This window comes from Paenibacillus sp. fava2 (genome assembly GCF_058313675.1).
Genome location: NZ_CM177755.1, coordinates 6,901,029 through 7,016,371, shown reverse-complemented (window position 1 = coordinate 7,016,371; position 115,343 = coordinate 6,901,029). Strand labels below are relative to the sequence as shown.

The window sequence follows — 115,343 nt, the reverse complement described above, 5'->3', positions numbered from 1 at the left end:
CCGCCGTTCCCTGCATGGAGATCAGGTGGTAGAAGCCCTCATAGCCGTCTGTGAATTCAGGCGCTTCGCCGGCAGGCAGTCTGAGATGGAAGGCCATCGCGATTTTGGAGGAGTGCACCATTTTCCCCTTGGCGGTTCCGGGGTGGACGTTGACGCCTTTGAAGGTGATTTTGGCGGCAGCGGCGTTGAAGCTCTCATATTCCAGCTCACCAAGCGGTCCCCCGTCTACAGTATAAGCACAGGATGCGCCAAAAGCGGTGACATCGAACTTATGCGGCCCGCGTCCGATTTCCTCGTCCGGGGTGAAGGCCACGCGGATTTTACCGTGCTTGATTTCAGGGTGGGCGATCAGGTAAGCCATAGCGGTCATAATTTCAGCGATTCCGGCCTTGTTGTCTGCGCCAAGCAGCGTTGTGCCGTCTGTGGTAATCAGCGTATGCCCTTTGTATTCAGGCAGCTCCGGGAAGCTGTCCGTGGACAAGACAACATTCAGCTCCTTGTTCAGCACAATATCGCCGCCGTCATAATTTTCGACGATTTGGGGCTTAACGTTCGCTCCGGTAAAATCCGTAGCTGTATCCAGATGGGCCAGGAATCCGATCGTCGGCACTTCCTTGTCCGTGTTCGCAGGCAGGGTAGCCATTACATAGGCATGCTCGTCCACCGTAACCTCTGTTAATCCCAGCTGCAGCAGCTCGTCCACCAGCTTGCGGGCCAGCTCCATTTGCCCCGGGGTAGACGGGCAGGTATCGCTATCCTCATTGGACTGGGTATCCATCTGCGCATACGACACAAACCGTTTAATCAGTTCATCCTTCATGGGTAGTTCATCTCCTCTTCATCTAAAAACATATAAGTATAGGATACCCTATACCTGAGCCTGATAATTGCCGCAAAAACAGGCTGCCCGGGGTAGCCGGTACAGCCGCTGCTTCTGCTTGCCGCAGTACTATATTATCATGTTCCGGGCGGGGACTCATCTTTAGCAGGAGGACTGCCTGATGGGGGGGGTGCCCGCGGCCCGGTGCCGTTCTGCTGCGGCACTTTATTTCCTTTTGACCAATGCAGCAGACAATAGATACCGCTCCGGTGCCGGACCGGCATAACCGAACGGATAGCAGGTGATTAGCGTAAGCACGGGGGTGCTGCTCGGCTTGATCGCTCCCCGTTCCTCCCCGTCTACGATCGTGCTGCCGCTCACCTCATAAATGAATGTTCCGTCCACCGTCTCTACTTCTATTAAATCATGTTTCTTAAGGCTGCCGATTCCGCGGAATACGGTATCCCGGTGTCCGGCGAGTACGCTGTTACCGTCCGCGCCGATTGCTGCGCTTCCGGCATAATGCCCTGCGCCCTTTTTTAGCTGCGCCCGCTGCGTACCCTCGAGGATAGCGACCCTCCGCTCCAGCGCCGGAAAATAAATCTCCCCGATGATCTCCCCGTCGGTATACTCCGGCTCACCACTTTTTGTTACCGGGGGGAGAGAAACCATGCTTGGCGGTAAAGGGGTTTCATCCTCCTGAATGACAGGCAACAGGGCTTCCTCCCTCTTTTTGTCCCATGCTTCGAGTGCCTCGCGGGCTTCCGCAGGTGCTTTGAGGATCTGGAATGCTGAGTATAGCAACACGCACAAAGAGAGTATGAAGATCAGACGCACGGCGGCAATGATAATCCCCGGACGCTGCTTCATACTCTCTCCTCCAGCCTTTGTTATTTCTTCGAATTCAGTCTGCGCAGCAGGATGATACTAATAATAGCAACCGCCATACTAATCAGAATCAGGTTATACCAAGGTTCTGCAGTATCAGGCAGTTCATCGCCGCCTTCCGGTCCTGAGAGCGGAAGCTCATCATCACCGATAACGACCTCCTGATCCGGAGAAGGTGCTGCGGTGCTTCCGGCATCCACACTGCCTGGGTCCGGAGTCGGTGCAGCTTCGCCGTTATCCCCATCTCCCTCGCCAAGCGGAACAGGCGGAGTTGTGACAGTCACCTCGCTGCCTCCAGGCGTAGCCGCTGGAGTGGCAGATGGACTGGCAGTTGGAGTAGCCGATGGCACAGGAGTCTGAACTCCTCCCGGATAAGCGGTGGCATCCGGAGTTTGGGATGGTGCTGCCGTCGGAATTGGACTTGCCGTTGGTGTCGCCGTTGCTGTTGGTGTTGCCGTTGCTGTTGGTGTTGCCGTTGCTGTTGGCGTTGCCGTTGCTGTTGCCGTTGGAGTCGCCTCAGGCGTATTGACAGGCCCTCCGGTAGGATCCGGTGAAGCGGAAGGGGCCGGGCTGGCTGTTGAAGACGGCTCTGGTGAAGCGGATGGCGACGGGCTAGGTCCAGGTGTCGGCTCCGGAACAGCAGAAGCAGTGAAATTAAAGGCCACACTGACAGCCTTGCCCTGAAACTCATTTCCTGCTTCAATAGGGAAAACGACATCCATCCGGATGGTTTCCCGGCCTCCTCCCGGAAGTGTGCCGATGGCCACTCGTCCCTCCGCTTTGCTCATTACTCCTGAGTAGAGCGTTACTCCCTCTTTTTGCAGCTTCATCTGCAGGATATCATACAGTTCGGCGTCTCCCGAAACAAGTTCGAAATCCACAAAATAGTCAAACCGCTCTGATCCTTCGTTAATAACCGTATATTCTGACGAAACTGCATCTCCCGGCTGCATATTGTTCATCGCCGTTGTGCTTGTTATTTGCGAGTTGACAGTAAGCTTGATCGTATCCTCAGCGCTTACTCCTCCGGCATGCCATACAACACCGGTTATCACTAATAAAATATACGCGCCAATTATAGCGATAGGAACCTTTCTTTTCACCCGCCGCCCCCTTTCTTCTGGAACTCCGCGCTGTTCCCGCGCATCTCGACAAAAAACCGCCCGTAATCCGTTAATTCTTGCAGGTCTGTCGAAATGAGTGGTATTTTGGAGTACTACTACCATTGAGCTGCCTTGAATTAAGAGTCCGAATACAAATCACGTTAGATGTGTAATGCTAAAGTATGTATGTTCGTTATAACGAATAACTAAAGTATAATCAATAAAGGGTATAAATAAAAACGTTAAAAATACCCGTATATATTTAAATTAAGTTCTTTGAAGCAAATTACGAATAGTTTTCTTTGTGTAACTGCCTCGTTATGATTATTTCTCTGGTTTTCACTATTTTTAATGTATTTTATTGAGAACATAGATAGCGGCAGAATATAAAAAAAAGCAAGACAATGATTGAAGGGAACTTAAAAAGGTTCCATTACTTCATCATTGTCCTGCTGAGTCATTTGAGATAATGCGGATTTAGCTTTCTTTTATAAGCTCTGCCACCAGTTCGTAGGAGCGCAGCCGTGCGGTATGATCGTAGATCTGGGAAGCGATGATCCATTCATCCGCACCGGTTTCTTCAAGAATCTGCAGAAGGCGCTCTTTGATGTAGGCTTTATCTCCCGCAATGGAGTATTTCTGCTTATCAAGCAGCATGGCTCTTTCCTGCGGCGACCACAGCGGCTCCATGTCATCAACCGGAGGCTGGAGCTTGCCGGTACGGCCCCGGATGATGTTCAGGAATTGCTGCTGCTGGGAAGTGGCCAGCCAGCGTGCGGCCGCAGTTGTATCGGCGGCGGTGATGCCGAGGCCGACCATAACATGCGGCTTGTCGAGTACAGCCGACGGTTTGAAGCTGCTGCGGTACAGATGCAGAGCCGGCAGCAGATAGTCCGGAGCGAAATGGCTGGCAAAAGCGAACGGCAAACCCAGCTGGCCGGCCAGCTGGGCGCTGAAGCCGCTGGAGCCAAGCAGCCAGATCGGCACATTCAGCCCTTCACCCGGAGTGGCACGCACGCCAAGGGGGCGTGAACCGGCACCGTTCGGGTCGAAGTAGGCTCTGAGCTCGCTTAGCTGCTCAGGGAATTCGCTGCCGTCGCTGCCGAGGCCGCGGCGCAGCGCTCTTGCCGCAGCCTGGTCGGAGCCTGGCGCTCTGCCGAGGCCCAGATCAATCCGCCCGGGAAACAGCGACTCCAGCGTTCCGAACTGCTCGGCAATCATCAGCGGTGCGTGATTGCTTAGCATAATTCCGCCTGAGCCTACGCGGATGCTTGAGGTTCCGGCAGCCACATGGCCGATGACGACAGAGGTGGCCGAGCTGGCGATGCCGGTCATATTATGATGCTCCGCCAGCCAGTAGCGGTGGTAGCCCCACCCTTCAGCGTGGCGTGCCAAATCCAGTGTATTTTGCAGTGAATCCGCCGCTGTTCCGCCCTCAACAATCGGAGCGAGATCCAGCACGGAGATTGGGATATCCCGCAGTTGCTTCACAATAACCCCTCCAGTAATGAGAATTAAGCAATTTATAAGCTTACAGCAGTATTTGCAGCTATAAATAAATCTACCCTGAAATTATAACATGAAATAATATTATTTACACACTTTAAGTAAGCTTGTGGCAGCCGGGAAGTGAGTATAGAGCTGTCTGATAAGCTTTTCATAAAAAACCTGCAGAAAAGGGACTACATCCGGGTGTGTACGGCTAAAAACCGGGAGGATAAGGATGAACATCCCTTGCAGGAACTCGGTTAAAGGCTGAATACTAACAAAATAATGTTGTAAGCGCTGTATTTAGGCTATTGTAAATTAGCAGAGCGGCTGCTATAATCGCTTTGAAAAGCTTTTCTAAAAAAAGGAAGTTAGTCTATGAAACCAACCATTAGAGATGTCGCCAGAATGGCAGAGGTGTCGATCAGTACGGTATCCCGTGTGATGAATGCGCCTGAGACCGTCGTGCCGAGCAAGCGGAACAGGGTGATAGAGGCTATCAAGGAGCTGAAGTATCAGCCCAATGCGTTTGCGCGCGGCCTGATTTACAAGAAATCCAATACGCTGGGTCTGCTGATTCCGGATATTGAGAACCTGTATTTTGCCGGAGTAATCCGCGGAATGCAGGATGCCTGTATCAAGCTCGGGTACAGTCTGATGATCTGCAACACCGACCGCGATATGGAGCGTACACTTTCTTACATGGATACGTTCCATGAGAAGCAGGTGGATGGAATTGTGTTCGCCAGTGATATGCTGCACCCGGAATATTATGAGAAGCTGACGGGCTTCAGAATTCCGTTTGTGCTGGTATCCTCACATTCCGACGAATACGAAGTTCCCTCCGTCGAGGTGGATGATGAGCTTGCCGCCTATGATGCTGTGAAGTTCCTGATCGAGCTGGGTCATAAGGAGATCGGGATGATCGGGTTCAATCACGATAACTCAGTGTCAGGCCCGCCGCGTGCTGCCGGGTTCGTAAGAGCGCTGACAGAATTCGGCCTGGAGCGGAATACCGGCAAGATCAAATACGCCAACCACCGTTTTGAGCATGCCTATCAGGCAGCGCATGAGCTGTTCAGTGAGTACCCGGAGCTTAGCGCTGTATTCTGTGTAGCCGATGAGTTTGCGATGGGTACGATTTCGTATCTGAAGGACCGCAATATTCTGGTGCCGGGGCAGGTATCGGTCATCGGGTTCGACAATCTGCGGATGTCCGGGATGTTCATTCCGAAGCTGACGACCATTGCACAGCCGATCTACCAGCTTGGCTACCGGGCCGCAGAGAAGCTGCATGAACTGCTGACCACAGGCAATGTTGCTGTAATGAAAGAGCAAATGGAGCATAAGCTGATTGTAAGAGAATCTTCACGGGAAAAATAGGCGTTAACCGCATACCCATGAAACGCCGCTGCAGTTATCGTAAATCCGATGGCCTGGCTGTTTCCATCTTAATGTGAAAAGCTTTTCATACCCTATACCGCCAATAATGACCGCTTAAAGTAAGCTGTTTCCTCACTATTCATAAGCTTTTATCTTAACTCCGGCATGGATAAAAATGTGAATACCTCCTTCTGTTTCAGAATCCGTAAATAATAAAAATTCAAAAACAAAAAAAGACAAACGAATCCAAAGAACATTATTGGAAACGCATACATTATATGCTAATATGGAAATGTAAGCGCTATAATTATGTAGGCATCAATATTTATGAACGAAAAGCGGCTGGCAGAAGCCGGCTGAACATCAGCCAAGGTTTCGTTCAAGAATCAAATAAAACAGTTTAGCCCATTCTGAAAACCTTTGCAAGGAGGTGGATCAGCAGCTGTAACGGTGCGGATTCCGGAAGAGGCCGGAGCCTATGCAATCTCTAAATACCATTATAAGGGGATGTATGTGCAAATGAAAAAGACTCCAGGACGTAAGCTGTCACTTGCGATGGTGCTGTGTTTATCGTTCACGATGATGCTGAGCGGATGCGGCGGAAACAACAGCAATAATTCGGCGCCAACCGATTCGCCGGCTGCAACAGCAGCACCTGCTGCTGATAACAACAAGGAAAACACACCTACAGCAGAGCCTGCGGCTGCAGGATCTCCGCTTGAGTTAGCGATGAAGGGTGAATACAAAGGAACCAAGGTCACGATGTTCGGGCCGTTCGTAGACGCTGACCAGGTGAAATTTGAGAGCAGCATCAAGGAGTTTGAGGAGAAAACCGGGATCGACATCCAGTATGAGGGCTCCAAAGAGTTCGAGGCTACCATTAATATCCGTGTTGACGGCGGCAATGCTCCGGACATCGCCGATTTCCCGCAGCCGGGACTGCTCGCTTCCATTGCCAAGACCGGCAAGGTAGTGGACCTGACCGGAGTTCTGGATCAGGAGAAGCTTAAGGGTAATTACAACCAGAGCTGGCTGGATATGTCCACAATGGACGGCAAGGACGGCAAGATTATGGCCGGGATCTGGAACCGCAGCAATGTGAAGAGTCTTGTCTGGTACCCGAAAAAGCAGTTTGACGATGCAGGCTATACGATTCCGCAGACGTGGGATGAGCTGATGGCCCTCACCGAGCAGATTGCCAAGGACGGCGATCCGGCCTGGGCGATCGGGATTGAGAGCGGTGCAGCCACCGGCTGGCCGGCAACAGACTGGGTTGAAAATATTATGCTGCGCACAACATCGCCTGAGAATTATGACAAATGGGTCAGCGGTGAGCTGCCGTTCACCTCTCCTGAAGTGAAGAATGCTGTAGAGATTATGTCGAAGATCTGGCTTAACGAAGACTATGTGTACGGCGGTACCAAATCCATCGTAACAACCGCATTCGGCGATGCGCCGAAGCCGATGTTCGACAATCCGCCAAAGGCCTGGTTCAACCTGATCGGTAACTTCATCACCAGCTTCTTCCCGGAAACGGCCAAGGTGGACGTGGATTATGACTGGTTCTACCTGCCGCCGATCGATGAGCAGTACGGCAAGCCTGTACTTGTTGCAGGCGATATCTATGCCATGTTCAACGACCGTCCTGAAGTGCGTGCGGTTATGGAATTCTTCACCACCGGCGAATCCATCAAGAGCTGGGTGCAGTCAGGCGGCGTAATTGCCCCAATGAATGATGCTCCGCTTGACTGGTACCAGTCCGATTCCGACCGGCGGATGGCGCAGCTGGTGCAGGACGCTTCGACCCTGCGGTTTGACGGCTCTGACCTCATGCCGGGCAAGGTGGGTGCAGGTACGTTCTGGAAGGGCATGACGGACTATGTAAGCGGTACGGCCACACTGGATCAGGCGCTGGAGCAGATTCAGTCGGGCTGGAACAACTAAGGCCGGACACGGCGGGCTGTAGAAAAAGGCTATCACAATGAAGAGGGGCGGACAGCAAAGGCTTGCAGCCTGCCTCTCTTTTTCTAAATATAAGAATTTATATGTTTTACGCTATCAATAATCCTTATATTTCTCGCAGAAACGGTTACCGTCCCTTAAAGGACCGCATGGGCGTTTCTACTTGTCTTATAGGAGCAGGAGGAGCTAATATGGATGCGCAAATAAAAGCAAAGCCTGGGGTTGGTGGTACGCAGGCCAAGCAGAAAATCAGCGTCAGGGCAGTGCTGCTATCACTGGGTGTGCTGCTGGCGAACATTGTGGTGAACGGGCTGATCTTCCTCTTTTTCCGTGACTCCACGCTTAATCCGCTGCTGACTGCCGTGCTGGCTGTGCTGTGGGGCGTGCTGGGCGTTTATCTGATCTATTACACCCTGACCTGGGCGGCTGAGCAGTATCCGGATCACATCCGCAGAAGGGTGCTGCCGTTTATTTTCGTCGGGCCGGCGGTGCTGATTCTCGGCTGGCTGCTGATCCTGCCTGCGCTGCGGACGCTGTATTTGAGCTTTTTTAACGCTTCCTCGGAAAAGTTTGTAGGCTTCGGCAATTATGCGGCGATCTTCAGTGACCGGCTGATGGCTACCGCGCTGCGCAACAACCTGCTGTGGGTATTTGTCGGAACGCTGGCCTGTGTGTGCCTGGGGCTGCTTATTGCCATTCTGGCCGACCGCAGCAGCTACGAAAAAATCGCCAAATCGATCATTTTTATGCCCATGGCTATTTCCTTCGTGGCCGCAGGCGTCATCTGGAAGTTTGTCTACTATTATCAGCCGGGCGATGAGCAGATTGGTCTGCTGAATGCGATGGTCACCTTTTTCGGCGGCGAACCTCAAGCTTGGACGAGTATGCTGCAGCCGTGGAACAACTTTTTCCTCATTGTCATCCTGATCTGGATGCAGACGGGGTTTGCGATGGTTATTTTTTCGGCAGCGATCAAGGGGGTTCCCGACGATATTCTGGAGGCCGCACGCGTTGACGGCGCCGGTGAAATCAAGATTTTCTTCGGCATTATGATCCCGTTCATTTCCACTACCATTCTGACGGTTACCACCACCATTATTGTGTTTACATTGAAAATATTTGACGTCGTCATGGTGATGACGGGAGGTCAATATGATACAGAGGTTGTTGCGACACAGTTCTACCGGCAGTTTTTTATGTACCGCAATTTCGGGTACGGCTCGACGCTGGCCATTGTGCTCCTGATCGCAGTACTGCCTGTCATCCTGATTAATCTGCGCCAGTTCCGCAAGCAGGGGGGATTCTAAATGGTCGGTAAAAAGAAAAGAAAAGGCGGCAAGACCCTCGTTAACATCGTCCTTGGCGTCATCTGTTTCCTCTGGCTGCTTCCGACACTGGGGCTGTTCATTTCCTCCTTCCGTCCGGCGGCAGATATTCTGCAGACCGGCTGGTGGAAGGTGTTCCCCCATCAGGAGTGGACGGCAGGCGAGACAGTGCAGCTGTCCAAGGATGTGGATCTGCGCGAACCGATTGAGGTGAACGGCAAGACCTACAGTGATGATGAGTTAAAAGCGGGCGTGAAGGCGGACGGCAGCCGCCTGATCTGGGAAAACCGCCGGGCGCGCACCGTTAATGTGCAGGAGCAGGGCTGGGAGACGGTTCCCGAGCTGACGCTCGACAATTACAACAATGTCCTGTCCGGAAAAGAGTACACGCTGAAGGAAGCGGACGGCAGTGAAACGAAGCAAAAGGGCACGGGCCTATCCCAGGCCTTCTGGAATACGCTGACGATTGCCGTGCCGGCGACGGTCATCCCGGTGCTGATTGCCTCTTTTGCCGCTTATGCCTTCGCCTGGCTGCGGTTTCCGGGCCGCAAAACCCTGTTCGTCATCATTATTGCAATGCTGGTCATTCCGATTCAGGTTGCGCTGATCCCGGTGCTGAAGGATTACACGGCGCTGGGGCTGAACGGCAGCTATCTGGGGATCTGGCTGGCGCATACCGCCTTCGGCCTGCCGCTGGTTACTTATTTCATGTACAACTTCATCAGCCAGCTGCCCAAGGATTTGTTCGAGTCAGCTTTTATTGACGGTGCGAGCCACTTTACCATATTCAGCAGACTGATTCTGCCGCTGTCCGTTCCGGCGCTGGCTTCCATTGGCATCTTCCAGTTCCTCTGGGTATGGAACGATTACCTGGTGTCGCTGATCTTTATCGGCAACCAGCCGTCGGTGCAGGTTATGTCGATGAAAATCGCCGATCTGGTCGGCTCGCGCGGCAACGACTGGCATCTGCTGACCTCGGCTGCCTTTATCTCGATGCTGATGCCGCTGGCGATTTTCTTCCTGCTGCAGAAGTATTTTGTCAGAGGGCTGATGGGCGGTTCCGTGAAAGGCTAACTGCGAATGGAGGAGAAGGACAGTCATGAAGATGAAGCCGTATGAGCATCCGCCCGCGCTGTACCCGTACCGGGAATGGAGTCTGGGCGAGGATACCTATGAGGAGGAGCATAATCAGCGCAGCGAGAGTGTGTTCGCGCTCGGCAACGGCTATATCGGGATGCGCGGGAACTTCGAGGAGGGCTATCACGGGACGGCCGGCACCACGGTGGCCGGCAATTATCTGAACGGATTCTACGACTCGGAGCCGATTATATATCCGGAGGGTGCTTACGGGCTGCCTGCGGTCAACCAGTCGATGCTGAATGTGACGGAGGCACGGATTATCGGGCTGGAAATTGGGGGCCATGCGTTCCGGATGGACAGCGGAAAGGTGCACAGCTTCCGGAGGTGGCTGGATATGCAGACCGGTCTGCTGCACCGCGAGGTGGAGTGGGAGTCGCCCGCCGGGCAGCGGGTGAAGCTTGCGATCCGGCGTATGGTCTGTCTGCGGCACAAGCATCTGGCCGCGATCGATTACGCCGTGACGGCGCTGAATTTCGCCGGCACGCTGCAGTTTGTCTCGGCGCTGGACGGGGAGATCCGCCGGGCCGAGGCCAGCGCTGATCCGCGGCTCGGCTCCGGCGGTGCCGAGCCGCGCCTGCAGCTGGAGGACAGCGGCTATGATGAGGCCGCTGGGGTGCTCTGGATGCGGCAGCGGACGCGGCATACGCGGTTTGCGCTGCTGACGGCGGCCAGCCACAGGCTGCAGGCGGGGGCAGGCCGCGAGACGGAGCAGCAGCTGGAAGGGCAGCGCATCTCAGTCAGCCATGCGGCCGAGGTGCAGTGCGGGGAAACCGTTAGATTAACCAAATATATAACGTATCACACCTCGAAGGATTACCCGGAGGAGGAGCTGCGGGAGCGGAGTGCCGGTGTGCTGGAAATGGCGGAAGGCTGCGGATTTAACGGGCTTGCCGATGAACAGCGCGCCTATCTTGATCAGTTCTGGGCACACACTGATGTGGAGATCAAGGATGATCCGGCGCTGCAGCAGGGCATCCGCTTCAATCTGTTTCAGCTGCTGCAGTCCACCGGCCGGGACGGCGTGACCAACATTGCCGCCAAGGGGCTGACCGGCGAAGGGTATGAGGGGCATTATTTCTGGGACACGGAAATGTACATGCTGCCGTTCTTCACCTACACCCAGCCGGAGATAGCCCGGAGGCTGCTGGAATTCCGCTACGCCACGCTGGATAAGGCGCGGGAGCGGGCGGCGGAACTGTCACAGAAAGGAGCGCTGTATCCATGGCGCACCATTGACGGAAGCGAGAACTCCGCTTACTTTCCGGCGGGAACGGCCCAGGCGCACATTAATGCCGATATTGCCTACGGGATCAAGCAGTACGTACAGGCGACGGGAGATGCGGATTTCCTGGTCAGCCAGGGAGCGGAAATCCTGTTTGAGACCTCGCGCTTCTGGGCAGACCTGGGGTTCTTCAATCCGGCGCGCGGCGGAGCCTTCTGTATTCACGGGATCACGGGCCCCGACGAGTACACGGCAATTGTGAATAATAATGCCTACACCAACCTGATGGTTCAGGATCAGCTTAACTATGCCTATGAGACGTCCCTTCTGCTGGAACGGGAGTATCCGTCTGATTATGAACGGCTCCGGCAGGCGGTCGGTTTAACTGGCGGGGAAGCGGAAATGTGGAAGGAAGCCGCTGACCGGATGTTTATCCCCTTTGACGAGGAGCTGGGCATCTATGCCCAGGATGACACCTTCCTGAGTAAGCAGAAATGGGATTTTGAGCATACGCCTGCAGATAAATACCCGCTGCTGCTGCATTTTCATCCGCTGGTGATCTACCGCCATCAGGTGCTGAAGCAGGCGGATCTCGTTATGGCCATGTTCCTGCTTGGAGATAAGTTCCGTCTGATCGATAAAATCCGGAACTATCAGTACTATGAGCCGCTGACGACCCATGATTCCTCGCTGTCGCCCTGCATACACAGTATTATTTCGGCCGAGATCGGCGATCTGGCTGCGGCGTACGGCTATTTCGACCGTACAGTGCGGATGGATCTGGACGATATTAACCGCAACGCCAAGGACGGGCTGCATATGGCTGCAATGGCCGGATCGTGGATGTCAATTGTGAACGGGTTCGGCGGCCTGCGGCAGTTGGGCGGAATGCTGTGCTTTGATCCGGCGCTGCCGGAGCAGTGGCAGAGCTTCCGCTTCAAGGTTACCGCCCGCGGCCGGCTGCTCGATGTCTTCATCGGCAGCGAAGCAGTGGTCTATACACTGCTGGAAGGAGAAGAGCTGCAGATCAGGCACAGAGGCCAGGCTGTGCTGCTGCTTCCGCAGCAGGCGTTGAGCCTGCCGCTGGCCCGGCAGCTGGAGGCGGTGATCTTCGATCTGGACGGCGTGATCACGGATACCGCCGAGCTGCATTATCAGGCCTGGCATATGCTGGCCGATGAGCTGGGCATCCCGTTCAGCCGGGCGAAGAATGAACGGCTGAAGGGTGTCAGCCGCATGCAGTCGCTGGACATTGTACTGGAGGACAGCACGCTTAAGCTTACGGCTGCTGTGCGGCTGGCGCTGGCGGAGAAGAAAAACGCCAGCTACAGGCAGCAGCTGGAGCAGCTGACACCGGCAGATGTCCTGCCGGGCATCCCGGAGCTGCTGGATTCCCTGGCGCAGCGCGGCATCGCCTGCGGCCTGGCCTCGGCCAGCCTGAATGCGCCGCTGATTCTGCAGCGGCTTGGCATCGCCGGCCGGTTCCAGGCCATCGCCGATCCGGCGGCGCTGCAGCAGGGCAAGCCCGATGCGGAGATCTTCCTCACCGCAGCGGAGCTGCTTGGAGTCCCGCCGCGCAGCTGCATCGGTGTAGAGGATGCGGCGGCCGGCATCGCCGCCATCAAGGCCGCCGGCATGCAGGCTGTCGGCATCGGCAGCCGGGCGCAGCTGGGCGCAGCCGATCTTCTCCTGGCATCCACCGCAGAGCTGACGGTAGAGAAGCTGCTGGCACTGTTCGGAGATAGCGGGCAGGGAACGAGGGAGTAAGTTGGAGTAAGTAACGGTAAGGTGGAAAGGAACAGTGAGTACGAGTAAGCAGGACTAAGGCTGTAAGGAGCAGTAAGGAGCAGCATATAGTGCTGGACAGTAAGAGGCAGCACTGGGCAGCGCTAAAGATGATATAGCAGCACCAAGCATTACTATATGAAGAATCAATTAGTAGATTAAAGAGCCAGCTGTCCACCTGCTTGTGGAGGGCTGGCTCCTTGTTTACATACGTTACTCATAATAAACACACATCGCTCCGTAAAATACAAAATGTCACTCCGAAATAAAAACATACGTCGCACTGTCATGCTACTTTGCTGATTTAATCCGCGTCATCCTCTCGTTCATCCCTCCCGATCATCCCCTCCATCCTTTTTTTTGCAGCTTCCTTCCCCTGCTCACCGGGAGATTAGTTGGAAATTTGGCACTTAATCTGTCGCTTTCGGATTGTTTAAGAAAACTAAGTGGATTTTCGACATCTAAATTGGCCGGTTTTCTGTTTTTGTGGTGTGATGTGAGCTATTAAGTGGCGTTTTTCCACTTAGTTTTAGTATGGGCGGGGAAACAGGAGAATTAGGTGGCGATTTTACACTTAGATTCTAAGGAGAAACGGAAGGGGAGGCCGAACAGGCCGTTTCAGCATACATTCACCCGTTGGAGCGTTGGTTTTCCGCCTGAAACAGCGGAGTTATGTCGATTCCCTGCTGCTGAATGAGCCAAAACCATCCTGCTAACGGCTCCCGTCACTTTTACATCCCCGCTCATTAGCCGCTGCAGTCCATTTGGCCTCCGCTGCCGGTTTCTGAGTCTCCCAAGCACTTGCGCAAACACCCTGTTACGCAGGCAACCACTCCTAATTATTAGGAGTGGTTGCGATATGTACGACTAAATATCATATGCTGTCGAAGTAAGCAGAGGTGTGTCATATCCAGTACATTTGCGGATAGATCTAACAGCGTCTGTAACCCGGACGTTGAGAGGGGCTGGATACCTCTGGCGTTGTAAATAATCCCTCATTGCTCCATCAGCCCGCCCGCGCCCCGTCTGCCAGATTACCCCGCATCAGCCGAACTGGCGCTCCTCCCCAGGATTACCCCACATCAGCCGAACTGGCGCTCCTCTCCAGGATTGTCCCGTATCAGCCGAACTGGCGCTCCTCTCCAGGATTGTCGCGCATCAGCCGAACTGGCGCTCCTCCCCAGGATTGTCCCGCATCAGCCGCCCCTCCGCCCCTCTGCAAGATTCTCCCTCATCAGCCGGGCCGCAGTCTTCCAGCCCCTAAGTCGTCGCCCCTTCCTCCAGCTCGACGGGAAGGACGTACTGCGGGGAGACCGGGCTGCCGTGGACCTGGCGGATGATCAGCTCGACGGCCAGCTTGCCCATGGCCTCAATCGGCTGGCGGATGGTGCTGAGTGCCGGCCCGAGCATGCTGCGCAGGGTAATGCCGTCATAGCCGACAATCCGCACATCCTCCGGCACCCGCCGTCCGTGCTCGCGGCAGGCTTTGAGCGCATAAGCCGCGATGATATCGCTGCCGGCGAAGATGCCGTCCGTGCCGGGCTGTTCGCGGAACAGCTGTGCCAGCAGCCGCTCATAGGCCTCGACATCGAAGCTGTTGTCATCCGTATGCAGCAGGGTATACGGAATATTATGCGCCCCGGCTGTAGCAGCGAATGCCTCAAAGCGGAGCCCTGACAATATGTTGAGGCCGGGATGACCGCCGATATGAGCCAGCTGCCGGCAGCCTTTTTCAATCAGAAGAGTAGTGGCAAGCACGCCGCCCCGGTAGTTGTCGGAGCAGACGTAAGGGATGCCCGGCGAAATCTGCCGGTCGAAGGTGACGAGCGGCAGATTCATCTGCTGGTAGGCCTCTACCTCCAGCGTGTGGCTGCCCATAATGATGCCGTCAACCCGGCTTGCGCGCAGCATATCAATGTACTCCAGCTCCTTGTGCTTGTCCTGCCTGGAATTGCAGAGCAGCAGCTTGCAGCCGTTACGGTAGGCGTGCTCCTCTATGTAGCCGGTAAGCTCCCCGAAAAAAGGATGCGCAACGCTGGGAATAATCAGTCCGATAATATTCGACCTTGAACGGCTGAGTGAACGGGCCAGCTCATTAGGGCGGTAGTTCAGCTCGTCCATGGCCCGGAGCACCTTTTTCTTCAGTTCCTCGCTTAAATATCCCCTGTTGTTCAGCACCCGGGAGACGGTGGTGACCGAGACACCCGCTTTTAGCGCCACGTCTTTAATTGTAGGCATGTTAAGCCTCCTGTCCTGTGCGGTTCTTAGCAGCTTCATTCTATCGTGATGCCGGGGCCGGTGTCTATTTAAGACCGGTGTTTTTCGAAATATAAGAATGTATAAGTTGCACGTTATCATTAATCCTTCTATTTCACGCAGAAACCGATACCGTCCCTTATAGGACGACAAAAACCGTTTCTACTTGCGCTTTTCTTTATTTCAAAAATTAGTGTTTCACCCTATAATTAAAGATAAGAAAGTCATATAATTCCGCACAAATCATCTACTCTCTACCAGCCTATACATAAGCAGGATGTCCTGAACATAGTGGCTTTTAACGTTTTCCCGAACGAAAGAGGATGGGGGAAGGGGTCCGGCGAAAGAGATATTGTCGAAGCCTTCCGTTTTTTACTTTGAGATGGATGAATGGGAGTGTGCAAATGGACTTAAAGCAAACCGATCTCAAGGTGTTCAAAAGCCTCCTGCTCTTAATGATGCTCTGCGGGATCTTTTATCAGCCTGCGCAGGCAAGTGCAGATGAGCTGCCACCAAAAAATGTGCTGGTGCTGCATTCCTATCACAAAGGATTTGCCTGGACGGACGAACAGGGGGCCGGTATTGAACAGACCCTCAAGAGTGCGCCCGGACAGCCGCTGATCTACAGTGAGTATATGGATTGGAAACGGTATCCCGGCCAAGACAATCTTGAGCACTTTTACCAGACTATCAAGCTTAAGTACCAGTCCATGCGCATTGATGCGGTTATGACCACGGATGATGCTGCGCTGAGCTTTGCAATCAAATACCGCCGGGAAATTCTGGACAATGCACCGATTATCTTCAGCGGCATCAATGAACTGGGTGTGGAAAATCTGGGGAAGCCCGGCAATGTTACCGGTGTAATCGAAAAGATCAGCCCGGCACGTACCATTGAAATGGCACTCGAGATTAACCCGGAAATTAAAAATGTATATATTTTATATGACAATACCGAAAGCGGCCTGTCTACCGGCAAAATGGTGATGGAGCAAATTTCGTCACTCGATCCGGCTCTGCAGCTGTATGCATTAAACGGTTTCTCCAAACAGGAGATTATTGACCAGGTATCTGCACTTTCCTCTGACAGTATTGTTCTGATGACTACATATTACAGCGATGCGACAGGACGCACGGTTGAATTTGACCGGTTTTCCAGTGAGCTGGGTGAGAGCAGCAGTGTTCCGGTATACCATATTTACGATTTCGGTTTAAATCACGGCGCCTTCGGCGGCAGCCTGATCAGCGGCCTGATTCAGGGACAGACTGCCGCCGGACTGGCCGTACGGATTCTGGAGGGGGAAGCGGCGGATCAGATCCCTGTCGTTAACAACAGCAGTGTACGCAGTGTGTTTGATTATAACGAGCTGCAGCGGTTCGGCGTCTCTGTCAAAAAGCTGCCGGAAGGCAGCGAGGTCATCAATAAGCCGTTTTCCTTTTATGATACGTATAAGGGGCTTGTGCTGAGTATTATCGCCGCGTTTGCCGTTCTGGTGTCCTTTATTCTGATCCTGTTGTTCTATGTACAGCTTGTGAAGAAGATCCGCAGCAATCTGGAAAAAAGCAATGAGCGCTTTGCCCTGGCGACCTACGGCTCGGATGCGGTAATCTGGGATCTCGATATGTCGAATATGGTCTACTATTTCTCGGACAGCTGGTATGAGCTGCTCGGATATGAACGGGATGAGGTAAATGAAGCCCACGGCGGCTGGAGGGATCTCATTCACCCTGAGGATGCGGAGGAGGAGAGCCGCCAGCGTACGAATCATCTTGAAGGCAGGACTTCTTACTACTACTGTGAATTCCGGCTGCGGGGCAAATCGGGGGAATACAAGTGGTTTCAGACCCGTGGCAAGGTGCTGCGTAATGCGGAGGGCAGATTTATCCGGTTTGCCGGTTCCATGGTGGATGTGACAGACCGCAAAGGCTATGAAAGCAAGCTGCAGATGAGCTATCAGGAGCTGGAATCCACCTATGAGGAGCTTACCGCGCTGCAGGATGAGCTTTTGGAGCAATATAACAAGGTAGTGGAAAATCAGTCGCTGCTGCAGACCAGTGAGGAAAAGTACCGGCAGCTGGCTTACAATGATGTGCTCAGCGGATTGCCGAACCGCCTGTCCCTGGCGGAAGCGCTGGAGCTGTTCATCAAGGAGAACGCCGGCGGGCATGCTGCCCTGTTCTTTCTTGATATCGATAATTTCAAATATATCAATGATACGCTGGGGCATACCTTTGGCGATGAGCTGCTGGTAAAGGTCGGTGAGCGTCTGCTGCAGCTGGGCGATGAACGCAGCAGGCATTTCCGTTTCGGCGGAGATGAATTCGTCATTCTGTTCCAGGATAACAGGGGATTCAGTGAGGTTATCGCCTATGCGGAGTCTCTCGTACAAGGCTTTAAGGAACCGTTCGAGCTGCAAGCCAGCATCGTACATATCTCTACGAGTATCGGGATTGCCCAGTATCCGGATAACGGTGTGAACGCCGAGGAGCTGCTGAAGAATGCGGACATCGCGATGTATAAGGCGAAGGAAGCAGGTAAAGGAACGTATGTAGTCTATGGGCGGGACATGCAGCAGCATTTTGACGAACGTATGGTTATTGAATCGCATCTGCGCAGCGCCATAACCAATCAGGAGCTGGCGCTGCATTATCAGCCGCTGGTGGACACTGCCTCCGGCGAAATCTGGGGATTCGAGGCGCTGATCCGCTGGAACAGCCCGGCGCTGGGCTTTGTTTCCCCGCTGTCTTTCATCAAAATCGCCGAGGACTGCCGGCTGATTGTGCCGATTGGTGAATGGGTGCTCCGTACCGCTTGCCGGTTCATTAAAGAGCTGAACAGCCAGAGCCAGGGACGTCACCATATTTCCGTGAATATTTCGGTCATTCAGCTGATGCTGGAGGATTTCACCGATATGGTGCTGGGCATTCTTCAGGAGACCGGCCTTGCGCCGCAGTATCTGGAGCTGGAGATTACGGAGTCCATCTTTATGGAATCCTTCGAAGCGATCAGCTCGAAGCTGGAGGCGCTTAAGGAGAAGGGGATCGGCATAGCCCTGGATGATTTCGGGACAGGCTATTCGTCCCTCAGCTATCTGAAGCAGCTGCCGATCACCACACTGAAGATCGACAAGTCCTTTATCGACAGTATTGATACACCCAATAACATGTCACTTGCCCGTTCGATTGTTACCATCGGGCATGATATGGGGCTTAACGTTACTGCTGAAGGGGTGGAGACACCGGAGCAGCTTGCCTTTCTGGAACGGACCCGCTGTGACAAGATTCAGGGCTACTTCATCAGCCGGCCGATCCCGCAGAAGGATGTGGCGGACTGGGTGAAGGAGAGACGGGTGGGCTGAGACCGGATTGCTTCTAGCCGCTGAATATTGATAGGCACGCATAATGGATAAAAGGCTGCTGTCCCTCAGAAAAGAGACAGCAGCCTTTTTTATCTTTAGATAGATTGCGGTACAACCGCCTCCGCTTCAATCTCGATCAGCAGCTGCGGATCAATCAGTGCCTTGACCTCGACCATGGTGGCAACCGGCTGGATATCACGGAAGAATTCACCGTGCGCCCTGCCGTATTCCTCCCACTGTGAGATGTCCGTAACATACATTCTTGTTCTGACAACATGGTTCATGCCGGCGCCAAGATCTTTCAGAGCCTGCTCAATCGTCTGCAGAATGAATTTGGTCTGTTCATAGGGATTGCCGGCGAAGGCGACTTCCCCATTCCGCATGGCTGTAGTCCCCGCTACTTCAATCCGGTCTCCGATCCGGAGTGCCCGGCAGTAGCCTACAGATGATTCCCAGGGCGAGCCTGTAAATACTTGTTGGCGTTCCATCCTCCAATTCCCCGCTTTCCGTTCATATACTGCCGCAGCCTGACTATTTCAACAGCCTGCGCACCAGGCTAAGCTTGTTGCCGTAAGGCGGATATACGATGCCCGGATCAACCTTCGCGCTTCGTTTCACAACACTCTTGCGGTGTGAGAACAGGTCGAAGCTGTGCTTGCCGTGGTACCCGCCGATGCCGGAGTGGCCGACGCCGCCGAACGGCAGACGGGAGCTGGCGACATGACTGATCGTATCGTTCACACAGCCTCCCCCGAAGGATACGTTGTCCAGTACCTTCTGCTCTACCTGCTTGTCTTCGGTAAATAAATACAGCGCCAGCGGCTTGGGCCGTTGTTTAATACTGCTGATGGCCTCCTCCAGCCGGTCGAATGTCAGGATCGGCAGCACCGGCCCGAAGATTTCATCCTCCATCAGGGCATCACTCCAGTCAGCCGGATAGAGCAGTGTCGGCTCAATGTACAAATCCCCGGCGTCCACCGTCCCGCCCATAATAACCTTGGAGCGGTCCCTGTCAATCAGCCCGGCGATCCGCTGCAGCTGCCGGTCGTTAACAATCCGCCCGTAATCCGGGCTTCTGCGGGCATCCTCCCCGTAGAAGGCGGTGATCTGCTGCTTCATCAGCTCAATCAGCCGGCCGGCGACCCCGCTGTGAACGAGCAGGTAATCGGGGGCTATGCAGGTCTGCCCGGCATTAATCAGCTTGCCCCAGACAATCCGCTTCGCCGCTGTTTCCAGATTGGCGCTTTTGTCGACGATTACCGGGCTTTTGCCGCCCAGCTCCAGGGTGACAGGTACAAGCTGCTTGGCGGCAGCCTCCATGACAATTTTACCGACAGGTACGCTGCCGGTGAAGAATATGTAGTCAAATTTGGCGTGTATCAGCAGATTTGTCGTTTCCTTCTCGCCCTGGACAACCTGGATATAACCGGGCTCGAACGTTTCATTTATCATATCCTCAATGACAGCTGACACTGCCGGCGTACTCTCCGACGGCTTGAGGACCGCGCAGTTGCCGGCGGCAATGGCTCCGATCAGCGGCTCAATCAGCAGCTGAAACGGATAATTGAACGGGCCGATAATCAGCACTGTACCGTAAGGCTCACTCAGGATCAGGCTTTTGGACGGAAACATATGCAGCGGCGATTTGACCCTGGCAGGCTTCGCCCAGCGCCGCAGATGCTTCATCATATAGCCAATGCTCTCAAGGGTAAAGCCGATTTCCGTAGCATAGGCTTCAAATTCGCCTTTGTGCAGGTCCTGGCGGAGTGCTTCAATAATACGGGGCTCATAGCTGCGTATGGCATCCTTCAGCTTTTGCAGCTGGCGTACCCGGAAGCCGGGGTCTTTGGTAACTCCGCTGTCAAAATAATCCCGGTGGCCGGCCAGCAGCCGGCTTATGCTGTGTTCGGTAACTTCAGGCATAGCGATTCCCTCCAACGTGAATCAAATGTTTATTTGTCGTGGCCCGCAGCCGGCTGGTCCATACGGATATATTCGTGCATCGCTTCCCGGTTCAGCAGGGTAATCCGGCTGCCCTTGAACTCGATCCAGCCTATATCACGCAGATACCCCATTTCGCGGGAGAGCGACGGTCGTGCTGTGTTCAGGTGCTCGGCCCATTCCTTGCGGCTGAAAGGCAGGCGGATATGGTCCGAAGCCTGCTGGACTGCCTGCTCCAGCAGGAAATAAATCATCCGCCGCCGCAAGGGGCCTGCGGAGAGTATTTCAATCTTGCGGTTGACCAGCACCAGCCGCTCGGACAGGTTTTCGATAAAACGGTTCAGGATGTCCGTATCGGCGGAGAACAGCCGCAGCAGCTCATGCTTGCTGATGAACATGACCAGGCAGGGGCCGGTGGCGGTAACGGTGGCCGGAACGAGATTTTCCTTGCGGAACAGCACGGCTTCGCCGATGGTCTGCCCTGCACTCAAGTGGGCGATTGTGACGCCGCTTCCGCTCGGATGGGTTTTCTGCACCTCAACCCGTCCGGACAGGATGATGCCGATCCGGTCTGCAGTATCACCTTCGGCAAAGATCAGCTTATTTTTCTGATAAGCAGTCACCGTATAGATCATTTTGTGCAGGAGGAGCTCCAATTCTTCCGCAGACTTGCCCCGGAACAGCAGACAGGACTGCAGGACGGCAGGGTCAGGTATCATCGGTTTCCTCCAAATTTAAATTTAATCGGTAACATCCGTTACCGATTGTATGGCGAAAGTCTACTACAATAATCAGTAACTGTAAAGGCGGGAAGAAACGGAGTCCTGCCCTGTGTGACGATATTATTTTAGAGGAGTGAACGCCAAGTGAGCAGCATGTTTTGTTTTCAATGTCAGGAAGCGGCGAAAGGAACAGGGTGTACCATCCAGGGGGTATGCGGCAAGACCAGTGAGGTAGCCAATCTTCAGGACCTGTTGGTTTATACGCTCAAAGGAATTTCCATCTTTGCCCGCAAAGGCCGGGAGCTTGGCATGACCGACTCCGTTACCGATAAATTCATTATAGAGAGCCTGTTTGCAACGATAACCAATGCTAACTTTGTTCCTGAAACCTTTACATCCGGTGTCCGGAGAGGACTTCAGCTGCGTGACCAGTGGAGCAGCCGGCTGAAGCTGGCCGGGGCAACAGCAGAGCTTGCAGATCATGATGCTGCGCTCTGGACTGCAGAGACAGATGAAGAGCTGATTGCCAAGTCGGAGACTGTGGGCGTTCTGGCTACAGAGAATGAAGATGTACGTTCCCTGCGCGAGCTGCTGACCTACGGGCTGAAGGGGATGGCGGCTTACATGGAGCATGCGGCAGTGCTGGGCTTCGGTGATGCCGGCGCACATGCTTTTATGGAAAAAGGCCTCGCTTCCACGCTGGATGACACTTTGAGTGCAGGAGAGCTTACCGCTCTGGTTCTGGAATGCGGCAAGTACGGCGTTGATGTGATGGCTCTGCTTGATCAGGCCAACACAACCACATACGGCAACCCGGAAATAACCAAGGTTAACATCGGCGTAGGCCGTAATCCGGGGATTCTGATCAGCGGACATGACCTGAAGGACATGGAGGAGCTGCTGAAGCAGACGGAAGGCACCGGGGTGGATGTGTACACGCACAGCGAGATGCTGCCGGCCCACTATTATCCTGCCTTTAAGAAATACAGTCACTTTGTCGGCAACTACGGTAATGCCTGGTGGAAGCAGAACGAGGAGTTTGCCAGCTTCAACGGTCCGATTCTGATGACGACCAACTGCATCGTGCCGCCTAAGGACAGCTATAAAGACCGTCTGTATACAACAGGCAATACCGGCTTCCCTGGAGTGCAGCATATTCCGGCTGGTGAAGACGGCAAAAAGGATTTCTCGGCGATGATCGCCCAGGCCAAGGGCTGCGCGGCTCCGACAGAGATTGAAACCGGCGAAATTGTCGGCGGTTTTGCCCATGCTGCAGTGATGAACGTGGCTGATCAGGTGGTTGAAGCGGTGCAGACCGGCGCAATCAAGCAATTCTTCGTGATGGCCGGCTGCGACGGCCGGATGAAGAGCCGCAATTACTACACGGATTTTGCTTCCGAGCTGCCGGGGGATACGGTGATTCTTACCGCAGGCTGTGCGAAGTACAAATATAATAAGCTTGATCTCGGCGAGATCGGCGGTATTCCGCGTGTGCTGGATGCCGGCCAATGCAATGACTCCTATTCCCTTGTCGTTATTGCCCTCAAGCTGAAGGAAGTATTCGGCCTTGACGATGTCAATGATCTCCCGATCGCCTACAACATTGCCTGGTATGAGCAAAAAGCGGTGATCGTGCTGCTGGCCCTGCTGCATCTCGGCGTCAAGAACATCCATCTCGGACCTACCCTGCCAGCCTTCTTATCGCCTAACGTGGCTAAAGTACTGGTCGATAACTTCGGAATCGGCGGTATCACCACGGTTCAGGAGGACATGGAGCGGTTCATCGCTGCTGTGTAAATCATATTGTTATGTAAAAAAGCCTATAGCTGCACCTCCGCCGGATTCCGGCAGGGGTCACTATAGGCTTTTTGGCGTCCATGCTTACGGAAGCCGGTAGAAGGCAAACGGTTCGCCGCTTCTGAAGGGCCGGCTGGCCTGATCCAGCCGCTCCAGCGTCTGCTTGTCCAGCTCCAGTGCAGCGCTTGGCAGGTTCTGCTGCACCTGCTCCACGCGTGTAGCGCCGACAATGACGGTGGATACAGCCGGCTGATGCATCAGCCAGGCCAGGGACAGGGCAGTAGGGGTCGTGCCGAGTTCCGCGGCAATCCGGCTGACCTCATCGCCCAGCTCAATCCGTTCCGGGCTGAGGAAGCGGCTGAAGTTCGGGTCTGTTTCTGCGCGCGACCCGGCCGGAGCAGCGCCGCTGACGCTGTATTTGCCGGTCAGGATACCGCCGGCGAGCGGGAAATAAGGGATGATTCCCAGTCCCTGATCCAGGCAGAGCGGCAGCAGCTCAATTTCCGGCGTCCGGTCAGCCAGCGAGTAGCTGCACTGGATCGAGGTGTACTTCATATAGTTCCGCGCTTCGCTGATGCCCAGCGCCTTCATCAGCTCCCAGGCGGCATAGTTGGAGGCGCCGATATAGCGGACCTTCCCGGAGGAGACCATATCATCTAAGGTACGCAGCGTTTCATCCAGCGGTGTGTAGGGGTCAAACGTGTGGATCTGGTAAAGATCCGCATAATCTGTCTTCAGGCGGCGCAGACTCCCCTCCAGCTCCAGCATCAGATGACGGCGGGAGGAGCCGCTGCCATACGGGCCTTCAGCCCGCGGCAGTCCTGCCTTGGTGGCCAGTACCGCTTCCTGCCGTCTTCCCTCCAGCGCCAGTCCGATAATCCGTTCAGATTCGGTACCGGCATAAATATTGGCGGTGTCGATAAAGCTGATTCCCTGCTCCAGGGCGGTACGGATAATCCCGATTGATGTTTTTTCATCGGCCCGCTTGCCGAAGGCGTTGGTTCCAAGGCCAAGGGCGGATACCTGCAGCCCGCTGTTGCCTAACCGGTTAAATTTCATGCTGTGTCACTCCTCTGAATGGTTTGTTGGCGGATTCAGCTTCTCTTCCGCAGCGAACATATCAAGCGCAGTATCAATGAGCAGCCTGACGGCAATAGAAGCCTCCTCCAGTGAATGGACGGCGATATGAACATCGCGGTAAGCATCCGGAGACAGCTCGCGGATGATAACATTGCCGGGCGGCGCAAGCAGCGACAGCTCGGACAGCACGCCGACAGCCAGACCCTCTTTGATCATGTTGAGCGCTGTACTGTAGCTGTTAACCACATATTTTACATTAAGCTGACTGTCTGCCCGTCTGAACAAATCAACGACCGGAGGCTCATAACCGGCTTTGCAGATCATCATGGGTTCATGCTCCAGGTCCTTTACATGGACAATCCCGTTTCGGCCGAGAGGGTGTCCCTCCGGCAGCACGGCGTACAGCTTCTCCCGGAACAGCGGAATGGTTTCAAACTCCTCAAGCGGCGGGATAATCAGTCCGGCATCAATCTGGCGGGTCTCCAGCCACTCCTTCACTTCGGCGACCGATCCTTCATGGACAGAAATGTCTATGCCTGGATACCTGTCCGTAATGGAGCGAATGATCTTGGGTACAAAGTAAGCGGCCGCCACCGGGAAGGCTCCAATCCGGATCAGTCCCTTCTCCAGCCCCTTTTCCGCAGAAACCTCCTGCTCCACCTTGTTGAACCCGCTGAGAATCTCCCGGAAAATAATCAGGATACGCTTGCCAACCTCCGTAAGCACCAGCCCGCTGCGCCGGTCACGCAGCAGCAGCTTGACGTCAAGCTCTGTCTCAAGGGCGGAGATGGCCCGGCTGACCGCCGGCTGGGTCATGTTCAGCTCCTGGCCGGCTTTGGTGAAGCTGCCGGTTTCGGCAATTTTGACAAATAAAAGGATCTGATTATTATTCATAACAAATTTGGTATGCACCTCATGATTATTATTCATTTCAATTATGAACATGGTTATTGTATCATTTGGAATGAAAATGATACAAGAGGTGAACGCAATGTCACAACGCAGCCGTACGGTTCTGCTGCTTGCTTTTCTGGTAATTGTCTGGGGCATCAACTGGCCTCTTTCCAAAATCGCCTTAACCTATGCCCCTCCGCTGCTCTTCGCGGGTATCCGTACAGTCATTGCGGGAATCATTCTGATTATAGCCGCACTTCCCAAATGGAAGCAGCTTGAATTCCGGCGGCTATGGCCGGTCTATCTGGCTTCGGCAGTGCTCAGCATCGTCTTTTACTACGGGTTTCAGACCATAGGGCTGCAATATGTCCCTTCCGGCCTGTTCTCGGCCATTGTCTTTCTGCAGCCTGTACTGCTGGGTATCTTTGCCTGGATCTGGCTTGGAGAGAGCATGTACGGACTGAAAATATTCGGTCTCCTGCTCGGCTTCGCCGGGGTAGCCGCGCTCAGTATCGGCGGTTTTACCGGCAGCATCTCTGCGGCTGGTGTACTGCTGGCTCTGGCCAGCGCGTTATGCTGGGCGCTTGGTACCGTATATATGAAGCGGAATGCGGCGCGGGTGGATATGCTGTGGCTGACAGCCATGCAGATCATGATCGGCGGTGTCATTCTGCTGGGTGCCGGCTCCGTTACAGAGAGTTGGGCAGCCATTACCTGGAGCGGCGCTTTTATTATGAACACACTGTTTATTGCCGTATTCGTCATCGCCCTTGGCTGGATGGTTTATTTCAAGCTGATTAATGAGGGTGAGGCCGGAAAAGTGGGCTCCTTCACCTTCCTGATCCCGTTAATCTCCATCGGCTCAAGCGTGGTGCTGCTGCACGAACAGATTACACTTAATCTTATTGCGGGGATGGTGCTCATCGTTGGCAGTATTCTGCTGGTGAATGTAAATCTTGGGCGTAAGCGGCGGCTGAAACATTCACTCTAAAAGAGATGCTCCGCCAGGCGGTTCCTGGTTATGATCAGACCCAAAGAGCCTGCAGGCTGCCTTTGTGCGGCATTCTGCAGGCTCTTTTCGTATGGGTCAGGTCCGGTTTCTTAACCGCAGGCTCTGGGCCGTGAAGACGGCTTCTCCCGCAGGTAGAGTGAACTTGGCGGTATGTTCGCCAATGGTTATCCGGGTATCTTCTATTTGGCGGACGCTGATTTTGCGGCCGGCGGCAAGCACAGACTGCCGGCCTGCTGCAGCTCCGGCCTGCTGCAACGCAATGGAGTCTCCGGCTTCAACTGTAGAACCGTTGCATACCGATTGTGCCATCAGGAAGCGGACATTACCCGCTGCCAGCAGTGTGCTGTTCGCAGCGCCCTCTCCATGAATATAAAGGTCTCCTCCGGAATGGAGCAGACTGTCCTCCGAGCAGGCAAGATCAAGCCGGACATTCCCCTCATGCATATGGAGAATCCCGTCACGAAGCTCCTCCAGCAGATCCAGAAAGGTGGTGATCACGGCGTCATTAATAAATTCAGTGAACTGTCCGGGATGCAGGAAGATCTCCAGCATATGCTTTAACTGCCCGGAATCAGCCGGAGCTGCAGGCTTGCCCTCGGCAAGCAGCTCCTGCAGCCCCTTCATCAGGCCGGGAAGATGGACGTATTTGCTCTCCAGCAGGAGCAGTATGACCAGCCCGTATTTCACGGGCTGCTGCCGGGAGCGGAGATTCTCCTCCAGGAGGAGGGCGGCGTTCCTGAGCAAGGACAGCTCATCAATCAGCTGTCCGGGAATTGTATACAGCCGGTGCTGTTTTGCCCCGCAGTCGCCGCAGTAGATGCGGCAGTCCGTTACTTTGCCGCGTATGATTACACTGCCGGTAGCGGCAATGACGGCATGACGGACATCGCCGAATATGTATACGTTTCCTAATGCCTCTATCGTGCAATGATCACCGATTCCACCCGGAAACATTACATCTCCTGCAAACCAAACTGCACTGTTAGCGGTGATCATACTCTTCTGCACTACATGCATATCGGGAAAATCAATGCTCATCATCCGGGTTCCCCAGCCTGTAATCCGCGGCCGGCCGTCACGGAGCGCAGCAATATCGCCGTTCGGGAGCAGCGAGTAGCAATCAGCAGGCTTCAGGATGATATCCTCCGGCGGGGGAGAGGGCAGAATGCTGCCGTAAACGTCAGAACCGGGCAAGCCTTCCTGCGGAGGCAGCCTGCGTGCCAGTATCCCGCCTGTCCGTACAGAAGGGATCCCTGGATAATCAAGTATATTCTCCGGATCAGGGACTTCACTGCTGCTGAATACTTCAGCGATAGACAGTCTGGCCAGGGGCTCAAGCCGTCCGTCTGTTCCCGGCAGCGGCGGTTTGCCCACTGCGATGCAGACCGGGAGATAAGTCGGATTATTCAGCTCGGCATACAAGGCAGGAATGTTGAGATTGGGAATGAAGGAGCTATTGGAGAGTTCGGCCAGAATCTGATTAACGGTCAGCCTGGAGAGCAGCAGATCATAGTTCGGCTCCGCCCGGACACAGACCTCAGCCGAAGCCGGGCAATTGACCAGCCTCCAGGCATACTTTTCGACCCGGTAGAGGGTAAAGTAGGCGCTTAGCCCGTCCTCAGAAACAGTAATCTGGTACTGCGGCTTCTCGCTGATTTCCCAGCTCAGATGGTCAGATGATGTAATGGCAACAGGCTCGGCTGCTTTGATCCGGTTAATCTTGAGGACAACAGGGTGAAGGGCAGAGATAACAGCAGCTTTGCCGCCGGGCAAGGGAGGTGTTATAAAAATCTGGTCATTCTGCACGATGATTCTCCCGTTCTTCTCCTCATTACCGGCTGTTCCAAACGGCTTGGAGCGGATGGAGGACTGTATGGGATCAGCAGTACTGAAGGCAGGCATGATACTGAACGCATGCCGTGGCTGTTCGAGAGTGTGGTTCGGCATTGTTATAACCTCGCTTCTAGTTTTATCAGAAACCGGCAGCCTGGCAGCCGTAAATGCGACAGCGCATTGTTAGGCCCATTGCTTTGCGTCCTGCCCTTTCGGACAGTTTGCCATTATACATGAGACATTGATAAACATTCAGCATGAGGTCATTTATTCGACTAGAATCGGCAATAAAAGATTCATAACTGGTGCTATAGTACTGAATTCCGACAAATGCTGCAAATAATCCTAATTTTAATACTTGTGCAGTGAGTTTTCAACTGTAAATTCATCCGAAAATTGCAGCTGGAGTACGGTGTAAGAGCCGGTATTGGGTCTTTATCTCCAGTCAGGCTCCGGGAGGCGGATTCTTAGCATGGAGGTTGACTCCGGACCTTTTTGGAGGAGACCCCAAAGCGTTAAGTGTTTATCCTAAAAAAGACCCTCCCAAGCTTAAAGCTTGTGGGAGAGTCCTTTGCTTCCGAGACGGATGCTGCGGGCGGATCCGCTTCTTACCGGAACGGCCGCTGCAGAAACGGCCGTATAATCGGCCTGTTCAATAACATCAAGCACCCGGTTCAGATGTGAAAAGACGGCGCCGAGATCGCGGATGGCTGTCAGCGGACATTCCGCCTGCAGCTCGGAGAACCAGGAGAGCTGCAGCTCCCGGGCCCGGCGCAGACATTCCGGCAGCGGCCGCCGGGCTTCGGCATCAGAAAGCGTCTTGGTGCCGTAGAGAGCGATGCAATCGGCTGCTGCAGCCATCACCTCATTCATCCGGTCCGAACCGGCGTAGTGGGCAGGCAGCAGGGTCAGCTCTTCAGCAATTTCCTGGATATAGAAATGAACCTTCTGCAGATGCGACGTGGCCTGGGTCAGCCCGCTCAGATCCTTGCGGCAGGGATAGTGCGACAGCGTGTACAGCAGCTCCTTCTGCAGGCTGCTGCTCTTCGCGAGCAGTCCGCCGGAGCGCTTCAGCATATCACGGGCCGGTTCACCGTTTCTGCCGCCCGAAGCGAGCCCACTTAATGAATCGGCCAGCAGCAGGCTTCCTTGAAGCGCCAGGCCCTTAACCTTGGCGAAGCCCTTGGGCGGGACAATAATCATATTGATCAACAGGGCGATGAGTACCCCGATCAGCGTCTCGGCAAGCCTCCATACGACATAATGGTCATGGTAGAAGGTAAGCGCGAGCACAGAGGTTACGCCGACCTGCGAGACGGCCTGGATGTTAATCCGGCAGGCGGTTGCAACGCCTATGCCAATCAGCAGAATCAGCAGGAGGGAGACGATTCCGACATCCAGGAAGCGTCCCACAATCAGGCTGACGGTTCCGCCGAGCACAATGCCAAGCAGCCGGTAACAGCCTTTTTCCAGGGAAGCCTTCACGGTGCCCTGTGTAATCAGAATCGCAGCCAGCGGTGCGAAGTATAGGTAATTATCGCCATAAAGACTGTGGACGGCCAGCCATGATAGGGAGGCAGCCAGGGTAATGCGTATCATATAAAGGGATAATCCAAATTTCTCAAGGCGGTCCTGTAACCCCTCGTTCATGTCGGTCATCTTCTTTCGTAAAAGGAGGAATTTTCAAGCTGTTTTCAGCCGTTTTCATTATAGCACTTCAGCCGGAGTGTGCAGCGGATAGATTTTACGAACTTGTTAAGATTCAGCCGGAGTTTTTACATTCTATGTTATCGCATATATGGGATTCATCCGATATGCTATATAATATGAAATGTTGTCGAAGCAGGGGCGGGATTGTCGGTACCGGCGGGGCTATGCCTGGAAGGAACCGATTGCGCACTGTCAGATAAGGGTAAAATAGGTTGTAATACATAAGGTAAGGGAGGTTGTTAGCTATAGCTACCCCGGAAGGCACTATTATTTCTTTTGACCAGGTTACTAAGCAATATGATGATGAGGAGGCCGTGTTGAAAGGCGTCAGCTTCGAGATCGAACGCGGCAAATTTTATACACTGCTGGGCCCCTCCGGCTGCGGCAAGACAACCATTCTGCGTCTGATTGCCGGCTTTGCCGAACCGACAGAAGGTTCGATTTATCTGAACGGTAAAATGATCAATCACATTCCCGCCAACGAGCGGCAGGTTAATACGGTATTTCAGGATTATGCCCTGTTCCCGCATCTGAACGTGTTCGAGAATGTGGCCTTTGGACTGCGGATCAAGAAGCTTAAAAAGGATGTTATCACCCAAAAGGTACAGGAAGCGCTGCGCTTCGTTAACCTGGTCGGCTACGAACAGCGTGCGATCAATGAAATGTCGGGCGGCCAGAGGCAGCGTGTAGCGATTGCCCGTGCGATCGTCAATGAGCCGCAGGTGCTGCTGCTGGACGAGCCGCTGTCTGCGCTTGACCTGAAGCTGCGTACCGAAATGCAGTATATCCTGCGGGAAATGCAGCAGCGGCTCGGGATTACTTTCATCTTTGTCACGCATGACCAGGAGGAAGCGCTGGCGATGTCGGACTGGATCTTTGTTATGAACAAAGGGAAGATCGAGCAGAGCGGAACGCCGAACGATATTTATGATGAGCCGATTAACCGGTTCGTCGCCGACTTCATCGGGGAGTCGAATATTGTGCCGGGCGTGATGATCGAGGATTATCTGGTGGAGTGGGGCGGCCACCGGTTTGAATGTCTGGATGCCGGTCTGCGGCCGAATGAATCGGTGGAGATCGTTATCCGCCCGGAGGATCTGGAAATATCCACGCTGGAGCAGGGCAAGCTGAAGGTACGCGTCGATTCCCAGCTGTTCCGCGGCGTGCACTATGAGATCAGCTGTTATGACGAATCCGGCCACGAATGGCTGGTTCACTCCACCCGCAAGGCGGAGGTAGGCAGCGAGATCGGGCTTTATTTTGACCCGGAGGCCATTCATGTTATGCGCTTCGGTGAAACGGAGGAAGAATTCGACAGACGTCTGGAAGCTTACGGCGGGGTAGAGAGCCATGAATAATAAGGGCCGTTCGTATTATCTCATCCCTTATTACTTATGGATCGCCTTGTTTGTCATAGCGCCGGTGCTGCTGGTCCTTTATTATTCCCTGTTTGATCTGGACGGAAATCTTACACTGGACAACTACGCGAATTTCTTCACCCCGGTGTATATGAAAATGATGCTGAACTCCTTCTGGTATGCGTTCCTGATCACGGCGTTCTCGCTGCTCGTTGCCTATCCTGCGGCCTATCTGCTGACCCGCACGAAGCATAAGCAGCTGTGGCTACTGCTGATTATCCTGCCGACCTGGATCAATCTGCTGCTGAAGACGTACGCGTTCATCGGGATTTTCGGCACCTTCGGGCCGGTCAACAGCCTCTTTGATGTCCTGGGGATCGGGGAGCAGCAGATTCTGTTTACCGGATTCAGCTTCGTGTTCGTTTCGGTATATATCTTCATCCCGTTCATGATTCTGCCGATTTTCAGCGCCCTGGAGGAGCTGAACCTGTCGCTTGTGGATGCTGCCCGCGATCTGGGCGCCTCCGGATGGACAACGTTCCGCCGGGTTATTTTTCCGCTGACGATTTCCGGGGTGCGCTCCGGCTGTATGGCGGTCTTCATTCCGGCACTGTCGCTGTTTATGATTACGCGTCTAATCGCCGGTAACCGGGTCATCACGCTGGGCACCGCCATTGAGCAGCATTTTCTCGTTACCCAGGACTGGGGCATGGGCTCGACCGTTGCCGTGTTCCTGATTGTGATCATGGCCCTGTTCATGCTTCTGACCGGCAGCTCGCGGAAAGGAGTGCGGCATGAAAAATAAAAACGGAATCGCCAACATCTATCTGGTACTGGTCTTTGTCGTCCTGTACGCACCGATCTTTTACCTGATGTACTATTCGTTCAACAGCGGCGGTACAATGCATAAATTCGAGGGCTTCACACTCGATTATTACCGGGAGGTGCTGCAGGATACGCGCCTGATCATTATTGTGATCAATACGCTTGTTATCGCACTGCTCTCGTCCTCCATCGCTACCGTGATCGCGGTCATTGGAGCATTAGCCATTCACCGCAGCCGCAGACGGCGCTCGAAGAACGCTTTGCTGTCGCTGAATAACGTGCTGATCGTCAGTCCGGATGTCATCATTGGTGCTTCCTTTCTGATCCTGTTCACGATTGCCGGCATTCAGCTTGGCTTCACTTCGGTGCTGCTCTCCCATGTGGCGTTCAGCATCCCGATTGCCGTGCTGATGATTCTGCCGCATCTGCAGGAGATGAGCCCGACGCTGACCGATGCCGCCCGGGACCTTGGGGCCAGCCGGATGAGCGTCCTGACCAAAGTCATTCTGCCGATCATCAAGCCGGGGATTTTCAGCGGGTTCTTTATGGCGCTGACCTATTCTCTGGATGACTTTGCGGTAACGTTCTTTGTAACGGGCAACGGCTACTCAACCCTCCCTGTGGAGATTTATTCCCGGGCGCGGCAAGGGGTATCGCTGTCGATTAACGCACTGTCGACCCTGATCTTCCTCTTTACCATCCTGCTGGTCATCGGCTACTATTTCCTGAACCAGCGGAAGAACAAGCCGTCCGCCATAATAGCGGAGCCGGCTCTGGAAGCGGGGGTGCCTGAATGAAACAGCTGGTAAATGCTTTTCTGGCGATTCTGTTGGTTGCCTTCGGTCTGATGTTTCTTGCCTCACGCCTGAACTCGGCTGAGGGATATACCGGCGGCAATACGCTGACGATTTATAACTGGGGCGATTACATCGACCCTGATCTGCTGAAGCAGTTCCAGGAGGAGACCGGCATTACGGTCATCTATCAGACCTTTGATTCCAATGAGGCGATGCTGACCAAGGTGGAGCAGGGCGGAACCGTCTTCGACGTTGTGGTTCCTTCCGACTATGCCATCGCCAAGATGCGTGAGGAGAACCTGCTGCTGCCGCTGGATCACAGCAAGATTCCGAATTTGGCCAATATCGATTCCCGGTTCATGGACTTGTCCTTTGACCCGGGCAATGTGTACTCGGTACCGTATTTCTGGGGAACAGTAGGGATTATTTATAACCCCGAGATGACGGGTGATATTGATTTCAGCAGCTGGAATTCCCTCTGGGATAGCAGGCTTCACAACGATATCTTCCTCGTGGACGGAGCCCGCGAGGTGATGGGGATGGCCTTGAACAGTATGCATTACTCGGTTAACGATACCGATGAGGCGCATCTGCAGGAGGCGCTGACCAAGCTGAACAAGCTCTCGCCTAACGTCAAGGCCATTGTCGGTGACGAGATCAAGATGCTGCTCGCCAACGAAGAGGCGGCTGTCGGGATCGTCTGGTCCGGCGATGCCTCGGAGATTATGGATGAGAACGACAAGCTTGATTATGTAGTCCCTGAGGAAGGGTCGAACAAATGGTTCGACAACATGGTCATTCCAAAGGCAGCGGCCAATGTGGAGGGCGCGCATCAGTTCATCAACTTCATGCTCCGGCCTGAAGTTGCTGCCCAGAACGCCGAGTATGTAGGGTATTCCACCCCGAACATCCCCGCGCTTGAGCTGCTGCCGGAAGACATCTCCGGCGACGAGCGCTTCTACCCGCCGGCCGAGATCACCGACCGCCTGGAGGTCTACGACAACCTCGGCAAGCGCATGCTCGCCCATTACAACGAGCTGTTCCTGAAGTTTAAGATGAACAAGAAGTAAGGATGTTATAGCTGGATAAACAGGCGCCTGATTGCGGTATGACCGCGGTTTGGCGCCTGTTTTGGTGTGGGCGGGAATGGTACGGGATTGTTGGATGGGGCTGTAACCCGTAACCCGTAACCCGTAACCCGTAACCCGTAACCCGTAACCCGTAACCCGTAACCCGTAACCCGTAACCCGTAACCCGTAACCCGTAACCCGTAACCCGTAACCCGTAACCCGTAACCCGTAACCCGTAACCCGTAACCCGTAACCCGTAACCCGTAACCCGTAACCCGTAACCCGTAACCCGTAACCCGTAACCCGTAACCCTTTAAACCTAGTAACCCTGTAACTCCCATGTAACTGGCACTCTAAACAAACTAGCTTAGACTAAGTTATGATGAACGAAAGGCAGCTCCTGTTCGCACACCGTAGGTTAAAATGGAAGTGAGAAACCACCATTTCAGAGCTACATGCGAAAGGAGCTGTTACTATGAAGAATACCATAAAATACGTCGGTTTGGATGTGTCTAAAGAAAAAATTGTGGTGGCGATTGCAGACGAGGGCCGGGAACCTGCCCGGTATCATAGTGCCATTGCCCACACGCCCGATGCGGTGGGACGTTTAATTCGCAAACTCCAAAGCCAAGAAGTCACGCTAGAGGTCTGCTATGAGGCGGGACCTACCGGGTATGACTTGTATCATTGGCTGACGAAAATGGGGATTTCCTGCACCGTTATCGCCCCTTCACGCATTCCACAGCGCCCAGGCGATGCGATAAAAACCGACCGGCGGGATGCCGAGCGATTGGCCCAGCTCCATCGTGCCGGGGAATTGACTGCGATCCATGTGCCAACTCCAGAAATCGAAGCCTTGCGAGACCTCATCCGGGCCCGGGAGGCTGCCCGTGGCGAGTTACACCGAACCCGGCAGCGGCTCATCCACTTCCTGCTCAGGCACCAGATTCACACACCGGAAGGAATGAAACGGCGCTGGACGAAGAGATACCGGCAGTGGCTAACCACCCTGACGTTTGCGTTTTCAGCTCAAGAACGGGTATTCGCCGAGCTTCTGCAGGAGCTGCGGGAAGTGGAGGAGCGAATCAAACGGTTTGAAGCCGCCATGCGGGAGGAAGCGGAAATCTGTCCGTACGCCCCCGTGATTCAAGCCCTCCAGGGCCTGCGGGGAATCGCGCTGCTTACCGCCATGACGCTGGTCGTCGAGATTGGGAATTTTGAGCGGTTCCGTTCGCCAGCTCAGCTTATGAGTTATTTAGGTCTGGTCCCAAGGGAATATTCCTCGGGAGCCAGCACGAAACGTGGACGTTTAACCAAAACCGGCAATGCAGCAGTACGGCGTACACTTGTCGAATCAGCCTGGAGTTACCGTCACCGGCCAGCCGTCAAAGGGGAGTTAGAAAAGCGTCTGGAAGGCCAGTGTGCGCATGTCCAGGAAACCTCGTGGAAAGCACAGGAACGGTTACACCGCAAATATCTGAAAATGGTCAAACGAGGGAAACACCGAAATCTGGCGATGGCAGCTGTAGGGCGGGAATTAGTGGGATTCATCTGGTCGATTGCCCGAAATGCAGAACAAAGAATGGCGTAGCGTAGAAAGGCAGGTTCCCGAAAATTGAATCCTTAGGGCGTGGAGACAAAGAGAAAGGTTCGAGGAGAAACCGTGATTTTCCACTGCACAGGATCTGCGGATCTGACGTGCGAAACTAAGTTTACGGCAGCTCCTTCGACGTAGGCATAACATGTGGTAACCAACCCACGGATAGCAGTGTGCCAGCCGACGACTCGCATTTTGTCTCTACGCCCAAGGGATTGAACCCCTTTGGTTTAAAGGGTGAAAACAGGAGAATTGACAAATTCGTTCATAGCAGTGGAAAAACGTCACTTAATTCTGCTTAAAACACCGAAACTGAAAATCTAGTTGTAAAAAGGACATTTAATTCAGCCGGATTCGCTCCAACAGAGGCATATTGCCCGAACTAAGTAGCATTTTTCCACTTAAATGCTTAAAAGTTACTCCACACAGCTAAATAGATTGCTTTTTTCCACTTAGTGATAAGAGGGCGCTATACGTTAGAGCTTTGCTGTCCAACAGCGGCTGATCATCGCTTAATTAAAATAATCCAGCACACCATGCGCCAGCTCATAACGGATCACCCGCTCGTGTTTGCCTTTGTAGGAAGGCCGCAGCCAGCCCTTGTCACACAGACTGCGCAGAGTACGGATGGCTGATCTGTAATCGATGTCGAAATGCTGCTTAACATCCTGAGGGCGGACAGCTCCGGTAAGCTGGATGGCCAGGCGGATGGTCTCCTGCTCCATAAGCTGCAAACGGGAAGCAGGTGCCTCAGCAGCCTGGTATCTGCCCAAGTTCATCTGCAGCAAAGTCATGCACAGCTCCGGACGCTGCTCGACATCATCATAGGCGAAGGAGAGTACACGGTAGCCCATCGCCTGCAGAAAGGTTTCCCGGTTGAGCTCGCTGCAGTATTTGCTGCGGTCCATATCACGTACATGGGAAGCGTAGCCTTTGATCTCAATGAGCATTTTGATATAACCCGGGGTCCAGGCGAAGTCGGCAAAATATGACCTGCCGCGCCAGTCCGTCACCTCATATTCAGGATGCAGATTGGAGAAGTCTCCTCTCAGGGGCCACCATACATTGCGTAAAAAGAGAACCTCCGCATGCTGATGCCCCCGTTCCAGCCGGCCCCGGCGTTCTCCCAAAGGTCTGGCGGCCAGATGTTTCCCGATAAATTGCCGATGCGCATCTTCAAATAACAATAAGCCCACGCTCCTCTTAAAATAGAAAACGTCCCGGCTTCCCCAAAGAGGTTAAGCCGGGACGTTCTTCGTCTCGTTGCAGTCAGTATAGGCTATATTCGCAAAAATGACCAGATCATTCAGCACAGGCCAGGTTATTTAATTCCAATCCGCATGCGGTAGCTGATCAGCACGGGCAAGGTCCGTCCGTCAAAATATCGCTCCACCTCTGCAGTGAACTCGGCGATAGCCCCATCCAGCAGCGTTGACCCGAGCTTCAGCACCGTTTGCAGCCCGCCCTGGCTGAGCATCAGACCCACGTAACGCTCCGCATTGCAGGTCTCAGTATTATGAAAGACAATCTCCCGGGCAAAAGAGAAGTGGCCGCTGGCCTGAATCCGTGCCAGGTGACCTTCTTTGTCCCACTTAAAGGCGCGCTCGGCCTCCGGCTGCAGCTCAGCCAGCAGGCTGTCGGCGGATGTGATCAGCCGGTTGTACCGGGTTTCAATATCCGCCTGCAGTACCAGCGGCCAGTCGCAGTCGTAGGCGGCAAAAACACCGCCTGGCCGCAGACAACGGCCAATTTCCTGCAAGGTGCTCACCGGCTCCATCCAGTGGAATGACTGAGAGCAGGTGATGATGTCCACACTGCCGGATTCAAAAGGCAGCTGGTTGGAGTAGCCCTGCTGGAAAGACAGGGATTGCGCTTCGCTGTCCTGCTGAAGCTTTTCGGCAGCTTTGCTCAGCATATCGGGATTAGGCTCTATGCCGTAAACGGTATCGGCGGCATTTTTCCATACAAAGGTCGATAGTCCGGTTCCGCAGCCGATATCGGCAACGACAGCAGGGCGTGATCCCAGATAGTTGCTGAGCAGGCTGGTAACGATCGGCGGCGCTTCCGGACGGTAACGGTCGTAGTCGTTCTGGTAGCCCAAAAAACGGTCAATATTCTGTTTGCTGTTGCCAGAAGGAATCATGAAATCCTCTCCCATCCATAATCATAATGATTAGACCTGTTAAACAGCCGGTTACTTCCTCAGCCTGCATGAGCAAGCGGATCAAAGGCGGGCGGGAGGAATCCCGCTATTGCCGTATACATCAGAGAGGTTAACGCAGCAGCTCCGGGTCAACCGCCGGTACCAGCCCTTCGGCAGCTGCGCGGTTCAGCAGGGCAGAGATCGCGGCATAGCCCTCCTCGCCGAGATCCATGGAGAACCCGTTCACATACAGGTCGATATGCGACTTGGCCACCTCAGGTGACAGCTCCTGGGCATGACTGAGCACAAACTCGCGGCAGCCGCTGTCGGCGGGATGATCCCAGGCGAACTGCAGCGAGCTTCTGATCCAGCCGGCAATAGCCTTATCATCAAGATCACGTCGGGCAATGATGGCTCCCAGCGGGATCGGCAGGCCGGTGTCGCTTTCCCACCAGCTGCCGAGGTCGGTCAGCAGGTTCAAGCCGTACGAGCTATAAGTGAACCGCGCCTCATGAATGACCAGACCGGCATCAATTTGTCCGTCCCGGACGGCCGGCATGATCTCATCGAACGGCATGACGACAATCTCAGCGGGACCGCCCGGCACCTGCTGGGCAGCCCACAGCCGGAACAGGAGATAAGCCGTGGAGCGCTCGCTGGGCACGGCGATCCGCCGGCCGGACAGATCCGCCGGACGGCGGATCGCACCCTGGCCGCCGGCCGTCAGCACAAGCGGGCCGCAGCCGCGGCCAAGTGCACCGCCGCAAGGCAGCAGCTTGTACCGGTCGAGCACCCAGGGGAGGGCGGCGTAGGAGATTTTGAGCACTTCGGGTCCGGCGCCGTCTGCGGCCAGCCCGTTGGTAATATCAATATCCGCAAAGGTCACGTTTAGCTCAGGTGCACCCGGCACCAGCCCGTGTGCCAAAGCATAGAAAACAAAGGTGTCGTTCGGACACGGGGAAAAGGCTATATTCAATTGCTCTGTCTTTGCTGGCATTACAGCACCTCCAATAGTATAGCGGCGGCTGCCGCTAGCGCGTCCAGCGCTGCAGGGATTTGCCACGCGGCCCGGTCACGCGGGCCGACCGGGTTCGAGATCGCGCGCAGCTCGAGCGCCGCGATCCCGAACCGCTGGGCGGCCACGGCGACCCCGTGGCCTTCCATCGCCTCAGCGACGGCACCCGGATGCCGCGCGGCAAGGGCGGCGGCCGTCCCGGCGGTGCCGGTCGCCGTCGATACGGTCAGCACAGGCCCTGTGCTGACCGGAAGGCCGGCCGCTGCAAGCGCGGCCGCAAGGGCCTCTGCCGTGCCGTGCGCCGCCGGCACGGTATTGCTGCCGAAGCCGAGCTCGGCAGCGCTGCGGAAGCCCTCCGGCGTCTCGGCCCCGAGGTCGGCGGCGATCATCTCGCTGGCGACGGCCAGCGAGCCTAGGGGCGCCCGCCCGGGAAAGCCGCCGCCGATCCCGGCGCTAATGACGCAGCCGTAGCCCCCGGCTGCCAGGGCGGCGGCCGTACCGGCCGCAGCAGCGGCGGTGCCGGCGCCCGCGGCAATCACCTCGAACCTGGCGCTGCCGCCCAGGCCGCGGAGGATAGCCTCGCGCTCGGCTGCGACTGCCGTCACGATCAGCACGCGCGCAACCGGGTCTTGTCCTGCGGCAGACCCGGAGCAGGATTGAATGTTATCGTTCACTGAGAGGTCTCCTTTCATAGAAGAAAACAGAATGTATTTGGGAAATGAAGCTTTTTAATAAGGCTAGTGGTTTATAAGCTGTAAAGGGGCAGAGGGTCATTTGTAAAATATAAGAATTTATATGTTCTACGCTATCAATACTCCTTATATTTCTCGCAGAAACGGTTGCTGCCTCCCCTGAAGGACGGAGAAGCCGTTTCTACTTGTGACGGCTCTTGTTTGACTCTGCTGGCTCCGGGTACTTTATGTATAGCCGATCCTTCTGGCTCCGGTCCGCAGCCGCAGCCAGCCTCGTCAGCACCGTATCCCAAAGGATACGCCGTTTTGAAAGGGAGGTCAAACCCGGGCAGATTAATTTTGCAATATACTGTTGACAATAGAGAATGGATGGCGTATATTTATCTTAACTTAAAGATAATTAACTTAAAGACATAACAGATCGGCGGTTTACCCGTAAGAAGTGACCGGACTGTATGAGAATGGAGGTGTGCAAGATGAGCGACTATAATGAACTGATTAGCAAAACAACCGGCAGCCCTGACCTGGATCAGGCGGCATCACTGAAGCTGTTCGTTGTTTTGTCCAAAGCATATAAAAGCCTGATGGATCACGCGGTCAGGGATATGAAGAGCCATGGCCTGGCATCAGCTGAATTCATGGTGCTGGAGGTGCTGTACCACCGGACACGGATTCCGCTTCAGCAGATCGGAGAGAAGATTCTGGTAACCAGCGGAAGCATAACCTATAACATCGACAAGCTGGAGAAGCGGGGGCTGCTGAAGCGTGTGCCTTGTGATGAGGACCGCCGGGTGACCTATGCCGAGATTACAGAGGCGGGCCGCGAGCTGTTTGACGATATTTTCCCCAAGCATGTTGCCTCGATTCACGGCCTGATGGGCGGACTGGACGAGGACGAGAAGAAACAGACGATCGAACTTCTCAAGAAGCTGGGCAAAGGCGTGTAGAATTTCTTTGGGAATTATGCGGCTGAGCGTGCTGGCATACCCGGTTTGAAGCTGATAGTAAAGCTCAGCCGGTGCCGGTACTGAAATCTCCGGTAAGTTAGTGTCAGACAGCTTTGCAGACTAACGATGCGCGGGATTAAGAGGATTGAGCAGATCATTAAGCCCCGCAGTGAGCTTCGGCTCAATCACAGCTCTTTTAGCCTGATTGAGGTTGTATTGGCGGCTGGAGTAAGAAGAATATATAGAGTCTGGCTTATGCCAAAAAATTTTAGCTTATATCTTAATGTTAAGATAATTAAAAAGAAGAGAATGGAGAGTGTTTAAGATGGTTAGTGTAGGATTATTATTGTTGAGATTGGTTATCGGGGTTGCTTTTATCGGTCATGGCGCACAAAAGCTGTTTGGCTGGTTTGGGGGCTATGGTCCAAAAGGAACGGGAGGCTGGATGGAATCCATCGGAATCAGACCGGGAGTTGCAATGGCAGTCGCAGCCGGAATCATGGAGCTGGTTGGCGGGGTGCTGTTCACAGCAGGATTGCTGACACCAGTGGCGGCGGTATTGATTGCGGCAACGATGCTCGGGGCGATTATTAAGGTGCATGCTCCGAACGGCTTCTGGTCGACAGCTAACGGAATTGAGTTCCCCCTGACAGTTCTGGTTGTTGCAGTAGCTGTGGCGTTGACAGGACCGGGTTCGATTTCGCTGGATGCCCTCTTTTTTAAATGAGCCGGGTGATGTACTCCGTTAGCTATTAATGCTTTCATAACATTTCGGAAATGCTGAACGTCTTTGCATAAAGCTTATCAATTTACAAAAAAACCTTTAAGGAGATGGATGTTATGACCCTACAGACTGCAGGGATTCACCATATTACCGCTTTTGTCAGAGATGCGCAGCAGAATGCTGATTTCTATGCCGGAATTCTTGGACTGAGACTTGTAAAAAAGACGATCAACTTCGACGTGCCTGAGGTCTACCATCTCTATTTCGGGGATGAGCAGGGTTCTCCGGGTACCATTATCACCTTCTTCCCTTGGGCAACCGGACGCAAAGGAAGAATCGGCGGCGGCCAGGTTGGCGTAACTACCTACGCTATACCGGCTGGCTCGCTGGGCTTTTGGGAGCAGCGGCTGGCTGACTACCGGATTCCAGTAACCAAAGTAACCCGAATTTCGGAATCGTATCTTTCGTTCGCTGATTATGACGGGCTGCGGATCGAGCTGGTAGAACGTGAATCCGGCGCGCTTAGCACCTGGTCCTTCGGGGGAGTGCCTGCCGAGCATGCCATTAAAGGCTTTGGCGGCGCAGTGCTCTACAGCATGAACCCTGATAAAACAGCCGATACGCTGACCCGCACGCTGGGCCTTGAGCAGATTGCCGAAGGCGACGGATATATCCGTTACCGTTCTTCTGCAGACATCGGCAACATTATTGACCTCAAAACCACACCTGTACCCCAGGGTGGCGGAGGCACAGGCACTGTGCACCATATCGCCTGGCGCGCCAAAGATGATGCCGAGCAGCTTCAGTGGGGCCGCACTGTACAGAGCCATGGCTATCAGCCTACGCCGGTGCAGGACCGCCAGTATTTCAACGCCATTTACTTCCGTGAGGAAGGCGGCATCCTGTTCGAAATTGCTACCGATCCTCCGGGCTTTGCCCGCGATGAGGAGCCGGATAAGCTGGGCCAGAAGCTGATGCTGCCGGTCTGGTTCGAACCTAACCGTGCCGTAATTGAAGCGAAGCTGAGTCCTTTTAAAATCCGTGAAGTGGAGGCGAACCGGGTATGATTCATATTTATAAAAAAGGTACAGATGCCAGCCGGCCGACTCTTGTATTGTTCCATGGCACCGGAGGCAATGAGCATGACCTGCTTCCGCTGGCGGAAATGCTGTCTCCCGGCTCCTCGGTGCTGGGTATCCGGGGAAATGTACTGGAAAACGGCATGCCGCGTTACTTCCGCCGTCTCGCTGAAGGTGTATTCGATGAGGAGGACCTTGTCTTCCGCACACATGAAGTGAAGCAGTTCCTGGACAGCGCAGCGGAGCAGTACGGCTTCGACAGCAGCAATCTCGTCGCTGTAGGTTATTCCAATGGAGCTAATATTGCCGGCAGCCTGCTGCTCCATTACGGGCCGGTTTTCCGCTCGGCGGTGCTGCTGCACCCGATGGTTCCGCTGCGCGGACTGGAATGGCCTTCTCTGGCAGGCGCCGCTGTCTTCATTGGCGCCGGCACCAATGATCCGCTGATCCGGGCCGAGGAGACCCGGGAGCTGGAGCAGCTGCTGCAGGGCGCCGGAGCCGAGGTTGCCACCCATTGGGGCAACCAGGGTCACCGCCTGAGCACGGCTGAGGTCGAAGCGGCCAGAAACTGGCTTGAGCAGCAGCGGAAGTAAGGTTTGGCGTACAGGTGCTTGCGGAGAGTATGAGAGTTGCAGTACCGGTAGCACCGATAGCGCTAGTAGTCCCGGAAAGAGAAAAAATTAACATAAGAACCAGTAATACCAGAACCAGTAATAAAAGAAGCCGTAACACAATAACTACTAGCGCAAAAACCAGAACACAAAAACCAGAACACAAAAACCATTGACACGAGCAATAAATTAACCAGCAAATCTAATCCACAGTGTAACAACAGCAGCGGAATATCAGGTGAAATTAGTAACACCATTAACATCAGTAACCTGGCAGCACCAGCAACACCAGCAACACCAGCAACACCAGCAACACCATTGGCACAATGCTTGTGACGCAACTGCCCGCAGGGCCGCCGACAAGAGGGGATAAACTCTTGAGAGCTCCTGCGGGCAGTTTTAAATTTCTGTCCCTCTAAAATGCAAACTCAGCCGCGCTGCCCCTGCTACTATAGGGATTTTTCCCACTAATGTAGCAAACCGATCCCGCCACGGGTGCGAATAGAGGGATTTTTTCCTCTAATGGGACAAACGCAGCCCGCCACCGGCTCCATTAGAGGGATTTTTCCCTCTAATGGGGCGAACCGAGCCGGCCAGCGGTGCCATTATAGGGATTTTTCCCTCTAATGGGACGAACCGAGCCCGCCACCGGCTCCATTAGAGGGGTTTTTCCCTCTAATGGGGCGAACCGAGCCCGCCACCGGCGCAATTAGAGGGATTTTTCCCTCTAATGGGGCAAACCGAGCCGGCCACCGGTAAATAAACTCCCACATCCAGCCCCGGGTAGCATTTTGCTCCAAACTCTGGTATGATTTTAATCGTAATTATTACTATTATGTCTTGATCAGACTTTAACTATAAGGAGCATACTATAACGTGAACAGCAGCAAGAAAAACAACACCCAGGCCCGGCTCCCGCGGGCCAAGGGACTGGATATGGCAAGTGTATATACGCCGAAGGAATGCGCGCGGAAGGCGAGGCACATTGTGCTGAGCGGGCAGAACCGCACCATTGTCGATGAATTCATTACGATTCTCGGCATGAAGGAGCGGTTTGCAGCAGCAGATGTGCCGCTGCCCAATAAGCTGGTGATGTTCGGGCCTCCCGGCACGGGCAAGACGCTGACTGCTTTTCATCTGGCTCATCAGCTGGACCTGCCGCTTGTCCTCGTCAGGCTGGATACGGTGATTCACAGCCATTTGGGAGAGACGGCCAGCAATGTGCGGAAGATTTTTGACTATGCTGCCGCAGTGCCATGTGTACTGTTTCTTGATGAATTTGATGTGCTGGGGCGGATGCGTGACTCCGGGGATGAGGTCAAGGAGATGGCCCGTGTGGTTAATACGCTGCTGCAGTGTCTTGACGAGTTCGCGGGTGACAGTGTGTTTATGGCCGCAACCAATCTTGAGGAAGAGCTGGACCCGGCGGTGTGGCGCCGTTTTGATACGAGGATGACCTATTCATCTCCGGGTGAGGAGGACAGAAGGCTGTACATCGGGCTGCTGCTCGGCAGGGAGCAGGAGGCGCAAGGGATCGTGGAGGAAACCGCAGGCCTGCTGGCCGGCTGCAGCTTTGCCGATATGGAGCAAATTGTGCTGAAAGCCAGACGCAAAGCGATCATAGCAGACACTGCGCTGGCATATGGACTGATCTGCGAGGCATACACCGAATATAATCTGCGCAGGGTGCAGTAAGCGGAAGGGCTCCATTCAGGAGTCCTTTTTCTATGCCTGCCGGCTCCGCTTAAAAAGCATTGAATCTTTCCGCCCCGATCAGGTAGTATGAAGATTACTAAAAACAGGCTGTTAAGGCTGCTGGAGAAAGGTTGGCGTCATAGAAAAATGATTAGAGAAAAGATGGATAGCCGCATGCTTGCGGCAGAGGGCCCGTCCCGCAGCCAGCGGCTGCAGCTGGCGGTTATACTGGGGGCGATTGCTACGATCGGTCCGCTGTCGATCGACATGTATTTGCCGGCCCTGCCGGAGCTGGCCCGGCATTTTGAAACCAGCGCAGCGCTGGTACAGCTTAGCCTGACATTCTTTCTGCTGGGACTGGCCTCCGGGCAGCTGGTGGCGGGGCCGTTGAGCGATGTTCACGGCCGCCGTGGCCCGCTGCTGATCGGCATGCTGATTTATACCGTATCCTCCCTGCTGTGTGCCTTCAGCCCGTCGATCGGCCTTTTGATTGTGCTGCGTTTCATCCAGGGGCTGGCCGGCTCCGTAGGCGTGGTCATCTCGCGCGCTGCGGTCCGTGACCTGTATAGCGGCTCCGAATTAACCAAGTTCTTTGCGCTCCTGATGATTGTTAACGGGCTGGGGCCGATTCTTGCGCCGATTATCGGCGGACAGCTGCTGAGAGTAACGACCTGGCAGGGTGTGTTCTTTGTGCTTTTTGCGGCCGGTCTGCTTTTCTGTGCAACGATTCTGCTGCGACTGCCGGAGACGCTGCCCAAGGAACGGCGCGTAAAAAGCGGCCTGAAAGGCACGCTGCTCACCTTCCGCGCTCTGCTCCGCAACGGGCGGTTTATGGGCTATGCGTTATCCCAGAGCTTTGTAATGGCGGCCATGTTCGCGTATATTTCCGGTTCTTCCTTTGTGCTGCAAAATATGTTCGGGGTGTCGCCGCAGATGTACAGCCTGATCTTTGCCGTTAACGGGCTTGGCATTATTATTACCGGACAAATCGCCGGCAGATTGTCCGGCAGGTACGGCGAGCGCAGGCTTCTGGCCAGCGGTCTGCTGCTCTGTGCGCTCGGCGGAGTCCTCCTGCTGGTTACAATTCTGGCCGGCGGCGGCCTGTGGCCGATTCTGTTCTGTCTGCTTGCTGTTGTCGCAAGCGTCGGGATGGTCAGCACAACGACCTTTTCACTGGCGATGCAGGATCAGGAGGAGACGGCAGGCAGCGCTTCGGCACTGCTCGGACTGCTCCCGCTGCTGCTGGGCGGCTGTGTCGCCCCTCTGGTTGGTATCGGCGGAGATGAAACGGCGCTGCCGATGGCCGTTGTGATCGCCTCCGCCGGCCTTTTGTCCGTCCTGTCTTACCTGCTGCTCTGCAGAGGCCGAAAGGGAGGACGGCCATGAGCCGAAAAGACTTTACCGTCCTGCTCCTGCTCGCCTTTGCCTGGGGCGCATCATTTCTGTTCATGCGGATCGCCTCTCCCGAGCTGGGTCCGGTGTTTACAACCGAGCTCCGGGTGGCGCTGGCGGCGGCCGCCTTGCTGCTGTATGCAAGGATAACCCGCAGGCAGCTGGGACTTCTCCGGCACTGGAAGCCGTTCCTGCTGCTGGGTGCCTTGAACGCAGCATTGCCGTTCACGCTGATCTGCATGGCGGAGCTTGAGCTGAACGCATCGCTGGCAGCGATTCTTAATGCTACGACCCCTATGTTTGCGGCGCTTGCCGCCTGGGGCATCCGGGGCGAGAAGCCGGGCCTGTCCAAATCCGTCGGTTTGGTTATCGGTCTTGCAGGCGTAGCGGTTTTGGTCGGCTGGAGCCCGGTACCGCTGGCCGGAAAGACGCTGCTGTCCGTGCTTTTTTCACTCGGGGCAGCACTGGCCTATGGCCTTGGCGGACTCTACGCTTCGCGGGTCGGCCGGGATCTGGCACCGCTCACGCTTGCGGCCGGCCAGCAGCTCGGTGCTGCTGTTGTCCTGCTCCCGCTGGCGGTTATTTTCGCTCCCCGGCATCTGCCGTCTGCTGCAGCAGTCTACTCCGTGCTCGGCCTGTCCCTTGTTTGTACGGCTGTGGCGTACCTGTTGTATTTTTACCTGATTCAGAGTGTTGGTGCAGTCAAAACAGTAAGTGTTACCTTTCTGGTACCGGTCTTTGGCCTGATGTGGGGTGCGCTGTTTCTGAATGAGCCTATCTATGCTAATACACTGGCAGGCCTGGTCATTATTCTGCTGAGTGTAATGCTGGTCAACCGGAAACCGCGGACTGCCGCAGCTCCTGACCTGGAGAAACAGGCTTAACGGCCTGCCCCCTTTTCTTACTTTCAGCAAACATTCAGCCCATTTTAACGTTAGATTATGTCAAAGGGTATATATTGAAAGGGAAAAGGGGGAACAGGCATGAATATTTCATCCGCAACATCCACCGCTTCCGCTTCCTATACTTCATCCAGTGCAACTGACACCAGCGCACTTGAGAAACAAAAAGCGAAGCTGGAGGCCGAGCTCGAAAAGATCGAAGCCAGCAAGGATGACGAGAAGACCAAAGAAACCAAAACGAAGCAGCTTGAGCAGCAAATTAAGCAGATCGAAGCGCAGATCGCCCAAAAGTCCAATAGCAGCAGTTCTTCTGCGGCGGCTCAAAGCGCACAGCCGGAAAAACCTGCAGACACCAATCTGCTGAAGGCTGCAAGCAGCGCACAGATTGCCGCAGCCACAACCGACAGTGAAGGCAGATTCGATATCCGGGTCTGATCTGCACTGCAATAAGCCATTTCAAAAAGAGGACATCCTTTGCCGTGAGGGAGGTCCTCTTTTTTTGATTGAAAAAGCGGTTCAACTGGACAGCAAGCCTCATGTTCCTGTAATTGGTATAATGGAGGCAAAATGCATTTTGTCCTCAGCTGTGGATAAGGTGTGTATAACCTTGAGAATAAGTGGGGGTAAGATGTGATTAACTTTCCTGAAAGGTCTCAGATTACGCCGGGGCGGCTATGCATCAACCCGTATAAATGTTAAAATTAGGTTGTGAAAAAAGGTACGATCTGCAATGATTCAGTAATCCGGACAATCAGCGGTGTAACCGAAGGCAAGATATTCACTCTGAATTTAGCGCATTAACGTAACAGTTAATATAGTGAAAAGGGGCTGAACCTATGAACATGGCGGTAATGGATATTATAGAAAAGCGTAAATCTGTACGCACCTATGAGACGACTCCGATCGGAGAAAATGCGTATGCATCCATTATGGATTATCTGGGGCAGGAGGAGAATCTGCGCGGTCCCTTCGGCGGAACGGTCCGGATCGAATGGGTCTGGGCCAAAGGAGAGGACGGGGAAGGCAAGGCTGTCAGGCTAGGCGCTTATGGCGTGATCCAGAATCCGCAGGCCTATCTGGTAGGTGTCGGTCAAAATGACCAGAAGGCACTGCTGGAGTTTGGCTATATTTTTCATAAGCTGATTCTGTACGCTACAGGGCTTGGCCTTGGCACCTGCTGGATCGGCGGGACCTTTAGCCGCAAATCGTTCGCGCGTGAGCTGGAGTTACGTCCGGGGGAGATTATTCCCTGCATTACGCCGCTTGGTTACCCGCGTGAGAAGCAGCGGCTGCTGGACGCGACTATGCGTTATGTGGTCAAGGCTGACCAGAAGAAGCCCTGGCAAGAGCTATACTATGATTCCGGCTTCGTACAGCTGCTGGCACCGGAGTCCGCAGGAAGGCTGGCTGCTGCACTGGAGATGGTCCGGCTCGGCCCGTCGGCATCCAATAAGCAGCCTTGGAGGGCTGTGCTGTCGGCAGACCGGCAGCAGGTTCATTTCTATCTGCAGCATACCCCGAATTACAGCGGGAATAAGCTCGGGTTTGAAATGCAGCGGATCGATATTGGCATTGCCGCCTGCAATTTCGAGCTTGCCTGCCGGGAGCTGGGTATTCAGGGAGCCTGGACCGTGCATGATCCGCAGCTGGGTGTGATTGACCAGCATACGGAATATATGCTGAGCTATACGCTCAGCTGATGAGCGAGAACCACCACAGCACAGCTGCAGTAAGAACAACACAAGCCAGCGCCAGTGTGTCCGCGGACTTCCAGTTCAGCGTGTATGCCGGTGTTCTGGCTTTTTTGGGGTCGTAGCCCCGGGACTCGACAGCTGTGGCCAGCTCATCGCCCATACTGATGACAAGGATCAGGAGCGGGACAATGAGCATCCCGATCTGGCGGGGGGTCCAGCGTGCAAGTCCCTGCCGGGGTTTGCCGCGTGACTTCAGCGCCAGCTGCAGCTGATCCAGCTTGCCGAGAATCCAGGGGACAAATTGCAGGGTAACGGATACGGCCAGTGACCAGCCCCGGGTACGAAGGCCAAGCTTCTTGAGCGGGGTAAGACCCCATTCCAGCGCTTCGCGCAGCGGTGCACCGGTTGTTGTCTCCGTGAACAGGAAGCCAAGGGCGATCAGCAGCAGAAAGCGCAGTACGTTAAGCCCTCCCCGTGCCATTCCCTCCACGCTGAAGCCGGCAGGCCCGATTGAGAAATCAGGAGAGGTCCAGTCAAGCGCAGACAGCAGCCACAGGAACAGGAACATTAGCAGGAAGGGACGGAAGAACCGGACCGTCCTGCTCCAGGGAACCGCCGCCGAAGCGATTAATCCGCCGGTAAGGAGACTTGCCATCAGCACAGGCGGAAAGCTGTCCATACCCAGTACAACGAGTGAACCAAGCAGCATCCCCAGCCACTTCACCCGGGGGTCCAGCTTCTGCCACCGTATCCGGCGTGAAGCCTTCCGGCTATTCGTCTGCGCCGTACCTCCACCCGCAATACCGATAGGCAAATGCGACTCCGCTGCCCCCCCGTCCGCAGTACCGCCAGTCATATGCAGCTTCGCCAAATCTCCGTCCTCAGTACCGCCAGGCAAATGCGACTCCGCCGTACCTCCGCCCGCAGCACCGCCATTCCTATGCGTCTGTGCCGTGCCCTCGCCTGTAACGCCGGCCGCGGAAGGCGCCGGCAGCGGCAGCGAAGCGAGCCCGGCCAGCAGCTCTCCGATGCTGGCCGGCTGCTCTGCCAGCAGCCCCTGCCGGCGGAGCCTGTCCCCGATACGCGAGTACGCAGGCGGTTCCAGCCCGGCCGACCGGAGCAGCTGGTGATCCGCTGCAAGCGGAGCGGCCGGTCCGCTGTAATGCACGGTTCCCCTGTGCATTACAACCGCCTGATCAGCCAGCGGGAGCAGGGTATCCAGCTCATGTGTGCCGATGATCAGGGTGATGCCCTCTGCCCGCAGCTGCTGCACCAGCTGCAGCAGCGAGTGAGCCGACTGCGGATCGAGCCCCGCGGTCGGCTCGTCGAGAATCAGCAGCTCCGGCTGCACGGCAAGGGCGGCGGCGATGCACAGCCGCCGCTTCTCTCCTCCGCTGAGCAGAAAAGGGGAGCGACCGGCGAATATTTCATAGGGCAGCCCGGCCCTGGACAAAGCGCCTCGGATCAGCTCCAGGCGCTGTGCCTTAGGCACGCCATGCTGCTCCAGCCCATATTCCATTTCTTTGTGTACACTGCCGGCGAACAGCTGGGTCTCCGGCTGCTGGAACACAATAGATACCTTGGGTGCCCCGCCTGATCCGCCGGCATATACAATCCTGCCTGAAGAGGGCATGTCAAGCCCGGCTAGCAGCCGCAGCAGGGTCGATTTGCCGCTGCCGGTCACGCCGCAGAGAACAGCCAGGGTGCCCCGGCTGATCTCCAGATTAACATCCTGCAGAGCAGTGGTATTATCGTACAGGTAAGATACCTTTTCTGCCCTTATGCTCATAGCACTGCCTCCAGTTCCTGCTCGGATAGCGGGAGCAGCCCGAGGGGCCAGCCGCGCGACTGCAGCAGCCGGCCGATACGGATGACCGGCGGCGGCTCCCAGCCCAGCAGCTCCGGGAGCCCGGAGCTGTAGAACAGTGTGCGCGGATCGCCGTCATAGCGCAGCGTTCCCTGCTCCATTACGGCGACCCTCGGGCTCTCCGCGAGCTCCTCCGGCCGCTGGGTAACCCACAGGATCGTCGTCCCCCGGCGCCACAAATCTCTGGCCAGCGCCATAATGCGGCTCCGCCCGGCGGGGTCCAGCATCGATGTAGCCTCATCGAAGATAATCATCTCCGCCTGCAGCGCCAGGCAGCAGGCGACAGCCAGCCGCTGGCGTTCCCCGCCGGAGAGGGTGGTGATATCATCCGCCCATTTGTGGGCCAGTCCTACCTGCTGCAGCACCCGGCGGATCTGTGCATCCATTTCATCCCGGGCCAGCCCCCGGTTCTCCAGCCCGAAGGCGATATCCTCGTAAGGCGTGGAGCCGATGTTCTGGGATTCGGGATTCTGGAATACAAGCTGGATGTGCTGCTTCACGGCTGTACGGTTCACTGCAGACCGGAGATCTAGACCGGCTGCATGCAGACTGCCGGCGGCCGGGATATTCAGTCCGTTGAACATCCGCACCAGAGAGGACTTGCCGCAGCCGTTCGCTCCGGTCAGGGCCACCCATTCGCCGCGGCTGATATGTATGGAAATCCCCTGCAATACCGGCAGCCGGCGCTGGCCGTCCCGGTACGAGAAGGTTATATTTTGTGCAGTAATCATCGTTATACCTGCTTCCCTTGACGCCATTCGTCCACAATTGCTCTTGATTATAGCAAAAATTTAAAGATTGATGTATACAGACCAGGATGTTATAGTAGTTTCAAAAAAAACGGGGGGCCTTCTTCCAATGAAAAAATGGACGACTCGCGGCCTGATCTTCAGCGCGTTATTTGCCGGAGTCATGATTGCACTCAGTTTCCTCAAGATCTATCTGCCTATTTCGGCCGTGCCGATTACACTGCAGACACTGGCGGTGATACTGGCCGGCGCGGTGCTTGGAGCACGCTACGGAACGCTGGCTGTGCTTATCGTCATCGGCCTTTGTGCAGCAGGATTTCCTGTTATGGGCGGCAGCGGCGGAGTGGCGGTGCTGGTTGGCCCGACGGCAGGCTATATTTTCTCCTGGCCGGTTGCCGCGTTCCTGATTGGGCTGTGCTCCCAGCGCATGCGGCAGGATAAATATACGTTTCCCAAACTGGCGGCTGCCAACATTGTGTTCGGCGCACTGCTGGTCTATCCCGGAGGTGTATGGTGGCTGGCCCATTCTACAGGAATGGACTCCCTTTCCAAGGCGCTGACGGCAGGAATGTGGCCGTTCATCCCGGGCGACCTCGTCAAAGCGGTTCTCTGTGCAGGCGTCGTGACTGCTGTACGGCAGGTGTATCCAATCGAACGGATTCTGAACAGCGATAACGCTGGCTGGGCTGAAGGCGATCACCCGACTATCAGCAGCTAAGCAGGCTGATACCAGCAGAGCTTACAGGATTACAATAACCAAACAGCCGCCGTCCCGATCGGGACGGCGGCTGTTTCTATTTTCGTTATCAATGATTCTCCGCGCTGTCAGCGCTCTGCTCCTGAGCGGGACCCTCCTGATCCGGCAGCGCCCAGACCGATACACTGCCGCCGTTTACAGGGAATACAGCCCAGCCGTCTTCACCGATGGTTACGGTCTCCACACGGTTACGGGTGAAATCCTCCCAGACCTCTCCGGCCCGTTCTTCTCCGAGGAACATCCGCTTCTCGCCGTTGTCGCCGTTCGAGATGACTACGGCACAGCCGGAGCCGGGCAGCTCTTCCACGCCGCGGCGCACCCAGCCGATGGTGTTGGGATGATCGAAATAATCATCCTGATCGCCGTAAGCCTTGTGATAACGGGCATACAGCAGCGGATCAATGGCAGCCTTCTTCGGTTCTACCGGGGTCGGGCCGCCAATTCCATAATAATCGCCATAGAAGACGACAGGGTAACCGTCACGCCGGAGCAGAATGAGTGCATACGCGCTCTGCTTGAACCAGTCGCCGACCCAGGACTCCAGCGCCTCATGAGGCTGTGAATCATGGTTGTCCACGAAGGTTACGGCATTCAGCGGATGGGTCTGGACCAGCGTATCCTCAAAAATCTTCGTCAGATCAAAGTCCCGCCCGGCAAGTGAAGCGGAATAGAGCTTGTAATGCAGAGAGACATCGAATAAATCGATCTGATAATCAACCGTATTGAGGAACTCGCGGCAGGCTTCGAGGTTCGGGTTCCAGAACTCACCGACGATATAAAAGTCCTCGCCGCGCTTTCTTTTCATTTCCTGGGCGAACTCCTTAATATACTCATGGTTGATATGCTTGATGGCATCGAGCCGGTAGCCGCTGCACTGCAGGGTATCGACCAGCCATTTTCCCCAGTCCAGCATCTCCCGCTTGACATCATCGTGGCTGTAGTCAATGTTAGCGAACATCAGATAATCATAGTTGCCGAATTCGTCGTCCACATTCTGGTTCCAGGCCCTGTTCTGGCCGTTGATCCGGAATACCCCGGTCTGGCCTTCTTTGGCGTCAAAGTCTGTACCGTTAAAATGGGTGTGATCCCACTTGAAGGCGGAATACTCCTCGCCGCGCCCCGGAAAGGTGAATTTGGTCCAGCCCTCAATCTCGAAAGGCTCGGAGATATCCTTGGTGCGGTCGTTGGGATCCACCTCAATTACCTCGAAGGTCTCTGTCTCATCTGCACCGGCTTTATGGTTCATAACGAGATCGACGTAGACCGCGATGCCGTTCTTCAGGCACTCGGCAATCGCCTCGATCAGCTCCTGCTTCGTGCCGTATTTGGTCCGGACCGTACCTTTCTGGTCGAATTCGCCCAGATCATAGAGATCGTACACCCCATACCCGGTGTCCTCGCCGGAGACGGCCTTGGTTACAGGCGGAACCCAGACCGAATCGATATAGGCTGCCTTGATATCCGGGGCCATCTCAGCCAGCCGCTTCCAGTGCAGCCCGTCCGCTTCAACATGCCACTCAAAAAACTGCATCATCGTATGGTTTCTCTTCATCTCTATAACCTCCTATATATGTAGACCGGGTAATCAGTTAAACAGGTCCAGCTGAAGCGGGGCCAGGCCGCCGTCAATACCCAGCAGGGCCTGCAGCTCTTTGGCATTGGGAGTAGCGTCACCGGCGGAGTTATTGTTGAACACCACATAGAGCTCGCGGCAGCTTTTTTCCAGCTCCAGCAGGCGGTCCCGCCATTCCGTAAGTTCCTCCGTGCTGTAACGGTACAGATACCGAAGCTTGCGCCAGTCGGGATGGCTGCTCTGGTTCCAGCCCTGGACGTTGCGGCCGTGCAGCCGGATATACGTGATATCGGGATTTGTCGCTACAGGTACAATCGGGATGGAGCCTGAGCCCGCCTGCGGCTCATCGGCAACGGTGTGAATCCAGCCCTCGAGTTCCAGAAAGCCGAGTGTTCTGTCGCGCATTTCCGGGCTGTACCAGGACTCATTGCGGAACTCTACCGCTGAAGGAACATCCAGCATCCGTTCTTTGACCTCACGCAGAAAATCCACGTTCTCCCTGGTACAGTCAAACCACGGCGGGAACTGGAAGAGAGCCATGGCCAGCTTGCCGGCCTCGCGTACAGGGGCAATAGAATGATGAAACGCCGCGTACATTTCACCGGTGGAATCGTAGTAATTTTTTTTGCCGCGCAGATGTCCGGTCATTCCCTGATAGGCTTTTACAATAAACTGGAAGTTATCCGGGGTCTGTGAGGCCCATTTCACATAATTCCGGACCGGCTGTACCGCATAAAAGGAGCTGTCAATTTCCACGATGGGAAAATGGGCGCTGTAGGCGGGCAGACGTTCGGCGGGCTTGATTTTGCCGTACAGCTCATCATGGTCACCGAAGCCGGTTAGCCCGATCTTGATCATCGCATTTCCCTCCTTGCGGTTGTCTTGTTTACAGGAGCGGGGGAGATTAGCTATTCTCTTATTAAACTTAAACCCTGCTGCTGCAAACAAGCGAGTTGATTAATGCCACTAAATCAGGCAACATGAAGGGGAAGAGAGCTCACGCGACGGGCATCCGGTCAGAGCGCTATGGGTGCTGTTATCGCCAAAAGAATGCGCAGATATACTTTGTTGGCCTGCTTTATTGGCCTGTTGAACGTTATAGAGGAGGATACGGTAAAATGGAGCACAGATTTGAACAGCTCAGCCCGCATATTCTGATCATGCATGCAGAGCATGAAACCGACCGGCCGGTGCTTGCGGCAATTGCCGGAGCGGACCGGACTTTATTGATGGATGCAGGTGCCTCTCCTGCCCACGCAGATTGCTTCCGTGCTGAACTGGACAGGCGCGGGGTCCGCAGTCCGGACCTGCTGGTACTGACGCATTGGCACTGGGATCACAGCTTCGGGATGAATGCCTGGAATGTACCGGTTATCGCCCATGAGAAAACGGCAGAGGTACTGGGCAGTTTAAGCAGACGGGGCTGGTCGGATGATGAGCTGGAGGAGCTGGTGCAGGCAGGGACCATCAGCATGGAAAGTGTACAGCATATCCGTTTGGAATACGGTGAACCCGGGCAGATTTCGGTCGGTAAACCGGATATTCTTTTTACCGGCAGCCTTGTAATTGATCTTGGAGAAGTAAGCTGTGAGCTCCGTCATGTCGGGGGCGACCATTCTGCGGATTCCTGTGTGCTGTATGTCCGCGAGGACAAAGTGCTGTTTCTGGGTGATGCGCTTGGCCCTTCGGTATACGGCGGACCGCGCAGCTACAGCAGTACAGCGTTTCTCGGGCTGCTGGATACCGCCTACGGGTTCGGAGCAGACTGGCTGGTGGAGTCTCATGGTATTCCAATGAGCGGGCAGGCGTTCCGGGCCGACCTGGAGCCGTGGGAACGGCTGGCCCGGCTGGCAGATGCCTACGGGCCTGACCGCGAACGGGTGCTGCTGGAGCTCAAAGCTGATTTAAAGCTGGCCGAACTGCCGGCAGACCTGCTGCAGGGCGTGGATTATTTTATGGCAGGGGCCAAGTGAGCCTGTGCAGATTTGCTCCAAACAAGATATAGGCTGAAAGCAGCCCCGTTCCTGCCGGAACGGGGCTGCTTAGCATAAGCATATTCAGTTGCCGAGCTTGCTGTCAGGGCCTGAAATGAGTGATTGCTGCTCCGCTGGATATATGCACTGCGTTGCGTCCGTTGCGCTTGGAGGTGTACAGGGCATGATCGGCTTCGGAGAGCAGCTCCTCAAGGGATACGTTGTGCGGGAGAGCCTCCACTACACCGAAGCTGGCGGTTACATTAATCTGGCCGGACACCGTATACATGGGGCTGCGCTCCACATCGCTGCGGATCTGCTCTGACAGCAGGGCAGCCTGCTTCAGCGGGGTATCCGGCAGGCACATTACAAATTCCTCTCCCCCATACCGCCCGAATACATCCCTTTCCCGGATATGCCTGGAGCATACGCCTACGACATGCTGGAGTGCCATGTCGCCGTACTGGTGGCCGTAACGGTCATTGATGTTTTTGAAGAAATCGATATCCAGCAGAATAATCGAAAAGGGACTCTTGCTGTCCTGCGCCTGAATCAGCAGCTCCCGGCTAAGCTCCATGAAATGAGTCCGGTTATATATACCGGTCAGACTGTCAATGGTAGCAAGCTGCCGGAGCTTTTCCTGCAGCAGAGTCCGTTCGGTTACATCGATCAGCATGATCATCCTGCCGGCAACGCTCCCGTCCTTCTTGAGTACTGGGGAAGAGCGGACCTCGTAATAACAGGTGCTTCCGCCTATATTCCAGGCCAGCTCCCGTTCCCCGCTCAGCAGCGGGTCGGCACTCATTACGTAATCGACGGCATCCTTGCCTGCAGGCAGAAACAGCTGGGCCAGGGAGCGCCCGACCGCGGAGGAGTCCAGTCCTTCCATCATCCCTGTGGCAGCCCGGTTGTAATCAATCAGCATATCAAAACGGTCTGTGACCAGCACCCCGTCGCGCATGCTCTCGAACAGATTTTCCCGGGCGATAGGGGCTGCGGTCAGCATCCCTCTGGACAGGATGGCCCAGAAGTACAGGGTCGAGGTCACGCCCATAATGACCGGCACAGGGTCCGTGCCATAGGGGGTCTTGTCTATTAAATAGAGGAACGCTCCCATGGCCGGCAGAAACTGCCCGACAAAAATGGTAATCATCTGCCGCCGGTACACACGCTTCATCCGGTTCCACTGCCAGAGGATCAGGCACATCCCGGCAAGCATAGAGCCGAAGGTCATGCTGCCCTGCACGATATACCAGGGGCCCATCACAATATCAACCACCAGGGAAGGCGCACCTTCCCGGAACATCATCGATTTGTAGAACAGATGGTGATACTCATTGGTCCATACCAGCAGTGCGGAAATAATCGGTACAGCGAAGAGCGGAATCAGCAGCTTTTTGTTAATCAGGCGCTCCAGTCCCACGAAATGCATGATCATAAGCAGACTGCAGGGGGCGATAAAAGGCATGCCCAGATACTCCACCTTGATCCATAACCCGATTTCCTGCATGGAGTTGCCCGACAGCTCCAGAGCAAACCCAAAGATGTAAATGGCCGAGAAAAAGGAGCTGCCTACAAAAGCCCTGATTCCGGCAAAATCAGTCTTCTTATAAAAGGCAAACAGTGCAAGGAGCGCGTTCAGCACCCCGGATACAGATACGATAACAATGTAATTTGATATTAAAGTTCCCATGGCATCGGCCTCCTCACAGGGCAGGGGTCTATTGCCTGTTCAGCAGAAGCAGGCCGAGGCCTGTTGATATAAGTGCTCCACATCGGCGAATTTTCTCCTGTTTGATCAAGGATATACATAAATAGTATCACAGTTTGTTATGGATAACATTCGGCTTCCGGGCTTCCCCGTTTAGTCCGCAGTATCCTGTCGGGGGAGTAAAATCCCCCATCTATGTATATCGGCATCCGCCGCATTCTTTAACAATTCCGGTCCCGCGCCTAGACAAAGTGACGGAATTTCACAGGCGCTATTTTACTTTTTGTCTAGTGAGTGTCCGGACCGCAGAGTGTAAGATGTTAGTTAATCCTACATCGAAACTTTAATCATTTATCAAAAATGAATAATATGTTATGTTGTTTAACATTGATGATCAAGAATCAGGGATAAAGGGGGAACAGGATATGTCACTTGTAGCGGCAAAGATTCCTGAGATACAGCTGGAAAACGTAGAAATGCGTTATCAGACGGAGAGTGCAGATGTGCTGGCACTGCATCAGGTCAGCCTTAATATTGCCAAAGGCGAATTCGTTTCTTTGTTGGGTCCCTCAGGCTGCGGCAAAACAACATTACTGAGACTTATGGCAGATCTTCTGACACCAACTGCGGGCGATGTAACGGTAGCAGGAAAAAGTGCCAAGGAAGCGAGGCTGGCCCAGAAGTACGGCATTGTTTTTCAGAGTCCGGTGCTGTATGACTGGCGCAAGGTCAAGCACAACATTACGCTTCCGCTTGAGCTGATGGGAGTCAAGAAGGCGGCCCGTGAGGAAAAAGCGCTGGAGCTGCTGGAGCTTGTCGGGCTGCGGGGCTTTGCCGACAAGTATCCGTGGCAGCTCAGCGGAGGAATGCAGCAGCGTGTGGCCATCGCCCGCGCACTCTCGATGGAGCCGGAGATTCTGCTGATGGATGAGCCGTTCTCCGCGCTGGATGAATTCACACGTGAGCGTCTGAATGAGGAGCTGCTCTCCGTCTGGAGCAAGGTGAAGAGCACCATTGTGTTTGTAACCCACAGTATTCCTGAATCTATCTTCCTTTCGGACAGAGTGTTCGTGTTATCCCCGCATCCGGGACGGTTATCGGCTGTTGTCGATATTCCGCTGCCGCGCCCGCGTACAGCAGAGATGCGGAACAGCCCGCAGTTTTTTGAACTGATCGCCCGCATCCGCGACAGTTTCGAAGGGGTGTAGCGATGAAGGCGAACAGCTTGCTCCGCAGCCGTTATCTGCCGCTGCTCGTCTGGATCTGCGGCCTGCTGGCGATTTGGGAAGCCGTCTCCTGGATGCTGCTCCATGTGGTGAAGACCCCGCTGGCCCAATCCAAGCTGCCTTATGTGCATGAGGTGGCGGCAACCTTGTGGAAGTACAGCGGCACATTGCTGAAGGAGGGCGGAGCGACCTTCGGCAATGCCGGTATAGGCTTCCTGATCGGTGCCGCAGCCGGAGTGCTGCTCGCTGTGCTGATGAGCCTGTCCAGAACGGTTGAACGGCTCGCCTTCCCGTACGCGGTTGCTTCGCAGATGATTCCGATTCTTGGACTCGCGCCGATTATCTACGGGATTGTACGCGATGAGCAGGTATCGCGGATTATCATCTCCGGGTATATCACTTTTTTTCCGGTTGCGCTGAACATGCTGCGCGGCCTGCGCAGCGTGGATCTTCCCGCAGTGGAGCTCATGCACTCCTATGCAGCCAAGCCGTGGGCAGTCTATTGGAAGCTGAAGCTTCCGGCTGCATTGCCGGGACTGTTCAGCGGCCTCAAAATCGCGGCTCCGCTTGCGGTAACCGGGGCCATTCTGGTTGAACTGATGGGCGCCCAGCATGGTATAGGGGTCATTATGCTGCGGAATCTGTATTATGGGCCTTCCCATACGTACATGTTCTGGTCTACAGTTCTGGTCGGGGCGCTGCTGGGTATCGCCAGCTACTGGCTGATGACGCTTGTCGAGCGTCTGGTTGCACCGTGGCAGCCCGAGTTCCGGCCGAAGGGGGGAGAACGCTCATGAGCAGCAGTTCAGTGCAAGAGCCTGCATATATCGCTGCGGCTGGAAGTGAAGGCCCGCCTTCATCTCTTATAACAACGATAGATAGTGTTTCATCAGGCCCGGAGAAGCAGAGGGGAAGACGGCGCCTGGCCGGATGGCTTAATGCGGGTGTGCTGTTGCCGCTTGCAGCCGGTGTAATCTTCCTGCTCCTCTGGGAGCTTCAGATGTTTCATAAGCTGTTTGACCTGAAGAAATATCAGCTTCCGCTGCCTTCTGCTATCTGGGAAGCCATGCGGGAGAATTACAGCCTGCTGCTGTCCTATACCGGCTATACCCTTACCGAAGCAGTAGCCGGCATGTTGATCGGCTCGGCCGGCGGCTTTCTGATTGCCCTGGCTGCAACCGCCTGGCCGCGCTGGGGCGGCGGCAGCCTGACTCTGGTCGCGGCGCTCAATGCCGTACCGATTGTGGCGCTGGCCCCGATTATGAACCTGTGGTTCGGCGACGGCATCGGCTCGCGGGCGGCTATTGTTACTGCAACGACAATGGCGGCAATGGCAATCAATGCCTACAAGGGAATGTCGGCGGTAGACCCGCTGGCGCTCGATCTGATGCATTCCTATGCTGCCGGCAAGTCGGCGGTATTCCGGTATCTGCGGATTCAGAACAGTCTGCCGTACGTATTTACCGCCCTCAAGATCAATGCTACCGCGAGTATGATCGGAGCCATCGTCGGCGAGTTTTTCTTTTCCTCCAGGGGGCTTGGTTATCTTCTCTCCAACTCCATCAAGGTGGCGAAAATGCCGCTCGGCTGGTCCTGTATTGTGCTTGCAGCCATTGCCGGGGTGTTGTTTTACCTGATTGTAGAACGGCTGGAGAAGGTATTTATCAGGTGGCATCCTTCCCGGCGTTCGTGACCTTCTTTTACCCGTTACATCCGGACCTTCGCGTGAGGGAGACAGAGAACCTGACCGCGGGCCGTGTGGATATAGGCACCATGATGGCAACCATACTGTGCTGTGCAAGAACCACAAACTCAAAATGGTAGGGGGAGTTGCATTTGAAGAACGGGAAAAAGGGTAAACCGCACGGCGGGCTATTGCTGGCGGCAATGATTATGCTCATCTCTCTGCTGGCCGGCTGCGGAGGAAACAACAATGCCAATGCACCTGTCGCTGAAGCGAATACGGCTGCAGAGGCTTCCGCTTCACCGGGAGCGGCAACGGCAGAGCCTGCTGCAGAGCCGGTTACGGTCAAGCTGCAGCTGAAATGGGTGCCCCAGGCACAGTTCGCCGGTTATTTCCTGGCACAGGATAAGGGGTATTATGCCGAGGAGGGGCTGAACGTTGAAATTCTGCCCGGCGGGCCTGACATTGTACCGGAGCAGCAGGTGGCCGGCGGATCGGCAGACATCGGGGTAGATTGGGTGGCAAGCCTGCTGACCAGCCAGGAGCAGGAAATGCCATTGGTACAGATCGCACAGATTTTCCAAAAGAGCGGCCTGGTCCTGGTGTCCAAGAAAGATGCGGGAATCAGCAGTCCGGCTGATCTGAAGGGTAAAAAGGTCGGAAACTGGATGGGCGGCAATGAGTTTGAACTGCTGGCGCTATTCGATAAGTATAAGCTCGATTCCAACAAGGATTTGAATTTTACGAAGCAGGGCTTCACCATGGACCAGTTCCTTGGCGGTGAAATCGATGCCGCTTCAGCCATGACCTACAATGAATATCAGGTTGTGCTGGAATCGGGAATAAAGGCTGAAGATCTGAATGTTATTGATATGAACGATGAGGGGGTAGCCATGCTTGAGGATAACCTCTTCGCCAATAAAGAATGGCTTGCGGATAATAAGGAGATTGCAGCGAAGTTCGTCCGTGCTTCACTCAAGGGCTGGAAGGATGCGATCGCCGATCCGGAAGCGGCTGTGGACAGCGTAATGAAGCTCGCTGAGGAAGGCAGTACAACCCGCGAGCATCAGCTGACTATGATGACAGAAGTAGCCAAGCTGATTCAGCCGGAGGGCTTTGATATTGCCAAGCTGGGCTATACCGATGCTGCCGCATTCCAGCAGACGGCAGATATTGCCCTTAAATTCGGAGTAATCAAGGAAGCGGCCGATGTGAATGAAGCCTATACGAATGAGATTGTTGAGATGGCAGCAGAGTAAGCTTTCCGTCCATAAATAACACGCAGATGACCGCCGGTGAGGCGGTCATCTATTATCATCGGCAGCCCAGATCAAGAAAGAGGTGAGGTATCATGTCTCTGGTAGTGAGGCAGGCAGAGAAAATCAGAAACTATGTGAACGGCAGCTGGGTGGATTCACCCTCCGCACAGGAAGAGGAGGTATTCAATCCGGCAACCGGCGAGGTGATTGCCTATGTTCCGATCTCGAGCAGGGAGGAGGTGGATGCTGCAGTCCTCGCGGCGGCAATTGCCTATAATTCATGGAAAAGGGTTGCCGTTCCGCGGAGAGCCCGTTATTTCTTCCAGTACCAGCAGCTGCTGGTGCAGCACCGGGATGAGCTGGCCGATCTGATTACGCTGGAGAACGGCAAGAGCAGGGAAGAGGCGCTCGGTGAGGTGCAGCGCGGCATTGAGTGCGTGGAATTTGCCTCGGGAGCTCCTACGCTAATGATGGGCAGCCAGCTGCCGGACATCGCTTCCGGCATTGAATCCGGCATGTACCGCTACCCCCTGGGGGTGATCGGCGGAATTGCGCCGTTTAACTTTCCGATGATGGTGCCCTGCTGGATGTTTCCGCTGGCAGTAGCCTGCGGCAACACCTTTGTGCTGAAGCCGTCGGAGCGTACGCCGCTGCTGGTTAACCGGCTGGCGGAGCTGTTCGGTGAAGCCGGGTTTCCGCCGGGTGTGCTGAATGTGGTGCATGGTGCGCATGAAGTGGTGAACGGCCTGCTGGAGCATGAGGATGTGAAGGCGATTTCCTTTGTCGGCTCACAGCCGGTGGCGGAATATGTGTATAAGCAGGGGACAGCTCACGGCAAACGTGTGCAGGCGCTGGCCGGCGCCAAAAACCACTCGATTGTGCTGCCGGATGCCGACCTGGACAATGCCGTAAAGAATATTACGGCAGCTGCTTTCGGCTCGGCGGGCGAGCGCTGTATGGCCTGCTCGGTTGTAGTTGTACATGAGGCTATCGCCGATGAGCTGGTTGGCCGCCTGATTCAGGCGGCCGACGGCCTGAAGATCGGGGACGGCAGGGAGGATGGCGTATTTCTCGGGCCGGTTATCCGGGAGGCGAATAAGGAGCGCACGATCCGCTATATCGAAGCCGGAATCAGCGAGCAGGCGGAACTGGTACGCGACGGCCGGAAGGATAGCGCAGCAGCAGGTGCCGGCTATTTCCTGGGGCCGACCATCTTTGACCGTGTGCAGCCGGGAATGACCATCTGGCAGGATGAGATTTTTGCTCCGCTGCTGTCTGTGGTACGCGTCAAAGATCTCGCCGAAGCGATAGAGATTACAAACCGCTCACCGTTCGCCAACGGTGCCTGTCTGTATACAGACAGTGCCCGCGCGGTCCGTGAGTTCCGGGAAGAGATTGATGCAGGGATGCTGGGTGTGAATCTCGGGGTACCGGCACCGATGGCGTTTTTTCCTTTTTCCGGATACAAGAAATCCTTCTATGGTGACCTGCATGCCAACGGGCGTGACGGTGTTGAATTCTATACCCGCAAGAAGATGATTACTGCACGCTATTAGTGTTCCATACAACTGATTTCGAAAGAGGGGGAACTTGCCATGCAGAGCCTGGGCAAAGAGAGCGAAGCGGCCATAAAGAAGGATCAGCGGTATTTATGGCATAACATTACACCATACAGTGAACAGAGTCCCCCGATGATCGCGGCTTCGGCCAGCGGGTCGTGGGTTACCGATATTGACGGCAATAAATACCTGGACGGAATGTCCGGACTGTGGTGCGTAAATGTCGGGTACGGGCGAAAAGAATTGGCTGACGCTGCCTACAATCAGCTGCTCAGCCTGCCGTATTTCCCGCTTACCCAAAGTCATATGCCGGCCGTTGCGCTTGCTGAGAAGCTGAATGAGTGGCTGGAAGGCGACTATGTGATCTTCTTCTCCAACAGCGGCTCTGAAGCGAATGAGGCGGCCTTCAAGATCGTCCGCCAGTACCATCAGCAGACCGGCCAGCATTACCGCAGTAAATTCATCGCCCGTTACCGCGGTTACCACGGCAGCTCGCTCGGGGCTTTGTCTGCTACAGGCCAGGCGCAGCGCAAGTACAAATATGAGCCGCTGGCTGCAGGGTTCCTGCATGTGGCTCCGCCGGACAGCTACCGCCGCCCTGCAGGCATGACTGTGGAGGCATTCAATCTGCAGTGTGCACAGGCGATCGAGGATAAGATCGTATGGGAGGGCGCAGAGACGGTTGCTGCTGTAATCATGGAGCCGGTCATTACCGGCGGCGGCGTCATTGTGCCGGAGCAGATTTATCTGGACCGGGTGCAGGAAATCTGCCGGAAATATGGCGTGCTGCTGATTATGGATGAGGTCATCTGCGGCTTCGGGCGTTCCGGGCGGAAGTTCGGCCATCAGAACTTCGGGATCAAGCCGGATATCGTCACCATGGCCAAAGGGCTGACCAGTGCGTATCTGCCGCTGTCGGCAACCGCGGTGCGCAAGGATATTTATGAAGCCTTCAAGGATAACAGCGACGGCTACGGCCACTTCCGTCATGTGAATACCTTCGGCGGCAATCCGGCAGCCTGTGCACTGGCCCTCTGCAATCTGGAGATTCTGGAGCGGGAGCAGCTGGTGGAGCGTGCCGGTATTCTGGGGCAGAGGCTGCACAGCGGGCTATCCGGGCTGCTTGATCACAGGCTGGTCGGCGATATCCGCAGCTTCGGACTGATCATCGGCATCGAGCTGGTGGCCGACAAGGCAACCCGGCAGCCTGCCGCACTGGATACTGTCAAAGGCATTATTGGCGAATGTAAGGCTAAAGGGCTTATTATCGGCAAGAACGGGGACACTGTGGCAGGCTTCAATAATGTACTGACACTCGCGCCGCCGCTTTCGTCTACGGATAGTGATATACAATTCATTGTTGATACGCTCACAGCTGTGCTGAACGGGAGCTGGAGAGCGTGAGCTTATCGGGGTACAGCAGCTGATAGGCGCGCAGGGCAACCTGGATCGAGATGCGGTTCTCGGGGAGCATGAAGTCCTCGCCGAGCAGTTCGGTGATTTTGTCCAGCCGGTAATAAAGGGACTGCCTGACAATGAACAGGTTGCGGGCGGCGATTTGCTTGGAGCCGTCATGATCGAGGAACACGCGCAGTGTCAGCATCAGCTCGCTGCCCTTCGACTGGTCATGATCGATCAGCGGTCCCAGATAGCTGCGGATGAAGTTCTCCAGCGTCTTCCCGTCATTCAGGTTGAGGAGCAGCTGGAACACGCCCAGCTCTTCATAGAAGAGTACCGGCTTCTGATAACAAGAATAGAGCGACAGAGATTGTACTGCTTCCTGATAGCCGGCATATGCCTGCTTCAGGCCTTTGTGGGACTTGCTGACTCCGGTGACGAGCTGCAGGTCCTTTAATTTTTCATCAGCCCGGATGTGCTGGAGTGCATCAAGTGCCTGCTGCAGCCTTAGCTTGCCGGGGAGCCTGGACTGGATGTCGAGTGCAATTACGGTAAGCCGGTTATTTTTCAGGGTAATCAGAGGCCGCAGGGAGTATTTCTCGAAGAGGGACCTGATGATAAGCGAAAGGTGGAAGGTGATGGATTCCCAGTCGTTCTCCGAGCTGTTCCATTTCACATCGCGCGGATTCTCGATTTCAATCAGACAGACCCGGTAGCTCAGCTCGTTCACGATATTAAAGTCGGGGCCGACCAGACCCTTGAGCCGGTTGTCATCCTCGATACGTCCGCTGATCAGCTCATCGACCCACAAATTCTCGGAAAACAGCTTGCGTTCTTCCATATAGCGGGTGCGCAGCAGCTCCTGTGCAATCGAGAGTGAAGCGGAATCCAGCAGCAGGCAGTCGAATTCCTGCGGCTTATGATTGCTGATCATCATAATATAAGCCCAGGTCTGGTCGAGCGCCCCTACCGGCTTCAAGGCAATCTTCCTGTGTCCGAACTCACGGATGCAGGGTGCGGCATCGGGCTGTATGCCCTCAAGCTCATCGTCAAGCGATTCAAAGAAGCCAAGCAGCGGGAGCTGCTCTTCCGGCGGAAGCGCCGGGAAAAATAGCGGCTTGCCTTGGAGCTGCATATAGACGATTTGGGTGCGGGTGCTTTTGCATAACAGCTGCAGTACCTTCAGGGTTCCCTGGGAGGTCAGGGTAAGCCGGTGGAATTCACGGGAGATGCTCTCCAGCTCCTGCAGCATCTTGTGGTGGCGGTTGATGATGAGAGAGTGCAGGTCGAGCGTAATGTCTACGAAGCGTACGGTGCGGGTGAATACAATCAGCGGGAAATCATGGCGGCCCGCAAGCTCGATCATCTCCTGGGGAATCGTGCTGAAGTAAGCCCCGAGCTCGATGCACAGACAGGCGGCGTTTTTATCAATCAGATTTTGTAAAAAGGCCAGGGAGGCCGCAATGTCTGCGCTGGCTCCCATACCTGTTGTCAGGATCATTTCCTCTCCGTGGATCAGACTCTCGAAGCTGGCGCTCTCCAGTACATGCACCCAGCGGATCGCCCGGTTCAGCCCGCTTTTCCCGCCGACGATCACGGCATCTGCGAACAGTGGTCTTCTCAGTGCATCACGTACCGTAAATACAAGTTCCCAATCCATATGCTTTCCCCCTCGCTCTTTATCCTGCTTGCTTTCTCCGGCGTAAAAAATACACTTTCGAAATTAGACAATGTGTCTAATGTAACAAAAAAACGAAATGGATATAGTTTGAATATAATATGTTAGGAAATATGACTTAATGTGATGCGGAATAAACGGCTTTATTAGGTTTGAAGTATATTTTACTACATAAGGCCCGGAGTGTAAGCAAAATATTAAGGAGAATATCGTAATAATGTAATTATATATAACATTAATCTGCCTTGGGGAGTGGAATTGCCATTGAATTCTTTCGAGGCAGCTAATGAAATTAAAGGGAGGGATAACTGATGGAGCACTCTTCTCCGTTAACTGCATTTACACCTGAACTGTTTATGCGCAATTTCGCCGAGGCGGAGCCCGGACTCAGCCGCAAGGGCGCAATGGAGGAATCCAACCGCTGTCTCTATTGTTATGATGCGCCCTGTATCAAGGCCTGCCCCACCGGCATCAATATTCCTTCCTTTATTAAGCGGATTGCCACCGATAATCTGAAGGGCTCAGCCATGACGATCATGGAATCCAATCCGGTTGGCGCCAGCTGTGCAAGGGTCTGTCCGACAGAGGAGCTCTGTGAGGGGGCCTGCGTACTGAACGATGCTTCAGCGCCGATTCAGATCGGACTGCTGCAGCGGTATGCCACCGACTGGGCCGTTAACAGCGGCATCCAGCTGTTCCAGGCGGGTTTGCCAAACGGCAAGAAGGTGGCCGTTATCGGCGGCGGGCCGGCAGGTTTGTCCGCTGCCAGAGAGCTGGCGCGTGAAGGGTTTGCCGTGGTGGTCTACGAGGCCAAACCGCTAGCCGGCGGACTGAATACACACGGAATCGTCTCCTTCCGGCTGCCGCAGTCGATCTCGCTGTGGGAAGTGGAGCAGGTGGAGAAGCTGGGCGTGCAGATCCGCACCGGAGTTAAGGTTGGAGTGGACGTTAGTGTGGAGGAGCTCAGGGAAGAGTATGACGCCATCGTGCTCGCAGCCGGAATGGGCTATGTGCCGCCGCTGGGCATTGAAGGGGAGAAGCTTTCCGGAGTATATGATGCCATTGAACTGGTTGAGACAACCAAGACCGGGATCCCGACACTGGAGCTGATGGGGCAGCGTGTCGCGGTAATCGGTGCAGGCAATACTGCGATTGATGCGGCCACCTGCTCGGTGCGGCTCGGAGCCGAGAGTGTCAAAATGGTCTACCGCCGTACCCGGAGTGAGATGACCGCTTACGATTTCGAATATGAATTTGCCAAGCAGGAGGGCGTTGAATTCAACTGGCTGACCTTGCCCAAGCGGATTGTCGGCGATGAGCTGGGCAATGTGACCGGGCTGGAATGCGTCCGGATGAAGCTGACCGGCGAGACAGGCAAGGACGGGCGTCTGACGCCAATACCGGTTGAAGGCTCGGAATTTGTAATGCCGGTTGATGCCGTAGTCATAGCAATCGGACAGAAGCGGCGGATTGACCTGATTGAGTCACTGGGGCTGGAGCACGATTGGGGCGTGGTACGGATTGACCGGAGGACCGGCCGGACCTCTGATCCAATGATCTATGCCGCCGGCGATATCGTCTTTGGCTCCGGCAATGGTGAGGCAATGGTCGTATCGGCGGCACAGCAGGGCAAGGATGCGGCTTATGCAATAGTCAAACAGCTATCCGGTCTGCAGGACAGTGTGGTTGGTTCTGCGGTTTAACCGTTGCCTGGCGTACCGGCAGGAATATGCAATGCAGATCCGGCGGGTAACCGCGGACTGCATATGACAGGGAGGGAATATTTATGGCAGATTTGCGAATTGATCTTGCAGGAATCAAATCACCCAATCCGTTCTGGCTGGCTTCCGCGCCGCCTACCAATACAGGCTATCAGGTGCAGCGGGCCTTCGAGGCCGGCTGGGGCGGCGCTGTCTGGAAGACGTTGGGCGATCCGATCATCAATACCTCGTCGCGCTTTGCAGCCGTTCATTTCAACGGGCAGCGCGTTGCAGGCTTCAACAATATCGAACTGATTACAGACCGGCCGCTGGAAGTGAACCTGAAGGAAATTTACGAAACGAAAAAGAGATTTCCCGGCCATGCGGTGATAGCCTCCCTGATGGTAGAGCCCAAGCGGGAGAAATGGCATGAGATCGTCAAACGGGTGGAGGATGTCGGGGTTGACGGGCTGGAGCTGAACTTCGGCTGCCCGCACGGGATGGCCGAGCGCGGAATGGGTGCTGCCTCAGGCCAGCAGCCTGATCTCGTACAGGCACAGACGACCTGGGTCAAGGAAGTGGCGACCACGCCGGTAATTGTGAAGCTCACACCTAATATTACCGATATTACCGTCGTTGCCCGCCATGCGGCCAAAGGCGGCGCAGATGCAATCAGCCTGATCAATACCATTAACAGTCTGGCGGGAGTGGATATTCACAGCTGGAACACCATTCCGCATGTTGGCGGACAAGGCGCACACGGCGGCTATTGCGGACCTGCAGTCAAGCCGATCGCCCTGAGCATGGTGGCTGAATGCGCGCGTGACCGCGGGGTCGGCATTCCGATTTCGGGAATCGGCGGCATCTCCACGTGGCAGGATGTGGTTGAGTTCATGCTGATGGGGGCGACCGGCATCCAGGTCTGTACGGCGGTGATGCATCACGGCTTCCGGATCGTTGAAGAGATGATCGACGGCCTGAATAACTATCTGGATGACAAGGGGCTCGCTTCGGTAACAGAGCTGATCGGCAAATCGGTGCCGAAATACTCCAACTGGGGTGACCTGGATCTGAATTACAAAGTCGTTGCGCGGATCAATGAGGACAACTGCATTAACTGCAACAAGTGCCATATTGCCTGTGAGGATGCCTCGCATCAATGTATTGATATGCTCACGAATGCTGACGGCAAGGCGGTTCTGCAGGTGCGCGAGGAAGATTGCGTAGGCTGCAATCTGTGCTCGATTGTCTGCCCGGCTGACGGCGCAATCGATATGATCGCGCTGGACAGCGGGGCAGCGCCGATGACCTGGAACCAGCGGCAGCGGGTAATCAGCACCCTGAACGGCTCGTATTCAGAAGCGGAGGTGGTCTAGGATGGCAAAAATCATCAAGAACGGAACTATCGTCACTGCTGCAGACACGTATACCGGGGACGTCCTGATTGAAAACGGGATTGTAACCGGGATCGGCCTGAATCTGGAAGTGCCGGGTGCTGAAATCGTGGATGCCTCCGGCTGCTATGTGTTCCCGGGAGGGATAGATCCGCATACCCACCTGGATATGCCTTTTGGCGGAACGGTCACCGCTGACGACTTCGAGAGCGGAACGATCGCCGCTGCCTACGGTGGTACGACAACCGTTATTGACTTCTGCCTGACCACCAAAGGCCAGCCGCTGCAGAGCGCTGTGGATACGTGGCATAACAAATCACAGGACAAAGCTGTGATTGACTATAGCTTCCACCTGATGGTGTCCGAGCTGAATGACCGGGTACTCGGCGAGCTGCCGCAGATTATCGAGCAGGAGGGCATCACCTCGCTGAAGGTATTCATGGCCTACAAGAATACCTTCCAGGCTGATGACGGCGTGTTGTACAAAACACTGCAGGCCGCCAAGCGGGAGGGTGCGCTTGTTATGGTCCATGCCGAGAACGGGGATGTGATTGAATATCTGGTGGAGCAGGCGCTGGCCGCCGGCAATACAGACCCGATCTATCATGCGCTGACCCGGCCGCCGGAGCTCGAAGGTGAAGCTACCGGCCGGGCTGCTTATCTGACCGAATTGACTGATTCGCAGCTTTACGTGGTGCATGTCACCTGTGCTGAAGCGGCATGGAAGATTGCCGAGGCCCGCAAGAAAGGGCTGCGTGTCTACGGCGAGACCTGCCCGCAGTATCTGGTGCTGGATCAGACTGCGCTGGAGAAGCCGGACTTTGAGGGCGCTAAGTATGTATGGTCACCGCCCCTGCGAGAACAATGGAATCAGGATGTGCTGTGGGATGCGCTGTGGAACGGTTCCCTGCAGACCATCGGCTCCGACCAGTGTTCCTTTGATTTCAAGGGGCAGAAGGATCTGGGGCGCGGTGATTTCTCCAAAATTCCGAACGGCGGACCGACCATCGAGGACCGCTTCAGCCTGCTGTACTCCGAGGGTGTGCAGAAAGGCCGCATCTCATTGAACAAGTTCGTTGACATCATCTCTACCTCCAGCGCCAAGCTGTTCGGCCTTTTTCCGCAGAAGGGGACGATCGCCATCGGCAGTGATGCCGATATTGTCATCTTCGATCCTTCCGTTGAAAGAACTCTTTCAGCTGCAACCCATCACATGAACGTCGATTACAATGCATTTGAAGGCATCGAGATCAAGGGCGAACCGGTATCAGTGCTGAGCCGCGGCGAGTTTGTCATCCGTGACAAGCAGTTCGTCGGGCAGGCGGGGGCAGGTCAGTACCTGCACCGCAAACGGTTCGAGGCGGAGGCGGCCTTTCCCGCCAAAGCGGAAATCAGCGGAGGAGTGGTGTGACATGTCAGCATTTGCGGAGTTTGACAAGGAGCGGCAGGCCGTTGATAAGCTGCTGCTGCAGGGTTATGAAATCGTAAATATCAAAGAGGATCTGGACGGTGCCGAGGTAACGTTTGTCCGCAGTGGCTTAGACAGCGGCCCGGTGAAGCTGCTGCTGCTGACGGCGGATGCGCGCAAGCATGTGGCTACAGCCGTTTTTGCCGGAATCAGGCCGGCAGCGCCGGTTGAAGCGTCTATTTAATAAGCTGATAAGGAACAGAAGCTGGCAGACTGCCGGTTACCAGCGTACCCGGGTACGGATGGAACCGGCAGTTTTGATATGTATTTGTGTATTGAGGTCATGTTCAGGCTAATGTAAGTGCTCTTCGTACTCTTGCCGCAGGATTGACATAATCACCATGGAGTCGAAGGATTCTCCGCGTTTTACCGCTTCACGCAGCACTCCCTCCGCTGTAAAGCCTGCTGCCTCGTATACATGTCTGGCTCTGGAATTAAACGCTTTAACATCAAGCCAGAGCCGGTGTGTCTCAGTGTTCCTGAAAATCCAATCCTTGATCAGGCTGATTGCTGCGGTGCCGTATCCGCGGCCTTTTGTATGAAGGACAATCCGCAGGAGACATGTGCACAGATTGGGGTCCTGCAGCCCTGTGATAATAACGTAGCCTGCCGGCTGTCCGGTTTTGTCCTGAATAATCAGATGCAGAATGTCTTCGTCGGCAATGGCTGCAGCATGCTTCTCTCTGCTCCATTGCCCGACATAACGGCAGTTGTGTTCGTCCTGCTCGGCAGCCAGTACAAAGTCGAGATCCTGCAGCCCAGTCGGCCGCAGATCAATATTTTGTGAAGTAATAAGCATCCGTACCTCTCCCCTCATATAAAAATAAGTCCGAAATATAAGAACACAGTACATGAGATTGGCGGGAATGCCAATACACAAACAGGCTTTTCCCGCGTCCGGTGCCAAGAACGGAGAAAAGCCTGTTTAATCATAAGAGAGTCTGGTTAAATATATTAAATATACCGGGTTCGATAATCATAAGTTATACATAAGATGAAATGGTTATATTAGGCCAAGCGGTGAGCATTAGCGTTAGGCCCCATGGAGTATACGGAGACTTGAGGGTTCGGGACAATAGCTACGGGTTCGGAAGTGCGTACGGTGATGTCGGGAGAATAGAGATAGAAGCTGTTGCCGGCTTCAGATGTTCTGATCCGGGTGAATTCATTAGCCAGGCTGATCGTTGAGGAGGATGCCAGCGTATGCTCCTTTACCCGGAGCTTAAAAGTAACCAGTGTCTGGTCGACAGCCGGGATTTGGGTGTGCTTCGAGTTGGTTTCGACCTGGATGTCGATGCCGCGCATAGTTGTGTTCATTCCGAAATAAATGCCGCCGTCGACGGGATTCATGAAATTAAACTGAAATATATTGCCGACCTCGTTGCCCGGGGTGAAAGCAGAATCGCTATAGGCTGATTGTACGAGATATTCTGAGTTATCAAACACTTCGCTGTCATACTGCACTGTAAAATTCATGTAGCTGTAGCCGTGATCATTAGGAGCGAAATTTCGCAGGTGCACGAGTACAGTCACTTCATCTCCAGGCGCATAGGCAGGCTGATCGGTTGTAACCTCGACAGACATAGCAGGGGACGTATTGTCTATAGTGACCTCGCGCATCATGGAGAACATAAGGGTAAGGAAATTGGTTCCTCTAAAATATTTTTTTAAACCTGACCATCCGTTCATTGTAACAACCTCCATATACTCGTGTGATACTGTATGATGTGGTAATCGTTGCTGTGTAAATCAATGGTACTATTTGCCACTGATAAAACACTGATAAAAAGTCGAAGTGTGACGGAAAAAATCGAAATGAGAACGCTTTATTACGGAAAATAGCGAAAAAAATAACCGGGCAGGCTGCTGCCGGGTTATTTTTTGTAGCCGGTATACCATCGGAATTCACTTTACCGCGTCCTGCTGCGGATGATCTGCCTAATTGTGCAAGGCTAAGTTCCGAGACGCCCGTAGGCTTCAAGGAACCACTCCGGAAGCTCTCCGCCCATTTCGCTCCTGTAGGATTCACGGAACTGGGTGAAGCGCCGCTGGGCACGCAAAGGCTTGCCGATCATGTAATAGAGCGAGATAATCTGCAAGGCGTAGCTTTCCTCCAGCGGTTCAAGCTCAGCCAGGCGCAGGGCATATTCCTCTGCCTCATAGTGGCGCCCGGCCTGGATAAGCCCGAGTGTAAGCTGCTCCAGCAGCTTCAGATACAGCTGTCGGTATTTGTCCCTGGCGGAATAAATCCAGAGACTGTCCAGAGACTGCAGCAGCTCGCCTGTATAAAGAGAGGAGGCATCCCGCAGGCTCTCCAGATTATTGTCCTGCAGTGCCGCAAGGGCTGCTTCCTGAAACCGTTCCGCATCCCCTTCGATGCCCTTGGCTTCCAGCCGGTAGTTTTCCCGGTCCGAGGTCAGTTCGATTTTGTCACCAAGATCGGCATTTTTTAAGGTTTTGCGGATCTGGTAGACGGTGGTATGCAGATACTGCTTGCCCTTCTCGTAATTCCACTGCGGAAAAACATCATTCAGAATGACACTGACGCTGCCTTGCCTGTGTATCCATAGATAGGCGAATAACTCCTCTGCCTTGTGTGTGCTCCACTTAACAACGCCAAGCGGCCCGGTTAAGGTGTGGCCGCCAAGGTACTGAAAGCTTGCGCTCGCGCTTGGTACCCCCGGCTGTCCGGACTGCGCCCGCTTGGACAGAAATTTGGACCAGGCTTTGAACAGGCGGGGCGGGTCTACCGGCTTCAGCAGATAATCCGCCGCCGAGAGGTCAAAGGCTTCCACAGCATAGCTGCGGTAGGCGGTTACGAACACGATCTCCGTATCCGGCGAGAACGGCAGCAGATTCTCTGCAAAGGCAAGCCCTGACAGCTCGGGCATTTGAATATCCAGAAAGATCAGATCCGGCTTCTGCTCGGCGGCGGCCGTGAAGGCCTCCCGGGGATTATCAAAGACATGGATTGACGCAATGTTCTCACATTGCTGCAGCAGCTCACGCATCTGTTCCAGCGCCGGCCATTCATCATCTACAACCATTACAGAATAATTCAGGAGACCTCATCCTTCCACGGTATTCTTATATGCACTTCAATTCCGCCGTCCTGGCCGCGGGCAAGCAGCAGCGGGTGGCCGAATTGCTTCAGCAGCCGGCGGTTAATATTTTTTAGCCCGATTCCTGTTCCCTGACGCGAAGAGGAGCGGTAATCCTCCCTCATCCAGGAAGCCAGCTGCTCGTCACTCATGCCCTTGCCGTTATCAGCGACAGTAATCACAATATTCCCGCCCTGCCGGCTGGTGGTAAGGGTCAGGGTGCCTCCTCCGATTTTTTCCATTAGACCGTGGCGGACAGCGTTCTCGACAATCGGCTGAACAATCAGCGGGGGCAGTGTGAATTCGGAGACCTCGATATTGTACTGCACACTCAGGCGCTTGCCGAAACGGGCCTGCTCCAGTGACAGGTAGGCTTCAATCAACTCAAGCTCCTTCTCGAAGGGAATCGCCGTTTCCTGGTTACTGAAATCAAAGCTTCCCCGCAAAAAGTGGCTGAGATCGTACAGCAGCTGCCTTGTCTTCTCATTGTCCCGTGTACTCATCCAGATGATCGTGTTAATGGCGTTGTAAAGGAAGTGAGGCTTGATCTGGGCGCGCAGCATGGCTATTTCCGAGCTGAGACGTTCGGCGACCGATCTTCTCAGGTCAACCAGGGTTTTGACGCGTCCCTTCAAATCACTCCAGGCATAAGGTTTATGGATAAAATCGTTGGCTCCTGCCCGGAAGGCCGACTCGTTAAAATGGAGCTGCTGTCCGGCGGTAGCCATGAGAACAGGCAGATCCAGCGGGCTGAAGGTTTTGCGGATGATTCTGCAAAGCTCCAGTCCCGACATTTCCGGCATCATAACATCAATGATGCAGAGGTCAAAATTGCGGTCCTCCGCCAGAAGGGCAAGCGCCTCTTTGCCGCTGCGGATACTGGTAATCGTATAGTTCTCCAGTGACAGCAGATTGGTTAGCGCCTTGAGGTTGGCATAATCATCATCCACTATCAGAATACGCGGAGCTTCCCCGCCAGCTTCGCCGCCTCCGGTATATTGCGGCAGCGGGATGGCGGGATACTTCCAGTCATCGTCAAAAGCTTCCGGAGGCGGCTTTACCGGTGTAAGCAGCAGCTCGCGGCTTTCGGGCTCTGCTGTTGCCGCCGCAGGCTGGCTGACAGGGATGGCAAAGGTAAAGGTGCTCCCCCGTCCGGGCACAGATTTGACCCTTATGCTGCCTCCGTGCAGCTCGACAAGCTTGCGGGTGATGGCCAGGCCCAGGCCGAGCCCGCCGCTCTCCAGCGAGTCTGCTTCATTGACCTGCTCATAGTCGCGGAATATACTCTCCAGACGCTCCGGGGGAATACCTCTGCCTGTATCAGTCACTGAGATGGAGATGATATCCTCCTGCCGCTCCGCTTCGAAGACCACGCTGCCGCGGTCAGTGAATTTGAGGGCGTTATCGAGCAGGTTATACAGGATCTGCATCAGCCGGTGCTCATCTGCCTCAATCAGATAGATCCCCGGCGGGATGCGGTTCTTAATACGGATGTCCTCCTTGATATTCAGGAACTGGAACACTTCAATCACGATATTGGCGATTCCCTGAATGTCGACCTGCTTCCAGTGGAGTGCGATCCGCTCCCGCTTGATCTGCTCATAATCGAGGATATCCCTGACCATGAACGCCAGTCGTCTGCCAGTGCCCAGAATCAGGCGCATATCCTCGCGCTGTGAGGAGCTGAGTGACCCTCCGCTGCCTTCGTAGAGAGATAATGAAATGTTGATAATGGCGTTCAGAGGTGTCCGCAGCTCATTGGAGGTTTTCAGTAGGAATTCATCCTTGTCCCTGTCCTTTCGGGCAAGCTGGTGGGACAGCTGCTTGATAGTCTCATAAGCATGGGCTTGCCGCGCAGAGAGAAACAGGCCCTCCGCGAGAATGAAAATGGGGCCGGAAACCGGCGGTATGGCATAAAATCCTGTGCCCAGCACCAGGTTGCTGGTCAGCGAGAGTGTAAATATAATGGCGGCGATTGCACCGATCAGCAAATAAAAGGAGCCGGTTTCCTTCTTAAGCACAGCACGGAGCATCACATAAAAGGTATAGATTATTGATATTAAGCTGAAAATCAGCAATATACTGGACGCGCGTGAGTAGAACCGGATTGAGCTTACGAACGACAGGAGACAGAACCCGATAGAGTAGGTGAACGTAATCCGCTGGAATATCTTTGAATACAGGGCAGGGAACAAAGTGTAGGTATAGCCGGCCACAAAGGAAAAGCCGATTACGCCCGATATCAGCTGTAATTTGCTGAACCACTCATATGAGATTGAAGGAGACAGGTCAAACAGCAGCTTTTCGCTGTGGGTGAGCATATATAAGACAATCGTAAAGCAGTACATCGCTAACTGGAACGATGAGTAGTCCTCTTTGCGCTGCAGTCCCTGACCCAGAAAATAGACGCTGATAAAAGCGAAGCCGGCCACAAGCATGATATCGTAGACGCTGTTCCGCTTGTCCAGTGCTTGAACAGCCTCCGGTGTTCCGATCCGGATGGATTCAGCGATTCCGCCGCTGTCGTAGGTGAAGTTGGCGGCATGGATAACAATTTCAGCACGCCCGTTAACGCTCGGAGCGGTGACCGAATAGGGCTGATTGCGGGGCTCCGTGGTGTTCAGCGTCTGTCCGGGAATGCCGCTGCCTCCCAGCGGCTTGCCGTCTATAAAGAGCTTGCTGGCATTACGGATATTGTTCACCTTGAGCGCAAAGGATTCGCTGTCCTCCGGCAGCAGCAGCTGCAGACGGTAGGTGGCAAAGCCATAGCGGCCGTAATCCCTTTGTGTCCATGTTTTCCAGCTTCCCGGCACAGAAATGTAGCTGCTGCCGTCTGCCTGGCTGGTGTTTGCAGGGTCAAGCAGCTGATTCCAGTAAAACTCCCACTTGCCGTCCAGCTTATAGGTTGAATCTTTATCAAAGGTGCAGGCGGACAAATCGATCATGCCAGGCTTTACTGCTGCGCATGAGTCGTTTTTGCTGCTTAGCAGGGGATATGCTGCGGTTGCTGCGAGCAGGCAGATACAGAGAATGCCCAGGGTTCTCGTAGCCAGCAGCCTGAAATCAAACAGTTTCATACAGACCTCACTTCGTAGGCTGGAACTTTTTCGTAAATTCCGCATCATTCGTCAATAATTTCATCATAGCCCTGCCAGCTTCTGCTTGTCCAGTCACAAGCGTCTGGAAAAGAGTTGTTGTATAATTGAAGCTCGTGGTTCAAGAAATTTTGAGTATGATGAGGAGAGGGCAAGTGATGTACTTATTGGATATATCGTCATGGCTGACGGAGGAGCGGCTCCGGGTGCTGCTGGAACAATACAGGACGCTCGGACCGCTTCCCGGAATCGGGCTGACCTTTATGAAATCCTTCGTCCCGCCGCTGCCGACCATTGCCATTGTAGGCTTGAACGGGGCGGTATACGGCTTATGGCTTGGCTTCTTATATTCCTGGCTGGGACTGGTAGCAGGCTGTGCGGTGACCTTTCTGATCATCCGAAAAATCGCCTCGCATCCCTACCTGCAGAAGTGGGCCCGCCGGCCCAAGGTAGCCAGAAGCATGACCTGGGTGCGCCAGAGCGGCTTCAGTTATGTTTTTCTGCTCAGCCTGTTTCCGGTCGGCCCGTTTGTCGTTATCAATATGGCCGCAGGGCTTGCCGGTATGCGCCTGCGCTCCTACCTGCTGGCCATTAGTGCAGGCAAAGCGATTATGGTGTTTGCCGTGTCCTATATCGGCAATGATGTGCAGCGGTTTATCCGTAATCCGTGGGAGATTATCTATGTGCTGCTGTTTATCGGTCTCTCGTTATGGTGTGTAAAAACAATCGAAGCCCGGTTCGCCCGGGCGGCGGGGGGAGATCCGTTACACCATGAATAGGCGCCGGATTGCAGATTCTGTTTCTGTCTGGCCTGAGTGGTGGAGCCAGCTGTTCGTTGCACCGCTGTAGCTGTAATCCTGCCCCCACTCCATTCCGCGGGCAGTGATATTCTGAACAGCTTCTATAATTAAGTCGACTTCAGCTTCGCTCATAATGGGATGCAGGGAGATGCGGACCCAGCCCGGCTTGGAGGACTGGTCACCGGCATGCAGATCCTGGACAATCAGCTCGGACTGCTTACGGCCAAGCCCCAGCAGATAATGACCGTAGGGACCGGCGCAGGAGCAGCCGCCTCGCGCCTGGATGCCAAAGCGGTCGTTCAGCAGCTTTACGGCAAGATTGTAATGGATATTCTGCAGGGTGAACGATACGATGCCATGTCGCTCTGTCTGTCCGCCGGCGAGGATGGAGCAGCCGGGAATCCGGCCAAGTCCGGACAGGAGCCGCAGGCACAGCTCCTGCTCCCGCAGCCTCATCCATTCCCCGCTGCCGTTCATCCGCTCCTTCAGCTTTATGCACAGTGCGGTACGGATCGCCTGCAGGAACCCTGGCGTCCCTCCGTCTTCACGTACCTCCACATCAGCGATGTAGCGGCGGCCGCCCCAGGGATTGACCCAGACTACGGTTCCGCCTCCGGGTTCATCGGGGAGCCTGCCGCAGCAGAGCGCGGCATCAAAGAGCAGGACTCCGCCTGTACCGGGACCGCCGAGAAATTTATGCGGGGAGAAGAAGACGGCGTCGAGCTTCTCCAGCGGCGAGGCGGGGTGCATATCAATAGCCGTAAACGGTGCGCTCGCGGCAAAATCAATAAAGCAGAGACCCCCGTGACGGTGCATGGCTGCGGCCAGTTTGGCGTAGGGGGTCTCAATTCCGGTTACGTTGGAGCAGGCGGTAAAGGAGCCGATCTTGAAACGGCGGTTCCGGTAATGGAAGAGCAGCTCTTCCAGGGCAGTCGGGTTGATGTTGCCGTCCGCTCCGGCAGGCACTGTAATGACATCACCGATTCCCTCCTGCCAGGGCAGCAGGTTGGAATGATGCTCCATATGGCTGACGAAGATGACCGGGCGTTCCTCCGGCGGACAATGGAAGCTCTGGCGCTGCCACTCGGGCAGCTTCAGGCCCATCAGCCGCTGCAGCTTGTTGACCGCGCCGGTTGTGCCGTTGCCGCAGAATAGCAGGACATCCTCCGGTCCTGCGTGAACATGCTGTCTGATGATGCTGCGCGCCTCATTGTAAGCCATCGTCATCGTCAGCCCGGTGCTGTTGGAATCGGTATGCGGATTGCTGACATAAGGGCCGAAGGAATCCTGGATCTGGCGCTCGATCGGCTCATATAAGCGCCCGCTGGCCGTCCAGTCGGCGTAAATCAGCGGCTTCCGCCCAAAGGGGGTCGTGATTTGATGGCGGATGCCGATCGTATGCTCGCGAAATGCGGTGAAATGTGCCGCAAGTGAAGCCGGGGCCTTCTTGGGGAAGGCGGGGTTGATGGTTAGCACGGGCAATTTCCCTCCAGCCGGTTATTTCTGGCTGACACCGCTGCCGGCTGCTTCCTGGTAGATTTCCGGCTGTGTCATTATGGCTCAGTATATGCCCGGTGCAGGAAATAGGTTAAAGCCCATGCAGAATACTCAGATAAAGAGCTGCATGTCACTCTCCAGCGCGTCCTTCAGATAAGCGGAGGCATCCATAATTTCAACCTCCGGAAGCAGCTCCTCGGGCTTGAATCCCATGATCTCTACAGACAGCTTGCAGGCGTAGAATTTGATGTTCTTTTTACGGGCGCCTTTGAGGAAGTGAATCAGCTTGGGTGCGTTGTTATCCTCCATCATCTCCTCCAGCATCATCCGGCCCAGGCCGCTGAAATTCATATGCGAGAGCGGCAGCTGCTGCGGCCCCTTAGGGGTAAAGACATCCATCAGCTTTTCGTAGACTGTTTTGTCCTCCAGCGTCATTTTTTCCGGATCACGCACCAGAAATAACCCCCAAAAAGCAAAAAACATCGTAACCTCAACCTCAATATCCCTCGCTGCATTAGCTAGAATCAGCCCGGCCATTGCCTTGTCATATTCGCCGCTGAACATCAGCAGATTTAGTTTTTTGTCCATCTTTGTGTACCTCCGCCATTTTAGGATGCGGTTAGTATGCTTGCAGCTGCTGCGGTGTATGCCTGCCGTCACAAAGATGTACCTGCAGGCCCCGTTCCCCCCGCCGGCCGGCAGCAACGAAAAAAAGCTCCCGGTTGGGAGCTTGCAATGCGCAGCAATAATTACTCTTCAGAGCTGTCCCGGTCAGCAGGCTCGCTTTCAGCCGGGCGGCGCATGTCATAATGGCGGGCGGACCACCAGATACTGCCGGTAAACAGCACGATCAGTCCGAGGATAATGGCAAACCGCCAGTCGCCGGCCTTGAAGTTCAGCTGCAGAACAGTCAGTACCAGCGCGACCTGTGTCCAGACCAGCGTTCTTTTGCGGAAAGCGGTAATATTTCCTTCCATAGCGGGCATGCCGCGGATGATCCTGTAGGCGAGAATGGCCAGAATCAGCGCAAAAATGATTGTGCCGATTAATTCTGAATTGGAAAACGCATTCATTTTTCTCGAAATCCTTTCGGGTTAACTTCCTGCTGCATTGGCAGTGCAGTACATGCTTATTATAGCGGTCCGCAGCAGTTTTACCAAGTGCGGACCGCGTAAGTTATTATGAGGCCAATCTGCTCAGGATTTCTTCCGCCGGCAGCGGCGGGGAGAAGTAAAAGCCCTGGATATGCGGGCAGTCATGGTTGACCAGGAACTCCAGCTGCTCCGCTGTTTCCACGCCTTCGGCAATCAGGTCATAGCCGAGCTGCGAGGCCACGTAGACAATTGATTTGATAATAGTCTCATCAATCGAGCTGACGCCGATACCGGTGATGAAGGTCCGGTCAATCTTGATTTTGTTGACCGGGAAATGCTTCAGATAGTTGAGTGATGAATATTTGGTTCCGAAGTCATCGATCGAGACGATAATGCCGTGGTCGCGCATCTGCTGCAAGAGCGGATAATGCTCCTCCAGCAGGGCCGTGCTCTCGGTAATTTCGAACTCCAGCACCTCGGTGTCAAGGCCGTAATGATCAAGCACCGACAGCAGATTTTCAATCAGATTGCGGTTGTAGAACCAGCTGTTGGAAATATTAATGGAAGTCCGCAGCAGCGGCATCCCGAGCTTCTGCCATTCGCAGAGCTGCCGGCATACCTCGCGGATAACCCAGTCTGTCAGCTGGATCATCAGCCCTGCCTCTTCGACAGCGGCGATAAAGGTACCGGGGCCGATCAGCCCCTTCTCGGGATGATTCCAGCGGATCAGCGCCTCCAGTCCGACCATTTTGCCGGTAACAGCATTAATCTGTGGCTGGTAATGCAGCACGAACTCTTCACGCTCCAGCGCGGAATGCAGGTATTTGGCGATCATGATCTTCTGCTCCAGCTTCTCGCGCAGCTCCCAGTCAAAAATGAAGTAATTCCGGTTCTCCAGCGACTTGGCCTGGTACATCGACATATCGGCAAACTTCAGCAGGTCATCTGTACTTGAGGAGTGTTCCGGGTAGAGAGAAATTCCGATACTTGTAGACAGGCTCAGGTGAGCTCCGGCAATCAGCAGTGTCTGCGAGATCAGGGCGCTGATCTGTCCGGCAATATCCGGTATTTTATCCTGCGGCAGATCAGAGAACACCATGACGAACTCGTCGCCTCCGGTACGGGCAAACAGCTGGAAGGGCAGCCCTGCGCGCTTAAGCCGGCCGGCCAGCGTCTTGATGACCTGGTCTCCGATCGAATGGCCAAGGGTATCGTTGATTTCCTTGAAGCGGTTCAAATCGAAAAAGAACAGGGTGTACGTCTGTGTTGGCTCCGAGCATTGCAGCAGGCGCTCGAACTCATCCATGAAATACCGGCGGTTTGGAATATCGGTCAGGCTGTCATAATGCGCCAGCTTCTCATACAGCTTCTGAGAGACACTGAGATCACGGGTGCGGAGTTTGACTACACGCTCCAGCTCGTGATTGAAACGGTTCTGGTGCCAGTAAAAATAAAGGATAAAAGCGACGATCAGCAGACAGGCGATATCAATCCACAGGACGCTGCGGAAGACTGCCCATTTTGTTTGGGCCGGAAGGAGAGTTCCCATCAGCCAGTGCTGGTTATAGATATCGATCGGGGTTGCCACCAGTTCCCCTGCAGCCTCTGCCCTGTTACCGAACAGCAGGGTGTGGTCTACGTCCGTCACATAAACAGAAGAGTCCAGAGACTGCATCTGCTCGGCAATATCCTCTACCGTTACCGTTGCCGAGACGATGCCCGCAAAGGTATTGCCGTTATAAACGGCCTGACGGATGACCATGCCGTACTGGCCCTGAGCCAGTATCCGGGGACCATCAATGGTGATGCTGCGGGAGCGGATCGTTTCCTGAATCATGCCGGATGAGGAAAGGACAGGATCAAGCAGCAGGTCTTTATTCAGGATGGAGGTGTTGCCTGAAAGCGGATAGAGATAGCGGATAATCCCGTCCGGAGCTATCACAATATTCAGAACGTTCGTGCTTGCGTTGTTATAGGCGGTGAGCAGATACTGGTTAATAAGAGCAGGCTCTGCGTCAAAGCCTACCGTTTGAATGAAGGAGCTGATCCCTTTGACAATCGATACTTTCTCTTCAAGGTTTGAGGTCAGTGTGACAGCCTGAGAGGATAAATCGGCTTTTTCAGCCCGGTATTCCCGTTCTACCGATATGGAATAATAATAGAAGAGAGAAAGCTGCAACACGACTAAGAAGCCGAGGATGATCGTTAAAGGCTTTTTGTTAATGAAAGCCATGGAGCGCCTCCGATATCAGAAAATTCAACATTATATAAGCAATTTGGGCAAAAGTGGTTCCTGCACCACCGTCAAATGTCGAGATATGTCGTAGGTGTCTCTATAGCATGTCATTTTTTGTGTTTTTGTGCAAGGAAAAACCTAATAGCCTGGGGAAAAATCAAAAAAAACGGATAAATACGTTCCGCCTAAGGGCAGCTTGTATTTATCCGTTGCTCTTGCAGGTACTGCTATATGAATTTCGGCCAAAGGCAGCGTCAGCTTATTTCTTGAAAATACGCAGTGGTGCGCCGACCGGAAGGAAGGTGCGTCCGAAATGGGCGTTAAGCACGGAAGCTCCGCAGCCGTAGAAGGAAACCGCTGCAATCGCCATTTCCGATACGGCAGCCAGCTTGTGGAAGAATTCCGCAGCTACACCGAAGGCATCCATGGAAAGGCCGAGGAACAGGAAGTCGATCAGGATAAAGATGATCAGCAGGACCCGGTTGGCTTCGACTGCACCAATGGTCATGAACAGGGTGAAGATCAGGTAGCCCAGGAAAACAAAGCCAAGCTGCTTGGGATCTACGCCTTCAGCCAGTGTTGCACCGAATACGCCGAGTTTGATCAGCCAGCTTGCGCCCATGCCGAACCAGAAGAAGGCATATGCGCCGAATGCAGTCATGCCGAAGGTGTTATTGTGCTTGGCATCCTGAATGGAGGCGAACAGCTGGGCGAAGGCTCCGAGGAAGATTGCCCAAGGAATAGCGTAGCTGAGTCCTGTTGTGATTTCGAGTTTTTGTGAAGAAGCGACCAGGGTAACGATAGCAAGTCCGAACAAGCCGATGGCGCTGGGGTCGGCGGTGACGATTTTGACGGATTGCGTGGATTGGGATTGCGCTGACATAGCAATTAAAGCCTCCAATTTTCAAAAGTGTTCGCATAGGATAACAGCACCCGCTCGGGGTGCTGTTATCAGCTTGCCTATCATATCATATAGCCTTGAACTTGCCTATAAAAGAAGTGTTCATTTTTTGGCGAATATCAGATTATTTTGCGATAAAAATGAATAAATATCCACGGCTTGCATCGGCCGGCTGATATAGTAGCCCTGCAGCTCATCGCTGCCCAGCACGCGGAGCAGATCGAACTGCTCCGCGTGTTCAATGCCTTCAGAGACGACCTTCAGCCCGAGGTTATGGCTCAGCTCGATAATGGACTTCACGAGTACATCGCCCTGGGGCTCCAGGGTCATCTCGGAAATGAAGGAGCGGTCGATCTTGATCACGTCTACCGGGAAGCGGCGCAGATAGCTCAGCGAGGAGAACCCTGTGCCGAAATCGTCCAGCGAGATCCGCAGCCCGTGGCCTCTCAGCTCCTGGAGCGAGGACAGGATATTGTCCCCCGAGACCAGCACACTCTCGGTGATCTCCAGCTCCAGGCTGCTGCTGGGCAGCCCGTATTCCGCAAGCAGCTTCAGCAGCAGCTCGGTCAGGCCTGGCTGCATCAGCTGTACCGCCGAGATGTTAACGGCGGCCGTCAGCTCCAGGCCGTCTGTACGGAAGCGGCTCAGGTCAGAGCAGACCTGCCGCAGCACCCAGTTGCCGATGCTGACAATGGAGCCGCTGGTTTCGGCCAGCGGGATAAATTCAGCGGGGGACACAGGTCCATGAGAGGGGCTGGTCCAGCGCAGCAGTGCCTCCAGCTTGGCCACCTTCAGGCTGTCTGAGGCCAGAATCGGCTGGTAATGCACTTCAAATTCATCATTGACAGCTGCTGACAGCAGCTGCTGGGATAATACCTTCCTCCGCCGGATACTTTCCTCCAGCTCCTCCGAGTACTGCAGGATGCTGTTGCGTCCGGACTCCTTGACATGGAACATGGCCAGATCAGCTTGTTTGACCAGATAATCAGCATCCTCACCGTTCTGCGGGTAGATGCTGACACCGATACTGGCCGTATTGTAGAGCAGATGCCCCTGAATGCGGTGCGGAAGGGAGAGAGCCTCCTGGATGCGGGACAGCTGTGCATTCATGCTGTCTGAATCAGGAGCGTCGGCAAGCAGAATGGTGAATTCGTCTCCGCCGAGACGGGAGACAACATCATGCTTGCCGATGACCCTGGTGATCCGGAGGGCAATCTCTCTAAGCATCGCATCCCCGAAATCATGGCCCAGCGTGTCATTAACCGTCTTGAAATGATCGAGGTCAATGAAGACCAGGACGATCTGCCGGCCGGTATTTTTGACTGAGGCAATAGCTTCATTAAGTTTGGTAAAGAACAGCGAGCGGTTGGGGAGCTGGGTCAGCGGATCCAGCATCGACTGGAGCTGCAGCTCCTCCTGGGCCTGCTGCAGCGAATCAATCATCCGGTTGAATTCATGCTCGACTTCACTGAACTCATCGCTTCCGGAGCTGCTGATCCGGATGGATAAGTCCTTGCTGCTGCCGATGGCACGGATGTTGCGGACAAGCGCGGTCATTCTTCCTAGTATGGAACGCTTGACGAAGATGAGGCAGATGACGCACATCAGCAGGGTCCAGGCCAGGAAAAATTTCCGGAAGCTGGTGATGGCCTTCAGCCCGCTGTCGTAAATCTCCCGCGGATGCTGCAGTATCATTTCTATCGCGGGATTGCCGAACAAATCGTTAACTACAGTATGGATAGACATCATCCCGCCGGAATCTGAACTCATCCATACCGTCTGTTCCTTGCCCGCTGCCGGCGCTGCAGAATCAATGACCTTCATCTGCAGCGAGGACTGGGTTTGTTCCCGCATATGGACAATCTCTTCCTGCCGAAGCAGCCTGCCGGCAACGGCAGTGCCGATTACCGGCAGGTCTCCGCTGTTGTTGATGATCGGGGCGAGGGTGATCAGCATCGGGCCGTTATCAAGCAGCACGATGCCGGAACGGCTGCCCTCATCTCCAGCGGAAACGGACAGCTTGCTACGTATAAGATTGAACAGCGTAAGGTACTCCGGAGTCAGCGCGGATACTGTGCCGGTATCGGGATTATAGACACCGCCGTAACGGAGCTGCCCGGAATTGTCCAGCAGGGCAGTCATATCAAAATGATTAATTTTATAGGTGACCGGGCTGAAATTGCTGTCCAGATAAGCCTGCCTGTCCATAGCCGGCATTTGTTCTGGCTGATCCGGCTGCATGAACCGGTAGGTGTCATCCCAGGTTGAATATTTCAGTAACCCGGTTCTCATCATTTGCAGCTCGCTCTGATAGGTTGCAACCACGTTATCCAGCTTGCTCTGCAGAGCTGCTTCATCCAGCTTTTCAAAGCGGTTCAGCAGAATGAAGTGCAGGAGCAGATAAGTGACACCTAATCCGAACAGGGCTACAACACAGATGAAGATTATTATTTTTCGGCTCAGCTTCATGTTGCTCCCCTTCTAGTATTTAAAGTGTATTAGGAAATAAGTACCACCTAAACCAGTGTAACATGAATAGGTAATATTTTGCAGCGTTAATCTGTCCCTAGTGTCGAAATTTGATGTATAATAATCTTGCAATAATAATAATCACATAAATTCATAGAAGGAGATAGCATCTGGGATGGATAAATGGACATTATTTAAGAAGATTACACGGTTTGGAACGATTCCCGTGATGCTCATACCGGTTGTTTTGGGGACGGTTGGGGCATACGTATGGGAAGGCAGTTTCCATCCGTTTTTGTTTGTTATAACGCTTGTAGGTGCAGTATCCGCCCATCTGTTCTCGAATATGGTGAATGATTTATGGGACTTCCGCAATGGTACGGATACCGAAGCGAAGAATACACCGGGAATGGTTTCGACAAACTCCGGTTTTTTGTCAGGCGGGCTGATGAAGGAATCTCTCTTTGCCCTGATGACCTGGGGACTTCTGGCGCTGGCCGTGGCCTGCGGCCTGATTCTCAGCATTTCCAGCGGCTGGGAGACGCTCTGGTTCGTAGCAGCCGGGGCGCTGATTGCCTATTTCTATGTGGCACCGCCGCTGCGGTTCGGATACCGGGGCAAGGGCTACAGCGAGTTTGCGATCTTCGTCGCTTTTGGAGTAATGCCCGTATTGGGCTCTTATTTCGTGCAGACAGGTGAATTCAGCCTGAAGCCGGTGCTGCTGTCCGTTCCGGTTGGTCTTTTGACCACCCTGCTTCTGTTCAATCACCATTTCCTGCACTGGAGAGCAGACGAACAGGCCGGCAAACGCACGCTGGTTGTCGTATGGGGGGAACGCAGAGCTCTTGTGTTTTCCCGCATCCTGCTGTTTCTTTCATACGGCTCTTTAATTGCATGTGTAGTGTCCGGCGTACTGCCGGTATACGCGCTGCTGGCGCTGCTTACTGTATTTGCCCCTTTGCAGGTGTACCGCGGGCTTGAGCCGCAGAATGCCTCACTGGCTTATCTGCCGCTAATGGGGGCTTCACAGCAGGCCTCCGTCCGCTGCGGGCTGATTATGGCGCTGGCCCTGTTGATTCAGGGGCTTATCTAACCAAATTCCCATACCAGAAGGAGAGAATAATGATGGACCACAATAAAGAACAGGCGGAACAGCTTCAGCAAGCGGTAAGCAGCCAGACTGTACTCGGAGATTTTCATACCATTCTGTCGGAGGGAAAAGTGTGGAAGACGGGCGGCTTTGCGCTGCCTGACGGTTCATTCTGGGCCTACCGTGAGCCTGAAGCAGTAGTTATTGTGCGTAACGGCTACCTGTATGTCCGGGCACAGCTCAGCCGCCAGCATAACCAGGTGCAGATTCTCGACAACGCCAAGCACATGTATTATTCGGCGCAGCCGGTGGACATTCCCGAGGAAGGGGAGATCAGCTTTGAGCTGCAGATCCGCGCCCGTACACAGGGTACGGCTCCCGGAGATTTGTATGACGGGTACGTCTCGCTGAATCTGCTTGATTTCTCGACCGGTGCGGCGCTTGATTTCTTTGCCGGCAATGATAAATACGCCAGTGTCTACGGCATTCTGCCCTTCCCGGGCGTCCAGGTTCCGGATACAGACGGTACGAAGTATTTCTGCATCTTTACAGAGGCGGAGGATTTCAAGCCGCGCGAATTCAACACCTACAAGATCACGTATCACCGCGGTAACGACGAGGCTGTCTTCTATGTTAACGGCAGGGAAGTACGCCGCGAGCAGAATGTTCCGGTTAAATTCAACAGCTTTACAGTAGCTCTCGGTATTATGACGGAAAAGGATCTGACCCCCGAAGGCAGTGTGTCGGCACATGGACAAACGGTAATCGCCGAGTGGTCTCCCGTGACCGTTACAACGACTGCACGCTAAGGAAACTGGCGGATCAATAGAACAGCGGAACCGCTGCAAAAGGTGTATTTTCTGAAGGATAAGGATGGGTTGAGGTGAATGTAAGGAGCTTTCTGCGATTTGTGGAGCTGCCGACCAAGGTGGCCAGTATGCTTCCGTTCCTGCTGGGGACGCTGTATGCGCTATACCGGTTTGAGGATTTTTATATGCTGCGGTTTATCCTGATGCTCGTGTCCCTGCTCAGCTTCGATATGGCGACAACGGCCATCAATAACTATTATGATTTCAAAAAAGCGGCCAAAAAGCACGGCTACGGCTATGAGACCCATAATGCCATCGTCCGCTATAAGCTAAAAGAAAGCACGGTAATCGCAACGATAGCCGTGCTGCTCCTTCTGGCTGCAGGCGGGGGCATCGCCCTTGTCTTTCAGACAGGGCTGCTGATCTTTTTGCTGGGCGGGCTGTCGTTCCTGATCGGTATCCTGTATTCCTTCGGACCGATTCCGATTTCGCGGATGCCGCTCGGCGAGCTGTTCTCGGGGCTGTTTATGGGCTTTGTGATCATCTTTATATCGGCCTACATCCACTCGGACCAGAGCGTGGTTACGCTGCAGCTGCAAGGCGGCTGGGTCGATCTGCATGTCAACCTTATCGAGGTTGTGTACATTTTCTGGTTCTCCGTGCCCGCAATCCTCGGGATTGCCGGAATTATGCTGGCTAACAATATCTGCGATATCGAAGATGACCTGGAGAACCGCCGGTACACCCTGCCGGTCTATATCGGCCGTACTCATGCGCTGCTGCTGTTCAAGCTGCTCTATTATGTCTCTTTTGTCGATATGATCGTTCTGCTGATTCTCGGGGTCCATCCGCTGCTGGTGGCGCTGCTGCTGATTACACTGGTTCCCCTGCGCCGGAATATTGCCCTGTTCCGCGAGAAGCAGGAGAAGGCCTCCACCTTTATCCTGTCGGTCAAAAATTTCGTGCTGATGAGCACGGCTCGGATCATTGTGCTGGCTGCTGCAGTCCTGCTGGGTGTTTTGAATATCTGACCGTTAGTGATGATTCTTATTCTGTGATATGGTGTCAGTAGATATATTCACGTTCTTATTCTTATACAAGGAAGGTGTGCATCTATGACGCAGAAGCTCAGATGGGGAATACTCGGCTGTGCCCAGATTGCAACCGGCTCGGTCATGCCGGCCATTCAGGAGTCGGAGACAGGTGTGATCGAGGCGGTTGCGAGCCGGGGTCTGGAAAAAAGCAGTAAGGTCGCGGCGGAGTTTGGCGTCAGCAAGGCCTACGGCAGCTATGAAGAGCTGCTGGCAGATCCGGGGATTGACGCTGTATACATTCCGCTGCCCAATCATCTGCACCGGGAATGGGTAATCCGTGCAGCCGAAGCAGGCAAACATGTGCTATGCGAAAAGCCGATTGCGCTCAGCAGCGCGGAGGCGGAGGAAATGGTGGCGGCCTGCCGCAAGGCGGGTGTTCATCTGGCCGAAGCGTACATGTACCGGCATCATCCGCGTATAGCACAGCTCCGGGAGATCATCGCCCGGGGCGATATCGGTGAGCTGCGGGCGATCCGCGGCGCTTTTACCTATAACGATGCAACGGACACAACAAATATCCGCTTCAAATCAGCCTGGGGCGGCGGCTCGCTGTATGACGTCGGCTGCTACCCGCTCAGTGCGGCGCGGCTGCTGTTTCATGCGGAGCCGGAAGCGGTGACGGTACAGGCAATCTTCTCTCCGGAGCATGACAACGTGGACATGATGGCTTCAGGCCTGGTAGAGTTCCCAGGCGGTGTAAGCCTGACCTTTGACTGCGGAATGTGGGCGTACAACCGCCAGCTGCTGGAGGTGCTCGGCACGGAAGGAATGATTGAGATTCCAATGCCGTTCAACGCCAGATTTGAAGACGCCGATTTTCTTGTGTACAAAGGCGGCGAGGTAAGCCGGTTTGCTGCGACCGGCGCCAATCCGTATGTCGCGCAGGCTGATGACTTCGCGGCTGCCGTAAATGGAAGGGAGCCGCTTGCCGCAGAGAATGATCCCGTGCTCAGCATGAGGCTGATTGAAGCCTGCCTTGACTCCGCCCGGCGGCGGGAGCGGGTCAGCCTGACATAAAGTAAATAAACGGCAAAAACCTCCGTATCCGCTGTAATAGCGGGTACGGAGGTTTTTTGCTGCGGGATTATCGGCTGCTTATACGGGGCTAAGCAGAACATCATCCTCGTCGTTGTCACTGTTGAACGCCTCGCGGTCAAATTCGCCTTCGGAATTCGCCACCAGCAGTGCGGTAACAGAGGTTCCGGTAGCATTGACTGCTGTACGGCCCATGTCGATCAGTGCTTCTACGCCGGCAACAATCGCCAGCCCTTCAAGCGGCAGCCCGAGTGCTGTAAGAACGACAGTGGTCGAGATGACAGCGGGACCGGGAACGCCGGCTACCCCGATCGAGGAGATGATGCTGACCAGCACCAGTGTGATGTAATCCGTCAGAGTGAGCTGGATGCCGAAGACCTGGGCGGTAAACACCGTTACAATAGCAGGCCATACGCCGCCGCAGCCGTTGAAGTTCACGGATGCGCCGAGCGGTGCAACGAAGCTGGCAATCCGCGGCGAAACGTGCAGGCGCTTGGTGATAACCTCAAGGTTAACCGGAAGTGTAGCGTAGCTGCTGCGGGTAGTGAAGGCAACGGTGATTGTCGGGTATACCTTGCGGAAGAAGCGCAGCGGGTTAACCTTGACCACCAGCAGCACCAGCCCGCCGAATACAAGCACGAAATGCAGGATGAGTGCGACATAAGAGGCAATAATGACGCTGCCCAGCTCCTGCAGAGTCTCCCAGCCGTACCTGGCCGTAATGCCTGCAATCAGGGCGAACACACCGTAAGGGGTCAGCCGGATGACGAATTTTACAACCTGGTGAAGCACTGCGGTCAGTGATTCGATCAGATCACGTACGGGCTTGACGGCTTCCGGCTTCTTGGAGCCCACCTTGATGATGGCGACCGCTACAAATATCGCAAAAATCAGCAGCGGCACAACCTTGCCTGTAGCAGCTTCGTTTACCGGATTGGAAGGTACCAGATCCAGGATAACCTGCGAGAAGGTCGGAATTTCCCGGGCGGTGAAGCCTTCCGGCACAGCCTGCTGAATGCCCTTTCCGGGGTTGAACAGCAGGGCTATGAGAAGCCCGATAATAGAAGCGATACCGGTTGTTCCGAGGAACCAGGCGAAGGTTTTGATCCCGATTTTGCGCAGGGCTTCCAGATTCGTTAAGGAGGCGATGCTGTTGAGCACCAGAACAAAGACCAGAGGAACGACGAGCATGCGGATCAGACTGACATAAATACTGCCGAACGTGGTGATCGCGTTGGTCTCGAATTCAAAGTATTGAAAGAAAATACCGGTGACGAGTCCGATTACCAGGCCGATGATGACCCGTGTACCAAACCCGATACGTTTGCGTGCCAGGATAAAGAGGACTGCAAAAACAAAAATGGAGACGACGAGACCGTACCAGTTCGTCTGAAGTGCAGACAGCAGATTGTTATCAATATCTTTCATTGTAAACCTTGACCCCCTAAACCGACTTTTTTGATGTGAATAAATGTATATAGGAATGATATGTTTGTCAATGTAATAATATGTAAGAAAATTTTAATTCCGATAATACCAGTATGAAAAATAAAATTTTAATTGACAAGAGATGGGAGCATGAATAATATGGAACTTAATTGCAAGTGATTCTGGAATCGACTGGACCGCCGGAGATTCAGCATGAGACGCAGCTAAGCGTCTGTATGTTGGATCTTTTTTTGTTGCTCTGGAACTAAACTACTATGAAGAGAAGGATGGGATCACTTATGAAAAAACTTACGATTGCTATTGTTGCGGGAGCTGTAGTGTTCTCTGCCCTAACTTTTGTGGCGGTGTCGGCAAAGGATGAGACCTCCGCTGCCGCTACTCCCGAGGCTGCTGCCCCGGCAGCCGTTACAGCTGCTGCTCCGGCGGCAGGCGCGCCGGAGCCTGAGGCAACGGCAGCGCCAGTTGCCGAGAAGCAGGCTGCCGCTGAGGCAGCCCCGGCGGAGAGCGCCCAGCCGGTGGTGGTGGCTGCTGAAGCTGCGCAGCCGCAGGCCACAGCGGCACCTGCAGCACCTGCGGCAGCTGCCCAGCCGGCTGCTGAAGCTGCCCCGGCTGCTGCCCCGGTGAAGCAGGCAGCTGCGACCGCAGCGCCGCAGACCGTTGCCGCAGCAGCGACAGCAGCTCCGGTGAAGGCAGCCGCAACGGCTGCGCCCGCAGCAGCTCCGGCTAAGCCGCAGACTGCAAAGGCGCAAGCCACTGCAGCGCCGAGCAATAAGGCCACAGCCCAGGCTGCCCAGCCGGCTGCAACCGCGGCGCCTGCACCAGCCGCAACGGCTGCACCTGCACCAGCAGCTCCGGCCAAGACCGTTACATTCTCCACCACGGAAGTGGTGAAGGCGAAAGCGACCGCTGCCCCGGCAGCCGCACCGGCTGAGCCGAGCACAGTCAGCGCACCGGCAGAGCCGGCAAGCGCACCAGCCGCTGCCCCGGCAGCCGCACCTGCAGCTGAGGAAGAGATTTGCCCGTAAGCTCTGCAGGCAAAGCTTACGTCCTGAATCTCCGGCCCGGCTTCAGATGAGCTGCAATCCAATTCCAAATGATGAGGTGCATACATGATACGACCTTTAAAAGCCAAAAAAATACTGTCGCTGCTCCTGGCAGCCTCCCTGCTGGTTCTGCCGGTGCACGCTGCAAAGGCAGAGCCTGCGGCCCAGGCGGAAGCAGTTCTGAACAGCGCATCCGCAGGGCAAGTGAGCCATTATAACTATTTTAACAACGTATATGAGCACCTGAATGATGAGAATCATGTTTTCAAGACAGCAACCTATGAGGATATTGTCCATCTGTTTGAAAGTGAAGGGAATTACGCGGTTCTGGTGGGAGGTGCGTGGAGTGAGCAGACCCAGGCCGAGATCGGCTTTATCAATGAGGCGGCCAAGGCATACGGGGTATCCACCGTCTATAATTTCGACACCCGTCTGGACGGTGAAAGCCTTAATATTGCAGACAGCTCTAATAAATTTGCGTACAAATATGTGGATCTGGTCAATAAATATCTGAAAAACCTCAATCTGTACGATAAAAATGACCCGCAGCACAATGTAAGCTATGTCAACAAGGCGGGCGAGACGGTTACGGTTAACAAAATCGAATCCCCCTTCCTCTTCATTTACAACAAAAACAATGTGGATGCAAACGGGAATAAGGCGCCTATTGTGGCTTATCTGAACGAGAGCAACTCCTGGAGTGACTTCCAGACCGGCGGCTCGCTGGACCAGGCCAAGGTCAATGCGTACAAAGCCCGGGTGGGCAAGGTGTTCGGCGCTGCCAGCACTTATAACGTAATTGACGAATCGGCCTACATCAAGGCGGCCTTCAACTTGAACTATGAGGGTGAGAACGAAGGCAAGCCGGCGATCTTCACTGCGGCCGACGGAGACCTTGTGTTTGAGCATGTGACGTATCACCAGCTGAAGCAGATTCTTGCCAGTGAGGGCAATTATGCGATACTGCTTGGCGGCTCCTGGTGCCCGAATACACAGGCCATCATTAAATACATCAATGAATATGCCAAAAAACATAACATTGATAAAATCTATTTCTTCGACACGAAGCTTGATGCCGGTGTCACCGTTGCCGAATCCGGCAACAACAGCGGGACCAAAGGCAGCGCCAACCCGCACAATAACAATGAGCTGCAAATCCGGACAACGAATCATGCCTATGCCAAGCTCTATGTAGATCTGGTTAAGGCCTATCTGACTAACATCAAGACTGAGAACAATACCGCAGCCAAGCCTTCGGTCATCAGCTATGTGGATGCGAACGGCAATACGGTTACGGGCGACAGACTGCAGGTTCCTTTCCTGTTCACGTACAATAAGGATAACAAGAATGCAGAAGGCGGCAGCGCTCCTATTCTGGGACATGTGGAGCTGATGTACAGCTGGGAGAACATCCAGCCGGGTTATGTGGATACCAGAAATACTACCTATCCTGCGGGCCACAGATATAATAATGCGGTTAAGGCACTGAACAGCATTTTCTCCAGACTTGAAGCCGTGCCTTCCGGTCTGCGCGGAGCAGCCCCTACTTCAGCTGGAGCTACCGACGGGCAGATTACAGGCACTCTGAACAAAGCACTGGAATACAGAAGTGTTACGGACGCAGTATACACTGCTGTAACCGGAGCAGCCATCACGGGCCTTGCACCGGGAACCTATCTGGTCAGATATGCTGCCAAGCCGGGATATCAGGGACCGACTACTGTAGACGGTGCAACCGCAATTGCCTACGGGGCGGGAGAATCGGTCGCTATTGAGGTTCCGGCCTACGGTACGCAGGCTGCACCGACCGGTCTTGCCGGCATCGCGCCGACTACGCCGGAGAACAAGGACGGCCGCATTACAGGTACAACAGCGGCACTGGAGTATAAGCTGTCCACAGTGACAGAATATGTATATGCAACGGAACCTGAAATCACCGGGCTCGTCCCCGGTATTTATGAAGTAAGATATGCAGCCAAGGAAGGCTTCGGCGCGAGCCGGATCACTGAGGTAGTTGTACCTGCGTATGCTGCAGAGCAGGAGGCGCCAGCGGGCTTAACCGGTATTGCACCGACCACTGCCGAGAATAAGGACGGTCGCATCACCGGCACGACAGCTGCCCAGGAATACAAGCTGGCTACCGCTACAAGCTATGTCTATGCTGCAGACCAGGAAATTACCGGCCTTGTGCCGGGAACCTATAACGTAAGATACGCAGCCAAAGAGGGATACAAAGCAGGTAAGATTGCAGAGGTTGTAGTTCCGGCATATACTGCGCCTTCCAGCGGTAGTAACCCTTCGGGAGGCGGAGCACCAGCCCCTACAGCAACTCCGGCCCCTGCTTCAACTACTTCCGGCAACACGGTAACCGCAGTAGCCAAAGCTGCAGTAACCACGGATGAATCGACAGGTGTTACTGCTGCAACACTTACTGCGGCTGAAGTGCAGCAGCTTGCAGATAGCGCCAAAAAGGCAGAGGCTGAAGGCAAGCGGGCTGTCCTGGAGATTGAGGTGGCATCATCAGCCCGGACACAGACGGCTGAGCTGACTTTGCCAAGAAGCGCCTTTAATGCCATTGCCGAAAGCACAAATGCGGTCATCAAAATCAATTATGTGAGCGTAGGTACGATTACCTTTGATGCCCAGTCCGCAGCAGCGATCAGCGGAGCAGCCGATGCTGGGGACATCAGCATTACCATTGCCAAGGTATCCCTGAGCGAAGAGGGCAAAGCGGTATTGGGGGACAGACCGGTCTATGACCTGGCGGTAAAAGCCGGGGACAGCAATGTTAGTGAATTTGGCGGCGGCAAGGTTAAGGTTAGCGTTGCCTATACACTGCAGGCAGGCGAAGCTGCCCATGCTGTAATTATCTACTATATTACTCCTGAAGGCAGCCTGGAGACTGTCCGCGGCCATTATGAGGCAGCTTCCGGCCACGCAGATTTTGTAACAACTCATTTCTCGCAATATATCATCGGATATAATCCGGTCAGCTTTACGGATGTAGCGTCGTCCTCCTGGTACAGTGAGGCGATCGGCTATCTGGCAGCCAGAAGCATCACTTCCGGCACGGATGCCAATAACTACAGCCCGAATGCTGCGCTTACGAGAGGCCAGTTCGTAGTTCTCCTGCTAAAAGCTTACGGCATTGCGCCGGAGGATGCCGGTGCGCTTAATTTTGCGGACGCCGGTAATACCTACTACACCGGCTATCTGGCCGCAGCCAAAAAGCTGGGGGTAGCGACAGGTTCCGGGGATAACCGGTTTAAACCGGATGACCAGATTACACGGCAGGAGCTGTTCACTCTGCTATACCGTTCTCTGAAGATCCTGAATGAGCTGCCTGAAGGTACGGCATCTGCCGGGCTGTCCGGCTACAGCGATGCCCAGCAGGTTGCAGCCTATGCTCAGGAGGCGCTGCAGGCTCTTACGGCCAGCGGAATCATTGAAGGAAATAACGGCAAGCTCGATCCGCAAGGCTTGTCGACACGGGCCCAGGCGGCCCAGGTTATCTACAACCTGCTGTCACAGTAACCCGATCAATAGCAGTAAAAGAGCAGTGAGGCGGCCTCCGGCCGCCTTTTTTGCTGTGTACATTTATAATAGCCCGCTTAAGTTGAATTTTGGTAGAATAGGAATATTGCTGGAAACCTGTCTGGGACATTTCCTATTACGGCTGCTGAAAGGAGCTTCTATACTCATGAATCATGCGCAAGAACCGGTTATTTCAATTGAAGGCCTATGGATGAATTATAGTGACAGAATGGTGCTGCGGGGAATCGATCTTGCGGTCTACCCCGGCCAGATTATCGGCTATATCGGACCGAACGGGGCAGGCAAGAGCACCACGGTCAAGATTATGCTGGGTCTGATCGAAGGCTACACGGGTACGGTCCGGATTTTTGGCAGAGATATTTCAGACGGTGATGCTGCTTACAAAAGACGGATCGGTTATGTTCCGGAGGTTGCCGAACTGTACGATAGCCTGACCGCCAAAGAATACCTGGGCTTTATCGGCGAACTCTACGGGATGAAGCGGACCGATGCCGAGCAGAAGGCAGAGCGGCTGATGGGGCTGCTTAATCTGGAGCATGCTTTCAATATGCGGATTGCTTCCTATTCCAAGGGGATGAGGCAGAAGGTGCTGCTGATCTCAAGCATGCTGCATGATCCGGATATCCTGTTCCTTGATGAGCCGCTGAGCGGGCTGGATGCCAATAGTGTAATGATCGTTAAGGAGATTTTTGCTTCGCTGGCCGCCCGCGGCAAGACGATCTTTTATTCCTCTCATATTATGGACGTGGTTGAGAAAATCAGCAGCCGGATCATCCTGATTAACGGCGGGGACATTGTAGCGGACGGAAGCTTTGCCGAGCTGAAGGAGAAAAGCCGCGAAGGCTCGCTTGAAGGGATTTTCAACGAGCTGACCGGATTTGACCGTTTCCGGGATATTGCCGGGGAATTCGTTGCAGTTATTGGTGAAGGTGATTCCAATGACTGAATTTTATGTGCTGAAGCTGCTTGACCGGCTGCAGGGTATACTCCGGAGAACCGGTGTTGACTACCCCGTTCTGCGCAGCATTCTGCAGGTCAAACTGACGATGGACGCAAGGCGTACCCCGACTGTGCTGGCCGGTGGGAAGGACAACAAGCAGACTACCGCAGAAGGCTCGCCCTTCCGTATACAGTGGATTTATCTGCTGCTTGGACTGATGCTGATCCTTTTCGTCGTGCAGGACGGCAATTATATCTTTTCTATGAGTATTACCTTCGCCATTCTGATGTTTATGATTGCAACGACACTGATTTCAGACTTTTCCTCCGTAATGCTGGATTTACGGGATAAGAATATCCTGTTCTCCAAGCCGGTGGACCGCCGGACGCTGAATATGGCGAAGAGCTTACATATCCTCATCTATTTGCTTACTTTAACATTAACGGTTACGGGGCCTTCGCTGATCGTTTCCTTGTTCAAGCAGGGAATCGCTTTCTTCCTTATCTATGCTGCGGCCGTCATTCTGATGGATTGCCTGATCCTTGTCATTACAGCACTGATCTATTTACTGATTCTGCGGGTCTTTGACGGGGAAAAGCTGAAGGACATCATTAATTATGTACAGATCATTCTGTCCATCGGAATTGCGGTAGGCTATCAGCTGGTCTCCCGCCTGTTCAATCTGGCCGATCTGACGGTGTCCTATGAACCGGCCTGGTGGCAGTATCTGCTGGCCCCGGCCTGGTTTGCTTCACCCTTCGAGCTCCTGCTGGGCGGGGACCGTTCGGTTCATCTGACCGTCATGTCCGTGCTGGCCCTGGTGGTTCCTGTACTGCTGCTTGCAGTGTATATCAAGCTTATGCCGATGTTTGAACGGAGCCTGCAAAAGCTGGCATCGGAGGAGGGGGCCGGGAAGGACAGCGGAAACATGGCCCGCCGGCTGTCAGAGCTCTTCTGCCAGGGCAAGGAGGAAGCGTTGTTCTTCCGCTTCACCTGGTCAATGATGCGTAATGAGCGTGATTTCAAGCTCAAGGTGTACCCTACCTTCGGCCTGTCCATGATTTTGCCGTTTATCTTCATCTTTAATATCCTGTGGGGCGGCGGGGGTCTGGAGGAGCTGCGCAACACCAAGGCGTTCCTGTTCATTTACTTCTGTGCGCTTCTGATGATGACCGCTGTGCAGATGCTGCGATATTCTACAAGCTACCGGGCGGCCTGGATCTACAAGACGATTCCGCTGCCCGGATTATCACCGGTCTACCGGGGAATGCTCAAGGCGGCTATCCTTCGGCTGCTGATACCGCTTTTCGTCATTGAAGGGGCCATTTTTCTGTGGGTATTCGGCCTGCGCTTTCTGCCGCACCTGATTATCGTGCTGCCTGCCCTGCTGCTGTATTCGGTGCTGTGCTTCCGTCTTCTGCCGAAGTCACTGCCGTTCTCGGAGCAGTACAGCGCTGCCAGACAAAAGGATTTTACAGGGAGCGCCTTTGTGCAGATGTTTATTCTGATGGGACTGGCGGGGCTTCATTATGTGGTCAGCCTGATTCCGTTTGGAATTTACATCTATGCTCCAGTTCTGGTAATCGCCAATTGGTGGATCTGGCGCATTTCTTTTCCCCGGGCGGAGCTGGGGGGATAATAGCTGCCAGCCCGGAAAACCCCGCAGCTACGGACAAATATGGACATTTTTTGCCGCCTTCGAAAAAAGGGTCTAAGTTCCAGTATTTACTTAGACAGTATAGCAAATACAAGGTAGAATACAGCTAAAGTTACTTCTCATAGCATTCTATAATCTCTATACACTCTTCCGTTTATCTGATATTCGTAATAGATTTTTGTACTTGAGAATGAGCTTCAACGATAATGATAATATAACCGGTGAAGAGGTCAACTATGGATCAAATGGGAACCCACTATAATACTTGGATTGTTTTACTATCTTTTGCACTTGCTGTTACTGCAGCCTATTCGGCGCTTAACCTGATTGCCCAGGTTCCCCAGTCCACAGGAAGAATTCGCCGGCTCTGGCTCATGTCAGCAGCATGCGTACTCGGCAGCGGAATGTGGGCCATGCATTTCGTCGGTATTATGGCTACCCATTTCCCGTTTGAAATCGGCTACCGTCCGGGCAGGGCGGTCTTATCCCTGCTGGTCAGCATGCTCTGCAGCTTCGGGGCTTTGTGGATTGCGACTGTACCCCGCCAGAGGATGTGGCGGCTGACACTTAGCGGGCTGATTCTGGGTGCAGGGATTTCCGTGATGCATTATATCGGGATCTCCTCTATGGAGATTGAAGGCAAGATGCATTATGAGCCGCTTGCCCAGGGGATTTCCGTTCTGATAGCCCTGCTGGCATCTTACATCGGTATTTTTCTGTTTCGGCGGTTCCGGGAACAGGAGTATTTCAGCCGGCGCTGGAAGTTCGCTTCCGCCCTGTTCATCGGATTCGCAGTTACCGGTATGCATTATATAAGCCTTAGAACAAGCCATTTTCAATATGGCGGATGGAACGGCGCCAAGCCTGTTGTCATGGAGACAGATGTAATTCTGCTGACCGGCGTATCCCTCGTAACCCTGTTTATGCTGGCCATCTCCGGCGGGGCAGTCTTCCTTGACCGGCATGTGCTGGAACGGATGGCCTATCATGATCCGCTGACGGAGCTGCCGAACCGCCATGGTCTGGAGCGCTATTTCAGGGATGAGTTCTTCGGGGACAATCCGGGAGCAGTGTTCTTTGTGGACCTGGACCGTTTCAAATCGATTAATGATACACTCGGGCATGATATCGGCGATTTGCTGCTGCAGGAGGTTGCAGACCGGCTGAGAACATGCGTAGGTACCAAAGGTAAGGTGTTCCGGCTCGGCGGCGATGAATTTCTGATTGCCCTGCCGGATTCCAGTATAGAGAACGCCCAGGAGGAGGCCCTGCACATTCTGCAGGAGCTCAAGAAATCATACAGCATTGAAGGCAATGAGCTGTATGTAACGGCCAGTGTCGGCATCAGTATGACACCGGCGCATGGCACGGACCGCTCGGCTCTGATGAAGGCTGCTGATACGGCACTGTACACTTCGAAGGACTCCGGCAAGAACAAGTTCAGTGTGTTCGACCAGGAGATGAACCGCTATCAGCTCCGGCGCATGTCGCTGGAGAAGGATCTGCGCAAGGCGCTTGCCCGCTCGGAATTTATGGTGGTCTATCAGCCTAAATGGGACTCTCTGATGAATGTCACTGTCGGCCTTGAGGCGCTTCTGCGCTGGAAGCATCCGGATCACGGGATCATCTCCCCGGCAGAATTCATCCCGATTGCCGAGGAGACCGGGCTGATCGTACCGATTACCTACTGGATGCTGCAGGATGTCTGCGTCCAGAATATGAGCTGGCATAAGGACCAGATCGCAAATGTGCCTGTGTCGATTAATATGTCGGCAAGAATGTTCGAGAACGGAAGCCTGTATGATGTAGTTTCCGAGGCGCTCGCCAGCTCCGGTCTTGAGCCGCATTTTCTTGAGCTGGAGATTACCGAATCTATTGCCATGAACAATATGGAGGAGACGGTAGCCCAGCTGTCCAAGCTCCGGGATATCGGCGTGCGCGTGTCTCTGGACGACTTCGGAACCGGTTTCTCTTCACTCGGAAATCTTGATGAGATTCCGGTCAACACGCTCAAGATCGACCAGGTGTTTATCCGCAAGAGCAAAATGCATTCCAAAAAAGCCATCATCAGCAATATCATCGCCATCGCCAGCAACCTCAATATGGAGGTAGTCGCCGAGGGCGTCGAAACACCCGAGCAGATTGAGCTGCTGCAGTCATTGGGCTGCAGGGTCATGCAGGGCTTCTACTACGGCCGCCCGATGCCGGTGAATGAGCTGGGCCAATGGTTTATCGAGAACACGGCCTAGATCATATATAATGCTGCTGCTCCAGTTAACGCGGCAATCTGCTAAGAAAGCGGATTGCCGCGTTAACTGTTTACTGGCCGGATATAAGGCTGTTTATGTATGCCCCTACGGGAATAGTCTGTGTTTAACCCTTTTCTAGGGCAAAACGGTCTGGTGAATCCGTAGCGACTCGACCCACTGTGATTCCCCCACATCTAGTTGGATTTTTGCTATCTAATTCTCTGACAAACGCTGCCGGCAGGGAAATATATAGAAAAACGCCACTTAATTTTGCCGTAATCGCCTCCAGAGCGATAAATGACCCGAAATAGATGCCCTTTTTCCACCTAATAGTCGTAAATGCGAAAAAAAGCCGGAATTACGTGCCGAAAATCCAATTAGTTAGATTGAGCTTCCAAGTGTGCAAGCGGGAGAGTGGCAGTAGGGGGCTGCGCTTAAGGAGCGGTAACGTCTGCGGGGAACCCTCTCCAAGTCATTTAAAAGTAACCAAAAAAGCAGCCAAGTCCATTTCCAGGACTTGCTGCTTTTTCTGTCCCCCACATTAAAGGGGGATTCTTTATAGGTGTTATACTAAAAGATTCATGGTGAAAGCGGCGGAGGGGAAGTTTGGAACTGTAGGAGCGTTAGCGTTCGCCTTTGTCTGCGGATTTCCACTGCGAATAGCGGTCAAATCAAGAAATCTGCAGACAACAGCGGCCGGAAGTCCAAACATTCCCCGCAGTCGCGGCCCTCACTTGAGATAGCTTTCTTTTAGTATATTTATAACAAATCCTATATTTTAAAGTTCTCAACAAGCACCTGAAGCTTCTCCGCCAGCGAAGAAAGGAAGGCGGCGGAAGCCTCCACCTCCTGCATAGCAGCAAGCTGCTCCTGGGAGGAAGCGGAGAGCATCTCTGCGCCTTCGGCAGTCTGGTTGGAGACAGCCACGATGCTCTGGATCGCAGCTACCAGATCGCTGGAGATGAGAGCCAGATCACGGACGGTCTCGGAAATCTGCTGGCTCTGGGAGGACATGTCGGATACGGAGGTTTCAATCTCCGAGAATGAGTTGCCGGCAGCAATAATCATGGCTTTGCCCTCCACCATTTCATCGGTGGAGCGTCTCATGGTCTCTCCGGCTTTGTCCATCTGACTGACGATTTGGCTTACCAGCTCGCCGATCTGGGCAGCGGAGCTGGCCGAGCGTTCAGCCAGCTTGCGTACGGAGCCGGCTACTACGGCAAAGCCGCGTCCTTCCTCGCCGGCCCGGGCAGCTTCAATTGCCGCGTTCAGTGACAAAAGGTTGGTCTCTTCGGCAATACTGGAGATAGTGCCGACAATACTCTCAATTTCCTTGGAATGACTGCCCAGTGTTTCGATGATTCCGGACAGATCGCTGATACTCTCGCTTACGACCTGCATTTGAGAGGTGGTAGAATCCATGGATTCACGCCCGTTGCGGGCCTTGAGCGCATTGCCTGCAGCTGTGTTCATTGCACTGTCGGCAGTGCTGGCAATTTCCGTAATGAACCGCGACATCTCCTGCACAGAGCGGTAGCTGCCCTCCAGATTACGCAGCTGGGTGTTGGCACCGTCAGCCAGATCAATAGTGACATTGACGCTGTGCTCTCCGGCCCGGTTGGTCTCCTGTGCACTGGCGGACAGCTCTTGTGAAGAGGAGGCGACCAGCATCGACGTATCGTTGACCTGAGTGATGAGATTGCGCAGACTGGCTGTCATATCATTGAAATCCCGGGCCAGCGTACCGATTTCATCCTTGCTTTTGAACAGAATGGGCTCATGCGAAAGATCACCCTTGGCAACCGTGTTAACCGAGCCGGAGAGTCTGGTCAGCGGTCTGGTGGTTCTCCGGATAAATATGTATGCCGCAATAATAGCGATAACGAGAATCGATGCGCCGATGATGAAGGGCTGAAGGATAATATCTTGTGTCCGTTCCTGTACGAGAGCACCGTCGAAATTGATAGCCATTAGAGCAATGATAGGTTTTGTGGGATCATGATCCTGATAGATGGGGCCATAGCCGGTCTTGAGCGAGGTACCTTGATAGGTATAAACCTTGGAGTATGCGGAATGCTTCATGGTGGTAATCATCGTTTTGTCTTCTTCCGCGAAGTAGAACGGATCGCCGGCTTTATATCCTCTTTCTTTGAGGTTGGCGTCAGCCGCGAGAATCGTACCGTCCAGCGACAGAATGAAGGCTTCTTTAAAAATCGGTTTATGGTCATTGATCCAGCCGATGCGGTCTTCGATGGCAGCCAGCTTGCTGGTATCTCCTGCAGCCAGAGCCGAAATATCAGCAGGATCGACGAGTCCGGTTGTAATATTGGCGCAGCCTACCAATTCTATACCTGCAGCTTCGTCTAACTGCTTGTACGCAGCGCGGTATCCGAAGAACCCGATGGATGATCCGACGAGAAGTAATACGATAAGCATCATCCAAGTTAATTTTGTTGCCAATTTCATTGTTTGCACCACCAGTCCTGACTCTCTAATATAGGTGATATTTATTATCACTGCTACGATTATAGCGCAACAATGTTCGCGGGGCATTAGCAAGAATATAGTATTTTTGTGTCGGAAAAGGGTGGATTTTTGAGGGTTAAGGCAAAAAGATTGAATCCGCCCCGCTTAAAATGGTACGCTTGAAGCAGGACAAACGGACTGGGAGTGAGAGGGATGGCACAGAAAATTGATCCGTTGATTGAAGCCCTGGGATTATCCATGTGGAGAGTACAGCGTAAAATCACATCGCAGATGTCTTTGCATAAAGAAATCGGCCTTACGGTGCCGCAATTTCATCTGCTGCATATCATTGCCCGTGAGAAGAAGGCGCGGGTCATCCAGCTGGCAGAGCAGCTCGATGTGAAGTCGAGCGCGGTAACGGTAATGCTGGACCGTCTGGAGCTGCTTGGCCTGACCGCCCGCGTGCAGGATGAGAATGACCGCAGAGCCGTAACAGTGACGCTTACCGTAAAGGGTGAGGAGCTGCTCAAGGAGGCACAGAACCGCTCGCTGGTTCTGCTGACCGAGCATTTGGCGATCCTGAAGCCGGAGGAACTGGAGAAGTTCGCTGAATACTATACGCTTCTCGAGAAGCAGGAGCGGTAATGACAGTCTGGTCTCCGGCTTATTTATTGAATACAAACAGCGAAATAACAAACAGCCAGGCTCCATCACCGGAGCCTGGCTGTTTGTTATTGTTCCTCGCTTTAATCTATTCTGCCGCAGGCGCTCTATCCGGCAGCTGCGTGACATAGCTGTCTGAGAGCTGGCGCAATCTCAGCGCCCGGTTGTATTCATCCTCTGTTCCGGCAGGAGCCTGCCCTCCGGAAGCAAGAATATACTGCGTGTTATCTTCAAAGCTGTTGCCCGGAATGAGCAGCCCGGAGCTGGCGATGAAGGAGCCGGTCGGCAGATAGTAGCGCTGCGGCAACAAATTGTACGTCTGGGCAGTCAGGTCCTGGCCGAAATGAATGGTGCTGTCCAGCGACACCCCGAGCAGGCTCGCAGCGGTTGGCATAATATCCACTTCTCCCCCGACCTGCTCAAGCGTCTGCGGCTGCAGGCTGCCCTGCTCATGAATCATGAGCGGAATGTTCAGCATGTTGGCGTACTCATACTCATGCCCGTAGATTTCTTCCATCAGCTGCTTATCGTCATGATCCAGGGAATAAATCGGCAGACCCATGTGGTCGCCGTACACCATAATCAGGCTGTCATCCCATACGCCGCTGGCCTTCAGCTCTTCAACAAATTGCCCGAACGCGTAGTCAGCATAATTCTGTGAGCGGATATAGTCGCCGACAAAGGTGCCTTCGTAACGCTCTGGCAGCTTTGTCTGATATTTTTCCTCAGGAATCGTAAACGGATGGTGGGCAGACATGGAGATGACCTGAGCATAGAACGGCTTGCCGTCCTGGTCCATTTCCTTCAGCTTGTCGGCCGTTTTGCGGTAGAGCACCTCATCGGACGGTCCGAAGAAGAATGTATCCTCATCCCCGAAAAACTTATGGTCATAATAGTGCTCGAAGCCGAGCGCTTTATACAGCTCTCCGCGGTTCCAGAATTCCACGTCATTGGTGTGGAAGGTGGCGGTCTGATAGCCGCTGGCCTGCAGGAGGCGCGGGAGACTTGGCAGCTCTTTATCGACATAAGACATCGTAGCTGCACCCTTAGGCGGAATATAGAAGGAAGAGTTGACTACAAATTCCGCATCCGAGGTATTACCCTGGCCGACCATCTGATAGAAGTTAGGGAAATACAGGCTGTCTTTCATCAGGCTGTTCAGGTTAGGCGTAATCTCTTTGCCGTCGATGGTAAGCCCCAGCAGGAAGTTCTGGAATGATTCAAGCTGGATAATAATCAGGTTCTTGCCTTTGGCTGCACCCTGGAACGGGGAGACGGCCGCCGGATCGATTCCTTTTACCTCATTGATAACGTCCTGTGTAATTTCACTGGCCTTAACCAGCTCCGGTTTGTCTTGAGCAAAAATCGCGTAGACCTCATAATTAAGGATACCCATCTCCTGTGCCTTCTTGATTTCGTTCATGCTGGCCTTATTAGGCAAAACATTGAACAGGCAGAGACCGAGCGACAGGGCGAACAACAGACTGTAGGAGAATTTCGAATTGCCGCTGCGGCGGTTAATCTTTTCTTTTTTATAAGTACGGCCTTTCTTATTGAAAAAGAAATAAATGCCAAAGATGATAATATCGGAAAAGATCAGCAGATAATACGGGTCCATCAGGGAAAAGACGCTATTGCGTACAGCGGTAACCTGATTAACCTGCTCAGCCGCCTGGTAGGTGACGATAACGCCGTAATATTTAAAGTACATAATGGCTGCGAAAAAGATTGCCGTAACAAGCAGATTGACCAGCATGTAAAGTCCGAGCTTCCGTTTGGAGGCGAAGGCCTCAATGAGACAGAACAGGGCCCAGATAAAGGGGATTTCCGTTATCAGTGATTTCCAGGACAACAGATCCCCGAAGATAACGCCCCAGGCCAGGAAGCTTTTGAGTATAAAAATAAGCGTAAAAAACACGAATGGTTTGGCTACCCACCGTTTAATAGTAAGGGATGACACAGCTTCGCCTTCTTTCTAAGAGATGAAACGCCGCTCCCGGCTGGGAGGATGCAGCGCTTGGACAAGAGAATTCCTATATTAATAGACCTTATTATGCAGCGCTGGCAGGTGAATGTCAAAAAACAGAAATGCCGTATAACCTCACTGGACTGCGTAATAAATGATGCGAGTCCGTGAACCGGATATTATCTTACTCAGATTCAAACATACGGGGGAAATAGCAGGAAAACGGCGGTTCACGCCAAAAAGGGCGAGCGATAGAATGGGGGCAGGCTTAAAAAAATGCATTTTGCGGAAATTTCCATATCAGTAAGATCATTGGTCGAATATGTATTCAGCAGCGGCAGCCTGGTGCCGGGGTTCAGCAGCGGTGCGGCAATGGCCGAGGGGACGCGCATTCATCAGCATATACAGAAGCAATATAAGGAAGGCGACCGTAAAGAGGTCTACCTCAAGACAGAAATCGTCCACGGGGGGCTTAAGTTTATCATTGACGGGCGTTGTGACGGTCTGCTGACCGGGGAGGACGGGACTGTTACAGTAGAAGAAATCAAATCTATAGGAGAACTGCTGGAGCCGGATTTTGCCGGCAAAGAGGTGCACTGGGCGCAGGCCCTGATGTATGCCCACATCCTTTGCCTGGATCTGGGGCTCACAGATATCACGGTGAAGCTCACTTATGTCCGGCGCGGCGGGGAAGAGCAGCAGAGCCTGTACCGGAAAATGACAGCAGCGGAGCTGGAGGCATTCGCGGGCGATACCGTTGCCAGATACGCCCCGTATGCGGAGCTGCTGGTCCGGCATCAGGAGCAGCGGGACAGCAGCATCCGCGCGCTGGCCTTTCCTTTTCCCGCCTACCGCAGCGGGCAGCGGCACTTTGCAGCAGCCGTCTACAAGTCGGTTGCCGAGGGGGTCAATCTGTTTGCCCAGGCGCCGACAGGGATCGGCAAAACGATGTCCACGCTTTTTCCGGCACTCAAGGCCCTGGGGGAGGGAAATGCGGCGGGGCTGTTCTACTTGACAGCGAAGACTGTTAACCGGCTGGCGGCACAGGAGGCCATCGGCATGCTGCTTGCGCAGGGCCTGCAGCTGCATGCCGTGACGCTGACCGCCAAAGACAAGGCCTGCTTCCGGGAGGAGGGGCTGTGCACCAGCGAATCCTGTCCCTTCAGGGAAGGATACTATGACCGGATTAACGGGGCGGTGCTCGACATACTGGAGCATGAGACACTGATGACCCAGGAGGTCATTGCCCGCTACGCCAAAAAGCATATGGTGTGCCCGTTCGAATTCTCGCTGGACACCGCGTATGCCTGTGATGCAGTGATCTGCGATTATAACTATATCTATGATCCGAGGATCAGCCTGAAGCGGCTGCCGGAGGAGCGCAAGCGTAAGACAGTGCTGCTGGTCGATGAAGCCCACAATCTGGTTGACCGTGGACGGGCTATGTATTCAGCAGAGCTTACCAAAGCACCGTTTCTTGGGCTGCAGCGGCAGTTTAAGACCGTCAACAAGGCGCTAAGCGCGGCGGCCAAAGACGTCAATGCCTTTTTCATTGCCCTGCGCAAAAGCTGCAGTGAAGACGGGGAAGGGCAATGGAGCACGTATCCGGAGGAGCTGCCCGGCCTGCTTGAGGCTTTTTCCCTGGAGGCGGAGGCCGAGCTGCTGTCCCCTTCCGCCCTTCTTCCTGTACCGGGAGAGGATGAGGAAGAGGGTCAGGGGCTGCTGGATACTTATTTTGTGGTGCAGAATATGCTCCGTACCTTTAAAACCTACGATGAGCGGTACGTCACCTATGCCGAGGTCCGGCGGGGGGATGTGTATCTGAAGCTGTTCAATCTGGACCCGTCCCATCTGCTGCAGCAGATGGGCAAGAGCTTCCGCAGCCAGATCCTGTTCTCGGCCACGCTGTCTCCGCTCTCTTATTACAGGGACATGATCGGTGCAAGGGAAGAGGATTACAGCCTCACTGTTCCATCTCCGTTTCATAGAGAGCAGTGGCAGGTGTCTGTACTTCCGGTATCTACCCGTTACCGGGAAAGGGAAGCTTCACTGCGCCCGCTCTGTGATGCCCTGAAAGGCATGACGGCCCGGAAGGGCAATTATCTTGTCTTTTTCCCTTCCTATGCCTATCTGCAGAATGTCTATGAGCTGTTCGAGGGCAAATATCCGGAGGTGCCAACGCTTGTACAGAGCACCGGGATGAGCGAGGCGGAGCGGGAGGGCTTCCTTGCCTCGTTCCGTCCGGACAACCCGGAGACACTGCTCGGCTTTGCCGTGCTGGGCGGGATTTTCTCCGAGGGGGTGGATCTGCCGGGCGACCGGCTGAACGGCGTGATGGTTGTGGGCGTCGGCCTGCCGCAGGTGGGGCTGGAGCGCAATCTGCTGCGCAGCTATTTTCAGGCCGCAGGCAAAAACGGCTTCGATTACGCCTACGTCTACCCGGGCATGTGCAAGGTACTGCAGGCCGGAGGCCGGCTGATCCGCAGCGAGAGCGATAACGGAGTTATTATCCTCGCCGACGACCGTTTCCTCCAGCATCCCTACCGCCATTTGCTTCCGGATGAGTGGCAGGACTACCTTGTGATCACGTAAGCGCTTATAATTACTGTTAATTATAGAATCACAACCTATAATAGACTTTTAGATTAGGCGGAATAAAAAATCGGCTATAGAGCTGGGCTTTTGAAATACATCTGAATAGGCAGCAGAAACGGAGGGGAAGTTTGGAACTGTAGGAGCGTAGCATCCGCCTTTATGTTTTGGATTTCAACTGCAGATAGCAGTTTTAATCAGGAAATCCAAACATAACAGCGGCCGGAAGTCCAAACATTCCCTGGAGTTTCAGCTCAAGCCTATTTAATAGTTTTCTCAGACCACTGTATAGCACCCACAGGAGGAAAAGACATGACACTAAATATCGGAATTGTAGGTACCGGCTGGTTCTCCAAAGTACACGCGGATTTGCTGGCGGGGATGGAGGATGTGTCCCTGAAGGCCGTCTGCGGCAGCAGTAAGGCCAAAGGCGAAGAGATGGCCCGTCCTTACGGGGCGGAGGGCTACGGTGAAATAACAGAGATGCTGGACGCGGAGAAGCTTGATGCCGTCTATATCTGTGTGCCTCCGCAGTCGCACGGGGCCATTGAGCGGTCGCTGATTAAGCGGGAGATTCCGTTCTTTATCGAGAAGCCGCTTGGATCAAGCACGGAAATCCCGGCGAGCCTGCTGCAGGATATCAAGGAGAAGAATCTGCTGACCTCGGTCGGCTACCACTTCCGGTATCAGCAGAACATCCAGCGGCTGAAGGCTGCGCTGCAGGGGGATAAAGTGGGCATGATCGTCGGACAGTGGATGGGCGATATGCCGGGCGTAGCCTGGTGGCGCAACCAGGAGCAGTCCGGCGGACAGTTCACGGAGCAGACCACCCATATTGTTGACCTGCTGCGTTATCTGGCCGGTGAGGTGACCGAGGTGTATGGCCTGTTCGGCAACCGGATTATGCATGAGAAGCATGACGGTGTGACTGTAGCCGATGTCGGGACTGTATCGCTGAAGCTGGCCAGCGGCGTAATCGCGAATATTTCCAACACCTGCGTGCTGCCGGGCGGCATAGGGCGCAGCGGCATCAGCTTCTACAACGATAACGGGCTGCTGGACTGGAATCCGGAGCGTCTACTGGAAGTCCGCAGCGGCGACAGTAAGGAGCATGTAAGTTCCGGCAATCCTTATCTGACAGAGAGCGAGGCGTTCCTGTACGCTGTGCGGACCGGTGACCGCTCGCGGATCCTGAGTGATTATGAGGACGGGTACAAGACGCTCAAGGTGACCTGTGCAGCCTTCGAATCCGCACAGAGCGGACTGCCGGTGAAGCTATAAAGAACCCTGCAAAGTGGGGCTTGCGCTTCGATGATTCACTTTTGAATTTATTTTTTTTAAAAAAAGGCCGGCAGATCGGTTAACGGATCTGCCGGCCTTCGGCCCAAGCGGGGTCGGCCTAGTGGAGGAAAACAGTGAGCAGCGCCGGCGCAAGGCCAATGGAGAAAAGCGCGGTCAGTATCATCGAAATACTTGAGATGGTGCCGGTCAGCGAACTCAGCTCGAATGCCTTGGAGGTACCGGTACCGTGCGCCGCGGTTCCCAGCGATACACCGCGCGCAATTTCATTGTCAATGCGGAAGAGGCGCAGGACAGAAGGTCCCATCATCGTGCCCAGCACACCGGTCAGGATAACGAAGACTGCCGTGATGCTCGGAACGCCGCCGATGCTCTGGGAGATGCTCATGGCGATCGGCGTAGTGACCGAACGGGGCACCAGGCTGTTAACCAGCTCTCCGCTTAAGTGCAGCCATTTGGCCAGCAGCATCGAGGAGAGCACGGCAATAACCGTTCCTGAGAGCACGCCAGCCGCAATTTCGGCGGCGTGCTTTTTGAGCACCTTGAAGTTTTTATGGAGTGGGATTGCAAAGGCGATGGTTGCCGGCTGCAGCAGATCCGTCAGCCATTTGCCTCCCGCATTGTAGGATTCGTACGGAACGCCGGTCACAAGCAGAATACCGATGATGATCAGCGGTGTAAGAATGAGCGGAGAGCAGTACATTTTGCCGCTGGCTGTGTAGATCCGTTTGGCCAGCAGATAGACCAGCAGTGTGATTCCTAACAGAACCATTCCTGTAATCATGAGCCTCTACGCTCCTTTACTTTATAGATAGCTCCTGTCAGAAGTCCCGATCCGGCCATTACGGCAAAGGTTCCGACCAGTACAACAGCCAGCACCTGCAGGCCGTTTACCTCAAGCAGACCGGTATATTTCATGACTCCGACCGCGGAGGGGATGAAGAACAGCAGCAGCTCGGCAAGCAGCCAGGAAGCCCCGACCTCAACCCAGCTCAGCCGGATTGCCCCGGCCTCCAGCAGCAGAAACAGGATAAGCATGCCGATGATGCTTCCCGGAACCGGAAGATGCAGCAGCGGAGTCAATGTATTAATAAGCATGGAGAAAACCGTAAGTCCGGCAACCTGCAGCAAGCCTATAATTAATTTTTTCATAAGGCTTCGCCCCTTTCATTGTATTGAAAGTTTACAACAATTATTTTCATAGGTAAAATGAATAGATTGAATAAGTGACATTCCATTTATCTATGCATGAGGTGAACGATTTGGATATCAGACAGTTACAGTATTTTGTGCAGGCAGCGCGGCTGAAGAGCTTCTCCAGAGCGGCGGAATCCCTGTTTATCACCCAGCCGACCATCAGCAAAATGATCCGTAACCTCGAGGAGGAGCTTGAAGCGGATCTGTTCTACCGTGAGGGGAAGAGTATCCGTCTGACGGATGCAGGTGAGATCCTGCTGGCCAAGGCACAAAATATTGTGGAGTCCTTCGCCAATCTGTCCACAGAGCTGGACGGTCTGCGCAAGCTGCAGCGCGGGCATATCCGCATCGGCCTGCCGCCGATGGTGGGGGCGAGCTTTTTCCCTGCAGTGATCGGAGAGTTTCACCGGCGTTATCCTGATGTGACCATCAGGCTGCATGAAGACGGAGCCAAAAAGGTAGCGGATGATGTAGAGACGGGGCTGCTGGATATCGGGGCGGTTGTGCTGCCGGCGGATACGGCTAAGTTTCACTGCTTTACCTTTGTTGAGGAGAAGCTGGAGCTCCTGGTGCCTGCCGGACACCGTCTGGCTGCAGCGGAGAGTGTGGCGCTGGGGGAGCTTGAGGCAGAGGAGTTCGTGCTGTTCCGCGAGGATTTTGCCCTGCATGACCGGATTATTACCGAGTGTGTAAAAGCGGGGTTTCAGCCAAACGTTGTCTATGAAAGCTCGCAATGGGATCTGATCAGCCGGATGGTGGAGGCCGGGATGGGCATTGCCCTGCTGCCGGAGACGATCTGCCGGGATATGGACCGGACACGGATTGCCGTCATCCCGCTTTCTGAGCCGGTTATCCCCTGGCAGCTGGGGATGATCTGGCGCAGGGACCGCTATCTTTCCTTCGCGGCGCGGGAATGGATTGCTTTTACCATGGAGGTTCTGGGGGAGCTCTATCTTCCGCCGGGAAAAAATGTTAAAATGAAATAAATGTAAGTCCAGCTGTAAGTTCATCGACATTTTTTTCTTTTTTTTCAAAATATGTTTTTTGGCATCATGCCTTATGATAGGAAAGAAGTTGATAGAGGGCAGGTGACTGATTATGAAGTTTTACCGCGGTTCCCACGAAGATCGAAGCGATTACCGAGAAGATGAGCTTTTTTTGACTATAGAGAGCCTTAGAAGTGAACTGCTGGAGGTCGCACAGGAACGCAGCCTCAGTGATCATATGGTAGTTGAACTGAGCCAGCGTCTGGACGGTTATATTGTTATGGCCCAGAACAAAATGATGGAGGGTCTGAGAAGCCGCCAGAAGGAACCTGCCCCTTACGGAACCATCTCCAAAAGTAAGCGTGTAAGAAGCAAGTCTGCACTTCAGCAGTAATACCGGTTGAGCATGTTCACCATAACTTAGTGCGTCATTGGAGGCCCCGCCTGTGCGGGGCTGTTTTGTTGTGCTTTCTACAAACAGTACCTATAATGGAATTAAAAACAAGTTTAATTCGCATTATTAAGGAGGGTGCCGGGTGGAGAACAAGCTGACAACATTACGTTCTGAAATAGAGGACAATCTGTCCCGCTCCGGACACAGCCTAGCTTCGTTTGCCAAAATTTCCGGCCTTAACCGCGGCAGCCTGAGCGCCATTCTCCATGGCAATCCCCCCAAGCCCGTCTCCCTGGGCCAGCTGGATACATTAACAGAGGCGTTGGGATATCCTGAAGGCTGGTTCTATCCGCTCTATGTGGATGAATGCTTCAGTGAAGCGAAGGTCTCGCGGCGCAGGGTGGAGCCTTTTTTGATCCGCTGTGCCATCAGTGGCAGGAAGCAGTGTGTGGACGAGACCATAAACCGGATGATGGAATATCAGAAGCCGCTGGATATCATCTATTCGGTGGCGGAGAAGCTGTTTGCCTGCGGAAAAATCCAGGAGTCCAAACCTTTCTATAAAATCATTGTGGAGCATGAGCAGGACAGCTATTCGGAAAGGATGGCTATCAGCCAGTACCGGATCTTCAAGGCGCTGGGAACCGTTGCCGATATGGAGGACATGCTGCGGGCAGTCATCGCTTTCGAGCCGTTCCGCGGACGTCTCCCGGAGCATCTGCAGCTTGAAGGGCTGCTGAAGCTGGCCAATGTCTGCTTTTCCCTGCACAGGTGGAGCGATATGGAGAAATATGCCGATGAGCTCAGAGGCTTGGCAAGCGGGATCTACCGGGAACAGCTCAGGAAGAAAGCCGGAAGGCGAAGTGAGGGGCTGCAGCTGCTGCGGCCGCTAGTACTGTATTATGCCCAGGGGCATCTGATGAAGGCCACTTCACTCGCCAAGCAGGGGAAATACGGGGAGGCCATAACTTTTACAGACATGTATGCTGATCTCGGCTGGTTTGAAATGCTGGATGAGGAGGGCGTGCGCCTTGTCGATGCGTTCAGGTCGTTTGCCGTCGGAAACCGCTATACGCTCGAGCTTCTGAAGGGGAACAGTGCCGTTCTGCCGGAATATATGGCTTACCTGGCTGACTATCCTGCTGAAGTACTGGCGGGTCTGGTCAGTATTCTGGAGGCTGCCAACCGCTTCGGCTTCTCTGTCGACCATGTGCTGGAGCGGTTTTCCAGGGAGATGGCCGGCTTTGACCAGTTCAAGGATTATATTAATATTGACCGCATCTACCGGCTGGGTTATCAGCTGGCTGTATATTATCTGGAACGCGGGCAGGCTCAGTTGGGAGTCAATTGTATTCTGCAATGTCTCAAGACTGCCGTTCAGCTGAACAGCGCCAGGGATATGATTGAATGCGTCGCCTTGTTTGAAGCAAACCGCGGACAGGCAACCGGGCAGCAGCTGCAGAAGTACAGTGAGCTGATCCAGGGCCTGATCCCCCAGAAGGATAGCGCTGAAGAGGGACGGCCGCTTTCCGGCGTAACAGAACGCTCTTTCTGATTCAGGATGTATACCGGCTCCTCCGCTTACTAAGCGGAGGATTTTTGTGTTTTGCGGCCGTGGGCGCCCGTTCGCCATTCTGTAAAACTTGATAGCGCATTCAGTGTTTGACAAAGACAGGGCTTGAAAATATAATTAGGTAGCCTAATTAATATTGTATTTAATTATTAGTAAACCTAACTAAAAGCAAGGAGGCGGGAAACGTTGGGATAGAGAGCGAAAATCCAGTCGCTCAACGGCTCTTTATGGCACTGCGGCAGCTGCGCAAAGCCCATGTGCATCAGACTGTTGACGGTCATAAGCCAAGTGAGATGACTTTACTGATATGCCTCGCGAGGAAATCACGTACACCTGAGGAAGGGCTCAAGGTTTCCGAAATCAGCCGGCTGCTGGGGATCACGCCTCCCACGGTTACCCAGCTGATTAACAGTCTTGAGGCCAAAGACATGGTGGAGCGTCAGCCTGACCCTTCCGACCGCAGAGTGGTGCGGATCCGGCTGACGGAGCAGGGCAGGGTTGTTACGAGAAAAGCGCGGAATTATATGGACGCCTCACTGGGTAAGCTAGTGGAATATTTGGGTGAAGAAGAGAGCAACCATCTGGCCGACCTGCTGATGAAGGTGCAGACATTCATTGAAGAGAATCCGCGTCCTGATCTGGACCTGTTACAAACGAACGGAGATGAGAAGATTGATTAAATTGTTAAAGGGACTGGGGCCCTTTCGGTGGGGCGTAGCAGCAGTGCTGATTCTGGTCTTTCTGCAATCCATGGGTGACCTGTACCTTCCAACCCTGATGTCCGACATTGTGGATAAAGGGATTGTGCAGGGGGACCGCGCTTATATCTGGAGAATCGGCGCATACATGCTGCTGGTGGCCGGCGGCGGCGCACTGTGTTCGGTAATTGCAAGTTATCTGTCGGCCAAGGTAGCTGCCGGCTTCGGCCGGAACACCCGCTCGCGGATGTTCGAGCATGTCGAGAATTTTACACTGCATGAGTTTGATAAGCTGGGCACTGCCTCGCTGATTACCCGTACTACTAATGATATTACGCAGGTACAGACAGTATTGACTATGATGCTGCGCATGATGGTCGGTGCTCCGATGATGATGATCGGGGGGATTATTATGGCGGTGTCCGAGGACGCCAAGCTGTCCCTGATCTTTGTTATTGTCATTCCGGTGCTGGTTGGAGCGATCTTTCTGATCGGAATGAAGGGGCTTCCCCTGTTCAAAGCAATCCAGGTGAAGCTGGACACCCTGAACCGGGTACTGCGTGAGCATCTGACCGGAATCCGGGTTATCCGTTCATTCAACCGGATTGAGCATGAGAATAAACGCTTTACTGCAGCTAATAAAGACCTCACGGATACAGCGATTAAGGTTAACAAAATTATGGCCGGCCTGATGCCTATTATGATGCTGGTTATGAACTTCTCCATGATCGGCATTCTCTATTATGGCGGTATCCGGATCGGCGACGGCGACCTGGAGGTCGGCTCGCTGATGGCGTTTATCCAATATGCGATGCAGATTATGTTCTCCCTGATTATGGTTTCGATGATGTTCGTGCTGATTCCCCGGGCTTCAGCTTCCGCGCTGCGGATCAATGAGGTGCTCGATATGCAGCCGGAGATTGTTGATCCTGCTTCAGGAGCCCTTCAGGCTACAGCCGACGCGAAGAAGCAGGACGGGCGCGACGGCCTGCGCGGCTATGTCGAGTTCGACAACGTCTCCTTCTCTTATCCGGGAGCCGAGCAGCCTGCACTGTCCGGCATCAGCTTCAGTGCACGTCCGGGTGAAATCACCGCCATTATCGGCGGTACCGGATCAGGTAAATCGACGCTGCTAAGC

Annotated in this window: 89 protein-coding genes, 1 pseudogene and 1 riboswitch (2 of these 91 cut by a window edge); of the genes and pseudogenes, 52 read left to right on the top strand and 38 right to left on the bottom strand. The window is 54.3% G+C overall.

The window, feature by feature from the left end; translation table 11 throughout:
* The 4 genes from pepT to AC4G46_RS30885 all read right to left on the bottom strand — a co-directional run.
* Positions 1 to 820 carry the 5' portion of a peptidase T gene (gene pepT, locus AC4G46_RS30900; RefSeq protein ID WP_491125985.1) on the bottom strand. Its footprint begins 413 nt before the window's first position, so only the first 820 of its 1,233 coding nucleotides appear in the window; it begins with the start codon at positions 818 to 820; the stop codon falls past the left edge of the window.
* A 225-nt stretch (positions 821 to 1,045) separates the two neighbouring features.
* Positions 1,046 to 1,690, bottom strand: a complete 645-nt coding sequence (locus AC4G46_RS30895; protein ID WP_491125984.1) for a sortase — start codon at positions 1,688 to 1,690, stop codon at positions 1,046 to 1,048.
* A 20-nt stretch (positions 1,691 to 1,710) separates the two neighbouring features.
* Positions 1,711 to 2,811: a hypothetical protein gene (locus tag AC4G46_RS30890; RefSeq protein ID WP_491125983.1), complete on the bottom strand. Its 1,101-nt coding sequence runs from the start codon at positions 2,809 to 2,811 to the stop codon at positions 1,711 to 1,713.
* Between the two features lie 477 nt (positions 2,812 to 3,288).
* The gene (locus tag AC4G46_RS30885) at positions 3,289 to 4,305 is read right to left on the bottom strand and encodes an LLM class flavin-dependent oxidoreductase (protein WP_491129020.1); all 1,017 of its coding nucleotides are present in this window, start codon (positions 4,303 to 4,305) and stop codon (positions 3,289 to 3,291) included.
* A 372-nt stretch (positions 4,306 to 4,677) separates the two neighbouring features.
* Here AC4G46_RS30885 and AC4G46_RS30880 point away from each other — a divergent pair, with 372 nt between their 5' ends.
* From AC4G46_RS30880 to pgmB, 5 genes and pseudogenes are all read left to right on the top strand, one after another.
* On the top strand, positions 4,678 to 5,682 hold the full coding sequence (locus AC4G46_RS30880) for a LacI family DNA-binding transcriptional regulator (RefSeq protein ID WP_068721949.1): 1,005 nt from the start codon (positions 4,678 to 4,680) through the stop codon (positions 5,680 to 5,682).
* A 519-nt stretch (positions 5,683 to 6,201) separates the two neighbouring features.
* Positions 6,202 to 7,626 (top strand): ABC transporter substrate-binding protein, encoded by a 1,425-nt coding sequence (locus tag AC4G46_RS30875; protein WP_491125982.1) that lies wholly within the window; start codon positions 6,202 to 6,204, stop codon positions 7,624 to 7,626.
* Positions 7,627 to 7,835: 209 nt separating this feature from the next.
* Positions 7,836 to 8,951: a carbohydrate ABC transporter permease gene (locus tag AC4G46_RS30870; RefSeq protein WP_491125981.1), complete on the top strand. Its 1,116-nt coding sequence runs from the start codon at positions 7,836 to 7,838 to the stop codon at positions 8,949 to 8,951.
* Positions 8,952 to 10,043, top strand: a complete 1,092-nt coding sequence (locus AC4G46_RS30865) for a carbohydrate ABC transporter permease (RefSeq protein ID WP_491125980.1) — start codon at positions 8,952 to 8,954, stop codon at positions 10,041 to 10,043.
* A gap of 25 nt (positions 10,044 to 10,068) precedes the next feature.
* Positions 10,069 to 12,975 (top strand): annotated as a pseudogene (gene pgmB, locus AC4G46_RS30860) (beta-phosphoglucomutase); the annotation flags it as partial.
* A gap of 1,401 nt (positions 12,976 to 14,376) precedes the next feature.
* Here the strand turns inward: pgmB and AC4G46_RS30855 are convergent.
* Entirely contained in the window at positions 14,377 to 15,354 is a 978-nt protein-coding gene (locus AC4G46_RS30855) for a LacI family DNA-binding transcriptional regulator (RefSeq protein WP_491125979.1), read from the bottom strand.
* Positions 15,355 to 15,776: 422 nt separating this feature from the next.
* Here AC4G46_RS30855 and AC4G46_RS30850 point away from each other — a divergent pair, with 422 nt between their 5' ends.
* Positions 15,777 to 18,731: an ABC transporter substrate binding protein gene (locus AC4G46_RS30850; protein ID WP_491125978.1), complete on the top strand. Its 2,955-nt coding sequence runs from the start codon at positions 15,777 to 15,779 to the stop codon at positions 18,729 to 18,731.
* Between the two features lie 95 nt (positions 18,732 to 18,826).
* Here AC4G46_RS30850 and AC4G46_RS30845 read toward each other — a convergent pair whose 3' ends face one another.
* Genes AC4G46_RS30845 through AC4G46_RS30835 form a run of 3 tightly spaced genes read right to left on the bottom strand, consistent with a single transcriptional unit; the run spans position 18,827 to position 21,391 of the window.
* The gene (locus AC4G46_RS30845) at positions 18,827 to 19,219 is read right to left on the bottom strand and encodes a RidA family protein (RefSeq protein ID WP_491125977.1); all 393 of its coding nucleotides are present in this window, start codon (positions 19,217 to 19,219) and stop codon (positions 18,827 to 18,829) included.
* A gap of 43 nt (positions 19,220 to 19,262) precedes the next feature.
* Positions 19,263 to 20,654, bottom strand: coding sequence for an aldehyde dehydrogenase (locus AC4G46_RS30840; RefSeq protein WP_491125976.1), 1,392 nt, complete (start codon positions 20,652 to 20,654; stop codon positions 19,263 to 19,265).
* Positions 20,655 to 20,683: 29 nt separating this feature from the next.
* The gene (locus AC4G46_RS30835) at positions 20,684 to 21,391 is read right to left on the bottom strand and encodes a Crp/Fnr family transcriptional regulator (protein ID WP_491125975.1); all 708 of its coding nucleotides are present in this window, start codon (positions 21,389 to 21,391) and stop codon (positions 20,684 to 20,686) included.
* Between the two features lie 156 nt (positions 21,392 to 21,547).
* Here AC4G46_RS30835 and hcp point away from each other — a divergent pair, with 156 nt between their 5' ends.
* Positions 21,548 to 23,191 carry a hydroxylamine reductase gene (gene hcp, locus AC4G46_RS30830; protein ID WP_491129019.1) on the top strand — a complete coding sequence of 548 codons (1,644 nt, stop codon included), beginning with the start codon at positions 21,548 to 21,550 and terminating at the stop codon, positions 23,189 to 23,191.
* An 84-nt stretch (positions 23,192 to 23,275) separates the two neighbouring features.
* Here hcp and AC4G46_RS30825 read toward each other — a convergent pair whose 3' ends face one another.
* Together AC4G46_RS30825 and AC4G46_RS30820 are read right to left on the bottom strand one after the other, a co-directional pair.
* Positions 23,276 to 24,250: an aldo/keto reductase gene (locus tag AC4G46_RS30825; RefSeq protein ID WP_491125974.1), complete on the bottom strand. Its 975-nt coding sequence runs from the start codon at positions 24,248 to 24,250 to the stop codon at positions 23,276 to 23,278.
* Positions 24,251 to 24,256: 6 nt separating this feature from the next.
* Positions 24,257 to 25,165 (bottom strand): LysR family transcriptional regulator, encoded by a 909-nt coding sequence (locus AC4G46_RS30820; protein ID WP_491129018.1) that lies wholly within the window; start codon positions 25,163 to 25,165, stop codon positions 24,257 to 24,259.
* 97 nt (positions 25,166 to 25,262) lie between these two features.
* Between AC4G46_RS30820 and AC4G46_RS30815 the strand changes: the two genes are divergently transcribed.
* On the top strand, positions 25,263 to 26,156 hold the full coding sequence (locus AC4G46_RS30815; RefSeq protein WP_491125973.1) for a DMT family transporter: 894 nt from the start codon (positions 25,263 to 25,265) through the stop codon (positions 26,154 to 26,156).
* A 96-nt stretch (positions 26,157 to 26,252) separates the two neighbouring features.
* Here the strand turns inward: AC4G46_RS30815 and AC4G46_RS30810 are convergent, their stop codons facing one another.
* Together AC4G46_RS30810 and AC4G46_RS30805 are read right to left on the bottom strand one after the other, a co-directional pair.
* Entirely contained in the window at positions 26,253 to 28,124 is a 1,872-nt protein-coding gene (locus tag AC4G46_RS30810) for a flagellar assembly protein A (RefSeq protein WP_491125972.1), read from the bottom strand.
* Positions 28,125 to 28,155: 31 nt separating this feature from the next.
* Positions 28,156 to 28,246, bottom strand: a riboswitch (cyclic di-GMP riboswitch).
* Positions 28,247 to 28,559: 313 nt separating this feature from the next.
* On the bottom strand, positions 28,560 to 29,660 hold the full coding sequence (locus tag AC4G46_RS30805) for an FUSC family protein (protein WP_491125971.1): 1,101 nt from the start codon (positions 29,658 to 29,660) through the stop codon (positions 28,560 to 28,562).
* Positions 29,661 to 29,956: 296 nt separating this feature from the next.
* Between AC4G46_RS30805 and AC4G46_RS30800 the strand changes: the two genes are divergently transcribed.
* The 5 genes from AC4G46_RS30800 (at position 29,957) to AC4G46_RS30780 (ending at position 35,361) form a co-directional block, all read left to right on the top strand.
* The gene (locus AC4G46_RS30800) at positions 29,957 to 31,078 is read left to right on the top strand and encodes an ABC transporter ATP-binding protein (protein ID WP_491125970.1); all 1,122 of its coding nucleotides are present in this window, start codon (positions 29,957 to 29,959) and stop codon (positions 31,076 to 31,078) included.
* A complete protein-coding gene (locus AC4G46_RS30795; protein WP_491125969.1) occupies positions 31,071 to 31,883 on the top strand; it encodes an ABC transporter permease in 813 nt (270 codons plus the stop codon). The genes AC4G46_RS30800 and AC4G46_RS30795 overlap by 8 nt, the downstream gene beginning before the upstream one ends.
* Positions 31,873 to 32,700 (top strand): ABC transporter permease, encoded by an 828-nt coding sequence (locus tag AC4G46_RS30790; RefSeq protein WP_491125968.1) that lies wholly within the window; start codon positions 31,873 to 31,875, stop codon positions 32,698 to 32,700. The genes AC4G46_RS30795 and AC4G46_RS30790 overlap by 11 nt, the downstream gene beginning before the upstream one ends.
* Positions 32,697 to 33,770: an ABC transporter substrate-binding protein gene (locus AC4G46_RS30785; RefSeq protein ID WP_491125967.1), complete on the top strand. Its 1,074-nt coding sequence runs from the start codon at positions 32,697 to 32,699 to the stop codon at positions 33,768 to 33,770. The genes AC4G46_RS30790 and AC4G46_RS30785 overlap by 4 nt, the downstream gene beginning before the upstream one ends.
* Positions 33,771 to 34,245: 475 nt before the next feature.
* Positions 34,246 to 35,361 (top strand): IS110 family RNA-guided transposase, encoded by a 1,116-nt coding sequence (locus AC4G46_RS30780; protein WP_491125419.1) that lies wholly within the window; start codon positions 34,246 to 34,248, stop codon positions 35,359 to 35,361.
* A 518-nt stretch (positions 35,362 to 35,879) separates the two neighbouring features.
* On the opposite strand, the gene AC4G46_RS30775 is transcribed toward AC4G46_RS30780, so the two are convergent.
* The 4 genes from AC4G46_RS30775 to AC4G46_RS30760 all read right to left on the bottom strand — a co-directional run bounded on the left by AC4G46_RS30775 (position 35,880) and on the right by AC4G46_RS30760 (position 39,217).
* Positions 35,880 to 36,563 (bottom strand): DUF559 domain-containing protein, encoded by a 684-nt coding sequence (locus AC4G46_RS30775; protein ID WP_491125966.1) that lies wholly within the window; start codon positions 36,561 to 36,563, stop codon positions 35,880 to 35,882.
* 125 nt (positions 36,564 to 36,688) lie between these two features.
* Positions 36,689 to 37,510 (bottom strand): class I SAM-dependent methyltransferase, encoded by an 822-nt coding sequence (locus AC4G46_RS30770; RefSeq protein WP_491125965.1) that lies wholly within the window; start codon positions 37,508 to 37,510, stop codon positions 36,689 to 36,691.
* Between the two features lie 130 nt (positions 37,511 to 37,640).
* Positions 37,641 to 38,486: a 1,4-dihydroxy-6-naphtoate synthase gene (locus AC4G46_RS30765; RefSeq protein ID WP_491129017.1), complete on the bottom strand. Its 846-nt coding sequence runs from the start codon at positions 38,484 to 38,486 to the stop codon at positions 37,641 to 37,643.
* 20 nt (positions 38,487 to 38,506) lie between these two features.
* On the bottom strand, positions 38,507 to 39,217 hold the full coding sequence (locus tag AC4G46_RS30760) for a futalosine hydrolase (protein ID WP_491125964.1): 711 nt from the start codon (positions 39,215 to 39,217) through the stop codon (positions 38,507 to 38,509).
* A gap of 476 nt (positions 39,218 to 39,693) precedes the next feature.
* Here AC4G46_RS30760 and AC4G46_RS30755 point away from each other — a divergent pair, with 476 nt between their 5' ends.
* From AC4G46_RS30755 to AC4G46_RS30740, 4 genes are all read left to right on the top strand, one after another.
* Positions 39,694 to 40,164, top strand: a complete 471-nt coding sequence (locus AC4G46_RS30755) for a MarR family winged helix-turn-helix transcriptional regulator (RefSeq protein WP_491125963.1) — start codon at positions 39,694 to 39,696, stop codon at positions 40,162 to 40,164.
* A 325-nt stretch (positions 40,165 to 40,489) separates the two neighbouring features.
* Positions 40,490 to 40,891, top strand: a complete 402-nt coding sequence (locus AC4G46_RS30750; protein ID WP_491129016.1) for a DoxX family protein — start codon at positions 40,490 to 40,492, stop codon at positions 40,889 to 40,891.
* A 113-nt stretch (positions 40,892 to 41,004) separates the two neighbouring features.
* Positions 41,005 to 41,955, top strand: coding sequence for a ring-cleaving dioxygenase (locus AC4G46_RS30745; protein ID WP_491125962.1), 951 nt, complete (start codon positions 41,005 to 41,007; stop codon positions 41,953 to 41,955).
* Positions 41,952 to 42,560 (top strand): alpha/beta hydrolase, encoded by a 609-nt coding sequence (locus AC4G46_RS30740; RefSeq protein WP_491125961.1) that lies wholly within the window; start codon positions 41,952 to 41,954, stop codon positions 42,558 to 42,560. The genes AC4G46_RS30745 and AC4G46_RS30740 overlap by 4 nt, the downstream gene beginning before the upstream one ends.
* 62 nt (positions 42,561 to 42,622) lie before the next feature.
* Here the strand turns inward: AC4G46_RS30740 and AC4G46_RS30735 are convergent, their stop codons facing one another.
* Positions 42,623 to 42,919, bottom strand: coding sequence for a hypothetical protein (locus AC4G46_RS30735; protein WP_491125960.1), 297 nt, complete (start codon positions 42,917 to 42,919; stop codon positions 42,623 to 42,625).
* A gap of 535 nt (positions 42,920 to 43,454) precedes the next feature.
* Between AC4G46_RS30735 and AC4G46_RS30730 the strand changes: the two genes are divergently transcribed.
* The 5 genes from AC4G46_RS30730 to AC4G46_RS30710 all read left to right on the top strand — a co-directional run bounded on the left by AC4G46_RS30730 (position 43,455) and on the right by AC4G46_RS30710 (position 48,267).
* On the top strand, positions 43,455 to 44,273 hold the full coding sequence (locus AC4G46_RS30730) for an AAA family ATPase (protein WP_491125959.1): 819 nt from the start codon (positions 43,455 to 43,457) through the stop codon (positions 44,271 to 44,273).
* 162 nt (positions 44,274 to 44,435) lie between these two features.
* Complete coding sequence (locus AC4G46_RS30725) at positions 44,436 to 45,659, top strand: multidrug effflux MFS transporter (protein ID WP_491125958.1); 1,224 nt, start codon at positions 44,436 to 44,438, stop codon at positions 45,657 to 45,659.
* A complete protein-coding gene (locus AC4G46_RS30720) occupies positions 45,656 to 46,549 on the top strand; it encodes a DMT family transporter (RefSeq protein ID WP_491125957.1) in 894 nt (297 codons plus the stop codon). The genes AC4G46_RS30725 and AC4G46_RS30720 overlap by 4 nt, the downstream gene beginning before the upstream one ends.
* Before the next feature lie 99 nt (positions 46,550 to 46,648).
* Positions 46,649 to 47,002, top strand: a complete 354-nt coding sequence (locus AC4G46_RS30715) for a FlxA-like family protein (protein WP_491125956.1) — start codon at positions 46,649 to 46,651, stop codon at positions 47,000 to 47,002.
* A gap of 401 nt (positions 47,003 to 47,403) precedes the next feature.
* Positions 47,404 to 48,267 (top strand): nitroreductase family protein, encoded by an 864-nt coding sequence (locus tag AC4G46_RS30710; protein WP_491125955.1) that lies wholly within the window; start codon positions 47,404 to 47,406, stop codon positions 48,265 to 48,267.
* Here the strand turns inward: AC4G46_RS30710 and AC4G46_RS30705 are convergent.
* Positions 48,260 to 50,050 (bottom strand): ATP-binding cassette domain-containing protein, encoded by a 1,791-nt coding sequence (locus AC4G46_RS30705; protein ID WP_491125954.1) that lies wholly within the window; start codon positions 50,048 to 50,050, stop codon positions 48,260 to 48,262. The genes AC4G46_RS30710 and AC4G46_RS30705 overlap by 8 nt on opposite strands.
* On the bottom strand, positions 50,047 to 50,859 hold the full coding sequence (locus AC4G46_RS30700) for an ATP-binding cassette domain-containing protein (RefSeq protein ID WP_491125953.1): 813 nt from the start codon (positions 50,857 to 50,859) through the stop codon (positions 50,047 to 50,049). Before AC4G46_RS30700 ends, AC4G46_RS30705 begins: the two co-directional genes overlap by 4 nt.
* Positions 50,860 to 50,986: 127 nt before the next feature.
* Between AC4G46_RS30700 and AC4G46_RS30695 the strand changes: the two genes are divergently transcribed.
* Positions 50,987 to 51,595 (top strand): biotin transporter BioY, encoded by a 609-nt coding sequence (locus AC4G46_RS30695; protein ID WP_491125952.1) that lies wholly within the window; start codon positions 50,987 to 50,989, stop codon positions 51,593 to 51,595.
* Positions 51,596 to 51,683: 88 nt separating this feature from the next.
* On the opposite strand, the gene AC4G46_RS30690 is transcribed toward AC4G46_RS30695, so the two are convergent.
* A complete protein-coding gene (locus tag AC4G46_RS30690) occupies positions 51,684 to 53,186 on the bottom strand; it encodes an alpha-amylase (RefSeq protein WP_491125951.1) in 1,503 nt (500 codons plus the stop codon).
* 33 nt (positions 53,187 to 53,219) lie between these two features.
* The gene (locus AC4G46_RS30685; RefSeq protein WP_491125950.1) at positions 53,220 to 54,065 is read right to left on the bottom strand and encodes a DUF72 domain-containing protein; all 846 of its coding nucleotides are present in this window, start codon (positions 54,063 to 54,065) and stop codon (positions 53,220 to 53,222) included.
* 260 nt (positions 54,066 to 54,325) lie between these two features.
* Between AC4G46_RS30685 and AC4G46_RS30680 the strand changes: the two genes are divergently transcribed.
* Positions 54,326 to 55,180, top strand: coding sequence for an MBL fold metallo-hydrolase (locus AC4G46_RS30680; protein ID WP_491125949.1), 855 nt, complete (start codon positions 54,326 to 54,328; stop codon positions 55,178 to 55,180).
* Between the two features lie 103 nt (positions 55,181 to 55,283).
* Here AC4G46_RS30680 and AC4G46_RS30675 read toward each other — a convergent pair whose 3' ends face one another.
* Complete coding sequence (locus AC4G46_RS30675) at positions 55,284 to 56,873, bottom strand: histidine kinase N-terminal 7TM domain-containing diguanylate cyclase (protein ID WP_491125948.1); 1,590 nt, start codon at positions 56,871 to 56,873, stop codon at positions 55,284 to 55,286.
* A gap of 443 nt (positions 56,874 to 57,316) precedes the next feature.
* Between AC4G46_RS30675 and AC4G46_RS30670 the strand changes: the two genes are divergently transcribed.
* From AC4G46_RS30670 to AC4G46_RS30645, 6 genes are all read left to right on the top strand, one after another.
* A complete protein-coding gene (locus AC4G46_RS30670; RefSeq protein WP_491125947.1) occupies positions 57,317 to 58,099 on the top strand; it encodes an ABC transporter ATP-binding protein in 783 nt (260 codons plus the stop codon).
* Positions 58,100 to 58,101: 2 nt separating this feature from the next.
* Positions 58,102 to 58,914 (top strand): ABC transporter permease, encoded by an 813-nt coding sequence (locus AC4G46_RS30665; protein ID WP_491125946.1) that lies wholly within the window; start codon positions 58,102 to 58,104, stop codon positions 58,912 to 58,914.
* Complete coding sequence (locus AC4G46_RS30660) at positions 58,911 to 59,810, top strand: ABC transporter permease (RefSeq protein ID WP_491125945.1); 900 nt, start codon at positions 58,911 to 58,913, stop codon at positions 59,808 to 59,810. The genes AC4G46_RS30665 and AC4G46_RS30660 overlap by 4 nt, the downstream gene beginning before the upstream one ends.
* Before the next feature lie 143 nt (positions 59,811 to 59,953).
* A complete protein-coding gene (locus AC4G46_RS30655) occupies positions 59,954 to 61,060 on the top strand; it encodes an ABC transporter substrate-binding protein (protein ID WP_491125944.1) in 1,107 nt (368 codons plus the stop codon).
* A 92-nt stretch (positions 61,061 to 61,152) separates the two neighbouring features.
* Positions 61,153 to 62,616: a CoA-acylating methylmalonate-semialdehyde dehydrogenase gene (locus AC4G46_RS30650; RefSeq protein WP_491125943.1), complete on the top strand. Its 1,464-nt coding sequence runs from the start codon at positions 61,153 to 61,155 to the stop codon at positions 62,614 to 62,616.
* A gap of 39 nt (positions 62,617 to 62,655) precedes the next feature.
* On the top strand, positions 62,656 to 64,023 hold the full coding sequence (locus AC4G46_RS30645) for an aspartate aminotransferase family protein (RefSeq protein ID WP_491125942.1): 1,368 nt from the start codon (positions 62,656 to 62,658) through the stop codon (positions 64,021 to 64,023).
* Here AC4G46_RS30645 and AC4G46_RS30640 read toward each other — a convergent pair.
* Positions 63,989 to 65,677 (bottom strand): PucR family transcriptional regulator, encoded by a 1,689-nt coding sequence (locus AC4G46_RS30640; RefSeq protein WP_491125941.1) that lies wholly within the window; start codon positions 65,675 to 65,677, stop codon positions 63,989 to 63,991. The two genes, AC4G46_RS30645 and AC4G46_RS30640, sit on opposite strands and share 35 nt — an antisense overlap.
* Before the next feature lie 329 nt (positions 65,678 to 66,006).
* On the opposite strand from AC4G46_RS30640, the gene AC4G46_RS30635 reads away from it, so the two are divergent.
* From AC4G46_RS30635 to AC4G46_RS30620, 4 genes are all read left to right on the top strand, one after another.
* Positions 66,007 to 67,398, top strand: coding sequence for an NAD(P)-dependent oxidoreductase (locus tag AC4G46_RS30635; RefSeq protein ID WP_491125940.1), 1,392 nt, complete (start codon positions 66,007 to 66,009; stop codon positions 67,396 to 67,398).
* Between the two features lie 83 nt (positions 67,399 to 67,481).
* Entirely contained in the window at positions 67,482 to 68,771 is a 1,290-nt protein-coding gene (gene preA, locus AC4G46_RS30630; protein WP_491125939.1) for an NAD-dependent dihydropyrimidine dehydrogenase subunit PreA, read from the top strand.
* Between the two features lies 1 nt (position 68,772).
* Positions 68,773 to 70,200, top strand: a complete 1,428-nt coding sequence (gene hydA, locus AC4G46_RS30625) for a dihydropyrimidinase (protein ID WP_491125938.1) — start codon at positions 68,773 to 68,775, stop codon at positions 70,198 to 70,200.
* A gap of 1 nt (position 70,201) precedes the next feature.
* On the top strand, positions 70,202 to 70,441 hold the full coding sequence (locus AC4G46_RS30620) for a hypothetical protein (protein WP_491125937.1): 240 nt from the start codon (positions 70,202 to 70,204) through the stop codon (positions 70,439 to 70,441).
* Between the two features lie 108 nt (positions 70,442 to 70,549).
* On the opposite strand, the gene AC4G46_RS30615 is transcribed toward AC4G46_RS30620, so the two are convergent.
* The 4 genes from AC4G46_RS30615 to AC4G46_RS30600 all read right to left on the bottom strand — a co-directional run bounded on the left by AC4G46_RS30615 (position 70,550) and on the right by AC4G46_RS30600 (position 76,435).
* The gene (locus tag AC4G46_RS30615) at positions 70,550 to 71,056 is read right to left on the bottom strand and encodes a GNAT family N-acetyltransferase (protein WP_491125936.1); all 507 of its coding nucleotides are present in this window, start codon (positions 71,054 to 71,056) and stop codon (positions 70,550 to 70,552) included.
* A gap of 209 nt (positions 71,057 to 71,265) precedes the next feature.
* Positions 71,266 to 71,946, bottom strand: a complete 681-nt coding sequence (locus AC4G46_RS30610) for a cohesin domain-containing protein (RefSeq protein WP_491125935.1) — start codon at positions 71,944 to 71,946, stop codon at positions 71,266 to 71,268.
* 263 nt (positions 71,947 to 72,209) lie between these two features.
* On the bottom strand, positions 72,210 to 73,304 hold the full coding sequence (locus tag AC4G46_RS30605) for a response regulator (RefSeq protein ID WP_491125934.1): 1,095 nt from the start codon (positions 73,302 to 73,304) through the stop codon (positions 72,210 to 72,212).
* An 11-nt stretch (positions 73,305 to 73,315) separates the two neighbouring features.
* Complete coding sequence (locus AC4G46_RS30600) at positions 73,316 to 76,435, bottom strand: ATP-binding protein (RefSeq protein WP_491125933.1); 3,120 nt, start codon at positions 76,433 to 76,435, stop codon at positions 73,316 to 73,318.
* Between the two features lie 176 nt (positions 76,436 to 76,611).
* On the opposite strand from AC4G46_RS30600, the gene AC4G46_RS30595 reads away from it, so the two are divergent.
* Complete coding sequence (locus tag AC4G46_RS30595) at positions 76,612 to 77,232, top strand: TVP38/TMEM64 family protein (RefSeq protein ID WP_491125932.1); 621 nt, start codon at positions 76,612 to 76,614, stop codon at positions 77,230 to 77,232.
* Here the strand turns inward: AC4G46_RS30595 and AC4G46_RS30590 are convergent.
* From AC4G46_RS30590 to AC4G46_RS30565, 6 genes are all read right to left on the bottom strand, one after another.
* A complete protein-coding gene (locus AC4G46_RS30590; RefSeq protein ID WP_491125931.1) occupies positions 77,218 to 78,729 on the bottom strand; it encodes an aminotransferase class V-fold PLP-dependent enzyme in 1,512 nt (503 codons plus the stop codon). The two genes, AC4G46_RS30595 and AC4G46_RS30590, sit on opposite strands and share 15 nt — an antisense overlap.
* A gap of 132 nt (positions 78,730 to 78,861) precedes the next feature.
* Entirely contained in the window at positions 78,862 to 79,338 is a 477-nt protein-coding gene (locus tag AC4G46_RS30585; protein WP_068728270.1) for a DsrE/DsrF/DrsH-like family protein, read from the bottom strand.
* 161 nt (positions 79,339 to 79,499) lie between these two features.
* Positions 79,500 to 79,823, bottom strand: coding sequence for a hypothetical protein (locus tag AC4G46_RS30580; RefSeq protein WP_082708140.1), 324 nt, complete (start codon positions 79,821 to 79,823; stop codon positions 79,500 to 79,502).
* A gap of 106 nt (positions 79,824 to 79,929) precedes the next feature.
* On the bottom strand, positions 79,930 to 82,077 hold the full coding sequence (locus AC4G46_RS30575) for a bifunctional diguanylate cyclase/phosphodiesterase (protein WP_491125930.1): 2,148 nt from the start codon (positions 82,075 to 82,077) through the stop codon (positions 79,930 to 79,932).
* A gap of 262 nt (positions 82,078 to 82,339) precedes the next feature.
* A complete protein-coding gene (locus AC4G46_RS30570; RefSeq protein ID WP_277468109.1) occupies positions 82,340 to 82,963 on the bottom strand; it encodes an acetate uptake transporter in 624 nt (207 codons plus the stop codon).
* Between the two features lie 120 nt (positions 82,964 to 83,083).
* Positions 83,084 to 85,450 carry a putative bifunctional diguanylate cyclase/phosphodiesterase gene (locus AC4G46_RS30565; RefSeq protein ID WP_491125929.1) on the bottom strand — a complete coding sequence of 789 codons (2,367 nt, stop codon included), beginning with the start codon at positions 85,448 to 85,450 and terminating at the stop codon, positions 83,084 to 83,086.
* Between the two features lie 175 nt (positions 85,451 to 85,625).
* Between AC4G46_RS30565 and AC4G46_RS30560 the strand changes: the two genes are divergently transcribed.
* The 4 genes from AC4G46_RS30560 (at position 85,626) to AC4G46_RS30545 (ending at position 89,460) form a co-directional block, all read left to right on the top strand.
* On the top strand, positions 85,626 to 86,543 hold the full coding sequence (locus AC4G46_RS30560; RefSeq protein ID WP_491125928.1) for a prenyltransferase: 918 nt from the start codon (positions 85,626 to 85,628) through the stop codon (positions 86,541 to 86,543).
* Positions 86,544 to 86,572: 29 nt separating this feature from the next.
* The gene (locus AC4G46_RS30555; protein ID WP_491125927.1) at positions 86,573 to 87,349 is read left to right on the top strand and encodes a DUF6081 family protein; all 777 of its coding nucleotides are present in this window, start codon (positions 86,573 to 86,575) and stop codon (positions 87,347 to 87,349) included.
* Positions 87,350 to 87,423: 74 nt separating this feature from the next.
* Complete coding sequence (locus tag AC4G46_RS30550; RefSeq protein ID WP_491125926.1) at positions 87,424 to 88,380, top strand: 1,4-dihydroxy-2-naphthoate polyprenyltransferase; 957 nt, start codon at positions 87,424 to 87,426, stop codon at positions 88,378 to 88,380.
* 84 nt (positions 88,381 to 88,464) lie between these two features.
* Positions 88,465 to 89,460 carry a Gfo/Idh/MocA family protein gene (locus AC4G46_RS30545; RefSeq protein WP_491125925.1) on the top strand — a complete coding sequence of 332 codons (996 nt, stop codon included), beginning with the start codon at positions 88,465 to 88,467 and terminating at the stop codon, positions 89,458 to 89,460.
* Positions 89,461 to 89,538: 78 nt separating this feature from the next.
* Here AC4G46_RS30545 and AC4G46_RS30540 read toward each other — a convergent pair whose 3' ends face one another.
* Positions 89,539 to 90,906 carry a dicarboxylate/amino acid:cation symporter gene (locus AC4G46_RS30540; RefSeq protein WP_491125924.1) on the bottom strand — a complete coding sequence of 456 codons (1,368 nt, stop codon included), beginning with the start codon at positions 90,904 to 90,906 and terminating at the stop codon, positions 89,539 to 89,541.
* Between the two features lie 299 nt (positions 90,907 to 91,205).
* Here AC4G46_RS30540 and AC4G46_RS30535 point away from each other — a divergent pair, with 299 nt between their 5' ends.
* The 5 genes from AC4G46_RS30535 to AC4G46_RS30515 all read left to right on the top strand — a co-directional run bounded on the left by AC4G46_RS30535 (position 91,206) and on the right by AC4G46_RS30515 (position 100,371).
* The gene (locus AC4G46_RS30535; protein WP_491125923.1) at positions 91,206 to 91,952 is read left to right on the top strand and encodes a hypothetical protein; all 747 of its coding nucleotides are present in this window, start codon (positions 91,206 to 91,208) and stop codon (positions 91,950 to 91,952) included.
* Between the two features lie 84 nt (positions 91,953 to 92,036).
* The gene (locus AC4G46_RS30530) at positions 92,037 to 95,504 is read left to right on the top strand and encodes an S-layer homology domain-containing protein (protein WP_491125922.1); all 3,468 of its coding nucleotides are present in this window, start codon (positions 92,037 to 92,039) and stop codon (positions 95,502 to 95,504) included.
* 166 nt (positions 95,505 to 95,670) lie between these two features.
* Complete coding sequence (locus AC4G46_RS30525; protein ID WP_491125921.1) at positions 95,671 to 96,471, top strand: ABC transporter ATP-binding protein; 801 nt, start codon at positions 95,671 to 95,673, stop codon at positions 96,469 to 96,471.
* A complete protein-coding gene (locus AC4G46_RS30520) occupies positions 96,464 to 98,104 on the top strand; it encodes a hypothetical protein (RefSeq protein WP_491125920.1) in 1,641 nt (546 codons plus the stop codon). The genes AC4G46_RS30525 and AC4G46_RS30520 overlap by 8 nt, the downstream gene beginning before the upstream one ends.
* 254 nt (positions 98,105 to 98,358) lie before the next feature.
* Positions 98,359 to 100,371 carry a putative bifunctional diguanylate cyclase/phosphodiesterase gene (locus AC4G46_RS30515; protein ID WP_491125919.1) on the top strand — a complete coding sequence of 671 codons (2,013 nt, stop codon included), beginning with the start codon at positions 98,359 to 98,361 and terminating at the stop codon, positions 100,369 to 100,371.
* A 771-nt stretch (positions 100,372 to 101,142) separates the two neighbouring features.
* Here the strand turns inward: AC4G46_RS30515 and AC4G46_RS30510 are convergent.
* Positions 101,143 to 102,837, bottom strand: coding sequence for a methyl-accepting chemotaxis protein (locus AC4G46_RS30510; RefSeq protein WP_491125918.1), 1,695 nt, complete (start codon positions 102,835 to 102,837; stop codon positions 101,143 to 101,145).
* Between the two features lie 213 nt (positions 102,838 to 103,050).
* Between AC4G46_RS30510 and AC4G46_RS30505 the strand changes: the two genes are divergently transcribed.
* Positions 103,051 to 103,482 (top strand): MarR family winged helix-turn-helix transcriptional regulator, encoded by a 432-nt coding sequence (locus tag AC4G46_RS30505; protein ID WP_068728622.1) that lies wholly within the window; start codon positions 103,051 to 103,053, stop codon positions 103,480 to 103,482.
* A gap of 106 nt (positions 103,483 to 103,588) precedes the next feature.
* Here AC4G46_RS30505 and AC4G46_RS30500 read toward each other — a convergent pair whose 3' ends face one another.
* On the bottom strand, positions 103,589 to 105,460 hold the full coding sequence (locus tag AC4G46_RS30500; protein ID WP_491125917.1) for an LTA synthase family protein: 1,872 nt from the start codon (positions 105,458 to 105,460) through the stop codon (positions 103,589 to 103,591).
* 282 nt (positions 105,461 to 105,742) lie between these two features.
* Between AC4G46_RS30500 and AC4G46_RS30495 the strand changes: the two genes are divergently transcribed.
* Both AC4G46_RS30495 and AC4G46_RS30490 read left to right on the top strand, forming a co-directional pair.
* The gene (locus AC4G46_RS30495) at positions 105,743 to 108,058 is read left to right on the top strand and encodes an ATP-dependent DNA helicase (RefSeq protein WP_491125916.1); all 2,316 of its coding nucleotides are present in this window, start codon (positions 105,743 to 105,745) and stop codon (positions 108,056 to 108,058) included.
* Between the two features lie 312 nt (positions 108,059 to 108,370).
* Positions 108,371 to 109,339, top strand: a complete 969-nt coding sequence (locus tag AC4G46_RS30490; RefSeq protein ID WP_491125915.1) for a Gfo/Idh/MocA family protein — start codon at positions 108,371 to 108,373, stop codon at positions 109,337 to 109,339.
* Between the two features lie 118 nt (positions 109,340 to 109,457).
* Here AC4G46_RS30490 and AC4G46_RS30485 read toward each other — a convergent pair whose 3' ends face one another.
* Both AC4G46_RS30485 and AC4G46_RS30480 read right to left on the bottom strand, forming a co-directional pair.
* Positions 109,458 to 110,141: a CidB/LrgB family autolysis modulator gene (locus AC4G46_RS30485; RefSeq protein WP_491125914.1), complete on the bottom strand. Its 684-nt coding sequence runs from the start codon at positions 110,139 to 110,141 to the stop codon at positions 109,458 to 109,460.
* Positions 110,138 to 110,509 carry a CidA/LrgA family protein gene (locus AC4G46_RS30480; RefSeq protein ID WP_090716285.1) on the bottom strand — a complete coding sequence of 124 codons (372 nt, stop codon included), beginning with the start codon at positions 110,507 to 110,509 and terminating at the stop codon, positions 110,138 to 110,140. The genes AC4G46_RS30485 and AC4G46_RS30480 overlap by 4 nt, the downstream gene beginning before the upstream one ends.
* Before the next feature lie 110 nt (positions 110,510 to 110,619).
* Between AC4G46_RS30480 and cidR the strand changes: the two genes are divergently transcribed.
* From cidR to AC4G46_RS30455, 5 genes are all read left to right on the top strand, one after another.
* Positions 110,620 to 111,540 (top strand): cidABC operon transcriptional activator CidR, encoded by a 921-nt coding sequence (gene cidR / locus AC4G46_RS30475; RefSeq protein WP_491125913.1) that lies wholly within the window; start codon positions 110,620 to 110,622, stop codon positions 111,538 to 111,540.
* 112 nt (positions 111,541 to 111,652) lie between these two features.
* Positions 111,653 to 111,934 carry an aspartyl-phosphate phosphatase Spo0E family protein gene (locus AC4G46_RS30470; RefSeq protein WP_221796503.1) on the top strand — a complete coding sequence of 94 codons (282 nt, stop codon included), beginning with the start codon at positions 111,653 to 111,655 and terminating at the stop codon, positions 111,932 to 111,934.
* A 142-nt stretch (positions 111,935 to 112,076) separates the two neighbouring features.
* Positions 112,077 to 113,489, top strand: a complete 1,413-nt coding sequence (locus AC4G46_RS30465) for a DNA-binding protein (RefSeq protein WP_491125912.1) — start codon at positions 112,077 to 112,079, stop codon at positions 113,487 to 113,489.
* 245 nt (positions 113,490 to 113,734) lie between these two features.
* Positions 113,735 to 114,187 (top strand): MarR family winged helix-turn-helix transcriptional regulator, encoded by a 453-nt coding sequence (locus AC4G46_RS30460; RefSeq protein WP_491125911.1) that lies wholly within the window; start codon positions 113,735 to 113,737, stop codon positions 114,185 to 114,187.
* Positions 114,180 to 115,343, top strand: the 5' portion of a protein-coding gene (locus AC4G46_RS30455) for an ABC transporter ATP-binding protein (protein WP_491125910.1). Its footprint extends 597 nt past the window's final position; the window shows 1,164 of its 1,761 coding nt (coding positions 1–1,164); the start codon lies at positions 114,180 to 114,182; its stop codon lies beyond the right edge, outside the window. Before AC4G46_RS30460 ends, AC4G46_RS30455 begins: the two co-directional genes overlap by 8 nt.

Bases quoted from the DNA above. Each gene is read 5' to 3' on its own strand.
- AC4G46_RS30480 (WP_090716285.1), bottom strand. From the start codon at position 110,509: ATGAAAAAATTAATTATAGGCTTGCTGCAGGTTGCCGGACTTACGGTT.
- AC4G46_RS30525 (WP_491125921.1), top strand. From the start codon at position 95,671: ATGAATCATGCGCAAGAACCGGTTATTTCAATTGAAGGCCTATGGATG.
- AC4G46_RS30755 (WP_491125963.1), top strand. From the start codon at position 39,694: ATGAGCGACTATAATGAACTGATTAGCAAAACAACCGGCAGCCCTGAC.
- AC4G46_RS30850 (WP_491125978.1), top strand. From the start codon at position 15,777: ATGGACTTAAAGCAAACCGATCTCAAGGTGTTCAAAAGCCTCCTGCTC.
- AC4G46_RS30460 (WP_491125911.1), top strand. From the start codon at position 113,735: ATGGCACTGCGGCAGCTGCGCAAAGCCCATGTGCATCAGACTGTTGAC.
- AC4G46_RS30690 (WP_491125951.1), bottom strand. From the start codon at position 53,186: ATGAAGAGAAACCATACGATGATGCAGTTTTTTGAGTGGCATGTTGAA.
- AC4G46_RS30470 (WP_221796503.1), top strand. From the start codon at position 111,653: ATGAAGTTTTACCGCGGTTCCCACGAAGATCGAAGCGATTACCGAGAA.
- AC4G46_RS30695 (WP_491125952.1), top strand. From the start codon at position 50,987: ATGAAAAAATGGACGACTCGCGGCCTGATCTTCAGCGCGTTATTTGCC.
- AC4G46_RS30640 (WP_491125941.1), bottom strand. From the start codon at position 65,677: ATGGATTGGGAACTTGTATTTACGGTACGTGATGCACTGAGAAGACCA.
- AC4G46_RS30680 (WP_491125949.1), top strand. From the start codon at position 54,326: ATGGAGCACAGATTTGAACAGCTCAGCCCGCATATTCTGATCATGCAT.
- AC4G46_RS30530 (WP_491125922.1), top strand. From the start codon at position 92,037: ATGATACGACCTTTAAAAGCCAAAAAAATACTGTCGCTGCTCCTGGCA.
- AC4G46_RS30540 (WP_491125924.1), bottom strand. From the start codon at position 90,906: ATGAAAGATATTGATAACAATCTGCTGTCTGCACTTCAGACGAACTGG.
- AC4G46_RS30575 (WP_491125930.1), bottom strand. From the start codon at position 82,077: ATGGCTTTCATTAACAAAAAGCCTTTAACGATCATCCTCGGCTTCTTA.
- AC4G46_RS30660 (WP_491125945.1), top strand. From the start codon at position 58,911: ATGAGCAGCAGTTCAGTGCAAGAGCCTGCATATATCGCTGCGGCTGGA.
- AC4G46_RS30845 (WP_491125977.1), bottom strand. From the start codon at position 19,219: ATGGAACGCCAACAAGTATTTACAGGCTCGCCCTGGGAATCATCTGTA.
- AC4G46_RS30665 (WP_491125946.1), top strand. From the start codon at position 58,102: ATGAAGGCGAACAGCTTGCTCCGCAGCCGTTATCTGCCGCTGCTCGTC.
- AC4G46_RS30515 (WP_491125919.1), top strand. From the start codon at position 98,359: ATGGATCAAATGGGAACCCACTATAATACTTGGATTGTTTTACTATCT.
- AC4G46_RS30840 (WP_491125976.1), bottom strand. From the start codon at position 20,654: ATGCCTGAAGTTACCGAACACAGCATAAGCCGGCTGCTGGCCGGCCAC.
- AC4G46_RS30795 (WP_491125969.1), top strand. From the start codon at position 31,071: ATGAATAATAAGGGCCGTTCGTATTATCTCATCCCTTATTACTTATGG.
- AC4G46_RS30555 (WP_491125927.1), top strand. From the start codon at position 86,573: ATGATGGACCACAATAAAGAACAGGCGGAACAGCTTCAGCAAGCGGTA.
- AC4G46_RS30495 (WP_491125916.1), top strand. From the start codon at position 105,743: ATGCATTTTGCGGAAATTTCCATATCAGTAAGATCATTGGTCGAATAT.
- AC4G46_RS30745 (WP_491125962.1), top strand. From the start codon at position 41,005: ATGACCCTACAGACTGCAGGGATTCACCATATTACCGCTTTTGTCAGA.
- AC4G46_RS30585 (WP_068728270.1), bottom strand. From the start codon at position 79,338: ATGGACAAAAAACTAAATCTGCTGATGTTCAGCGGCGAATATGACAAG.
- AC4G46_RS30805 (WP_491125971.1), bottom strand. From the start codon at position 29,660: ATGAACGAGGGGTTACAGGACCGCCTTGAGAAATTTGGATTATCCCTT.
- AC4G46_RS30685 (WP_491125950.1), bottom strand. From the start codon at position 54,065: ATGATCAAGATCGGGCTAACCGGCTTCGGTGACCATGATGAGCTGTAC.
- AC4G46_RS30725 (WP_491125958.1), top strand. From the start codon at position 44,436: ATGGATAGCCGCATGCTTGCGGCAGAGGGCCCGTCCCGCAGCCAGCGG.
- hcp (WP_491129019.1), top strand. From the start codon at position 21,548: ATGTTTTGTTTTCAATGTCAGGAAGCGGCGAAAGGAACAGGGTGTACC.
- AC4G46_RS30895 (WP_491125984.1), bottom strand. From the start codon at position 1,690: ATGAAGCAGCGTCCGGGGATTATCATTGCCGCCGTGCGTCTGATCTTC.
- AC4G46_RS30740 (WP_491125961.1), top strand. From the start codon at position 41,952: ATGATTCATATTTATAAAAAAGGTACAGATGCCAGCCGGCCGACTCTT.
- AC4G46_RS30790 (WP_491125968.1), top strand. From the start codon at position 31,873: ATGAAAAATAAAAACGGAATCGCCAACATCTATCTGGTACTGGTCTTT.
- AC4G46_RS30565 (WP_491125929.1), bottom strand. From the start codon at position 85,450: ATGAAGCTGAGCCGAAAAATAATAATCTTCATCTGTGTTGTAGCCCTG.
- AC4G46_RS30835 (WP_491125975.1), bottom strand. From the start codon at position 21,391: ATGATACCTGACCCTGCCGTCCTGCAGTCCTGTCTGCTGTTCCGGGGC.
- AC4G46_RS30760 (WP_491125964.1), bottom strand. From the start codon at position 39,217: ATGAAAGGAGACCTCTCAGTGAACGATAACATTCAATCCTGCTCCGGG.
- AC4G46_RS30545 (WP_491125925.1), top strand. From the start codon at position 88,465: ATGACGCAGAAGCTCAGATGGGGAATACTCGGCTGTGCCCAGATTGCA.
- AC4G46_RS30750 (WP_491129016.1), top strand. From the start codon at position 40,490: ATGGTTAGTGTAGGATTATTATTGTTGAGATTGGTTATCGGGGTTGCT.
- AC4G46_RS30875 (WP_491125982.1), top strand. From the start codon at position 6,202: ATGAAAAAGACTCCAGGACGTAAGCTGTCACTTGCGATGGTGCTGTGT.
- AC4G46_RS30880 (WP_068721949.1), top strand. From the start codon at position 4,678: ATGAAACCAACCATTAGAGATGTCGCCAGAATGGCAGAGGTGTCGATC.
- AC4G46_RS30645 (WP_491125942.1), top strand. From the start codon at position 62,656: ATGCAGAGCCTGGGCAAAGAGAGCGAAGCGGCCATAAAGAAGGATCAG.
- AC4G46_RS30580 (WP_082708140.1), bottom strand. From the start codon at position 79,823: ATGAATGCGTTTTCCAATTCAGAATTAATCGGCACAATCATTTTTGCG.
- AC4G46_RS30570 (WP_277468109.1), bottom strand. From the start codon at position 82,963: ATGTCAGCGCAATCCCAATCCACGCAATCCGTCAAAATCGTCACCGCC.
- AC4G46_RS30870 (WP_491125981.1), top strand. From the start codon at position 7,836: ATGGATGCGCAAATAAAAGCAAAGCCTGGGGTTGGTGGTACGCAGGCC.
- AC4G46_RS30605 (WP_491125934.1), bottom strand. From the start codon at position 73,304: ATGGTTGTAGATGATGAATGGCCGGCGCTGGAACAGATGCGTGAGCTG.
- AC4G46_RS30600 (WP_491125933.1), bottom strand. From the start codon at position 76,435: ATGAAACTGTTTGATTTCAGGCTGCTGGCTACGAGAACCCTGGGCATT.
- AC4G46_RS30520 (WP_491125920.1), top strand. From the start codon at position 96,464: ATGACTGAATTTTATGTGCTGAAGCTGCTTGACCGGCTGCAGGGTATA.
- AC4G46_RS30610 (WP_491125935.1), bottom strand. From the start codon at position 71,946: ATGAACGGATGGTCAGGTTTAAAAAAATATTTTAGAGGAACCAATTTC.
- AC4G46_RS30820 (WP_491129018.1), bottom strand. From the start codon at position 25,165: ATGAATAATAATCAGATCCTTTTATTTGTCAAAATTGCCGAAACCGGC.
- AC4G46_RS30490 (WP_491125915.1), top strand. From the start codon at position 108,371: ATGACACTAAATATCGGAATTGTAGGTACCGGCTGGTTCTCCAAAGTA.
- AC4G46_RS30595 (WP_491125932.1), top strand. From the start codon at position 76,612: ATGTACTTATTGGATATATCGTCATGGCTGACGGAGGAGCGGCTCCGG.
- AC4G46_RS30505 (WP_068728622.1), top strand. From the start codon at position 103,051: ATGGCACAGAAAATTGATCCGTTGATTGAAGCCCTGGGATTATCCATG.
- AC4G46_RS30560 (WP_491125928.1), top strand. From the start codon at position 85,626: ATGGATAAATGGACATTATTTAAGAAGATTACACGGTTTGGAACGATT.
- AC4G46_RS30865 (WP_491125980.1), top strand. From the start codon at position 8,952: ATGGTCGGTAAAAAGAAAAGAAAAGGCGGCAAGACCCTCGTTAACATC.
- AC4G46_RS30715 (WP_491125956.1), top strand. From the start codon at position 46,649: ATGAATATTTCATCCGCAACATCCACCGCTTCCGCTTCCTATACTTCA.
- AC4G46_RS30535 (WP_491125923.1), top strand. From the start codon at position 91,206: ATGAAAAAACTTACGATTGCTATTGTTGCGGGAGCTGTAGTGTTCTCT.
- AC4G46_RS30810 (WP_491125972.1), bottom strand. From the start codon at position 28,124: ATGCCGAACCACACTCTCGAACAGCCACGGCATGCGTTCAGTATCATG.
- AC4G46_RS30485 (WP_491125914.1), bottom strand. From the start codon at position 110,141: ATGATTACAGGAATGGTTCTGTTAGGAATCACACTGCTGGTCTATCTG.
- AC4G46_RS30670 (WP_491125947.1), top strand. From the start codon at position 57,317: ATGTCACTTGTAGCGGCAAAGATTCCTGAGATACAGCTGGAAAACGTA.
- AC4G46_RS30635 (WP_491125940.1), top strand. From the start codon at position 66,007: ATGGAGCACTCTTCTCCGTTAACTGCATTTACACCTGAACTGTTTATG.
- AC4G46_RS30705 (WP_491125954.1), bottom strand. From the start codon at position 50,050: ATGAGCATAAGGGCAGAAAAGGTATCTTACCTGTACGATAATACCACT.
- AC4G46_RS30770 (WP_491125965.1), bottom strand. From the start codon at position 37,510: ATGATTCCTTCTGGCAACAGCAAACAGAATATTGACCGTTTTTTGGGC.
- AC4G46_RS30720 (WP_491125957.1), top strand. From the start codon at position 45,656: ATGAGCCGAAAAGACTTTACCGTCCTGCTCCTGCTCGCCTTTGCCTGG.
- AC4G46_RS30675 (WP_491125948.1), bottom strand. From the start codon at position 56,873: ATGGGAACTTTAATATCAAATTACATTGTTATCGTATCTGTATCCGGG.
- AC4G46_RS30510 (WP_491125918.1), bottom strand. From the start codon at position 102,837: ATGAAATTGGCAACAAAATTAACTTGGATGATGCTTATCGTATTACTT.
- AC4G46_RS30650 (WP_491125943.1), top strand. From the start codon at position 61,153: ATGTCTCTGGTAGTGAGGCAGGCAGAGAAAATCAGAAACTATGTGAAC.
- hydA (WP_491125938.1), top strand. From the start codon at position 68,773: ATGGCAAAAATCATCAAGAACGGAACTATCGTCACTGCTGCAGACACG.
- AC4G46_RS30785 (WP_491125967.1), top strand. From the start codon at position 32,697: ATGAAACAGCTGGTAAATGCTTTTCTGGCGATTCTGTTGGTTGCCTTC.
- AC4G46_RS30825 (WP_491125974.1), bottom strand. From the start codon at position 24,250: ATGAAATTTAACCGGTTAGGCAACAGCGGGCTGCAGGTATCCGCCCTT.
- AC4G46_RS30780 (WP_491125419.1), top strand. From the start codon at position 34,246: ATGAAGAATACCATAAAATACGTCGGTTTGGATGTGTCTAAAGAAAAA.
- AC4G46_RS30620 (WP_491125937.1), top strand. From the start codon at position 70,202: ATGTCAGCATTTGCGGAGTTTGACAAGGAGCGGCAGGCCGTTGATAAG.
- preA (WP_491125939.1), top strand. From the start codon at position 67,482: ATGGCAGATTTGCGAATTGATCTTGCAGGAATCAAATCACCCAATCCG.
- AC4G46_RS30855 (WP_491125979.1), bottom strand. From the start codon at position 15,354: ATGCCTACAATTAAAGACGTGGCGCTAAAAGCGGGTGTCTCGGTCACC.
- AC4G46_RS30815 (WP_491125973.1), top strand. From the start codon at position 25,263: ATGTCACAACGCAGCCGTACGGTTCTGCTGCTTGCTTTTCTGGTAATT.
- AC4G46_RS30700 (WP_491125953.1), bottom strand. From the start codon at position 50,859: ATGATTACTGCACAAAATATAACCTTCTCGTACCGGGACGGCCAGCGC.
- AC4G46_RS30710 (WP_491125955.1), top strand. From the start codon at position 47,404: ATGAACATGGCGGTAATGGATATTATAGAAAAGCGTAAATCTGTACGC.
- AC4G46_RS30615 (WP_491125936.1), bottom strand. From the start codon at position 71,056: ATGCTTATTACTTCACAAAATATTGATCTGCGGCCGACTGGGCTGCAG.